General features: G+C 70.8%; 78 protein-coding genes and 5 pseudogenes. 36 read left to right on the plus strand and 47 right to left on the minus strand.

Annotated elements, in window-relative coordinates; all coding sequences use genetic code 11:
* The 7 genes and pseudogenes from QMZ92_RS20390 to QMZ92_RS20420 all read left to right on the plus strand — a co-directional run.
* Positions 1-382, plus strand: a pseudogene (locus QMZ92_RS20390) (copper amine oxidase); the annotation flags it as partial.
* Positions 383-512: 130 nt separating this feature from the next.
* The gene (locus tag QMZ92_RS20395) at positions 513-1,331 is read left to right on the plus strand and encodes a barstar family protein (protein ID WP_283298815.1); all 819 of its coding nucleotides are present in this window, start codon (positions 513-515) and stop codon (positions 1,329-1,331) included.
* Positions 1,332-1,522: 191 nt separating this feature from the next.
* Positions 1,523-2,248 carry a dienelactone hydrolase family protein gene (locus tag QMZ92_RS20400; RefSeq protein WP_283298816.1) on the plus strand — a complete coding sequence of 242 codons (726 nt, stop codon included), beginning with the start codon at positions 1,523-1,525 and terminating at the stop codon, positions 2,246-2,248.
* Between the two features lie 95 nt (positions 2,249-2,343).
* Positions 2,344-2,547 (plus strand): hypothetical protein, encoded by a 204-nt coding sequence (locus QMZ92_RS36450; protein WP_502962101.1) that lies wholly within the window; start codon positions 2,344-2,346, stop codon positions 2,545-2,547.
* Between the two features lie 49 nt (positions 2,548-2,596).
* Positions 2,597-2,809, plus strand: a pseudogene (locus QMZ92_RS36455) (copper amine oxidase); the annotation flags it as partial.
* Between the two features lie 99 nt (positions 2,810-2,908).
* Complete coding sequence (locus QMZ92_RS20410) at positions 2,909-4,153, plus strand: DUF5919 domain-containing protein (protein WP_283298817.1); 1,245 nt, start codon at positions 2,909-2,911, stop codon at positions 4,151-4,153.
* Between the two features lie 309 nt (positions 4,154-4,462).
* Complete coding sequence (locus QMZ92_RS20420; protein ID WP_283298818.1) at positions 4,463-5,176, plus strand: exonuclease domain-containing protein; 714 nt, start codon at positions 4,463-4,465, stop codon at positions 5,174-5,176.
* A 58-nt stretch (positions 5,177-5,234) separates the two neighbouring features.
* On the opposite strand, the gene QMZ92_RS20425 is transcribed toward QMZ92_RS20420, so the two are convergent.
* Positions 5,235-6,086, minus strand: coding sequence for a phosphotransferase enzyme family protein (locus tag QMZ92_RS20425; RefSeq protein ID WP_283298819.1), 852 nt, complete (start codon positions 6,084-6,086; stop codon positions 5,235-5,237).
* Positions 6,087-6,287: 201 nt separating this feature from the next.
* Between QMZ92_RS20425 and mgt the strand changes: the two genes are divergently transcribed.
* The 3 genes from mgt (at position 6,288) to QMZ92_RS20440 (ending at position 10,038) form a co-directional block, all read left to right on the plus strand.
* Complete coding sequence (gene mgt, locus QMZ92_RS20430) at positions 6,288-7,487, plus strand: macrolide-inactivating glycosyltransferase (protein ID WP_283298820.1); 1,200 nt, start codon at positions 6,288-6,290, stop codon at positions 7,485-7,487.
* Between the two features lie 710 nt (positions 7,488-8,197).
* On the plus strand, positions 8,198-9,400 hold the full coding sequence (locus QMZ92_RS20435) for a S8 family peptidase (RefSeq protein ID WP_283298821.1): 1,203 nt from the start codon (positions 8,198-8,200) through the stop codon (positions 9,398-9,400).
* Between the two features lie 77 nt (positions 9,401-9,477).
* On the plus strand, positions 9,478-10,038 hold the full coding sequence (locus QMZ92_RS20440) for a DUF1697 domain-containing protein (protein ID WP_283298822.1): 561 nt from the start codon (positions 9,478-9,480) through the stop codon (positions 10,036-10,038).
* A 150-nt stretch (positions 10,039-10,188) separates the two neighbouring features.
* On the opposite strand, the gene QMZ92_RS20445 is transcribed toward QMZ92_RS20440, so the two are convergent.
* Positions 10,189-10,380, minus strand: a complete 192-nt coding sequence (locus QMZ92_RS20445; protein WP_283298823.1) for a DUF4236 domain-containing protein — start codon at positions 10,378-10,380, stop codon at positions 10,189-10,191.
* Between the two features lie 197 nt (positions 10,381-10,577).
* Here QMZ92_RS20445 and QMZ92_RS20450 point away from each other — a divergent pair, with 197 nt between their 5' ends.
* Together QMZ92_RS20450 and QMZ92_RS20455 are read left to right on the plus strand one after the other, a co-directional pair.
* Complete coding sequence (locus QMZ92_RS20450; RefSeq protein ID WP_283298824.1) at positions 10,578-11,042, plus strand: hypothetical protein; 465 nt, start codon at positions 10,578-10,580, stop codon at positions 11,040-11,042.
* A gap of 89 nt (positions 11,043-11,131) precedes the next feature.
* Entirely contained in the window at positions 11,132-11,824 is a 693-nt protein-coding gene (locus QMZ92_RS20455; protein WP_283298825.1) for a mycothiol-dependent nitroreductase Rv2466c family protein, read from the plus strand.
* Positions 11,825-12,039: 215 nt separating this feature from the next.
* Here the strand turns inward: QMZ92_RS20455 and QMZ92_RS20460 are convergent, their stop codons facing one another.
* The 15 genes from QMZ92_RS20460 to QMZ92_RS20525 form a co-directional block, all read right to left on the minus strand.
* Positions 12,040-12,840, minus strand: a complete 801-nt coding sequence (locus tag QMZ92_RS20460) for a sirohydrochlorin chelatase (RefSeq protein ID WP_283298826.1) — start codon at positions 12,838-12,840, stop codon at positions 12,040-12,042.
* A gap of 10 nt (positions 12,841-12,850) precedes the next feature.
* Positions 12,851-13,765 carry an ABC transporter permease gene (locus QMZ92_RS20465; RefSeq protein ID WP_283298827.1) on the minus strand — a complete coding sequence of 305 codons (915 nt, stop codon included), beginning with the start codon at positions 13,763-13,765 and terminating at the stop codon, positions 12,851-12,853.
* Positions 13,752-14,543, minus strand: a complete 792-nt coding sequence (locus QMZ92_RS20470; protein WP_283298828.1) for an ABC transporter ATP-binding protein — start codon at positions 14,541-14,543, stop codon at positions 13,752-13,754. Before QMZ92_RS20470 ends, QMZ92_RS20465 begins: the two co-directional genes overlap by 14 nt.
* Before the next feature lie 42 nt (positions 14,544-14,585).
* Positions 14,586-15,689 (minus strand): aliphatic sulfonate ABC transporter substrate-binding protein, encoded by a 1,104-nt coding sequence (locus QMZ92_RS20475; RefSeq protein ID WP_283298829.1) that lies wholly within the window; start codon positions 15,687-15,689, stop codon positions 14,586-14,588.
* A gap of 228 nt (positions 15,690-15,917) precedes the next feature.
* Complete coding sequence (locus QMZ92_RS20480) at positions 15,918-17,258, minus strand: sulfate adenylyltransferase subunit 1 (RefSeq protein WP_283298831.1); 1,341 nt, start codon at positions 17,256-17,258, stop codon at positions 15,918-15,920.
* A 2-nt stretch (positions 17,259-17,260) separates the two neighbouring features.
* Complete coding sequence (cysD, locus tag QMZ92_RS20485; RefSeq protein WP_283298832.1) at positions 17,261-18,199, minus strand: sulfate adenylyltransferase subunit CysD; 939 nt, start codon at positions 18,197-18,199, stop codon at positions 17,261-17,263.
* The gene (cysC, locus tag QMZ92_RS20490; protein WP_283298833.1) at positions 18,196-18,735 is read right to left on the minus strand and encodes an adenylyl-sulfate kinase; all 540 of its coding nucleotides are present in this window, start codon (positions 18,733-18,735) and stop codon (positions 18,196-18,198) included. The genes cysD and cysC overlap by 4 nt, the downstream gene beginning before the upstream one ends.
* 59 nt (positions 18,736-18,794) lie before the next feature.
* Positions 18,795-19,505, minus strand: coding sequence for a phosphoadenylyl-sulfate reductase (locus tag QMZ92_RS20495; protein ID WP_283298834.1), 711 nt, complete (start codon positions 19,503-19,505; stop codon positions 18,795-18,797).
* Positions 19,502-19,681 (minus strand): hypothetical protein, encoded by a 180-nt coding sequence (locus tag QMZ92_RS20500; RefSeq protein ID WP_283298835.1) that lies wholly within the window; start codon positions 19,679-19,681, stop codon positions 19,502-19,504. The genes QMZ92_RS20495 and QMZ92_RS20500 overlap by 4 nt, the downstream gene beginning before the upstream one ends.
* A gap of 88 nt (positions 19,682-19,769) precedes the next feature.
* Positions 19,770-21,467 (minus strand): nitrite/sulfite reductase, encoded by a 1,698-nt coding sequence (locus tag QMZ92_RS20505; RefSeq protein WP_283298836.1) that lies wholly within the window; start codon positions 21,465-21,467, stop codon positions 19,770-19,772.
* 148 nt (positions 21,468-21,615) lie between these two features.
* The gene (locus tag QMZ92_RS36460; RefSeq protein ID WP_502962100.1) at positions 21,616-21,699 is read right to left on the minus strand and encodes a putative leader peptide; all 84 of its coding nucleotides are present in this window, start codon (positions 21,697-21,699) and stop codon (positions 21,616-21,618) included.
* Between the two features lie 264 nt (positions 21,700-21,963).
* Positions 21,964-22,530: a GNAT family N-acetyltransferase gene (locus QMZ92_RS20510; protein ID WP_283298837.1), complete on the minus strand. Its 567-nt coding sequence runs from the start codon at positions 22,528-22,530 to the stop codon at positions 21,964-21,966.
* A gap of 300 nt (positions 22,531-22,830) precedes the next feature.
* Positions 22,831-24,210, minus strand: coding sequence for an FAD-binding oxidoreductase (locus QMZ92_RS20515; RefSeq protein ID WP_283298838.1), 1,380 nt, complete (start codon positions 24,208-24,210; stop codon positions 22,831-22,833).
* 189 nt (positions 24,211-24,399) lie between these two features.
* On the minus strand, positions 24,400-25,689 hold the full coding sequence (locus tag QMZ92_RS20520; RefSeq protein WP_283298839.1) for a GAF domain-containing protein: 1,290 nt from the start codon (positions 25,687-25,689) through the stop codon (positions 24,400-24,402).
* 355 nt (positions 25,690-26,044) lie between these two features.
* A complete protein-coding gene (locus tag QMZ92_RS20525; RefSeq protein WP_283298840.1) occupies positions 26,045-27,718 on the minus strand; it encodes an acyl-CoA dehydrogenase family protein in 1,674 nt (557 codons plus the stop codon).
* A gap of 17 nt (positions 27,719-27,735) precedes the next feature.
* Between QMZ92_RS20525 and QMZ92_RS20530 the strand changes: the two genes are divergently transcribed.
* Together QMZ92_RS20530 and QMZ92_RS20535 are read left to right on the plus strand one after the other, a co-directional pair.
* Positions 27,736-29,028: a YihY/virulence factor BrkB family protein gene (locus QMZ92_RS20530; RefSeq protein WP_283298841.1), complete on the plus strand. Its 1,293-nt coding sequence runs from the start codon at positions 27,736-27,738 to the stop codon at positions 29,026-29,028.
* 302 nt (positions 29,029-29,330) lie between these two features.
* Positions 29,331-30,077 carry a helix-turn-helix domain-containing protein gene (locus tag QMZ92_RS20535; RefSeq protein ID WP_283298842.1) on the plus strand — a complete coding sequence of 249 codons (747 nt, stop codon included), beginning with the start codon at positions 29,331-29,333 and terminating at the stop codon, positions 30,075-30,077.
* On the opposite strand, the gene QMZ92_RS20540 is transcribed toward QMZ92_RS20535, so the two are convergent.
* Positions 29,999-30,409: a VOC family protein gene (locus QMZ92_RS20540; protein WP_283298843.1), complete on the minus strand. Its 411-nt coding sequence runs from the start codon at positions 30,407-30,409 to the stop codon at positions 29,999-30,001. The genes QMZ92_RS20535 and QMZ92_RS20540 overlap by 79 nt on opposite strands.
* Before the next feature lie 272 nt (positions 30,410-30,681).
* Here QMZ92_RS20540 and QMZ92_RS20545 point away from each other — a divergent pair, with 272 nt between their 5' ends.
* On the plus strand, positions 30,682-31,482 hold the full coding sequence (locus tag QMZ92_RS20545) for a response regulator transcription factor (RefSeq protein WP_283298844.1): 801 nt from the start codon (positions 30,682-30,684) through the stop codon (positions 31,480-31,482).
* A gap of 5 nt (positions 31,483-31,487) precedes the next feature.
* Positions 31,488-32,597: a sensor histidine kinase gene (locus tag QMZ92_RS20550; RefSeq protein ID WP_283298845.1), complete on the plus strand. Its 1,110-nt coding sequence runs from the start codon at positions 31,488-31,490 to the stop codon at positions 32,595-32,597.
* Positions 32,598-32,863: 266 nt separating this feature from the next.
* On the opposite strand, the gene QMZ92_RS20555 is transcribed toward QMZ92_RS20550, so the two are convergent.
* Positions 32,864-34,030 carry a serine hydrolase domain-containing protein gene (locus tag QMZ92_RS20555; RefSeq protein ID WP_283298846.1) on the minus strand — a complete coding sequence of 389 codons (1,167 nt, stop codon included), beginning with the start codon at positions 34,028-34,030 and terminating at the stop codon, positions 32,864-32,866.
* Between the two features lie 200 nt (positions 34,031-34,230).
* On the opposite strand from QMZ92_RS20555, the gene QMZ92_RS20560 reads away from it, so the two are divergent.
* Positions 34,231-34,560, plus strand: coding sequence for a hypothetical protein (locus QMZ92_RS20560; RefSeq protein WP_349307745.1), 330 nt, complete (start codon positions 34,231-34,233; stop codon positions 34,558-34,560).
* On the opposite strand, the gene QMZ92_RS20565 is transcribed toward QMZ92_RS20560, so the two are convergent.
* The 3 genes from QMZ92_RS20565 to QMZ92_RS20575 form a co-directional block, all read right to left on the minus strand.
* The gene (locus tag QMZ92_RS20565; RefSeq protein ID WP_283298847.1) at positions 34,535-35,104 is read right to left on the minus strand and encodes a cupin domain-containing protein; all 570 of its coding nucleotides are present in this window, start codon (positions 35,102-35,104) and stop codon (positions 34,535-34,537) included. The two genes, QMZ92_RS20560 and QMZ92_RS20565, sit on opposite strands and share 26 nt — an antisense overlap.
* Positions 35,101-36,246 carry a cytochrome P450 gene (locus QMZ92_RS20570; RefSeq protein WP_502962099.1) on the minus strand — a complete coding sequence of 382 codons (1,146 nt, stop codon included), beginning with the start codon at positions 36,244-36,246 and terminating at the stop codon, positions 35,101-35,103. The genes QMZ92_RS20565 and QMZ92_RS20570 overlap by 4 nt, the downstream gene beginning before the upstream one ends.
* Before the next feature lie 209 nt (positions 36,247-36,455).
* Positions 36,456-37,532, minus strand: a complete 1,077-nt coding sequence (locus QMZ92_RS20575) for a type III polyketide synthase (protein WP_283298848.1) — start codon at positions 37,530-37,532, stop codon at positions 36,456-36,458.
* 293 nt (positions 37,533-37,825) lie between these two features.
* Here QMZ92_RS20575 and QMZ92_RS20580 point away from each other — a divergent pair, with 293 nt between their 5' ends.
* Together QMZ92_RS20580 and QMZ92_RS20585 are read left to right on the plus strand one after the other, a co-directional pair.
* The gene (locus tag QMZ92_RS20580) at positions 37,826-39,073 is read left to right on the plus strand and encodes a cytochrome P450 (RefSeq protein ID WP_283298849.1); all 1,248 of its coding nucleotides are present in this window, start codon (positions 37,826-37,828) and stop codon (positions 39,071-39,073) included.
* Positions 39,074-39,079: 6 nt separating this feature from the next.
* Positions 39,080-39,328 carry an acyl-CoA carboxylase subunit epsilon gene (locus QMZ92_RS20585; RefSeq protein ID WP_283298850.1) on the plus strand — a complete coding sequence of 83 codons (249 nt, stop codon included), beginning with the start codon at positions 39,080-39,082 and terminating at the stop codon, positions 39,326-39,328.
* A 254-nt stretch (positions 39,329-39,582) separates the two neighbouring features.
* On the opposite strand, the gene QMZ92_RS20590 is transcribed toward QMZ92_RS20585, so the two are convergent.
* Positions 39,583-40,566 (minus strand): NAD(+)/NADH kinase, encoded by a 984-nt coding sequence (locus QMZ92_RS20590; protein WP_283298851.1) that lies wholly within the window; start codon positions 40,564-40,566, stop codon positions 39,583-39,585.
* Positions 40,563-41,573 carry an SPFH domain-containing protein gene (locus tag QMZ92_RS20595; RefSeq protein WP_283298852.1) on the minus strand — a complete coding sequence of 337 codons (1,011 nt, stop codon included), beginning with the start codon at positions 41,571-41,573 and terminating at the stop codon, positions 40,563-40,565. Before QMZ92_RS20595 ends, QMZ92_RS20590 begins: the two co-directional genes overlap by 4 nt.
* 118 nt (positions 41,574-41,691) lie before the next feature.
* Here QMZ92_RS20595 and QMZ92_RS20600 point away from each other — a divergent pair, with 118 nt between their 5' ends.
* Positions 41,692-42,069: a DUF488 domain-containing protein gene (locus tag QMZ92_RS20600; RefSeq protein WP_283298854.1), complete on the plus strand. Its 378-nt coding sequence runs from the start codon at positions 41,692-41,694 to the stop codon at positions 42,067-42,069.
* A 167-nt stretch (positions 42,070-42,236) separates the two neighbouring features.
* On the opposite strand, the gene QMZ92_RS20605 is transcribed toward QMZ92_RS20600, so the two are convergent.
* Together QMZ92_RS20605 and QMZ92_RS20610 are read right to left on the minus strand one after the other, a co-directional pair.
* A complete protein-coding gene (locus tag QMZ92_RS20605) occupies positions 42,237-44,951 on the minus strand; it encodes an FG-GAP-like repeat-containing protein (RefSeq protein WP_283298855.1) in 2,715 nt (904 codons plus the stop codon).
* A gap of 239 nt (positions 44,952-45,190) precedes the next feature.
* A complete protein-coding gene (locus tag QMZ92_RS20610) occupies positions 45,191-45,961 on the minus strand; it encodes a VOC family protein (RefSeq protein ID WP_283298898.1) in 771 nt (256 codons plus the stop codon).
* Between the two features lie 564 nt (positions 45,962-46,525).
* Here QMZ92_RS20610 and rsgA point away from each other — a divergent pair.
* The 9 genes and pseudogenes from rsgA to QMZ92_RS20655 all read left to right on the plus strand — a co-directional run.
* Positions 46,526-46,925, plus strand: a pseudogene (gene rsgA, locus QMZ92_RS20615) (GTPase RsgA); the annotation flags it as partial.
* A gap of 76 nt (positions 46,926-47,001) precedes the next feature.
* The gene (locus tag QMZ92_RS20620) at positions 47,002-48,597 is read left to right on the plus strand and encodes a recombinase family protein (protein ID WP_283298856.1); all 1,596 of its coding nucleotides are present in this window, start codon (positions 47,002-47,004) and stop codon (positions 48,595-48,597) included.
* A 313-nt stretch (positions 48,598-48,910) separates the two neighbouring features.
* Entirely contained in the window at positions 48,911-52,402 is a 3,492-nt protein-coding gene (locus QMZ92_RS20625) for a HelD family protein (RefSeq protein WP_283298857.1), read from the plus strand.
* 149 nt (positions 52,403-52,551) lie between these two features.
* Complete coding sequence (locus tag QMZ92_RS20630) at positions 52,552-54,210, plus strand: hypothetical protein (protein ID WP_283298858.1); 1,659 nt, start codon at positions 52,552-52,554, stop codon at positions 54,208-54,210.
* Positions 54,207-54,809 carry a hypothetical protein gene (locus QMZ92_RS20635; RefSeq protein WP_283298859.1) on the plus strand — a complete coding sequence of 201 codons (603 nt, stop codon included), beginning with the start codon at positions 54,207-54,209 and terminating at the stop codon, positions 54,807-54,809. The genes QMZ92_RS20630 and QMZ92_RS20635 overlap by 4 nt, the downstream gene beginning before the upstream one ends.
* Entirely contained in the window at positions 54,806-56,851 is a 2,046-nt protein-coding gene (locus QMZ92_RS20640; protein ID WP_283298860.1) for an Hsp70 family protein, read from the plus strand. The genes QMZ92_RS20635 and QMZ92_RS20640 overlap by 4 nt, the downstream gene beginning before the upstream one ends.
* A 59-nt stretch (positions 56,852-56,910) precedes the next feature.
* On the plus strand, positions 56,911-57,126 hold the full coding sequence (locus QMZ92_RS20645) for a hypothetical protein (protein WP_283298861.1): 216 nt from the start codon (positions 56,911-56,913) through the stop codon (positions 57,124-57,126).
* A gap of 286 nt (positions 57,127-57,412) precedes the next feature.
* On the plus strand, positions 57,413-58,321 hold the full coding sequence (locus QMZ92_RS20650) for a nucleotidyltransferase domain-containing protein (RefSeq protein ID WP_283298862.1): 909 nt from the start codon (positions 57,413-57,415) through the stop codon (positions 58,319-58,321).
* 8 nt (positions 58,322-58,329) lie between these two features.
* Positions 58,330-58,962: a Cap15 family cyclic dinucleotide receptor domain-containing protein gene (locus QMZ92_RS20655; RefSeq protein ID WP_283298863.1), complete on the plus strand. Its 633-nt coding sequence runs from the start codon at positions 58,330-58,332 to the stop codon at positions 58,960-58,962.
* A 278-nt stretch (positions 58,963-59,240) separates the two neighbouring features.
* On the opposite strand, the gene QMZ92_RS20660 is transcribed toward QMZ92_RS20655, so the two are convergent.
* A complete protein-coding gene (locus tag QMZ92_RS20660; RefSeq protein ID WP_283298864.1) occupies positions 59,241-60,128 on the minus strand; it encodes a phosphotransferase family protein in 888 nt (295 codons plus the stop codon).
* A complete protein-coding gene (locus QMZ92_RS20665; protein ID WP_283298865.1) occupies positions 60,125-61,513 on the minus strand; it encodes a helix-turn-helix domain-containing protein in 1,389 nt (462 codons plus the stop codon). Before QMZ92_RS20665 ends, QMZ92_RS20660 begins: the two co-directional genes overlap by 4 nt.
* Before the next feature lie 175 nt (positions 61,514-61,688).
* Here QMZ92_RS20665 and QMZ92_RS20670 point away from each other — a divergent pair, with 175 nt between their 5' ends.
* From QMZ92_RS20670 to QMZ92_RS20685, 4 genes and pseudogenes are all read left to right on the plus strand, one after another.
* The gene (locus QMZ92_RS20670) at positions 61,689-62,162 is read left to right on the plus strand and encodes an ATP-binding protein (RefSeq protein WP_283298866.1); all 474 of its coding nucleotides are present in this window, start codon (positions 61,689-61,691) and stop codon (positions 62,160-62,162) included.
* 36 nt (positions 62,163-62,198) lie between these two features.
* Entirely contained in the window at positions 62,199-62,651 is a 453-nt protein-coding gene (locus QMZ92_RS20675; RefSeq protein WP_283298867.1) for a DUF6415 family natural product biosynthesis protein, read from the plus strand.
* A gap of 67 nt (positions 62,652-62,718) precedes the next feature.
* Positions 62,719-63,126 (plus strand): annotated as a pseudogene (locus tag QMZ92_RS20680) (DUF6302 family protein); the annotation flags it as partial.
* Between the two features lie 44 nt (positions 63,127-63,170).
* Positions 63,171-63,293, plus strand: a pseudogene (locus tag QMZ92_RS20685) (DUF5999 family protein); the annotation flags it as partial.
* Between the two features lie 93 nt (positions 63,294-63,386).
* Here the strand turns inward: QMZ92_RS20685 and QMZ92_RS20690 are convergent.
* From QMZ92_RS20690 to QMZ92_RS20705, 4 genes are all read right to left on the minus strand, one after another.
* Positions 63,387-63,905 carry a P-loop nucleotide/nucleoside kinase family protein gene (locus tag QMZ92_RS20690; RefSeq protein WP_283298868.1) on the minus strand — a complete coding sequence of 173 codons (519 nt, stop codon included), beginning with the start codon at positions 63,903-63,905 and terminating at the stop codon, positions 63,387-63,389.
* 90 nt (positions 63,906-63,995) lie between these two features.
* Positions 63,996-64,412, minus strand: a complete 417-nt coding sequence (locus QMZ92_RS20695; protein WP_283298869.1) for a DUF6262 family protein — start codon at positions 64,410-64,412, stop codon at positions 63,996-63,998.
* Positions 64,399-66,687 carry a tyrosine-type recombinase/integrase gene (locus tag QMZ92_RS20700; RefSeq protein WP_283298870.1) on the minus strand — a complete coding sequence of 763 codons (2,289 nt, stop codon included), beginning with the start codon at positions 66,685-66,687 and terminating at the stop codon, positions 64,399-64,401. Before QMZ92_RS20700 ends, QMZ92_RS20695 begins: the two co-directional genes overlap by 14 nt.
* Positions 66,684-67,802, minus strand: a complete 1,119-nt coding sequence (locus QMZ92_RS20705; RefSeq protein WP_283298871.1) for a tyrosine-type recombinase/integrase — start codon at positions 67,800-67,802, stop codon at positions 66,684-66,686. Before QMZ92_RS20705 ends, QMZ92_RS20700 begins: the two co-directional genes overlap by 4 nt.
* Positions 67,803-67,996: 194 nt before the next feature.
* On the opposite strand from QMZ92_RS20705, the gene QMZ92_RS20710 reads away from it, so the two are divergent.
* Together QMZ92_RS20710 and fxlM are read left to right on the plus strand one after the other, a co-directional pair.
* Positions 67,997-68,662 (plus strand): hypothetical protein, encoded by a 666-nt coding sequence (locus tag QMZ92_RS20710; protein WP_283298872.1) that lies wholly within the window; start codon positions 67,997-67,999, stop codon positions 68,660-68,662.
* A gap of 204 nt (positions 68,663-68,866) precedes the next feature.
* Positions 68,867-70,102, plus strand: coding sequence for a methyltransferase, FxLD system (gene fxlM / locus QMZ92_RS20715; protein ID WP_283298873.1), 1,236 nt, complete (start codon positions 68,867-68,869; stop codon positions 70,100-70,102).
* A gap of 756 nt (positions 70,103-70,858) precedes the next feature.
* On the opposite strand, the gene QMZ92_RS20720 is transcribed toward fxlM, so the two are convergent.
* Genes QMZ92_RS20720 through QMZ92_RS20745 form a run of 6 tightly spaced genes read right to left on the minus strand, consistent with a single transcriptional unit; the run spans position 70,859 to position 78,136 of the window.
* A complete protein-coding gene (locus QMZ92_RS20720; RefSeq protein WP_283298874.1) occupies positions 70,859-72,181 on the minus strand; it encodes an ATP-grasp domain-containing protein in 1,323 nt (440 codons plus the stop codon).
* Positions 72,174-73,784 carry a condensation domain-containing protein gene (locus tag QMZ92_RS20725; RefSeq protein WP_283298875.1) on the minus strand — a complete coding sequence of 537 codons (1,611 nt, stop codon included), beginning with the start codon at positions 73,782-73,784 and terminating at the stop codon, positions 72,174-72,176. Before QMZ92_RS20725 ends, QMZ92_RS20720 begins: the two co-directional genes overlap by 8 nt.
* On the minus strand, positions 73,774-74,538 hold the full coding sequence (locus QMZ92_RS20730; RefSeq protein ID WP_283298876.1) for a thioesterase II family protein: 765 nt from the start codon (positions 74,536-74,538) through the stop codon (positions 73,774-73,776). The genes QMZ92_RS20725 and QMZ92_RS20730 overlap by 11 nt, the downstream gene beginning before the upstream one ends.
* A gap of 40 nt (positions 74,539-74,578) precedes the next feature.
* Positions 74,579-75,223 (minus strand): FMN-binding negative transcriptional regulator, encoded by a 645-nt coding sequence (locus tag QMZ92_RS20735; RefSeq protein ID WP_283298877.1) that lies wholly within the window; start codon positions 75,221-75,223, stop codon positions 74,579-74,581.
* A gap of 22 nt (positions 75,224-75,245) precedes the next feature.
* The gene (locus QMZ92_RS20740) at positions 75,246-76,598 is read right to left on the minus strand and encodes a lysine N(6)-hydroxylase/L-ornithine N(5)-oxygenase family protein (protein WP_283298878.1); all 1,353 of its coding nucleotides are present in this window, start codon (positions 76,596-76,598) and stop codon (positions 75,246-75,248) included.
* 47 nt (positions 76,599-76,645) lie between these two features.
* Complete coding sequence (locus QMZ92_RS20745; protein ID WP_283298879.1) at positions 76,646-78,136, minus strand: condensation domain-containing protein; 1,491 nt, start codon at positions 78,134-78,136, stop codon at positions 76,646-76,648.
* A gap of 158 nt (positions 78,137-78,294) precedes the next feature.
* Here QMZ92_RS20745 and QMZ92_RS20750 point away from each other — a divergent pair, with 158 nt between their 5' ends.
* Complete coding sequence (locus QMZ92_RS20750; protein WP_283298881.1) at positions 78,295-78,498, plus strand: MbtH family protein; 204 nt, start codon at positions 78,295-78,297, stop codon at positions 78,496-78,498.
* 68 nt (positions 78,499-78,566) lie between these two features.
* On the opposite strand, the gene QMZ92_RS20755 is transcribed toward QMZ92_RS20750, so the two are convergent.
* The 9 genes from QMZ92_RS20755 to QMZ92_RS20795 are packed head-to-tail and all read right to left on the minus strand — an operon-like array spanning position 78,567 to position 92,683.
* Entirely contained in the window at positions 78,567-81,794 is a 3,228-nt protein-coding gene (locus tag QMZ92_RS20755; protein ID WP_283298883.1) for a non-ribosomal peptide synthetase, read from the minus strand.
* The gene (locus QMZ92_RS20760; RefSeq protein ID WP_283298885.1) at positions 81,791-83,611 is read right to left on the minus strand and encodes a non-ribosomal peptide synthetase; all 1,821 of its coding nucleotides are present in this window, start codon (positions 83,609-83,611) and stop codon (positions 81,791-81,793) included. The genes QMZ92_RS20755 and QMZ92_RS20760 overlap by 4 nt, the downstream gene beginning before the upstream one ends.
* A 38-nt stretch (positions 83,612-83,649) precedes the next feature.
* Positions 83,650-84,864: a cytochrome P450 family protein gene (locus tag QMZ92_RS20765; protein ID WP_283298886.1), complete on the minus strand. Its 1,215-nt coding sequence runs from the start codon at positions 84,862-84,864 to the stop codon at positions 83,650-83,652.
* Between the two features lie 29 nt (positions 84,865-84,893).
* On the minus strand, positions 84,894-85,667 hold the full coding sequence (locus QMZ92_RS20770; protein WP_283298887.1) for a thioesterase II family protein: 774 nt from the start codon (positions 85,665-85,667) through the stop codon (positions 84,894-84,896).
* A complete protein-coding gene (locus tag QMZ92_RS20775) occupies positions 85,664-86,956 on the minus strand; it encodes a cytochrome P450 (protein WP_283298888.1) in 1,293 nt (430 codons plus the stop codon). The genes QMZ92_RS20770 and QMZ92_RS20775 overlap by 4 nt, the downstream gene beginning before the upstream one ends.
* Positions 86,953-88,773 (minus strand): non-ribosomal peptide synthetase, encoded by a 1,821-nt coding sequence (locus QMZ92_RS20780; protein WP_283298890.1) that lies wholly within the window; start codon positions 88,771-88,773, stop codon positions 86,953-86,955. Before QMZ92_RS20780 ends, QMZ92_RS20775 begins: the two co-directional genes overlap by 4 nt.
* Entirely contained in the window at positions 88,770-89,531 is a 762-nt protein-coding gene (locus QMZ92_RS20785) for a hypothetical protein (protein WP_283298891.1), read from the minus strand. Before QMZ92_RS20785 ends, QMZ92_RS20780 begins: the two co-directional genes overlap by 4 nt.
* Positions 89,524-91,347 carry a non-ribosomal peptide synthetase gene (locus tag QMZ92_RS20790; RefSeq protein ID WP_283298892.1) on the minus strand — a complete coding sequence of 608 codons (1,824 nt, stop codon included), beginning with the start codon at positions 91,345-91,347 and terminating at the stop codon, positions 89,524-89,526. Before QMZ92_RS20790 ends, QMZ92_RS20785 begins: the two co-directional genes overlap by 8 nt.
* Before the next feature lie 43 nt (positions 91,348-91,390).
* Positions 91,391-92,683: an MFS transporter gene (locus tag QMZ92_RS20795; protein ID WP_283298893.1), complete on the minus strand. Its 1,293-nt coding sequence runs from the start codon at positions 92,681-92,683 to the stop codon at positions 91,391-91,393.
* Positions 92,684-93,296: the final 613 nt, after the last annotated feature.

Raw genomic sequence — 93,296 nt, forward strand, 5'->3', positions numbered from 1 at the left:
GCGCCCCCGGAGGGCCGCCTCCGTGGCGGCCGCAGCCGTGCTGCTCGGCGGCGCGCTGACCGCGGCCGGCCCCACCACGGCCGGAGCGGCACCGGGGGCGGGCCCCACCCCGCCGCCCGCCCCGGGCTGCAGCGCGCCCTACCGGGTCACGCAGAGGCTCGCCGGCGGAACCACCTGGCGCATGTGCTGGCACTACGACTCCTCCGCCGGGCTCGTCCCGGACGACGTCAGCTACCAGCCGCGCGGCGAGGCCCGGCCGATCCGCGTGCTGACCAGTGCCAAGCTCGCGCAGGTGCACGTCCCCTACGACAACGGCCAGGCCGAGTACGACGACCTCACCGGCTTCGGCTACGGACTGCTTCTCTGCACTTCACTCTCATGAGTGAAGGCGGGTATGAGGCTCGTCAAAGGGCCTCCGAGACGGATGGGATGGGGTCAGGGGTGGTGGCGGCACCGGCGGCCGCCGGGCAGATCCCCCGGCGTCGGTAAGATCAGCGCTCTCATGGGGGGCGATGCGAACATCGGGGCAGGGCGGCGAGGGGCAGAAGTACGCGCTGACCTCGGATGAGGACGACAGCGATTTCTGGGGCTTCGCTCAGGAGGCAGAGGGGTTGTTCACGCCCCTGCCGGGTGAGGAGGGCGCGCGCCGAGTGCACCTCGCGGGTTGCCTCCCGCAGGGTGGCCTACTGAGGTGCGTTGACCACGTCGGCAGCCGTCGTGCCGTGGCGGGGAACGCCTGGTTCGAGCTCCTCGACGGTGACGGTGCCACCATGGGGTCCTACTTCGTCAACGAGGTCACCGTCATCGACGTCAAGCCCTCCGCCAGCGGTGCCGGCCTCTTCGACCTCACGGTGACGCTCTGGTGCGAGAACGCCCTTCCCGGAGCTGAACGACGGTGGGAGCTGGTCCGCACCGGTCGCCTGAATCACACCGGAACGTGGTACGAAGTCGCGCCCGAGGACCGACACGCGTGGCTGTCGGTGGCCCTGTGGTCCCGGGAGTACCAGCGCCGGGGGAAGCCCGATGCGCCTGCGGGTCAGGTGTTCACCTTGGACGGCCGACATGTCGTTGACCGGGATACCTTCTACTGCGCGATCGGTGAGGCCGTCAACGGACCCGGTGGATATTTCGGCTGGAACCTGAACGCTCTGGACGACTGTCTGAGAGGCGGCTGGGGCGCGACCACTCCGTTCACCTTGCACTGGGACTTCTCGGCCGAGGCTCGGACGCGGTTGGCGGAGCGCGTGCCCGTCGGCGATCGTGAGCTTGTGCTGTTCGACCTGCTCCTGGAGATCTTCGAGGAACGAGGTGTGAGCGTCATCCTTCGGTGAGAGCCCGTGAACAAACCCCGTCTGCGCGCAGCGGCGTCCGGTGCGCCCGCCCTTCGGGCGGACGGCGGTTTGTTCACAGGCTCTGGGCTGAACTGCTGACGGGGTGGTTCCGGAACACGCCGGAGACATGCCTTCTGCCAGCGGCAGAACACCGGCCCGACCGGGCTCAAGGATCACTACGGTCCAGGCTCATGACGACAGTCACGACGCGCACGATCGAATACGCGGCCGACGGCCTGACGATGATCGGGCACCTCGCGCTCCCGGCCGGTGTCGACCGCCGGCCCGCGGTCCTGGTCGGGCCCGAGGGGGTGGGGCTCAGCGACGTCGAGCGCCGCCGGGCCGATGCGCTCGCCGAGCTGGGATACGTGGCGCTGGCCTTCGACCTCCACGGCGGGCGCTACTTGGGCGACCCTGAGGAGATGTTGGCCCGTTGCATGCCGCTGCTCGCCGACCCCGACCGGATGCGAGGCATCGGCCACGCGGCGCTCAACGTGCTCCGCGCCGAGCCGCGGACCGACCCGGACCGGATCGCCGCCGTCGGCTACGGCACCGGGGGCGCAATCGTGCTGGAACTCGGGCGCGACGGCGTCGACCTGCGCGCGATCGCGACAGTCAACGGACTGACCACGGGCCGACCAGGCGAGACGGCGCGCATTCACTGCCCGGTGTGGGCCGGGGTCGGGTCGGAAGACCCGATCATGCCGCCCGCGCAACGGGACGCATTCACCGCCGAGATGCAGGCTGCGGGCGTAGACTGGCGCCTCGTGGTCTACGGCGGCGCCTTGCACGCCTTCCATCACCCACCGGTCGACCACATCGTGCTTCCCGGGGTCGGTCATCACCCTCAGCACGCGCAGCGAGCTTGGCGGGACGTCGTCGATCTGCTCGCCGAATGCCTGCCCATAACGGAGTGATCTGGGCAGACTGGCTTTTGTTCACAGGCTCTGACGGCTCGTTGCCTCGAGGCATCGCTCTGGGGAGCGTCATTCGGACTCCTGCGGACGGCAGCGTGCGGATGCTCGGACGGCTGGTCGCTGAGCTCGGTGCCGGGGACGCCCGGGCCATGCGCTGGTGGCGCGTGGTCAGCTCGAAGGACCGCAACGCCGACGGTCACGCCCGCATATACGAGATCGTGCCCGACCCGACCGCCAAGCACGCCGGACGTCCTTGCACCCGCCACGACGTCTACTTCACCCAGAACCGCGCCCCGTGAGCAGTTCGCCGGCAACAACACCCTCGACTGCGGCCCGAACGCGCCCGACAGCGTGGACGGATGGGTCAACGGCGAGAAGCTCGCCAACCCGGTCGTGTGGGTCCACGTCGGCTTCCACCACGTCGCCCGGGACGAGGACCAGCAGCCGATGCCCGACCACTGGCAGGGCTTCCAGCTCGCGCCCAGGGACGTCACGGCTATGAATCCGCTCACCCCGGCCGACCTCGCGGACCGGAACGGTGCGCCTCCGGAGGGGAGTTGAGAGAGGAGCCTGTGGATCCTGCTGCACCGCGTCCCGCTCCCGGAGTACCCTTCCTTGATCGTTGAAGACGGGTGTGCGGGAGCAGAAGGCGGTGCGCGGGTGAGCTCGGGAGGGCTTGAGCTACCCCCAGGTGACACGGGTCACGACGGGGACTCCTCCGACGCGCCGCCGGGCGCCGTCTCCCTCGCCCGGCCGGTGGACACGGGATCCGAGATCGGTCCCGAACTGGACTGGAGCGCGGACGCCTGGAGCGAGGTGCGCACCCGCGCGCAGCGGGCCGGGCGGGCGTACATCTGGCTGAATCTGGTCGAACAGCGGCTGCGTGCCGTCGTGGCCGCGGTGCTGAGGCCCATCTACGAACCCGTGCACGGCGAGGAGTGGGTCGTCGCCGCGGCGGGACCGGCCGGGCAGGAGTGGGTGCAGCGCGCCGTCGCGGTACGGGAGGTCAGCCGGCGCAAGGGCTACCTGCTGGACCCCGCCGACGACAACGTCCTCAGCTTCCTCACGCTGCCGCAGCTGCGGGAACTGATGGTCCAGCACTGGCCCTGCTTCGAACCGTACTTCGACGACCGGCGCGACGTGGAACTGGCGCTGGACGAGCTGGAGGTCGCGCGGAACGTCGTCTCCCGCAACCGGGCGCTCAACGAGACGGTGCTGGCCCAGGCCGAACGGGCCTCGGCGCGGCTGCTGGAGATCCTCGGCAGCGGCGCCGGCGTGCCGTCCGCCGACCGGCTCCCGGTCGACGCGGTCGAGGACCTGGTGGGGGACCGGTACGCGGACGTGGTCTCCATCCACCCCGACCGCGTGCGGCTGCAGCGGCAGCTTCCGGCGGAGGACCTGTTCGGGGGCGCACGGCGCCTCGACGCCGTCGGCATAGGCCTCAACCTGCTGGTGCAGAACTTCTCCGGACGCCGGCTGGTGCGGCTGGCGGAATCCGGCTGCCGGGTGCGACTGCTCTTCCTCAATCCGGCGAGCAGCGCGGTGAAGCGCCGCGAGCGCGAGCTCGGCCTGCGCAAGGGGGAGCTGAGCCGGGCGGTGGAGATGAACATCCTCCACATGCGGCGGGTGCGGTCGCGGCTCCGCGACCCCGGGGCGTTCGAGATCCACGTCTTCGACGAGACCCCGCGCTTCACCGCGTATCTCGTCGACGGGGACGGGGCGGACGGGCTCGCCGTCGTCCAGACGTACCTCCGGCGGGCCCGCGGCATGGAGGCGCCGGTGCTCGTCCTGCGCGGCGGGGGCCGGTCGGTGGTGAGATCCGGCCAGGAAACCGAGCACGGGCTGTTCCAGACCTACCGTGAGGAGTTCGAGTCGGTCTGGGCGGACTCCCGGCCGGTGTCCTGAACGGGCCGCGCCACGGGGCCGGCCGGGTGCGCCGATGGCCGGGGGAACGTCCACGGGGCGGCATGCCGCCGACGGCCCCGTGGAGGGACTGTCAGTGCCGCGTGCGAGAGTTTTCCGTCAGCAGGACCGACAAGGGGGGACGATGACCTGGCACCGCGAGCCACTGGTGGGCTCCGCTCCGGAGACGACGGGCACGGACCCGCTCCCGGCGCGGACCGTGACGGCGGCCGGCACTGAGGACGTGTCCCGGCCGTCTCGTCCCGTCGCCGAGTGTCGGGCTGCGGTCCGTGCCGGAGCGGGTGTCGCGGGATGAGCTGGATCACCGGGCCCCTGGCGGCCTTCGACCTGGAGACCACCGGTACGGACGTCGAGACCGACCGCGTCGTCACCGCGGCGGTCGTGCGACTGGAGCCGGGCGGGGACGTCTCGGAGGAACGGACCTGGCTGCTCGATCCCGGGGTCGTGATACCCGAACAGGCCTCCGCGATCCACGGCGTCTCGACGGCCCACGCCCGCGAGCACGGAGTTCCGGCCGCGTCCGCGATCGAGGACATCGCGGAGGCCGTTGCCGGGGTCCTGCGCTCGGGGATCCCGTTGGTCGTGATGAACGCGCGCTACGACCTGTCGCTGCTGGACCGCGAATGCCGGCGCTACGGGCTGGAGTCGGTCACCGAGCGGCTGGGGACCGCGCCCGTGCCGGTCGTCGACCCCCTGGTGATCGACAAGCACGTCGACAAGTACCGCAAGGGCAAACGCGCCCTGCACGCGCTGTGTGCGCACTACGGCGTTCCGCTCGAGGACGCGCACGACGCCAGGGCGGACGCGGTGGCTGCGGCTCGCGTGGTGCGGCGCATGGGCGAGCGGCACCGGCCCGTCGGGAGGATGCCCCTGACGGCCCTGCACGAGCTCCAGGTGCGTGCGGCTGCCGCGCAGTCGGCCTCACTGCAGGAGTACCTGAGGCGGACCACGAACCCGACGGCGGTCGTCGAGTCGGCCTGGCCGGTCATCCCGCGGAGCCGATGACCCGGTCGAGGGCGAGAGCCTTCGTGCCGGCCGCCCGCAGCCGAGGAGCGGGGGAGCGTCAGAACGGGTGCCAGCGCACCTCGGGGTCGTCCGCGCGCAGCGACGCGACACGGCGGCGGAACTCGGCGAGGGCACGGGGGTTCGCGGGGGTGTGCTGCGCCACCCAGGCGCAGCTCGCCGTCTCCCGTGCGCCGCGCAGGACCGCGCAGCCGTCCCACGCGCGGACGTCCCACCCGTAGGCGTCGGTGAACGCGTCGTACGCCGCCGGGTCGAGCCCGTAGCGGTCGCGCGAGAGAGCCAGCACGACCAGGTCGTGCTCGCGCAGATCGGAGGAGAAGGTCTCCAGGTCGACGAGGACCGGACCGTCGGGCCCGACGAGCACGTTGCGGGGGAGCGCGTCGCCGTGGATCGGCCCGCGCGGCAGGTGCGGCGTCAGTGCGGCGGCCGCGGCCGCGAAGCCGTCCCGGCGCTCCCGCAGATAGGCCGCGTCCGCCGGGTCGATCGCGTCGCCCGCCAGCCGCAGCCAGCGCTCCACACCTCCGAGCAGTTCCCGCCCCGGCAGCGCGAACGGCGCCTCCGGCAGCCTGTGCACCCGGCGCAGCAGCGGCGCCAGATCACGTGGCTCCGCAGGGCGCACCGCTTCGGGCAGCCGGTGCCACACCGTCACCGGATGGCCCTCGACCAGCCGTGCCTCCGGCTCCGCGGCCCGTACCGCCGGGACACCCACGGCTTCCAGCCACTCGGACACCGCCAGCTCGCGCTCCGCGCGTTCCAGCAGTTCGGCGCTCCGCCCGATCCTCACCACGGTGCCGCCGGCCGCGAACACCGCGTTCTCGCCGAGCGCCAGCAGCTCCGCGGTCCGCGGCAGTCCGGCCGCCGCCAGCACCTCCCGCGCGCGTGTCTCGTCCATGGCGCGAATTCTCGCAACCCCACCTGCGGGGACGCGAATCCTCGCATCCCCGCAGGTGGGTCCGGCCGGGAGGAGTTGAGGAAGTGGCCGGCCGAGGACGGCGTCCCGGTACCCGCCCGCTACCGGCGCGACCGATGCCGCATCGGGCAGCGGCCCGGAATGAGATTGCACGAGACGTATCGTCTCGCTTAATGTGGGGGCATGACCGAAGCGAAGCGGGCCCACATCGCCATGTTCTCCATCGCAGCCCACGGGCACGTGAACCCGAGCATCGAAGTGATCCGGGAACTCGTGGCCCGCGGGCACCGCGTCAGTTACGCGATCCCGCCGTCCTTCGCCGGCAAGGTCGCCGCGACGGGTGCGGAACCGGTGCTGTGGAACTCCACGCTGCCGACCGACGGCGATCCGGAGGTCTGGGGCACCGAACCGATCGACCACATCGAGCCGTTCCTGAACGACGCGATCCAGGCGCTCCCGCAGTTCGCCGAGGCGTTCGCGGGGGACGAGCCGGACCTCGTCCTGCACGACATCACCTCCTACCCTGCGCGGGTCCTCGCCCACCGCTGGAACGTGCCCGCGATCTCCCTCTCGCCGAACCTCGTCGCCTGGGAGGGGTACGAGGAGGAGGTCGGCGAGCCGACGACCGCCGCGATCAGGGCCACCGAACGCGGCAGGGCCTACTACGCCCGGTTCGCGTCCTGGCTGTCGGAGAACGGGATCGGTGTCCACCCCGACTCCTTCGTCGGCCGCCCGGCCCGCTCCCTCGTGCTGATCCCCAGGGTGCTGCAGCCGAACGCCGACCGGGTCGACGAGCGAGTCCACTCCTTCGTCGGTGCCTGCCGGGGTGACCGCGCGGAGCAGGGGGAGTGGCGACGGCCCGCGGATGCCGGGAAGGTGCTGCTGGTCTCCCTCGGCTCGGCCTTCACCAAGCAGCCCGGCCTCTACCGCGAGTGCGTGAAGGCCTTCGGCGAACTGCCCGGCTGGCACGTGGTGTTGCAGATCGGCAAGTTCGTGGACCCGGCGGAGCTGGGAAGTGTGCCCGCGAACGTCGAGGTGCACGACTGGGTGCCGCAACAGGCGATCCTCAGGCAGGCGGACGCCTTCATCACCCACGCGGGCGCGGGCGGCAGCCAGGAAGGGCTGGCCACCGCCACGCCCATGGTCGCGATCCCGCAGGCGGTCGACCAGTTCGGCAACGCGGACATGCTCGCCTCGCTCGGCGTGGCCCGCCACCTGCCGATGGAGGACGCCACCGCGGACAACCTCCGGGAGGCCGTGCTCACCCTGTCGGGCGACCCTGAGGTGGCCCGTCGTCTGGAGGGGATCCGCCGCTCGATGCGCCTGGAGGGCGGTACGCGCCGCGCCGCCGACCTCATCGAGGCGGAACTGCCGCAGACCTGACGGCGGGTGCCGGCGGACGGGGCCGCGACGACGGTGCCCGGCCGCAGGCCCGACGTGCCCTCGTGTCCGCCGTGCCCATGTGCCCGTCTTCGCCCCGGAGCGTCGACGGGCAGTCGGGGGCCCCGTCCGGTCGCGGCCGTGTCCGCGGCCGTGTCCGCGGCCTCCGCAAGGGGTCCGGTGGGCCGGGCGAGGTCGCCGGCGTCCGGGCCCGTATTCGCCCCGCGACCGCCGGATGACCACGTCGTCCCGCGGGAGCGGCGCCCCCGTCCGGCCCCGCCGCTCACTCCGCGGCCTTCGCGCCCCACGTGCCGGAGGGGGTGTAAACCTCCCTTTCGGATCAAGCCGATCCTCCCGCCCCGCAAAGGCGGTTCACGCTTCCCGTCGGTGTGCCGCCGGTCTGCCGGTGCGTGATTTCCCTGTGCCCCGGCGTGCGCGGCGGCGTATACCCGTATTCCCCGTGGGCACGCCACGATTACCGCATGAGCACATTTCCTCGACAGAAATTCCCTGCCTGTGAGGGAAGTTCGAACGGTGGCCCGACTTGTGAAGTCCTGGCCGATTTCGTATTACAAACTCTTGTTGATCAAGTCGCACCTGGATGAAGGACTTGATCTGAGCCCGTCAATCGGTCAGGGTTTCGACTCAGCCCCGGAGATTTTCCTTCCGGGAGCGAATCCCCCCACAAATGATGACGAGGAGAACCCCTCTTCATGGCATCTCACAAGCGCACCAGCAGGATGAAGCTGACCGCGGCAATAACCGCCGTTGCGGCCGCCGCCGGAGTGACCGTCCTCAACACCTCGTTCGCCGGCGCGGCCCCCGTGCCCGCCGAGGGCAGGATCTACGGTGCGAACGCCGAAGGCGCCGTCGCCGGCAGCTACATCGTTCTGCTGGACGAGAAGACGGACAAGAAGAAGCTCGCCGAGGAGTACGGCGGCTCGCTCCAGCGCAATTACAGCTCGGCGGTGAACGGCTTCTCCGCCAGCGGCCTTTCGGAGACCGAGGCCAAGCGCCTCGCCGCCGACCCGGCCGTCGACAAGGTCGTCCAGAACAAGAAGTTCACCGTCAACGCCACCCAGGACAACCCGCCCTCGTGGGGCCTGGACCGTGTGGACCAGGCCGAAACCGCCGGGGACAGCAAGTACACCTATCCCGACAGCGCCGGCGAGGGCGTCACGGCGTACGTCATCGACACCGGGGTCCGGATCACGCACAAGGACTTCGAGGGCCGCGCCAGCCACGGCTTCGACGCCATCGACAACGACGAGACCGCCGACGACGGCAACGGCCACGGCACCCACGTGGCGGGCACCATCGCCGGCGCCTCCCACGGCGTGGCCAAGAAGGCGAAGATCGTCGCCGTGCGTGTGCTCGACGACAGCGGATCCGGCACCACCGAGCAGGTCGTCGCCGGCATCGACTGGGTCACCAAGAACCACCAGGGCCCGTCCGTGGCCAACATGAGCCTCGGCGGAGGTGCCGACCCCGCGCTCGACGAGGCCGTGCAGAAGGCCATCGCCGCCGGCATCACCTTCGGCGTCGCCGCGGGCAACGAGTCCAGCGACGCCGGCCAGGGTTCGCCCTCCCGCGTCGAGGAGGCCATCACCGTCGCCTCCTCGACCAAGGACGACGAGCAGTCCGACTTCTCCAACTTCGGCGCGGTCGTCGACCTCTACGCCCCGGGCTCGGACATCACCTCCGCCTGGAACGACAGCGATGAGGGCACCAAGACCATCTCCGGCACGTCCATGGCGACCCCGCACGTCGTCGGCGCCGCCGCGGTGTACCTCGCCGCGCACCAGGACGCCACGCCGGACCAGGTCGCCAAGGCCCTGACGGACGGCGCCACGCCCGACAAGATCGGCAACCCGAGCGAGGGCACGCCCAACAAGCTGCTGAAGGTCGTCGAGTAGCCGACCGGCCGACAGCATGATCCGGCGGCCGCCGTGCCCTCCCCCACGGGGCACGGCGGCCGTCCTATGGTGTGCGCATGGCGAAGACCCACGCGTACGCCGCGCTGCTGCGCGGCATCAACGTCGGCGGCCACCGCAAGGTCCCGATGTCCGACCTGCACAGCCTGGTGACGGACCTCGGCCACGGCCACGTACGCACCTACCTGCAGAGCGGCAACGCCGTGTTCACCAGCGAGACGGACGACGAGGACGCGCTCGCCCGCGGCATCGAACGGGCCGTCGAGGAGCGCTTCGGCTTCACCGTGGACTGCCTCGTCCGCGGCGGCCCGTACCTCGCCTCCGTCGTCGAGGAATGCCCCTTCCCGGCCGGCCGGCTCGAGGGGAGGCAGCTGCACGTCACCTACTTCTCGGAGCGAGTCGACCCGGACCGGTTCGCAGGCGTCGACCGGGACGCCCATCTGCCGGAGGACTTCCGGCTCGGGGAACGTGCACTGTACCTGTACACACCCGGTGGAATCGGCCGCTCCAAGCTGGCCGACGTGCTGGCGCGGTCGAGCGTGAGCAAGGGGCTCGTCGCCACGACCCGCAACTGGAACACCGTCGTCAAACTCGCGGAGATGACCGGGGACCCCGCCTGAGCCGGGAATCGACCGCCCTCGCCGGCCCCCGGACTCCGTCCCGACCGGCCACCGCAGGTGGTGTGCCGCGACTTGAGGACCCCGCGGAGCCGCCCCTTCCCTTCCCGCTCGCCGGGCGGTCCCCCGGACGCGCGGACACGTCTTCGCCGCTCAGCGCCGCCGGAAGTTCCGGTGCCAGCTGAAGCCGCCCGGCAGCCGCACCGACGCCCTGCGGTGACCACCGCTCCCCCGGGTGATGTGGGCCCGGCGCGTGCCGAGGCTCAGCGACCAGCCGTGCGTGCCGATGTTCAGGTGCAGCAGCTTCGGGACGATCGTGATCCGCTTGTGGTAATAGAGCGACATGTCGGCCTCCTCGCAGTCATCTTGCGCAGCCGGCTCGACGTCTGCGTCACGACGGCGCCACGGTCGTGTCACCGCGGCGCCGGGCGGTCATGCCCGGCCCCGACCGGGCATCCCCGGCGCCCACCGGAAGGACTTCCGGACAGACTCCCGGACGGGCGGACGGGCGCCTGTCGGTGCCGGGTCCTATCGTCGGTCCCATGTACGACGACGGTGACGGACCACCGCGCCCGGGCGGCACGCGTGAAGCACGGGCACGGGCCGCCGAGGTGCGGGTCGCGCTCGAAGGCATGCTGCAGATACGGCGGCTGACCAACACCGGCGCTGCCGACCCCGAGTCGGTGCCCGCCCCCTGGGAACGGGGCCGGATGGTCCGTGCCGTGGCCCTCGCGCTGGAGGCGGCCGGTATCGCCCCCTCCGCCGTCGACGCCGATTCCGGGCAGCGCGTCGCCACCGGATACCGCGTGGGCCCGACCCCGGACGAACCGGGCACGGTCACGGTTGAGTGGCTAGGACCCCGCGGCAGTGGGGCCGCCGGCGAGGAGGAGAGCGCCCTCGCCGACTGCGCCGGGGCCCTGCAACGCCTCGGCTGGGACGCCCTGCTGTACCGGGGGCGGAGCCGGCGCCGCTTCCTGGAGGTCCGTCCACCGCACCCTCAGGGCTGAACGGCCGGGCCGGTAGCGGCGAATGGCCCAGGAGAACCGGCGTCGACTGGCCCGGGCGGACTGGACACCCCGGTCCTAGGCTCACCGTCATGACCAAGTCCACCGAGCATCACGCTGACCGGCACGGCACGAGCGAGCACGGCACGAGCGAGCACCGCGACCACCTCGCCGAGACGCACCGCACCACCGTCGATTTCTGGTTCGACCCCGCCTGCCCCTTCGCCTGGATCACCTCGCGCTGGATGCTGGAGGTGGAGCGCCGGCGCCCGGTCGACGTCCGCTTCCACGCGATGAGCCTGCTCCTGCACAACCTCGGGAACGAACTTCCCGACTGGTACCGGGACCTGGTCGACCGCTCCATCGGACCGGTGCGCGTCGCGGTCGCTGCCGCCGAGCAGCACGGCGAGCACGTCCTGCGCGACCTCTACACCGCCATGGGCACCCGTATCCACCGGCAGAAGGCCGAGGACTTCGACACGGTGATCGCCGAGTCGCTGGCGGAGACGGGACTTCCCGCCACGCTCGCCGGTGCCGCGCACGACCCGGGCCACGACGACGCGGTGCGCCGCAGCCACCAGGCCGGGAAGGACCCGGCGGGGGACGGCTACGTCGGCACGCCCACCCTCCACGTGGACGGAGCCGTGTGGTTCGGGCCCGTTCTCAACTCCGTGCCCCGGGGCGAGGAGGCGGGGCGGCTCTTCGACAGCTTCCGCGTGCTCGCGGGGCACCCCGACTTCTTCGAGCTGAAGCGCACCCGCACGGGGAAGCTCGACCCGCACTGAACGCGCGGCGCACCGGGCCGGGGACACGCACGGAGCGCGCGGTGCGCCCAGCACGGAAACGCCGAGCCCGGAACGAGCCGAGCCGGACACCCCTGGGGGGGCCGCGGCGCACCGGGCCGGACACCTGGGTCCGCGGCGCACCGGGCCGGTCGACGTCCGAACCGCCGCCCGTACCGGGCCGCAGGGGCGCCCGTACGGTCTCCGGGAGCGGACGCTCAGCCCGCGGCGGCGAGGCGGCGTGCCGGCCGGGCCTCGTCGTACCGGCGCAGCATCAGCCGGGCCAGCTCCGGTGACGGGCCGAGGACGCCGGCCAGTACCTCGGCTCCCGCCGACCGGGCGCCGTCCGCGATTCGGTCGGGCAGCCGGCCCGGGGCGATGACGTACGGTGCCACCGCCACCCGGGCCACGCCTCCGGCGCGCAGAGCCCGCACCGCGTCCTCGGGACGGGGCGGGCTCCCGGCGGTGAGAGCGGAGGCGAACGCAGGCCGCACGGCGCACCAACCGGTGTGCCGCAGCTCCCGCGCCATGTCAGCGATCACTGCGATCGCCTCCGGGTCGGAGGAGCCCGCCGAGGCCAGGACGACCCCGGTCGAGCGCTTGTCGGCCGGGGTCAGCCCGGCCTCGAACAGCCGCTGTTCGACCGCGTCCAGCAGCAGCGGGGACGGGCCGAGCACATCCGCCTGGGTGATGCGGAGCCGCGGATGCCGCGCCCGCGCCTCGTCCAGCACCGACGGGATGTCCGACTTCGCGTGGAAGGCGCGGGTCAGCAGCAGCGGCAGCGCGACCACGTCCCCCACCCCGTCGTTCGCCATCCGCTCCAGGACCTGCGGCACGGACGGCGCGTTGAAGTCCAGGAACGCCGTGCCGACCCGCAGCTCGGGCTCCTGCGACCGGATGTGCCGTACGAGGGCGTGCACGGTCGCCGCGTGCCGCGGATCGCGGCTTCCGTGGGCGACGACGAGAAGGGCCGGCCGTTGAGGGCGCGCGGGGTGCGCGGGGCGGTGAGGGCGGTACACGGTGATCAGCTCAGCTCTTGACGAGAAGCCCGCGGCTGCGGAGCACCCAGCGCTCCAGCGGGCTGAACACGAGCAGGTCGACGGCGATGCCGACGATCAGGATCAGCAGGATCGCGAGGAACACGCCGGGCATGTCGATGTTGTTGCGGCCGTTCTCCAGCAGCTGGCCGAGGCCGAGACCCAGGTCGGGGGAGGAGGCGATGATCTCCGCCGCCATCAGCGAGCGCCAGGAGAAGGCCCAGCCCTGCTTCAGCCCCGCCAGATAGCCCGGGAGGGCGGCCGGCATGACGATGTGCCAGGTCCCCTTCAGCCCGGTGGCGCCGAGCGTCCGTCCGGCCCTCAGGAACAGAGGGGGCACCTGGTCGACGCCGGACACGAGTCCGTTCGCGATCGACGGCACGGCGCCGAGCAGGATCACCGCGTACATCATCGAGTCGTTCAGGCCCAGCCAGATGACGGCCGGCGGCACCCACGCCACCGACGGCAGCGACTGCAGACCGGACAGGATCGGGCCGATCGCGGCACGGACGAACTTCACCCGCGCCACGAGCAGACCGAGCGGCGTACCGATGGCGAGGGCCAGCAGGAAGCCGAGCAGACCGCGCGACACGCTGGTCCAGATGACGTCGAACAGGGTGCCCTGCAGCCACATGTCGGACAGACCCGTCCACACCGCGGACGGCGCGGGCAGTTTGTCCTCGGTCGTGACCTGTGCCGAGACCAGGACCTGCCACACCACGAGGACGAGGGCGACCGCGACGACCGGCGGCACGACCTTCTTCACGAGGAGCTCGCGCACCGGCGTGCGGCGGACCTCGACGGCTTCGAGCGCGTCCAGGCCGGCCTCGAGACCGGCGAGGTCGTCGCGCCCGGCGGGGGACGTGCCCGCCTTCGTGACGCCGTCGCGGACTTCAGTGCTGGCCATGTCGGCGGATCTCCCCACGCAGTTGTTCAGTGATCTCGACGGACAGCTCCGCCACAGCGGCGTCCTCGATACGGCGCGGCTGCGGGATGTCCACGGCCCACTCGCGGGCCACCCGGCCGGGCCGTGAGGACAGCAGGACCACGCGCTGGGCGAGCCGCACCGCCTCGCGGACGTTGTGCGTGACGAAGAGGACCGACACGTTCGTCTCGCGCCAGATCCGGGTCAGCTCGCCGTGCAGCACGTCACGCGTGATGGCGTCGAGAGCCGCGAACGGCTCGTCCATCAGCAGCAGATCGCTGTCCTGTGCGAGCGCCCGGGCCAGGGCGACCCGCTGGCGCATGCCGCCGGACAGCTCGTGGACGCGCTTGCCGTGCGCGCCGCCGAGCCGGACCAGCTCCAGCAGCCGCTCGGCCTCGGTACGGCGCCCGGCCTTGGGGACCCCGCGCAGCCGCAGGGCCAGTTCGATGTTCTTGCCCGCGGTCAGCCACGGGAAGAGGGCGTGCTCCTGGAACATCAGAGCGGGCCGTCCGCCGGGCGTCTCGATGGACCCGGCACTCGGCCGGTCCAGCCCCGCGACCAGGTTGAGCAGCGTGGACTTGCCGCATCCCGAAGCCCCCAGGATGGTGACGAACTCGCCGGGGGCGACATCGAGACTGATGTCGTCGAGGACGAGCTGCGATCCGGCCGGACCGGAGAAGGACTTCGAGACGTGCTCGATCCTGGCGGCGTGCGACACCGCGGTGGTGTCCTCGGCGGCCTCGGCGAATGTGGTGGCCATGGTCGTCACCTCCTGGGAACGTTCGGTTCGGGGACTCGCGTGCTACTTCGCGCCGAGGCCGGTGTCGGTGACCCCGGGCCTGCCCTCGGCCTTCAGCACCTTGTTCAGCAGCGTCAGGTCGTAGATGCCGTTCAGGTCGGGCTCGTCGATGAGCTCGGCCCTCACCGCCCACTCGGACTGCGTCCTGAGCGTGGCGGCCAGCGGGTCGTCCGTGATCCGGATGCTCGGCCAGGCCGGGTCGATGACCTCCGGGGCGAGCGCCTTGCCGGTCTCGGCCTTCAGGGCCGCGTTGGCGGACGCCTTGGCCTTCTCCGGGTTGGCGTTGATCCAGGCGTTCGTCCTCACCGTGCCGCGGAGCACGGCCTCGACGACGTCCGGGTGCTCCTTCAGGAACGTCTGCGACACGATGATGTTCGTGATCACGAACTTCCCGCCGGGCCACAGCGCCGTCTCGTCGAGGAGGACCCTCGCGCCCTCGGAGACCAGCTTGGACGCGGTCGGCTCCGGCACCCAGGCCCCGTCGATGGAGCCGGACTCGTAGGCGCCCGGGGTGACCTTGTTGTCCGTGCGGATCACGGAGACGTCGCCCTCGCCGCTCTCCGCGTCGACCTTCCAGCCCTTCCCGGAGGCCCAGTTCAGGAACGCGACGTCCTGGGTGTTGCCCTTCTGCGGGGTGGCGATCCGCTTGCCCTTGACGTCGTCCAGGGTCCTGATCCGGTCCGGGTTGACGACGAGCTTCACACCGCCGGACGCGGAACCGGAGACGATCCGCAGGTTCTTGCCCTTGGACTTCACGTACCCGTTGACGGACGGCGAGGGGCCGATGAAGCCGATGTCGAGGGAGCCGCCGTTGAGGGCCTCGATCGCGGACGGGCCCGCGTTGAAGGCCTGCGGTGCGAGCCTGGTGCCGCCGAGCTCCTTCTGGATGATCCCCTCCTGGACGCCGACGAGGGCGGTGGCGTGGGTCAGGTTCGGGAAGTAGCCGACGCGGACGGTGTCGGCGGAGAGCTTCCTGCCCTCGGCGGCCACCACGGGCCTCTCGTCGTCCTTGGCCTGGGAGCCGTAGCCGCAGGAGGTGGCCGCGACGGCCAGCAAGGGGAGCACGGCGGCGAGACCGCGGCGCAGGGTCGTACGGGATGCAGGCACGGGAGGCTTTTCCTCTCGGGGGCCCGGGCTCACGTCCCCCGGTGGTGGTTCCGGGTGGTGCGGGACGCGGCCGGGAGATCGGCAGGTCTGTGTCTTCGTCCGGGGTGCGGTCGGCGTGTCGCGCCGGTCATCGGACACATCGCGTGACACCTCCCGAACCCGCGCCGAGCACACCGCTGCCCACGCGGCCGCCCTCCTTGGCGAAGGTCGCGTACGCGTCGATCGTCATCAGAAGTCCCACCCCTCGTCGTCCCGGGCCGGCGCTGCCCCGGCGGTGGCGAAGGACTCGCCCGCCATCCCGGCCGCCAGGGTCGTACCGTCCGCCGGGTCGATGAGCAGGAAGGACCCGGTACGGCGGGAGTGCGCGTAGGCGTCGAGCGCCAGCGGCTCGGCGGTGCGGACCCGGACCCTGCCGATGTCATTGGCCACCAGTTGCCCGGGAGCCGGGTGCTGGGACAGGTCGTCGAGCGTCAGCCGCGACGGGATCTCCTTCACGATCGCCTTGACCGTGCGGGTGGTGTGCTTCAGCAGCACCCGCGCGCCCACCGTGAGCGGAGTGTCGGCCACATGGCAGACCGTGGCCTCGACGTCCTGCGTCGTGGCGGGCGCGTCGTCGCTCGGCACGACGATGTCGCCGCGGGAGACGTCGATGTCGTCCTCCAGCAGCAGCGTCACCGACTGCGGGGTCCAGGCGACGTCCACCGGCTCGCCCAGCAGGTCGATCCCCGCGATCCGCGACGTCCGGCCCGACGGCAGCACGGTCACGCCCTCGCCGACGCGGAACGTGCCGGCGGCGATCTGGCCCGCGTAGCCGCGGTAGTCCGGGTGCTCGGCGGTCTGCGGACGGATCACGTACTGCACCGGGAAGCGCGCGTGGCAGCCGGTCAGGTCGTGGCTCACCGGCACGGTCTCCAGGTGCTCCAGCACCGTCGGACCGCCGTACCAGTCCATGTTCGCGGAGGCGTCCACCACGTTGTCGCCGGACAGCGCCGAGATCGGGATCGCGGTGATCTCGGGGACGCCCAGCTCGCTCGCGTACGCCGTGAACTCCTCGGCGATCGCGGCGAAGACGGACTCCTCGTAGCCCACCAGGTCCATCTTGTTCACGGCGAGCACCACGTGCGGCACGCGCAGCAGCGCGGCGATCGCGGCGTGCCGGCGGGTCTGCTCGACCACGCCGTTGCGGGCGTCGACGAGGATCACCGTCAGCTCGGCCGTCGAGGCGCCCGTGACCATGTTCCGGGTGTACTGCACGTGCCCCGGGGTGTCGGCCAGGATGAACCGCCGCCGGGGCGTGGCGAAGTAGCGGTACGCCACGTCGATCGTGATGCCCTGCTCCCGCTCGGCCCGCAGACCGTCGGTGAGCAGCGCCAGGTCGGGTGCCTCCTGGCCGCGGGAGCGGGAGGCGTGCTCGACGGCCTCCAACTGGTCGGCGAGCACCGACTTGGAGTCGTGCAGCAGCCGGCCCACCAGGGTGGACTTGCCGTCGTCGACGGACCCGGCGGTGGCGAAGCGCAGCAGGGTGGTGGCCGACAACTGCTCGGCCGACTGCTCGGTGGAGGTGGTCATGTCTAGAAGTACCCTTCGCGCTTGCGGTCTTCCATCGCGGCCTCGGACAGCTTGTCGTCGGCGCGGGTCGCGCCCCGCTCGGTGAGCCGGGAGGCGGCGATCTCGGCGATCACGGCGTCCAGCGTGGTCGCGTCGGAGTCGACGGCGCCCGTGCAGGACATGTCGCCGACAGTGCGGTAGCGGATCAGCCGCTTCTCGGGCGTCTCGCCGTCCTTCGGGCCGCCCCAGTCGCCGGCGGTCAGCCACATCCCGTTGCGGGCGAAGACCTCCCGCTCGTGGGCGAAGTAGATCTCCGGCAGCTCGATCTTCTCGCGCTGGATGTACTGCCAGACGTCCAGCTCGGTCCAGTTGGAGAGGGGGAACACCCGGACGTGCTCACCAGGCGCGTGGCGGCCGTTGTAGAGCTGCCACAACTCGGGGCGCTGGCGCCGCGGGTCCCACTGGGAGAACTCGTCCCGCAGCGAGAACACCCGCTCCTTGGCCCGGGCCTTCTCCTCGTCGCGCCGCCCGCCGCCGAACACGGCGTCGAAGCGGTGCTGCTGGATGGCCTCCGTCAGCGGCACGGTCTGCAGCGGGTTGCGGGTGCCGTCGGGGCGCTCGCGGAGCACACCACGGTCGATGTAGTCCTGTACGGAGGCCACATGGAGCCGCAGACCGTGTTGTGCGACCACACGGTCCCGGTACTCGATGACCTCAGGGAAGTTGTGCCCCGTGTCCACGTGCAGCAGCGAGAACGGGATCGCCGCGGGAGCGAACGCCTTCAGCGCGAGATGCAGCATGACGATGGAGTCCTTGCCGCCGGAGAAGAGGACCACCGGCCGCTCGAACTCGCCCGCCACCTCGCGGAAGATGTGCACCGCCTCGGACTCCAGCGCGTCCAGGTGCGTCAGAGCGTACGGGTTGTCCGTGCTCCCGCCCACGACGTCGATGCTGGTCGTCATGCCAGTCCCCTCTCGATGAGCAGCGCGTGCAGCGCCTGCGCCGACTCCTGCACGGTCTGGGTGTGCGACTCGATCCGCAGGTCCGGGGACTCCGGTGCCTCGTACGGGTCGTCCACCCCGGTCAGGCCGCTGATCTCGCCGGCCGCCTGCCGGGCGTACAGGCCCTTGACGTCGCGCACCGCGCACACGTCGACCGGGGTCGCCACATGCACCTCCACGTACGGCGTGCCCTCGGCCCCGTGCCGCTTGCGGACGGCCTCTCGGCTGTCCGCGTACGGGGCGATCACCGGCACCAGGACCGTCACACCGTTGGACGCCAGCAGTTCGGCGACGAAACCGATCCGCTGGACGTTGGTGTGCCGGTCCTCACGGCTGAAGCCGAGGCCCGCGGACAGGAACTCGCGGATCTCGTCGCCGTCGAGCACCTCGACGCGGTGGCCCCCGCCGCGCAGCCGGCCCGCCAGCTCGTACGCGATGGTGGTCTTGCCCGCGCTCGGCAGCCCGGTGAGCCAGATCGTGGCCCCAGTCACGTGCATCTCCCGTTGGTTCAGGGTCGGTTCGGTCGGATGGTCTGCTGTGGTCGCGGGTGCCGTCATCAGCCGTGCAGCCCGCACTCGGTCTTCGCGCGGCCCGCCCAGCGGCCGGCTCGCGCGTCCTCGCCCTCCAGCACCCGGCGGGTGCAGGGTGCGCAGCCCACCGAGGCGTAACCGTCCATGAGCAGCGGGTTGGTGAGGACGCCGTGCTCGGCGACGTAGGCGTCCACATCCGCCTGCGTCCAGCGGGCGATCGGCGAGACCTTGACCTTCTGCCGCTTCTCGTCCCAGCCGACGACGGGGGTGCCCGCCCGGGTCGGGGACTCGTCGCGGCGCAGGCCGGTCGCCCACGCGTCGTAGGCGGTGAGGCCCTCCTCGAGAGGCTTGACCTTGCGCAGCGCGCAGCACAGGTCGGGATCCCGGTCGTGCAGCCGCGGGCCGTGCTCGGCGTCCTGCTCGGCCACCGACTGGCGCGGGGTGAGCGTGATGAGGTTGACGTCCATCACGGCCCCGACCGCGTCACGCGTGCCGATGGTCTCGGGGAAGTGGTAGCCGGTGTCCAGGAAGACCACGTCGACCCCGGGGAACGCGCGCGAGGCCAGATGGGCCACGACCGCGTCCTCCATGGAGGACGTGACGCAGAAGCGCGGGCCGAAGGTCTTCGCCGCCCACGTCAGGATGTCGAGGGCGGACGCCTCCTCGAGGTCCCGCCCGGCCGACTCGGCCAGCGACCTGAGCTCGTCGCCGGTCCGTCGGGTCCGTACCGCCGTCATATCGCGTCCCCTCCGTCGTCGTTGCGCCGAACCCCGCGGGCGAGCAGCCCGAGGAACTTCAGCTGGAAGGCCCTGTTGCACGACGCGCACTCCCAGGCGCCGTGGCCCTGCTCGCTCGGACGAAGGTCCTCGTCGCCGCAGTAGGGGCAGTAGAAGGGGGCGGCCCGCTCGCTCACCGCACAACCCCTTTCGCTTCTCCGCCCGCGCGGCGCAGGGGTGCGGCTTTCGCGGTCGGCCACGGCCCGGTGGCCGCGAGTGCGTCGCTCATGAGAGTGACTCCTCGCCGGCGCGAGCCACCCAGGCGGCGAAGCGCTCGCCGTCCTCGCGCTCCACCTGGAAGCGTCCCAGCACGCGCTCGACGTAGTCGGGGAGTTCCGCCGCGGTGACCTTCAGTCCGCGGACCTTGCGGCCGAATCCGGCCTCCAGGCCCAGCGCACCGCCGAGGTGCACCTGGAAGCCCTCCACCTGCTCGCCGTTCTCGTCCAGCACCAGCTGGCCCTTGAGGCCGATGTCCGCGACCTGGATACGGGCGCAGGCGTTGGGGCAGCCGTTGATGTTGATGGTGATCGGCTCGTCGAACTCCGGGATGCGGCGCTCGAGTTCCTCGATCAGCGAGGCACCGCGGGCCTTGGTCTCGACGATGGCCAGCTTGCAGAACTCGATGCCGGTGCAGGCCATCGTGCCGCGCCGGAACGGGGACGGGGTGACCCGCAGGTCCAGCGACTCCAGCCCGGACACCAGCGACTCGACCTGTGACTCCTCGACGTCGAGGACGATCATCTTCTGCTCGGCGGTGGTACGCACCCGGCCCGAGCCGTGCGCCTCCGCCACCTCGGCGATCTTGGTGAGGGTGGCGCCGTCGACCCGGCCGACGCGCGGCGCGAAGCCGACGTAGAAGCGGCCGTCCTTCTGCCGGTGCACACCGACGTGGTCGCGCCAGCGCTGCACGGGCTGCTCCGGCGCCGGGCCGTCGGTCAGCGGGCGCCCCAGGTACTCGTCCTCCAGCACCCGGCGGAACTTCTCCGCGCCCCAGTCGGCGACCAGGAACTTCAGCCGCGCGCGGGTGCGCAGCCGGCGGTAGCCGTAGTCGCGGAAGATCGAGATGACTCCCTCGTAGACGTCGGGGACGTCGTCCAGCGGCACCCAGGCGCCCAGCCGGACGCCGATCTTCGGGTTGGTGGAGAGGCCGCCGCCCACCCACAGGTCGAAGCCGGGGCCGTGCTCGGGGTGGTTCACTCCGACGAAGGCGATGTCGTTGATCTCGTGCGCCACGTCCAGCAGCGGCGAGCCGGAGATCGCCGACTTGAACTTGCGGGGGAGATTGGAGAAGGCCTTGTTGCCGACGATGCGGCGCTGGATCTCGTCGATGGCCGGGGTGCCGTCGACGATCTCGTCCTCGGCGATGCCCGCGACCGGGGAGCCGAGGATGACACGCGGGGTGTCACCGCACGCCTCGGTGGTGGACAGGCCGACGGCCTCCAGCCGCTCCCAGATCTCGGGCACGTCCTCGATACGGATCCAGTGGTACTGGACGTTCTGCCGGTCGGTGATGTCGGCGGTGCCGCGTGCGAACTCCTGCGAGATCTCGCCGATGACGCGCAGCTGCTCGGTGGTCAGCCGCCCGCCGTCGATGCGGACGCGCAGCATGAAGTACTCGTCGTCCAGCTCCTCCGGCTCCAGGATCGCGGTCTTGCCGCCGTCGATCCCGGGCCGGCGCTGGGTGTAGAGGCCCCACCAGCGCATGCGGCCGCGGAGGTCGTTCGGGTCGATCGAGTCGAATCCGCGCTTGGAGTAGATCGTCTCAATACGTGTCCGCACATTGAGACCGTCGTCGTCCTTCTTGAACTGCTCGTTGCCGTTCAGGGGCGTGAAGTGGCCAACGGCCCACTGGCCCTCGCCGCGGTGGCGTCCGGCCTTGCGGCGGGGCGTGGCGGTGGCGGGCTTTCCGGGGGTGGCGGCCATGGCGGTTACGTCCTTCGGGACTACGGGAGGGCGGCTCTGACCTGCACATGCGCGCCCGGTTCACGGGTGGGCGCGGCGATGCGAGGAGGTCGGGGATCTCAGGGAACGCGGGGGAACTGGTGCCGGGGCCGACGGCCCCCGGGGACACTCAGACCGCGCGACACATGGCGCTGGACATGCGGCCGAGGTCGACGTGCCGCCGACTCACCAAGGCAATTCCAGCTCGAGACATGACGGAAGCGTGTCACGGCACTTTGGACCCAGTCCACCGCCGTCCATTATTTGGACAAGAGTGTCCTGTATGGCGAGACAATGTGGGGCCGGTCACTCGGCCTCGGGCGTCGGGGCGGGCCTGCGCTCCGCGCGCCGGCCGGCCCCCGGAGCCGGCCTGCGGGGCCCGGGCCGAGGGCGTCGTGCCGGGGCCCGGGCAGGGCGGCAGGCCGGGGTCGGTCAAGGACGCCGGCCGAGGGCGCGGACCGGGGGTGCGGACCGGGGGTCAGCCCAGGGCTCCGGGCCAGGGCCCGGGAGTGGCGGTCTCCGGCTCCTCCTCCAGCTTGGTGTCGAAGAGCGCGAAGCCCCGGCGCAGATAGTTGTCCATCGCGTGCGGGCCGTCCTTGGAGCAGGTGTGCAGCCAGACCCGCTTCGTCGGGGCGCGCCCCGGCCAGCGCTCCGCGAGGTCCCAGGCGCGGGCGGTACCGTACGACAGCAGATGGCCGCCGATCCGCCTGCCGCGGAAGGCCGGGATCAGCCCGAAGTAGACGATCTCGACGGCACCCTCCTCCTGCGCCTCCAGCTCGACGTACCCGGCGGGTGTGCCCCGCTCGTACGCCACCCACGTCTCGACCCCCGGCCTGTTCAGCGTCTCCTCCCACTGCGCGTACGTCAGGCCCAGCCGGTCGGTCCAGCGGATGTCCCCGCCGACCGCCGTGTAGAGGAAGCGGCTGAACTCCGGCGAGGGGACCTCGGCGCGCGCGATCCGCACGTGTCCCGAGGGCTCGGCGGCGGGACGCAGATCGGAGGGTGAGGTCTGCTCCAGGGACCACGTGGTCACGGTGATGCTCATGACCGTCAGGGAACCACGGGCGCCCCGCCCGGGACAAAGGGGATCCCGCCCGGGCCTCCGGCGGGCCGGGCGTCGCACGCGGTGCGGTGCCCGGCGGCCCGCCCGGAGCGCGGTCCCCGGCCCTGACCCTGGCCCCGGAGCCGTGCGGCCGGCGGTCCACATGGCGGCCGGCGGTCCACATGGCGGTCGGCGGCTCGGTACCGGGAGGTGCGCCACGGCACGAGTCGACGGCGGCCGGCGGGGCGGGTCCGGGGGCCCGGCGCAGGTACGTGAGGCCCGGGACTGCCGGCCCGGGGCGCCTCAGGCGGCGGGCGGGATGTTCTGGTTGGCGTGCAGGAAGTTGTCCGGGTCGTAGCGGCGCTTGATCTCCCGGAGCCGGTCGTGGTGGTCCCGGTACGTGGCCCGGACCCGGTCCGGGCCCTCGTCCGCGCCCACGAAGTTCACGTACGCGCCGCCCATCGAGAACGGGTGGAGGGCGTTCCAGTAGTCGACCGCCCACTCCCTGATGAGCGCGGCGTTCGCCGGGTCCGGGTCGATGCCGGCGATGACCCCCGACCAGACCGCGTCACGGTAGGCCCACGCGGTGTCGGCGGGCGCCACGTCGTGGGCGGCGCCGTCGACGGGGTACAGGTGCATCGTCGACAGCGGCGTCGGCAGGTTCTCCCCGTACTTCAGGTGGACGTCGATCGCACCGTCCGCGATCCGGTCGAAGAAGTCGCCCCGCCAGTACCACTGCAGCCCCGCGGGGATCAGTCCGTCGAACATGGCCTGCAGCGCGGGGTAGGGCATCGGCGCCGCGAAGTGGAACAGCGGCGGCGCCGGCTCGCTCACGGCGGAGGAGAGCTCGTCGAGCCGCTCCGGGGCGCCGGTCCGGCACCACACCACACCGCACACCTTCCGCCCGTGGATCTCCTCGGGGAACGGCGGGCCCGGCGGCACGGACAGCAGGGCGAAGAAGCCGTAGACGTCGCGGGGCGCTCCCGGCAGGAACGTGCGGTACCAGTCCAGTACCTCGCGGGTGCTCGCCACCGGCCACACGGTGACGGCGACTCCCACCGTGTCCACGGGGTGCAGCCGGTACGTGAAGGAGGTGACGACGCCGAAGTTGCCGCCTCCGCCGCGCAGAGCCCAGAAGAGGTCGGGCCGTTCGTCCTCGGAGACGGTGACGAAGGTGCCGTCGGCGAGTACGACGTCCGCGCCGATCAGGTTGTCGGCCGTCAGGCCGTACCGGCGGGTCAGATAGCCGTGGCCGCCGCCGAGCGTCAGGCCGCCGGCGCCCGTCGTCGACATGATGCCCGCGGGGGTCGCCAGCCCGAAGCCGTGACCGGCGTGGTCCAGATCGCCGAGCAGGGAGCCGCCCCCGACCTGCGCGGTGCGGGTCACGGGATCGACGCGCACCCAGCGCATCAGGGACAGATCGAGGGTGAGTGCGCCGTCGACCAGGCAGAGCCCGGGGCCGCTGTGGCCGCCGCCGCGTACGGCGAGTTCCAGGTCCTGCTCGCGGGCGAACGTGACGGTACGCATCACGTCCGCGGCGTCCAGGCACCGCGCGAACGCGGCCGGACGCCGATCGATCATCGCGTTGTAGATCGCCCGGGTCTCGTCGTACTCGGGGTCCCGCGGACCCACCACCGGCCCGCGCAGGGCCTCACGCAGCGCATCGAGCGTGGCGCCGTCCATGTGAACTCCTCGGGGAGCGCGCGCCCGGTCCCCGGCCCCTGCCCTCCGGCCCCACCGGCCGCACTGTGGATCAGGTGAGCGCACCCCGCGCGGTCGGGCGGGGGCGTCGGCACAGCCCGTCGGCGTCCGCCACGGCGCCTCGGGGTCGACGACTTCAGCCTGGCATCGGGCCCGAGTGCCCGCAACGCGTCAGCCGGACCCGCCCTGCGCCCGCGCCTCCGCCACGGCCGGAGCCGAGGAGTGAGGCAGCAGATCCGCGGGGTGTGCGGGGCGCACGACCTCCACGTCGACCTCTTCGCTGAAGCGGTACGGGCGGTGTGCCAGCACACCCGACAGGTAGCGCCTCACACGTGATATTTCAGCACGCACCGTGACCGTGCGCGTCGGGTCGCCGAACACATCGCCCGCGAGTTCCGCGGCCGTGCGCCCCTGCGGATGCACCGCCAGCACGTACAGCAACTCGGCGTGGCGGGGGCTGAGCTCCTGCGTCCAGCTGCCGGCGGGGCCGTGGATCGCGACCGACCACCGGCGGGCGCGGCTCAGGTCCAGGACGACCCGCCCCGCGGACTCCGCGGGCCGCGGCTCGTCGGGGCGCACCAGCCAGCCCCCCGGCAGCGGTTCGACGGTGCACACGCCCAGCGACGGCAGCCACACCCGGCCCGCGTGGAACGACTTGGGCAGCGGCAGCCGGTCCACCGGTGCCGTTCCGGTCACGGCCGCCGTCCAGCCGTGCACGTCCACCGCGAGCGCCCGGCCGCCGATCCGGCACAGGATCGGCGCCGCGACGGAGCGGAGCCGTTCGATCTGCCGCAGATGGCGCTCCCGCAGCTCCGCCTCGGCGAGCTGCGCCACCGACCTCACGAGCGCGAGGGTCGCCGGATGGAAACTGGACGCCGGCCCGCTGACGTCGACGATGCCGAGCAGCCGGCCGTCGCGAGGGTCCTGCACCGGCGCGGCCGCGCAGGTCCAGTTGTGCAGCGTGTGGACGAAGTGCTCCGCCGAGTGCACCTGGACCGGCCGTCGGGCCGCGAGCGCGGTGCCGATGGCGTTGGTGCCGGTGCTGTCCTCGTTCCAGGCCGCGCCCTCCTCCAGGCAGATGGTGCCGGCCTGCCGGAGCACCCCCGCGTTCCCCTCCCGCCACAGCACCCTGCCCTGACAGTCCGTCACCACCATGATCTGCAGGGAGGCGTCGGCGATGGCGGTGAGCCCGCCGCTCAGCGTGTGCATCACCTCGCCGAGCACGCTGGACCGCCGCCGGTGCTCCAGCTCGTCCCGCTGGAGCAGCACGCTGCTCGTGGAACGGTCGGGGTCCAGCCCGAGCCGCAGCATCCGCTGCCAGGACGCGTCGATGACCGCTCGGGGCGGGACCGGCGGGCGGCGCCCGGCCAGCGTCGCCGCGTGCACCTGGTGCAGCACGTGGGCCGCGTGCGCGGCGTCCGCGGCGCTCAGCCGTGAGATGTCCAGAGCCGTGTTCCTCATCGGAAGCCCCCCGTCGTCGGCGCCGATCGGTGCAGGTCGGTCGTGCGCGTGGTGCCGGGCCGGCCGGCCCTCGCGACACTGCGGGCCGGTCGTGCCGTATCGGTTCTGCCCGGTGCGCGAGCCGCCGCGGACCGTCCGGATCCATCGTGCCGCCCGTGCCCGTACCCGGGAGCGGAGTTCGGACAACTCCTGCAACGGTCTGCAACCCTGGCCAACCAACGACAGGTGGGTGAAGGTGGCACGAGCGGAGGGTGGTGCCGTGTCGGCGCAGCACCACCCCCGCTTTTTCGCAGGTCAGACCCGACTCACCTGCCGAAGGCGCACGGGTGCGGCCAGCGGCGCGCGATGCCGCCGCTCACATCTCCACGCGCGCTCGTCCCACCACCGCCGCCTGGTTCAGCCCGTACGGCAGCGTGCCGAACGCCGACCCCCAGTCACCGCCCAGCCGCGAGGCGCAGAAGGCGTCCGCGACCTCCGGCGGCGCCCAGCGCACCAGCAGCGACCCCTGGAGCACCAGGGCCATCCGCTCGGCCAGCCGCCGTGCCCGCACCTCCGCGGACTCCAGGTCCGCCAGCTCCGTCAGCAGCGCCTTGACCGCACCGTCCAGCCGGTGGTCGGCGCCCCGCGCCAGGCCCACTTCCCGGAGGAAGGCGTCCAGGGGGAGCACCTCCCGCCCGCTCCGCCCCGCGGCCCGGGGCGCGCCCCGCAGCGCACGCAGCACGTCCAGCGCCTGGACGTTGCCCGATCCCTCCCACACGGAGTTCAGCGGCGACTCCCGCAGCAGCCGCGGCATCCCCGACTCCTCCACGTAGCCGTTCCCTCCCAGGCACTCCAGCGCCTCCGCCACCACCGGCGTACACCGCTTGGTGACCCAGTACTTGGCCGCCGGCACCGCGATCCGCAGCAGCGCCCGCTCCGACTCCGAGCCCCCACCCGCGGCGTCGTAGGCCGCGGCCAGCCGCATCGCGAGCACCGTCGCCGCCTCCGACTCCAGCGCCAGATCGGCCAGAACATTACGCATCAGCGGCTTGTCGACGAGCGGGCCGCCGAACGCGCTCCGGTACGTGGTGTGATGGACGGCCTGCGCCACCGCCTGCCGCATCAGGGCCGCCGAGCCGAGCACACAGTCGAGCCTGGTGGCCGCCACCATCCCGATGATGGTGCGCACCCCGCGCCCCTCCTCGCCGACCCGGCGCGCCCACGTGCCGGCGAACTCCACCTCGGCCGACGCGTTGGACCGGTTGCCCAGCTTGTCCTTCAGCCGCTGGATCGCGAACACGTTCCGCGTCCCGTCGTCCAGCACCCGCGGCACCAGGAAGCACGACAGCCCCCCGGGGGCCCGGGCCAGCACCAGGAACCCGTCGCTCATCGGCGCCGAGCAGAACCACTTGTGCCCGGTCAGCTCGTACTCCCCGGCAGCGGCCAGCGGCACGGCCCGGGTCGTGATCGCGCGGACGTCACTGCCGCCCTGCTTCTCCGTCATGCCCATTCCGAACAGCACGCCCGGCTTCCGCGCGGCCGGCCGCAGTCCCTGCGCGTACACCCCGGACGTCAGCCGCGGCTCCCACTCCGCCGCCAGCTCGGGGTCGGAACGCAGCGTGGGCACCGCCGCGTGCGTCATCGACACCGGACAGCCGTGCCCGGCCTCCGCCTGCGACCACACCAGGAACCCGGCCGCACGCCGGACGTGCCCGCCGGGCCGTCCCCAGGCGTTCGTCAGCCCCGAGGCGACCGCCTTGCCCAGCAGCCGGTGCCACGCCGGATGGAAGTCGACCTCGTCGATCCGGTTCCCGTACCGGTCGTGCGTGCGCAGCACCGGCGGGTTCTTGTCGGCCTCGACCGCCCAGCGCTGTGCCTGGGCCGAGCCCGCGGCCCGGCCGAGCTCCGCCAGCTCCCGCCGCGCCGTGCCGTGGACCGACGGGTCCAGGTGCCGCTCGACGGCCTCGGTGAGCGCCCGGTCCGCGGAGAACACGTCGTACGCCACCAGGGGCGGAGGCTGGTTGGTCACGGTGTGGGTGCTGGTCGCCATGCCGATACGGTAAGGAGGTGCAGGCAGCAAACGAAACACCTGACCGGCCCGCCGGCCGGCTCCACCGGGTCCGAGTCCTCTACCGCAACGTCTCCAAGCGGAAGCTCGCCTGGCTGCTGCTGAAGGACACGGTCAATTCGTGCATCGAGTACCGGATCCTGGGGCTCGCGGCCGAGGCCGCGTTCTTCACCCTGCTGTCCCTGCCGCCGCTGATGCTGGGCCTGCTCGGCCTCCTCGGCTACGTCGACGACTGGACCAGCACCACCACCGTCGCCTCCATCCAGGAGAACATCCTCCGCGCCGCCGGCACCGTGCTGTCCGACCGCGGCGTCAACGAGATCGCCAAACCCCTGCTCGAGGACGTCACCCGCGGCGGCCGCCCCGACCTCATCTCCCTCGGTTTCGCGATCGCCCTGTGGTCGGGCTCCCGCGCGGTGAACGTGTTCATCGACACCATCACCGTGATGTACGGACTCGACGGCCAGCGCGGCATCGTCGCCACCCGGCTGCTGGCGTTCCTGCTCTATCTGGTCGCACTGCTGATCGGCGCCGTGGTGCTGCCGCTCGCCGTGGTCGGCCCGGACCGGGTCGTCGAGTTCGTGCCGTTCGGCGCGGACCTCGTCAGCGTCCTGTACTGGCCGGTGGTGATCCTGCTGTCGGTCGCCTTCCTCACGACGCTGTACCACGTGTCCGTGCCGGTCCGATCGCCCTGGGTGGAGGACGTCCCGGGCGCCCTGGTGGCCCTCGGCATGTGGGTGCTCGGGAGCTTCCTGCTGCGCATCTATCTGACCAGCACCGTCGAGGGCCCCACCATCTACGGCTCCCTCGCCGCGCCCATCGCGGTGCTGCTGTGGATCGGCATCTCGGCGTTCGCGGTCCTCGTCGGCGCCGCCGTCAACGCGGCGATCGACCGGGTGTGGCCGTCGGTCGCCACGGCCGCCGCCCGAGCCGCCAACGAGCGCGTCCGGGCCGCGCACGCCGCCGAGCTGGTCGCCCGTGCCCGGGCGGCGGAGGGGGAGAGCGAGGACGGGGAGGAGGACGGCGGGGACATGCCCTCGGAGTTCCCCGAGCGCTGGTCGAAGTTCCTGCCGCCGGACGATGTGCGGTCCCGGCTGCACGGCAGCCGGGAGCACCGTGACCGGGACATCCGGGACGCTCGCGCCCGGGACGCTCGCGACGAGGGCAACCGGGACGACGGGGACGGCGGGGACGACCGGGACGCCAGTGGCCGGGGCAACCGGGACGCCCGTGACCGGGACGCTCCTGACCAGGACGTGCGTGACAAGGACAAGGGGGAGCAGAAACTCTGACGGGGGCGGTGGAAGCCTCGGGAGTGGAGTGGGGGAGGCCGGAGGGCGTGGGAGGAGCCGGCCGCAGGTGGGGGTGAGCCCCGATGGACGGGGCGCGGAACGTCCGGGGCATGTCCTAGCTAGCTAGTGCTGTGACCGGAAGGGTGCACCGGCTCGCGACGCCCGGCACGGCACCTCGCGGTGTTGTCGGAGTCGCCCGAGTACGCCCGGTGCGAGGGCGATCCTCCGCCTTGCGATGCACCGCACCGTACGCCGCGAGCTTCCCGGCGAACCTTTCCGGCCACAGCACTAGCCTCGACGGCATGTACGCGGAACGGGCCTCCCTGCTCCCCGGAGCCGTCCTCTGGCACAACGAGCCCGGGCCCGGCCCGGCGGTGCCCGTCCTGCCCGACGGCTGTATGGACCTGCTCTGGACCGAGGGAAGGCTGCTGGTCGCCGGACCCGACACCCGAGCGCAACCTCTCGACGGCGTGCGAGCCGCCTACGCCGGCGTCCGCTTCCCGCCGGGCGCCGCACCCGCCTTCTTCGGCGTACCGGCCCACGAACTGCGCGACCTGCGCGTGGACCTCGCCGAACTGTGGCCCGCCCGGCAGGTGCGCCCACTGGCGCACCGGGTCACCGACGCGCAGGACCGGGCCTCCGCGCTGGAGGCCGTGGTCCTGCGGCACGCGGCGGACTCGCCCCCGCCCGACCCGTTGCTGCGGGCCGTCGCGGAGGCCCTGGACGCGGGCGCGACCGTGGCCGCGACCGCCGCGGCCGTCGGGATGGGCGCCCGCCTGCTGCACCGCCGCGCCCTGGACGCCTTCGGCTACGGGCCGAAGACCCTCGCCCGCGTACTGCGGCTGCAACGTGCCCTGGCCCTCGTACGGGAGGGCGTGCCGCACGCGGAGGCCGCCCTGGCCGCGGGCTGCTCGGACCAGGCGCACCTCGCACGCGAGATGCGGTCCCTGACCGGGCTCACCCTCGGCCGCTACGCGGAGCTGACCGCCGGGTCCTGGCCCGCGAACAGCGACACCGCGGCACCGTCCGGATCGAGGACGACCGCGTAGCGCTGTCCCCAGTCCGCGTCCCAGGGCGCGAGGTGGCCGCGGTGTCCCGCCCCGACGAGCTCCTCGTACACCCTGTCCACCTCGGCGGGGCTGCCGCAGAGGAAGGCGAGCCCCACCCGGTCCCCGCCCTCGGGCCGGGTCCAGTCCGGGTCGAAGGAGCGGATGGTGTCCTCGGTGTCGAACAGCACGCGCGGCCCACCGGGCAGCACGGCCTCGACGTGCGGTGCGGACCCGGCCCCCTCGGGGATGTCCAGGCCGAGCCGGCGGTAGAAGGCGAGCGAGGCGGCCATGTCGGAGACGACCAGGCCGACGGCATCGAGTCGTGGAGTCATGCGGCCAGCGTAGGGCTGGTGACGCGGCGGGGTCTTGAAGGAATCGGACATGGCCGCCGGGTCTTCGGCGCAGGTGCAGGCGCAGGCCGAGGAGAGTCCGGGAACGGCATCGTCCTGCCGGACGACGCGGGCGTTTGTTCCGACCGCGCCGCACCGGGCACCGCTTGTCCGGAGGAGTGCCGTGTCCGACGTGGCGGGCCCCCGGGGCGGCGTCATCGATTCGTAAGGGGTGGGGTGCGCGCCCTGGGGGCCGGGGGGAGAAGACTGGGGGCATGCAGAACATCCTGGTCGTCGACGACGATCCGACCGTCGCCGAAGTGGTCACCGGCTATCTGGAGCGCGCTGGGTACACGGTGGCCCGCGCCGCGGACGGGCCCGGGGCCCTGGAGGCCGCCGGAGAGCGGTGGCCGGACCTGGTGGTCCTCGATCTGATGCTGCCCGGCATGGACGGCCTCGAGGTCTGCCGCAGGCTCCGCGGCCGGGGACCGGTTCCGGTGATCATGTTGACCGCGCGCGGCGACGAGGACGACCGGATCCTCGGTCTCGAGACCGGCGCGGACGACTACGTCACCAAGCCGTTCAGCCCGCGCGAACTGGTGCTGCGGGTCGAGTCCGTGCTGCGCCGCGGCCGGGCGGCCGGCGACGCGGACCCGGGCGGGCCCGTGCTCGGCTGCGCCGGGATCACCGTGGACCCGGCTGCCCGTCGGGTCACCAAGAACGGCGTGGAGATCGGTCTGACCCTGCGGGAGTTCGATCTGCTGCTGCACCTCATGCGCCACCGCGGGCTGGCCATCGGGCGGGAGCGGCTGATGCAGGAGGTGTGGGGCTGGGACTTCGGCGATCTGTCGACCGTCACCGTGCACGTGCGACGGCTGCGCGGCAAGATCGAGGACGATCCGGCCCGGCCGCGCCTGATCCACACGGTCTGGGGCGTCGGCTACCGCTTCGACGCGCCCGCGGAACCGGAACCGGAGCGGCCGTCGGCATCGGCGCGGGCGTCCGACGGGCAACCGGACCGCCGGAGCGGCGGGGGCGTCCCGGGCGAGGGCACCGACCCGGCGGAAGGGGCGTGAATGCCGTGCGTGACGTCCTCCTCATCGCTCTCTTCGCGTTCCTCGGCGCCGCCGCGGCGGGACTGGCCGGTGCCGTCGTGCTGCGGATGCTGCGCCGGCGGTCCCTCACCGTCTCGCTGACCGTGGTCGCCGGAGTGACCGTCGTCGCGATGCTCGCCGGGACCCTGGCGGTCGCCCGGGCGATGTTCCTGTCCGCGCACGACCTGACCGTCGTCACCACGGTCGTCGCGATGGCCGCGGTCGTGTCCCTCGCCACGGCCGTGCTGCTCGGCCGGTGGGTCGTCGCGCGCAGCCGCGAACTCGCCCTCGCCGCCCGTACCTTCGGGGAGGACGGCAGCTTCGCCGCGCCCGGAGGGGAGGCCACGGCCGAACTCGCCGAGCTGGGCCGGGAACTCGCCGCCACCAGCGCCAGGCTCGCCGAGTCCCGGGAACGGGAACGGGCGCTGGAGACGTCCCGGCGGGAACTCGTCGCCTGGATCTCGCACGATCTGCGGACCCCGCTCGCCGGGCTGCGGGCCATGTCGGAGGCGCTGGAGGACGGGGTCGTACCCGACCCCCAGCGGTACTTCCGGCAGATCCGTGCGGAGGTCGAGCGGATGAACCGGATGGTCGGCGACCTCTTCGAACTGTCCCGCATCCACGCCGGCGCGCTCGCGCTGACGCCCACGCGGATGTCCGTGCACGACCTGGTCGGCGAGGCCCTGGCGGGCGCCGTCCCGCTGGCCCGGGAGCACGGGGTGCGGCTCGTGGGGGACCGGGTCGAGCAGGTGCCGATCGAGGTCGACGCCGAGGAGATGACGCGGGTCCTGGCCAATCTGCTGGTGAACGCGATCCGGCGGACCCCGGCCGACGGGACGGTCGCGGTCGCCGCCGAACGCCGCGAGGGCTCCGTCGTGCTGTCCGTGACCGACGGCTGCGGGGGTATCCCGGAGGAGGATCTGCCGAGGGTCTTCGACACCGGCTGGCGCGGCAGCGAGGCCCGCACGCCTCCCGCGGGGGCGGGCCTCGGTCTCGCGATCGTCCGAGGCATCGTGGAGGCGCACGAAGGACGCGCCGGGGTGCACAACGTGTCGGGTGGCTGCCGCTTCGAGGTGACCCTCCCGGCCGCCCCGTGACGCGCCCTCCCCGCCCGCGGCCGCCGGTGCCGGCGTGCCCGGTTCCTGCGTCGGCTCCGGGCGCTCGGACCCACCGCGCCGGCCGGTGTCGACGCCGGAAGGGCGACCGGGCCGGTCCGGTGGCGGTCGCGCTCGGTCGGTGGACGCCCCCGGCGCCGGTCGCCGCCCCCGCCCCCGAGCCACCGCGCGGCGGTCCGGTCCATGCCGCGGGGACGTGCCGGGTTCCTCCCGGCGCCGACGGTGGGCCGCCGAGGCGGCGCCCCGTGTCACAGGGCCCGGTACACCGCCTCGACCAGCGCCATCTTGCGTGGGTCGTCGGCGATCCGTGAGCCCATGCGGTTCATGACGTACCCCATCGACAGTTCCGCCTCCGGGTCCGCGAGCCCGCAGGAGCCGCCGAAGCCGTCGTGGCCGACCGCCCGCGGGTTGGGACCGTACGACCCGTTGGGGCCACTCAGCCACAGCCCGAGCGCGACCTCCGTGTCATGGGCGAAGCCCGCGCCGAGGACGAGGTCCCGGCAGGGCCCCTGGCCTTCGCGGATCCGTTCGGCGGCGGTGGCCGACAGCAGCCGCCGCCCACCGAGCAGACCGCCCGAGGCGACGATGCCGTACAGCTCGGCGATCGCGCGGGCGCTGCCGTGGCCGTTGGCGGCCGGGATCTCGGCGGCCCGCCACTCCGGGCTGCCGGCCTCCACGGCGCCCACGGCGGGATTGGCCAGGGCGGCCAGCGCCACGGGCTCCAACTGGGCGAAGACCGCAGCCTGTTCGCTGTCCGACGCGACGGGCGCGTGCACCAGCTCGGCGGCGCGGTGGTACTCCTTCTCCGGCAGCCCGACGGAGAAGTCGACGCCGTACGGCCCCGTCACCTCCTGGTGCAGGAAGGCCCCGGGCAGCAGACCCGTGACGCGCCGCACCACCTCGCCGACCAGGAAGCCGTACGTCATCGCGTGGTAGCCGGACCGGGTTCCGGGCGTCCACCACGGCTCGGTCGCGGCGAGCCGGGCCACCGTCAGCTGCCAGTCGCAGAGTTGGGCGAACGTGTGGGGCTCCCGCAGTCCGGCGAGCCCGGAGCGGTGCGACAGCAGATGGCGGACGAGGACGGACTCCTTGCCGGCGGAGGCGAACTCCGGCCAGTACGAGGCGACCGGTGCGTCCAGGTCCAGCAGCCCCCGGTCGGCCAGGACGTGCGCGCACAGTGCGGTCGGGCCCTTCGTCGTCGACCAGACGTTGACCACGGTGTCCCGCTCCCACGGCCGGGTGCGCGCCGCGTCCGCCCAGCCGCCCCACAGGTCGACGACCGCCCGTCCGCCCGCCCGGACCGTCACGGCGGCGCCCAGTTCGCCGCGTTCGGCGAAGTTCTCCTCGAAGGCGGTGCGCACCGCGGTGAACCGTGCGTCGCAGTGGCCCTCGATGTGTGTCCCGGTGTCGGCCATGGTCCCTCCCTGGTCCGTCGTGCGCCGTCCTGCACCGGCCGGCGGCCAGGAACATACCGACTGGTCGGACCGACGGGAAGACGGCGGGCACGGTCACCCCAACGGGAGCGCGACGGGGAGGCGTTGTCAGTGCCGTGCGGCAGGGTGGCGGGTGCACCGTCACAAATGACGCGAGACGACCCGAGAGGAACGGCCGACCCATGAGTGCCACCGCTGTGATGACGTCCCGTGAACGAGCCGCCGCCCAGGCGTACGTGCGGCTCCTCGGCGCCGTGCGCGCCGCGCTCGCCGAACCCCCCGGTGCCGACGCCCCGCCGCCTCCGGTGCTGCTCAGCGCCCCCATGGCGGAGGCGGACGAGGCCCTCTCCGCTGCGGGCCTCGTGGGCAACGAAATGGCGCTGTTCGGTCTGGTGAAGGGGCTGCACAGCAGGAGCCCGTCGGAGCAGTTGAATCCGTCGGACCCGTCGGACCCGTCGGCGCATCGCGGTCCGCGGCCGGCGCGCGTCACGCCCCGTGGCGCAGGGGCGTGAGCTGCTCGATGTCGTAACGGGCCCGGAGCTCGGCGATCGCCCCGTGGTCGGGCGGGCCGCCCGCGTCGAGGATGGCGATCAGCTCCTCGAAATACCGCTCGTGGTCGGGCGGAGGTGACGCCTGGAAGAACATCCTCGCCGGCTTCCCGGTCCGGTTGGCGAACGCGTGCGGGCAGCCGGGCGGCACCACGACGACCGTGCCCGGACCCGCGCGCACCGGACGCCGCCCGCTCGGTGACTCCCAGTCCCGCCAGTCGCCGTCCGTCCGCACCCGCGGCTCGAAGGCGAGCATCTCCAGCTCGCCCTCGAGCACGTAGAAGAGCTCCTCGCTCCGGGCGTGCACATGCGCCCCGACGTCGAACCCCGGGGGGACGACCACCTCGAAGCTGGAGGACACACGGGAATGCTCACCGGTGACCTTGAACGTCACCTGCTGGGCGGCCGCGCGCAGCGCACGGCCGTGGCCCGCGGGCACCAGCAGGCCCTCGGCCGGCGCGGGGTGGTCGCCCTCCGGTGCCCGTGGGCACTGTGCGTGGGACGTCACCAGACCACCGGCAATCCCTCGGGCCCCCGTATCAACGCTCCCGGCCGCCAGCGCAGTTCCTCCGCCGGCCCGGCGAGACGCATCCCCGGGAAGCGGTCGACCAGGGCCGAGAACAGCAGCTCGGTCTCCAGCCTGGCCAGCAGCGCGCCCACGCAGTAGTGCGGACCGTAACCGAACGCCACGTGCGGGTTGGGGCTGCGGTCCAGCAGGATCCCGTCCGGATCGTCGAAGACCTCCGGATCCCGGTTGGCGGCGAGGTACGAGACGTAGACGGCCTCTCCCCGGCGTATCTCCCGGCCGCCGACGGTCAGGTCCTCGGTCGCGATGCGGCACAGTCCGACCCCGTTGCGGTGCGGTATCCACCGCAGCAACTCGTCCACCGCCGTGGCGCGCACCCCGGGGTCCCCGCGCAGGCGGTCCAGCAGATCGGGCCGCGTCAGCAGGATGTACGCCATGTTCCCCGTGTTGTTGGTGACCGCCTCGCCGCCGATCTGGATCAGCAGCGCCAGGCCGACGGCCTCGGCCACGGTGATCTCCCCCTGCGTGACGGCCGTCGACAGCAGCCCGATCACGTCCTCGCCGCCGGCGCCCCGCCGCTCACCCAGCAGACCGGCGAAGTAGTCGCACATCGCCGTCCTGGCCCGCTCGCTGCGCTCGGCGCCCTCGGCGGAGGACAGGATGAGCGAGGTCCACTCGTGCATCCTCGGCCTCTCCCCGGCGGGCACGCCCATGAGTTCGCAGACGACGGCCAGCGGGAACGGCGCGAGGACGCGGGCGACGAGGTCGGCGGGCGGCCCGTCGCGCAGGACGCCGTTGACGAGTTCGTCGAGCATGGCCTGTGCGCGCCCGCGCAGTCGGTCCACGCCGCGGGTGGTGAACGCGGGGGCGACGGCCCGGCGCAGCCGCGTGTGGTCGGGCGGGTCCTCGAAGCCCACCGCGCCGTCCACCGGGATGAAGTGCGGTGCCAGCCGGGTGACATCGCTGCCGACGACCGCCCTGCGGCTGAGGCGAGGATCGTTCGTCACCGTCCGCACGTCCTCGTGGCGCGTCACCAGCCAGGCCCAGCCGTCGCCGTTGGGGAGCCGGATCCGGGTCACGGGTCCCTCCCGCATCAGCGCCGCGAGATCCGGGTCGAACTCCACGCCGGTCAGGTCCCGTACCGGCCAGAAGCGGACCGGGGGAGGAGGGCCGGGCGTCGGGGCCGCCGCAGCCGTGCCTTCGGCGGACGTCGCCGCGGCCCCAGCAGCCGTGGTCCTGGCTGCCTCCGCTGCTTTCGGTGTCGGCGTCGGTGGCGGAGACTTCGGTGTCGGAGTCAGGGGTGTCGGAGCCAGGGAGGGTTCGTCCCGCACGGTCAGTACCTCCCCGCCGGGGCCGGAACCTCGGCCTCGGTCCAGCGCCCCAGACTCATCTCCGCGGTGATGCCGGGGCCGAAGCCGGCGAGGATGCCGCGCGCGGCATGCCGCGTCGAGCCCTCGTCGAACAGCCTGCGCAGGGCGTCGAGGACGACGGCGCTGGCTATGTTCCCGTACTGGGTGAGCGTGGCCCGGCTGAAGCGGAACGCGTCGGGCGGCACCCCGAGATACTTCCCCAGGTCGTCGAGGATGCGCGGACCGCCCGCGTGGATGATGTAGAAGTCCAGCGAGGCGGCGTCCCAGCCGTGCTCGGCCGCGAGCGCCCTGAGCGCCGGAGCCAGTGGTTCCATGGTGCCGGGAACCCGTCGGTCGAGCTTGAAGTGGAAGCCCGTGGAGCGGACGTCGTAGGCGATCCAGTCCTCGGTGTCCCGCACCAGGTAGGAGCCGTTGCGCTCCAGGGCGACACCGTGTCCGCCCCGGCCGCGCACCACGGCCGCGGCCAGACCGTCGCCGAAAAGCCCGTTGGACAGCAGATTCCCCACGTCCAGATCGGTCGGCTGGTAGCACAGCGAACAGAACTCGCACGCCACGACGAGGGCGTTGGCCTCCGGGTACGCCGTGCAGAAGTCATGGGCCCGGTTGACCGCGGCGCCCCCGGCCGCGCAGCCGAGCTGGGCGATCGGCACCTGGCGGGCGTCCGTGCGGAAGCCCATGGAATTGATCAGCCAGGCGGTGAGCGACGGCATCATGAAGCCGGTGCACGACACGTAGATGATCACGTCTATGTCGACGGGCCTGAGTTCGGCGTCGGCCAGTGCCCGCTCGATCACCGCGGGCACCCGGGCCTTCGCCTCGGACTCGTAGACGGCGTTGCGGTGTTCGAAGCCGGGATGCTTCAGCGTCTCCTCGATCGGCTGCAGCAGGTGCCGCTTCTCCACCCCGGTGTTCCGGATCAGGCGCAGCGCCAGGTCCAGTTGTGGGTGGTCCGCGTGAACGGTCCGCGCCAGGTCCAGCGTCTGCTCCATGGTGATCACGTGTTCGGGTACGGACACCGCCGGTCGGCACAGAGTGGCCATGATGGTGCGCCCTTCTCTCGCGTTCCCCTCCAAAAGGATCCGGGAGGTCACCCGTTCGCGCCCGCCGAGGAAAGCCGTTGTGGCTGGTCCGTCCGGGTGACGGCGTGCCGGTGCCGTCCCGACGGCGCGGCGGCCGTGAGGGGCTGGTCCGTCCGGGTGATGGCGCGCCGGTGCCGTCCCGACGGCGCGGCGACCGGGAAGGGATGTCGAAGCCGTTGACCGCCGCCCGCTCCGCTCACCCGGCGTGACCAGGGGCCGCGGCGGCATCGGGCGTCGGACGTTGGGAGTTGAACGTGAAGACGTCAGAACCCGGGACGCCGGCCGTGTCCGGACCCGGTCCGCGGGGGGACGAGGGCGTTCGCCACTGGCACCTCGAGGACCTGAGGGCCCTGGACTTCGACCCGTTCCTGACCACGGTCCTCCGGGACGAGCCGGTGGTACGCATCCGGCTCCCGTACGGCGAGGGCACCGCCTGGCTCGTGACGCGCCACGAGGACGTCAGGTCCGTCACGTCGGACCCCCGGTTCAGCCGCCGGGCCCTCGCCGACCGGGACGTGACCAGTGGATCCCCGCATGCCATCGCCGCCAGGCACGCCTCCCTCAACTACACGGACCCGCCGCATCTCACGACCATGCGCCGGGTCGTCGCCCGCGCCTTCACCGGCGGCAGCATGGAGCGGCTGAGACCCCGGGCCCAGCGGACCGCGGACGGACTGCTGGACGAGATGGAGCGGCACGGGCCCCCGGCCGATCTGGTGCGGCACCTGCACGGGCCGTTCCCGCTTTCCGTCGTCGGCGACCTGCTGGGGCTGCCGGAGGAGGACCGCGCCCGCATGATCTCCTGGACGGACGTGATCATGACACCGGGTGCCGCTCCGGCCCGCAGCCAGGCCGGCAGGAGGTCGGTCCGCGAGGTCGTGGAGGCGCTCCTCGCCCGGAGGCGTGCGGAGCCCGCGGACGACCTGGCCGGGGTGCTCGCCGCCGCCGCCTCCGACGGGGAGATCAGTGACGGCGAGGCGCTGTCGATGGCGACGGCGATCCTCGTGAGCGGGGCGCACGCGGTCCGCAACAACAGCGCAAACATGGTGTTCGCGCTTCTCACCCGTCCGGAGCAGCTTGCCCGGCTGCGCGCCGATCCCGCAATGCTCCCTCGGGCGGTCGAGGAACTGCTGCGCTTCGTCCCGCACCGCAACGGCGTGGGCCTGCCGAGGATCGCCACCGAGGACGTGGAGGTCGGCGGGGTGCGCATCGCAGCGGGCGAGGCCGTCTACTGCTCGTACCTGGCCGCGAACCGGGACCCCTCGGTCTTCCCCGACCCGAACACCCTGGACCTCGGCCGCCCCGCGGCCGCGCACCTCTCCTTCGGATACGGCCCGCACCACTGCGTGGGCCCGATGCTGGCGCGGATGGAGTCCGAGGTGATGCTGGCGACGCTCCTGCGCCGCTACCCGCGGCTGGCCCTGGCGGTGCCCGAGGAGGAGATCGCCTGGCAGGAGGGCGCGCTGATCCGTGGGCCCAAGTCCCTCCCGGTGAGGTGGTGAGGCCGCGTGGACGTGGACCTGCGCATCGTGCACGGCGCTCCGGACGCCGAGGAACTGGCCGCCGTCATGGCCGTGCTGACCGTCGTCGCCCACCGCCGCTCGACCTCCCGCGCCGCCGCCGCCGGCGGCGGCGAACCGGACGGCGGATCGCGGCGCGCCCACTGGGACCGAGCTTGGGGCGGCGGCTTCCAGCCCTGCGGCTCGTGGCGGGAACGGGACCGGACGGTGACGGCGTTCGACCCGGGAAGCCGCTGAGCCGGGCCGGGCGCTGGAGGTGCTTGGTACGGGGCGGCCGCCCAGCCTGGCAGGCCGGTGGTGCCGTTCGAGTCGGGTGCCGACCGCTCCGGCAACTCCTCGACATCGCCGCGCATGAACCCGTACGCCCCGGGTATCCGAGGTCCGCGATTGCCCCCCACGAAGGGGGCGGCCCCCCTCGCCGCCCCGCGAACGGCCCCGCCCGCCGACCCCTCCCGCAGGCGGGGCCGACGCATCCCCTCCCGGAGGGGAGGTCAGACGAGGAGCCTCAGCGACGTGTCCGACACCCCGACGCGGACCGACTGACCCCAGGTGAGCTCGAGTGCGTCGGACTCCATGCCGTCACCGAAAGCCACCAGCCGGTCGCACTCGACGGTGAGCCGCAGCCCGCGCCCGGCCGTCAGGTCCCCGTCGACCAGCGACGTCCCGGTCGCGGGAGAGGGCCAGGCCTCCCGTACGAACCAGAGCAGCCGCGCCTCGCCGGGTGCCGGCAGCGGCCGGCCGCCGCCGCGTTCCCGCCACAGCGACCGCAGCCAGCCGGTCGCACCCGTCCCCGTGCCGACGAGCACCCCGGAGGACGCCTGCGCCTCACCGGCCATGGCCCCGTCGGACTCGTGACCGGCACCCCCGGCGCTCCTGCCGCCCCCGCCCGCGGCGGCCCGCGCCGGTCCCGCGGGACCGCCCCTGCCGCCGTCGAGTGCCAGCCGGTAGCGGGACGTCTGGTGGTCGGGCCGGCCCAGGTAGACCTCGTTGAGCGCGACGAGCCGCTGGGTGTCGTCGGCGACCGCCTCCACCATGGTGAGCTCCTCCGTCGTGGCTCCGCGGCCGACGGCGGCCCGCAGCAGCCGCCCGGTGTCGCCGGGCCGGTGCCGTACCAGCACGCCGGTGTTGCGGCCGGGATCGGTGTCGATGCCCACCACCGGCTGACCGGACAGGTACTTCGCCGTGTTGGCGACGAGCCCGTCCTGTCCGGCCACGACCACCACGTCCTCGGGAGCGAACAGGAACCGGTCGAGGTCCGACCGCTCCACCCGGGCCCGGCGCCACCGCGCGGGCACGGCCGCCGAGACGGCGGCCAGTGCCTGGCGGGTGCGCCGGTGCCGCTCGGCGACCTCGCGGACGCTCCGGCCGCGGGAGGTGAGGAAGAACTCGGCCTGGCCGTGCGTGCCGTGGCGGGCGAGCAGTTCCTCGTACTCGGTGGTGCGGTGCACGATCACGGCACGAGGGGCGAGGCTCACGCTCCGTCCGCTCCCGTCCCGCCCAGCCGTGCGAGCAGTCCGGTGAGGACGTCGGGGGAGAGGGTGATGCTGTCGACGCGCGGCAGGTTCTCCGCGAGCCGGGTGACGGCCAGGGCGTGCAGGGTCGACGGGTCGGCCTCGGAGTGCACCCGAAGCCACGCGGCCTGGGCCTCGGCGCGGGCCTCGCCCACCTCGCGCGCCGCGGTGGCCTCGGCCTTGGCGAGACGCACCTTCCGGGCGGCCTCCGCCTCGGCGCGCACGGCGTCCGCCGCGGCGCTCTCCTCGGCCTCGCGCCGGGCGTTGGTGCCCTTCTGGTCGACCAACTGCTCCTCCCGGCGCGCGAGTTCGATCCTGCTGGCCAGCTCGTTCTCAGCGATGGCCCGCTCCCGCTCCACAGCCACGGCCCGCCGCTCGTACGTCGCGCGGTCGGCCTCCTGCTGTATCTGCTCGCGGGCGGGGGTGCGCAGGGCCCGTTCGACCTCGGGCTCGGGACGCAGGGCGATGACGCGCACGGCCACCACCTCGATGCCCGTGGCGGAAAGCCGCGGTTCCGCGCCCAGCCCGCCGGAGATCCGCTCCCGCACGGCGGCGACACCGTCGACCAGGGCCGCCGAAAGGGGGGTGCGGGCCAGCACGTCCAGTGCGTGCTGCTGGGCGGTCTCGGTCAGCAGGGTCGCGATCTGCTCCAGCGGCGCTCCCCGCCAGGTGCCGCTGTCCGGGTCGACGGAGAAGTCCAGCCGGGCGGCCGCCGTCGCCGGGTCGCTGATCCGGTACGTCACCGTCGCCTGCACGGACACGTCCTGGAAGTCGGACGTCCTGGCGTGGAAGGTCATGGCCAGCTCCCGGTCGTCGACGGGCACCTCGGACAGTACGGCGGTCAGGGCCCGGAACCAGAAGCTGAGGCCGGGGCCGTCGTGGGCGAGCCGGCCGTGGCGGTGGTGGCGGACGTGTGCGGTGGGCGCGGAACGCAGATGGCGCCAACCGAAGCGCCTGGTGATGTCGGCCATGTGGCTACCCCCTCTTTTCGTCATCAAGACGATATCGAGCGGGAGGGTTATCGTCAATGCGACGAAAGGTTGGATCCCCACGCTTGCGCCACGCCGTCCCGCACCGCAGGCTGACGGCATGGTGACCATCAAGGTGCGCAGGGTCTACGACGCCCCCGACCCGGACGACGGCACCCGTGTACTGGTCGACCGGCTCTGGCCGCGCGGTGTCTCCAAGGAGCGGGCCGCCGTCGACGCATGGCTCAAGGAGGTCGCCCCGTCCGGTGAGTTGCGCGGCTGGTACCACCACGACCGTTCGCGGTACGAGGAGTTCGACGCCCGCTACCGCACGGAACTCGAGGACGGTGCGGCGGCGCAGGCCCTGGAACGGCTGCGCGCACTCGTCCGCGGCGGCCCGGTCACCCTGGTCACCTCGGTGAAGAGCGTCGAGGGCAGCCATGTGCCCACGCTCGTCGACGTGCTGGAGAAGTCCGCCGAGCCGCCGGCGAGCCGGTAGACGCCGCCCACCGGGGTCCCGTCAGCCGGGCCGCGGTGCGGCGCCGCAGGGTGCGAAGACGTACGCTGCGGCGCCGCTGCCCGGTGGTGGTGCGTGACGTGTTACCGGTCACGGGTCACGACCTGTGCGTCACCCGTGCCGTCGGTTGCGGTTCGGTCGTCACCGGCTCACGGGGTGATCAGCCGGCCGATGCCGACACCCGCGGGCGCGCCGAGCAGTGTGCGGCCGTAGTAGACGCCCGAGGAGGGGATGACGCCGGAGGCGCCGCTGTTGTCCAACTGCAGGATCGTGCCGTTGTTCGCGTCCTCGCCGTCCGCGCCCAGGGCCAGGTCCGCCCGCGAGTTTCCCGACAGGTCCGTCAGCGACACGGCGGAGCCGAGCCGGTCGTTCGGCTCGGTCGAACCGGGCACGCCGGTGGTGTCCTGGTGGTAGGAGACCGACCCGGTGGCCGTCATTCCCGTGGCGGAGCCGCGGATCAGGATGACCATTCCGGCGTTGGACCGGTTGACGCCGCCCCGCGTGAGGTCCTCGCCGGGCAGACCGGTCAGGACGTCCCCGTACCCGTCGAGGTCGACGTCGCCGACGGAGACCGAGGCGCCCATGGTGTCACCGGACTCGTCGGAGCCGGGGATGCCCGTGGTGTTCTGCTGGAAGGTCTGACGGCCGGTCGTGGTCAGTCCGGTCGCCGACCCCAGGACCGTGGCCACGGCCCCGCCCTTCGCGGTGTGACCGGACTCGGTGGCGTTCGGCTGGCCGATGACGAGGTCGTCGTATCCGTCGCCGTTGATGTCGCCGGCCGCCAGCGAGCGGCCGCCGCGCGGATAGAGGATGCCGACCCGCTGCAGTCCGGTGGCCGAGCCCTTGAGGGCGAGCAGTCGGCCGACGCCCGCCGAGTCGCGGTAGGTGACGGCCGCGTCCGCGTAGCCGTCGTTGTCGAAGTCACCGCTCGCCGCGGAGGCGAAGGAGACCACGGAGGTGTTGGCGGTGTTGCTCAGCCAGCCGGCCTTCGTGGCGTACGTGGGGTTCTTGGACTCGAAGACCCACCAGCGGCCCGGCTTGCCCGGTGCCACCGACAGGACGTCCGCCGTGCCGTCGGCGTTGAAGTCGCCGGTGGTGACGGCGGTGCCGAGCTTGTCGCCCGTGACCCGGTAGGCGGGTGAAGTCATGTAACTGACGCCGGAGTTCAGGCCGGGGCCGTTCAGGACGGTCACCGAGCCGGTGTCGGTGTGGCCGGACTCGTCGTCCTCACCGGGGGTGCCGACGACCAGGTCGGCGTGGCCGTCACCGTTGTAGTCGCCCCACGCGGAGGAGGTGCCGAACTGGTCGCCGTCCTCCGAATCCCCCGGCACTCCCGCGCTGTTCTGGCCGATCACGGTGCGCACCGCCGTGCTCGGACCGTCCGTCGTGCCCGGCAGGACCGTCACCCGGCCGGCGCCGCCGTCGGCCCTGGGCAGACCCGCGACCAGGTCGTTGATGCCGTCGCGGTTGTAGTCGGCTGTCGGGATCGAGGAGTTGCGGCCGGGGCCGGCGGCGAAGTCCCGGATGGCGGGGAGCCGGGCGTACAGGTTCTCGCCGGGGCAGGCCGTCGCGAACGCGTCACGGTGCCCGGAGATCACGTTCATCGTGGCCGACTGGCCGGTCGTGTACTTGCCCGTGTTGCCCTGCGCGGTCAGCGTGACGGTGCCCTTGGGGTCGCCGTCGTACTGGCCGAGCTTCCACGCGGCGACCCTGGCGGCAGACTGCAGCGCCGCCTTCGACGGTCGGCCGGCGGGCTTGCCGGTCGCCGGGTCGCCCTCGAAGTCGCCGAGCAACGCGATGCCGGTGGAGTAGCTGTTGAAGCCGTACGTGTGGGCGCCCCTGACGGGAAGGTCGACGCCGCCGCCCCGGCCCTCGAAGATCTGGCCGCACTTGTCGACCAGGAAGTTGTAGCCGAGGTCGTTCCAGCCATTGGTCTTGACGTGGTACGTCATGATGCCGCGCACCAGCGCCGCGGACTCGGCGCAGCTGTAGTCGTTGGTCCCCACGGTGTGGTGGATGTAGACCGCCTGGACCCGGTCGATGTACTCGGCGGGGTCGGCGACGAGCGACTCGTCCGCGCCCCACTGGGCACGGCCGATGATCGGGGGCTGCCGGACCGTCGACGGCGGCGCGACCGGCTTGGCCGCGGTCGGCGTGGGCGTCGCGGTCGGGTCGGCCGTGCCGGTGGCCGTTTCGGTCGGAGTGGCGGAGTCGGAGGGCGCGGGCGGATCGCTCGGGAGCGGGTCCTGCGTGGACGTCTCCGAAGGAGCGGCCGTGCCGGACGCGGTCGCGGAGGGCGACTCCTCGACCGGGAACGCGGCATTGTCCATCTCCGGGCCGGGCGAGCTCAGCCGCGCGGACGGAGCCGCCGTGTTCTTCGACTCCGCCCTGCTGACGCCCGGGTCCACCATGTGCAGCTTCAGCCCCTTTGGCAGGGCCCGTCCGGAGGTGCCCGAGTGGACGCGCACCTGGACGGCGGTCGACGGGCCGACCCACAGCGGCTCCGAGGCCGCCCGCTTCGCGCCCTCCGGACCGTCGGGGCGGTGCGCGTCGAACTCGACCGACTGCCAACCGGACCACTTGCCGGTCGCGGCGCTGCGGGTACGGACCTGTGCCGTGCCGTCGAGCTGGGCGGCGTCGCCGTCCCAGCCGATGCCGACCAGGGAGAACGGCGCCGCGTCGGTGGCCGGCAGTTCGCGCTCCGTCGCGCCGCCCCGGGCCAGCGCGAGCGTGCGCAGCTTCGCCGCCCGCTCCGGCGGCCCGGTCGGCCGCGGCGGGTCGGACGGATTCGCGGTGGCCACGGTGACCACGCCGGCTCCCCCAAGAACCACGGCGCCGAGCGTCAGCCACGCCCGGCGTCTCATGCTCAACGGTCGATACGCGTGCGACCTGCGCGGGCTCAAATGCCCCACCCCTCAGTGATGTTTCCCGGTTTCCCGGTGGCCCTCCCGCATCAGGAGCACCCGACCAGGTCAGCGGGCCGGAGCGGTGAAACATCACACACCTCACCTCGTATGTGCCTGAAATCACATACGAGGTGAGGTGTGTGCGCGTCGGAGGAGTGGGCTCCCCGAGGCTCGGGTCACCGGCGGGGGGTCGTGCGTCAGGAGGGGTCGTCCTCGGCGGACGACAGATGGAAGAGTGCCCCCTCGGGGTCGCGGATCGTCGCCGTTCGCCCGAGCGGCGTCTCCTGCGGGGGAGTCACGACGGTGCCGTTCGCCGCGGCCGCGCGGGCCGTCGCCCCGTCCACGTCGTCGCGGCAGAAGTGGACGTGCCACTGGGGGCGGATCGCCGCCTCCGTCGACTCCGGAACGCCGCCGTACATCCCCGCCACCGTGCGGCCCCCGGCCCGCAGCATCACCCGGTCGTGCTCGTAGCGCACGTCGACGACGTCCGGATGGGCGTCCCATTCGAACACCCCGCCGTAGAACAGTGCGGACGCGAACGGGTCCCTGGTGTGCAACTCCAGCCATGCCACGGCGCCGGTTCCCCGGCCCGCCTGCCACTCCGGGGAGGCCGGTCCCTCCCAGATGCAGAACGCCGCGTCCAGCGGATCGGCCGCCCAGGCGATCCGCCCCCGGCCGAACGCCAACGGTCCCACGGCGACCGTCCCGCCCCGCTCCCGCACACGTCCGGCCGCCGCGTCGGCGCTCTCGGCCACGAAGTACGCCGTCCAGGCGACCGGCAGCCGGACCCCCATGCTCTCCGCGGACTCCACGAGACCGGCGACCGGTTCGCCGTCCGCGTGGGCGACCACGTACCCGTCCGCCTGGACGTCGGGCGCGAACTCCCAGCCGAACACCGCGCCGTAGAAGTCCTGGGCGGCCCGCATGTCCTGCGTCGTCAGGCTCACCCAGCACGGCGTGCCCGGCACCCCGGGTGAAGTGCTCGCCACGGCCGCTCACCTCATTCGCGTCATTCGTGTTCGTCCCGCGGCAGGGACGGGCCGGGACAGACGGCCACCGGGCAGGGGTGGGTGGCCGCTGCGCCGCTGCTCCCTGACACCCTTCAACAGAATCGGGGCGGTCGCCACCGCAGCGGGCCGCCGCCGACGCCCGGCGGCGGAGTACCGAAAGACGCGTTGGCCCGGTGCCGGCGACCGGCTAGTGTGGCCTCGCCGCCGTGCGCGAGGCACGGCCATGGGCATCGAGAAACACACGGAGGTGAGGACGTTGATGACGGTCACCGTGCCGGGCGCTGCCCGGAACCCGAAATTCATCACCCCCATTTCCGTGGCCACCGGCTGACCTGCTCCTTTCTTGCCGTATGGCGTACGCCGTACGCGTGCGTGCGTTGCCGGGGCCACCCGTGTGAAGGATCTCCCTTGTCTCTCCCCTCCTCCGCCCACTCCTCTTCCGAAACTCCCTCCGCTCCCTCCGCGTCCTCCTCCCCGCGCTTTCTCCGGGGCGCCTCCGTCACCGACCGCGGAGCGGCGCACCTGCTCGCCTCCTACGGCTGGGACGGCGACCTCACGGTGCGCGCCGTACGCCGAACGCGGAATGGTGCCCGGGCGGGTCGTACGGGTCGACCGGGACCAGTGCGACGTCGTCACCGCGGCCGGGACCGTCCGCGCCGACACGGCGCTCGTCACCCCGCACGACCCGCTGCGTGTGATCTGCACCGGCGACTGGGCGGTCGTCGACCCCGAGGGCGGCATCCCCCGCTACGTACGGGCGTACCTGCCGCGGCGCACCGCCTTCGTGCGCTCCACCTCGTCCCGGCGGTCCGAGGGGCAGATCCTCGCCGCCAACGTCGATCACGCGATCATCGCCGTCTCGCTCGCCGTCGAGCCGGACCTCGGACGGATCGAACGGTTCCTGGCGCTGGCCTGGGAGAGCGCCGAGTAGTACACACCAGCCCTCACCTGCACAGATGCCGTTTGGAGCGGCCGGATCTGTGAGGTAGGAGGGCACTATGGCGAAGAAGACGGCAGAGGAGTTCCGGGACGGTTCTCCCGAGGAGCTGGCGGGAAAGACCCCGGAGGAGCTGGTCGACCTCTACCTGCGCCGCAGCAAGAAGAGGGAGACACTCGAGACCCTCAAGCAGCACGCGCGCGACCTGCGCCGGGAGATGGCTCTGCAGGGGCTCACCGTCCGGAAGGTCTGGCTGGAGCAGCGGAGCGCTTCCAAGCAGCACGTGCGGCGCGAGAAGCTCGAAGGCGCGATGGCCGCCGTCATGGACGGCAAGATCAAGACGCTCGCCGTCTGGAAGACGGACCGCTTCGACCGACGGGGCATGGCTGCCATAGGCACGGCTCTGGACGAGTTCGACCGCCGGCAGGCTCGGCTCTTCGTACTCCAGGAACGCCTGGACTCCAGCCAGCCGGGTGCCCGCATCGTCTTCGCGATCCTGGCCGAACGCGCACGCGAGGAGATCAAGGACCTCACCCTGCGGGTGACGACCGGCAAGAACGCGGCACGCACCGCCGGCCGCTGGCCGGGCGGTCGCACACCGTACGGCGTCCGGTCTCCCCTGGGGTCGGGACACATCGAACCGGACCCTGCCGAGTACCCGCACGCCCGTCGCATCGCGGACGAGTTGCTGGCCGGGAAGTCCGCGATGCGCGTGGCCCACGACCTGGAGCGGGACGGCATCCGGACGCGCGACGGCGCCCGCTGGGACGCCCGCGCGATCACGCGCATGGTGCGCTCGACGGCATGGGCCGGCCTGCTGCCGACCAAGGAGAGGCGGTTCGACGAGCACGGCCAGCCCCTCGACGTCTGGGTGCCCTCGGCCGAGCCCGTGCGGGACGCCGAAGGGAATCCGGTGGTGATCGGGACCGGTGTCGTCAGCCCGGGGGAGCGGCTCCGGATCCTCGCGCTGATCGAGGCGAGGATCACGAAGATGGGCGGGGGATCACGCGGGAAACGCCCGCACGCCACCTTTCTCGGAGGCATCTTCTCCTGCCCGTACTGCGGGAAGGGCATGACCGGCAGTGGCAGCGGCAGCGCCCGCAGCCTCATGTACAGGTGCCGCACCCGATCGGTGTACGGCAAGGACGCCTGCCCCGGCGTGGTGGTCCGCGCGCCGCGTATGGACGCGGCGGTCGAGGCGATGTGGCTGAGCCACGTCTCGGCTCTCGAACACGGATCCCCGGGCCTCGACGCCATCGTCCGGCGTTGGGCGGTTTTCCACGACGTGGAGAAGGAACAGCGCCGCAAGGAGGTCATGGCCGGCCTCGACGCGGCGAGGACACGCCGCGACAAACTGGAACACGACTTCTACGTGGAAGGCACGTTGTCCGAAGACCGGTTCAAGACGTTGGCAGCCGAGCAGTCGGCGGTGATCGAGTCACTCGACCTCGAAGCGGCCGAACTCGCACGCGAAGCTGACCTCTCGGTCTTCTTCGCGGACGGAGAGGCGCTGGCGGACGCGTGGGCGGAGTCGACGATGGCAGACCGGCGCATGCTCCTGGGCTGCGTCCTGAAGTCGTTGACGATCGTTCCCGCACGGTTCCCGGGGGACCGCACCCCGATTCTCAGCCGGGTCGTTCCCCAGTGGGTCGCCTGACATATTTCGCGATGCTGTGATCCCGGAACAGGGAGAACCCTGTTCCGGAGGAATCTGCGAGAGGTGGTACATCTGTCAGACGAGGGAGAGCGCCCAGCTTCTGATGCTCCTCGGCAGGATGACCGCTGCGCAGAGTACGGGGGAGCCCGCTGTCGTGGAGAGCCGCCCAGAGGGCTGATTCTTCTGGAGCAGCGCCAAGCAACGATCAACGCGCACTTACAGTAGGAGCATCCGCCGTGCTCGCTGGCCCGTTGCGTTGCATGCGGTTGGAGGGGGAAGAGCGAGGATGCCGAAGCGCACCCGACGTGCAACTGTGCTTGCTGCTGAACAGCGTGCGGTCGACCGCGCGTATTCCTGCCTGGAGCGGGCCCGGCAGGAGGCGTCGGAGCTGAGCGGCCTCGACGTCGCGGCCAGCGGCAAGGACTCCATCGATGCCCGGCGGACCTGGGAGCGGGAGCTGGCGTCGCTCGACATCGGAGGCAAGTCCCTCGTCTTCATGAGGGCCGATGTCGACGAGGGTGAGGGCCGCGAGACGTTCTACGTTGGTCGGCGCGTGGTGCGCGACGAGCAGCGGAATCCCGTCGTGGTCTCCTGGAGTTCGCAGGCCGCGGTGAACTGGCGGCTGACCAGCGAGCGGGATCCGGGGCAGGTGCGGCTGTTGCGCCAAATCATCTGTGATCAGCAGGTGGTCAAGCGCTATCTTGATCTCCACGGGGCGGAAGCGGAACCACCGGCGGTACCGGTCGCCGTCGACGCGCCGGATACAGGGACCGAGGAATCGGCGTGGCGTGATCCGCTCCTCGACGAGATGGACCGTGCGCGTGATGGCTCGATGCACGACATCGTCGAGACCATCCAGCGGGAACAGCTTCGGCTCGTGGCGGAGGAGCCTGCGGGCGTGCTCGTGATCCAGGGCGGTCCGGGCACGGGCAAGACGGCGGTCGGCCTGCACCGCGTGACCTGGCTGCTGGACAACAAGCACCGGACCGCCAAGGAAATCCTCGTCATCGGCCCTAATCGGGGATTCCTCGACTACGTGGGCGTCACCCTGTCCGAACTCGGCAGCGACGACGTGTCGATGCTCGAACTTCCCGCGCTCTGGTCGGCGGCAGCGTCGCCCCGAGATCCCCGTCCGATTGCCGCGGTGAAGGCCGATCCGAGGATGGCCGCGGTGCTGCGCAGGGCCGTCGACTGCGAGACGACGAGCTCGGTGGACCGGCTGACCGCGCTCGTGGGCGGGCCGGTCTTCACCTTCGAGCTGAACCGGCGCGAAGTCGTTGTCCCTGTGGAGGAGATAGCGGAGATCGCTGCTGCGGCGCTGGTCGGCGACAGTCCGTACCAGGTGCGTCGGGAGCGCTGCACACAGCGGATCACGCAGCACCTGACCGATGTCTACGTTGGGCTGCTGCCAGGCCCTGCCGACATCGACTACCTGGCCGTGACGGCCAGGGCCCGCCCCGTCGTACGCCTCCTCAAGCGGATCTGCCCCAGCCTTGCGGCCCAGGACATTCTGCGGGGCCTGTTCTCCGGTGGGGCCAGCCTCAGCCGCGCCGCCGAGGGCATTCTGTCGGCCGCCGAACAGGATCTGCTCACCGCACCCCGCCAGGGAGCCGGTCCGGGGAGCCGTACGGCGCGCTCGCGGACGGAACTGAGCCGCGAAGACATGGTCCTTCTCGATGAGCTGGAATACGTACTGGGCGGACGCCCCCAGAAGGTGTACGGGCACCTGGTCATCGACGAAGCACAGGACGTCACACCGATGGAGGCCAGGGCCTTGGCACGGCGCTGCCCCAGCGGTTCGATGACGGTGCTCGGCGACCTCGCGCAGTCGACCGGGCCCTACCTCCACCAGGACTGGGACGGGCTCGGGGCGGTGCTCGCCGGCCAGGGCGGATGGCGGGTCACCCAACTGCTCACGGGGTTCCGTGTACCAGGAGAGGTCATGGACTTCGTGGCCCGGCTGGGCGAGCACTGCGCACCCGGCGTGACAGTGCCCGACTCGGTGCGCGACACGGGCGCGGGCGTCACCGTGATCCAGGGGGCGGAGGTAGGCACTCTGGCCGCTGAGGCCGTGGCACGGCTACGGGCGAGCGCACCTGCCGGAGCGGATGAACGCTCGATCGGCGTGATCGTGCCGCCGGGCGGCGAGTGGGCCAGCGATATCGCGCGCGCGTTTGGTTCGGAGAGTCTCGGGAACCTTGCCGTCCTCACCCCGGCTGAGGCGAAGGGTCTCGAGTTCGACCACGTCGTCGTGGTGGAGCCTGCCGAGATCGTCACAGACGAGGCTGTAGGCCCGAGGCATTTGTATGTCGCGCTGACGCGGTGTACCCAGTCGCTGACCGTCGTCCACGCCCTGCCCCTGCCCCCGCAGATCGGAGGCCCGGACCGCCTTCCCGCGCCCACTGCCACATCCGCTCCTTCGCCGTCCCCTCATGAGGCGGAGGGCTCGGTCGCGGATCCTGCGGCGAGCCTGTGCAGCAGGTACTTCGCTGACGGGACTCCGTGCACCCATTCCACTCACCACCCAGACAAGTGGTGCAGGACGGCCCCCTGCGGGGGCTTCCGCACGGCTGAACCGGTGGTCGTGGCCCAGCCCCGGCGGCTTGCTCCAATCGTCGATGCGCAGGACCAGGGCCGTCTCAACCTCGATGCACGGCAGCGTGCCGCCGTGCGGGTCAGCTCGGGGGCGTGCGGGGCCTTCGTCGTACGGCACCGGGGCGGCCTACGCGAAGCGGCGGTGGAATTGCACACCATGCTGGCCGCGTTCGTCGAGCGGGCCCGGCACCTGCGCGCCGCAGACGGCACCTGGGTGCTAGACCTCGAGGGATTCCGCATCGTACTCAGTCCCGAGGCCGACACGATCACGGGCTACGACGCGGTGCACGCGGAGCGGAGCTTCGCGCAGTTCGAGGAGGGCGTCGCTTCCCGGGTGGGCAAGGAGGCCCGGGCCGCGCGGAGATCGGCGCTGACCGCGCCGGTGAGGGAGAGCGGACCACTGCTCGGTGCCGAGGAACCGGTCCGCCTGCTCGAGGCAGAAGCGGTGCACGCCACCGCCTCCGCCTGCGCCGGATACGAGCGGGTGGGGCAGATTCGCGGTATGGCCGATGAAACTTTCGTACGCGCGATGCGTGGAGCGCTCGCCGATGATCTGCGGACTGCGGATATCGAGTTGTTCGAGACCCGTGTCATCGTCAAGGGCAGCCACTTCCAGTGGCGGCTCTCGCCCGACGGCCGCTCCCTGCTGACCGTGAGCGAACCCGGTACGGACTACCGCAGACCGCCGGCCGTCACCGACTCCCTTCCCGAGCCCCGAAGGACGACCATGTCCCCCACCGACCCGGCACCCCTGCTCGTCGAAGAGGAGCAGGCGAAGGAAGACCAGCCGGCCGCAGCGAGCAGCAACCTGGAACACCTGGTGGTCGCCCGCACGGTGGCGGCGCGGTCGGACCGGTCCCACGAAGCGCTCCGGCACCGCCTGCTCGCCGACCTCTACGACAGTGCGTCGGAGGTCGGGGAGAGCGCCTTCGTGGACGCCTGGTGCACGCGGGCTGACGGCACCGTGCTCTTCGACGTACTGGGCAGCGAGGACAGCACATACCCGTCCATCCGGGAGTCAGTGCTCCACCTCATGGAGGTGTCCCACCTGCGTACGGAAGGCCAGGCGGAGTTCCTCGTCGTCGTGTTGGGCGGCGAACCGGCGGAGCCATGGGTGGTTGACGCGGTCGATGGCGCTTTCAGCGTGCTCCTCACCTGGCGAGCCGACGGGACCTGGGCTGGGCCGGGCGCGCGGCACATCGCACCCTAGTGAGGGTGTCTGCCGCCACCTGAGAAGACCTGTCAAAATACGATGCAGGTTTCGAACGCGGGAGACGAGCGGGGCGCATGGGGAACGAGGACGCTTCGGCCGATCGGATCGGTGGATTCGGAGCGGGGGCACCGCCGTTTACGGAGTCGGTGACACGCGCTGAGATGGTCGAGGCGTGGCGGGCTCGGCGGTCCGCCCGACGCTCCGCCGCGGTCACCAGTTCCGGGGGCGTGGTCGACGGATTCGCGTTGCGCAAGTGGCGCAGGGCCGGGGTCTTCGGTGCGGAGGCGGTGGCGCGTGTCGAGGATGTGCTGCGCGGGCTGCTGGAGTCCACGAACGCCGAGGACGAAACCCTGCGGTGGGGCGCCGACACCGTTCGTTCCTGTCTGGACGGACAGCCGACACCCCAACTTGTCCACGCCGTTAAGGCCCTGCTCGAAGCCGTCGAACCGGGCCGGGCCGTCGAGCAGACCGCCGCCGTGCTCTCCACCGTCTACGAAGTCGGCCTGCCCTGGCTCTCCCCGGCTGGTGAGCGCCGACTCGCGGTAATCATGGGAGCGGTCCCGGCGGCTGACCTCGGCACGGACAACATCCCCCGCGGTGCTGAGGCGGATCCCACCGGTGCTTTCGTGCTTCAGCAGGCTCTTGCCCGCGGGAACCTGAAAGAGTTGTCCACGCACCATCTGGGGGCCATCGTCCCCTGGGCGCCCCTAGGCATCATCGACGACCTGATCGAGGCAGGCGTATTGGACCGCGGCCATCAGCCGTGGGCCCTGCGGGCGGACGCCGACGAACAGCGTTACCTGCTTGCCAGGCTCGCACCGGAGAAGACGGATGCCGCCCTTGCCCGCTCGCTCGGCTGGGACGAGCCCGGCGAGCGGGAGGCGTTCCTGGCGGGCGACCCGGTCCAGCCGGCACCGGGCAGCCTCTACGACCTGCTCCTGCGTGTCGCGGATGGTGAGACGGACGTCCTCAAGGAACTCGAGAGGCTGCTGCCTCGCGAGCTGGTGCTTCGCCTGCGCAAGGTGCGCGATGGCGCAGTCACGGGCTCCTGGGACCCGGACATCCCCGCCGACCGCGGGCTGTGGCGGCTGATGTGCTCCCTGTGGGAGCCGAGGGCCGCGGTAAATCCGGCGCGCGGGCCGTTCTACGCCCTCGTGGCGCTGCGGCATGCCTACGACCTGATCTGCCAGGGCGAGAGGAAGAAAGCCCAGGCACAGGTGGACAAGCTCGTCGATCACGAAGGCGCGTCAGCCGAGCACGCGGCTGAGGCGTGGAACATGTTCGCCTACCTTGCTCTGCTCAATGACGATCTCGACCTCGCCTACGTCTCGCTGGCGCGTGTCGCCCGAACCGACCGGCGGGTCGAGGAGAACCTGGCTCTGCTGGACCGTCGGCGGGGGACCAGGCGCAACGATCGGGACCAGCCCGCCAATCCGTATCTGGAGCTGGGGCTGCCGCACAAGAGTGAGCAGTGGAAGCACCAGTGGCGCGAGCGCAGACGGGCCGACCGGGACGACCTCGACCTGGCGGCGCAGGCCAACTGGGCGAAGCGCCGGATTGAGCAGGCCGAGCGGACCGAGGACTGGTCCGACTTCTTCGTGCTGCCGCTGGATCCTGCGTCCCTGCGACTGCCCACGGTGCGACCGAGGTCCCTGACGCCGGGACCCGTCGCGATGCCGCGCCGGACCACGCACCGGGCCGACGCTGACCTCGCAGCGATACGCAACCGCGCGATCGCCGATCTTCTCCCCACCCTGCTGACTGCGCCCCGGCGCCCCGATCACGACCACAGGACGACTTCATGAGCAGCGAGTCCGCACGCCGCAAGAGCAGCCTGAACGCGGCCGGACAGGCCAAGAAGCCCACGGGGCGGACCCGCCGCAAGGAGAACCAGGAGTTCGCGGCGGACATGAAACTGCGCACCCTCAGGCCGGAGGAACTCCTTCATCCGGCGCAGCTCCTCGCCCGATTCACCGAGCGAGCTTCGGAGCTGATCGCGCAGCTTCCGCAGGACGCCCGTCCAACCCCCGCCACAGTCAACGCGGCGCTGCGTCAGGGGGTGCTGGAGGCATTCAGGACGCGGGACGAGCACATCGCGCGGCTGGTCGAGACCGACGTCCTCGCGAGCACGCCCGAACAGGGAGCGAAGGCCATCCGCCGGGCGGTGCGCGCCTCCCTCATCGACATGGGGGTCCGTGTGGTCGAGGAGGCCGACGAGCAGGAACTCTTCGTCGTCGTCGAGGGCGAAGGCGAGGGATTCGAGCTGCTCCGGCCGGCCTACGTGGACCAGGCGACGGACAAGCTGCTGCTCGCCGGCCAACTCCGCCGCATCCCAGCCCCGAGGACCCTGGCGGAGCGTGACGGGACCAGTGCGGCGGACGTGCGGGGAGACGATGCCAAGTGACCTCGACAGGAATCGACTTCGGTACGACCAATTCCGTCGTGGCCCAGTGGCAGGGCGACGACGCCGAGGTACTGCCACTCGACGCCCACCACATCGATGCCGACTGGCGGCGGCCCGGGTTTGAACAGCTCTTCCCCTCGGTCGTGGGTGTCAGCTCGCTTCGACGCGGCCCCTTGTTCGGCTGGGAGGCCAAGCTCCGCTCCGAGGAGGCGGCCGAAGCCTGCAAACGTCTCCTCAAGAGCGACGAGTACGTGACCATCCAGGGCAGGCGTTTCGCGGCGACCACCGTCGCGGCGGGTGTATTCACCGCCATGCGCGACGGCGCCCAGCACAACCTCACCGACATCGATCGCGCCGTCATTACTGTGCCCGCCAACGCGACGGGCGCCGCCCGGTATCGGACCAGGGCAGCGGCGCGGTTCGCCGGCATCGAGGTACAGGCTCTGCTCAACGAGCCGACAGCGGCTGCCATCTCGTACGTCCACGACTTCCGCGAGGACTCCCAGATCCTGGTCTTCGACTGGGGCGGTGGCACCATCGATGTGACCGTGCTCGACTACTCGGACGGGTTCTTCGAGGAGCGCGCGTCACGCGGAGTGACAGAGCTCGGCGGCCTGGAGATCGACCGGCGGCTGCGTGAACTCGTGCTCGAGCGAGCGCCTGCGCGCAGGGCCTGGACTCCGGCACAGGAGCGCCAGTTCCGGCTGGACGTGGAGCGGAACAAGATCCTGCTTTCCTCCCAGCCGTCCGTCACGGTGGTCACCCCCGACGGTGTCGGCGTCGAGATCCACCAGGGCGAACTGGAGGAGGCAATCGGCGACCTCGTCGACCGCGCCCTCGGGCCTGTGGAGCAGTGCCTGAAGGACCTGCACATGGCCCCGCTCGACGTGGATGAGATCCTCATGATCGGCGGTACGAGCCAGATCCCCAGCGTGCGGGCCGCGGTCGCCGAGGCACTCCAGACGGAGCCCGTGCCTACCGAACTGTGCGATCCGATGACAGCGGTCGCGCGCGGCGCGTCGATCGCGGCGGCTGTGCTCGCCGGTGAGACCGAAGGAGTCATCCAGGTCGCCACCAGCCATGCCCTCGGCACGATGGTCAAGGACTCCTCGGGACGCAAGCGGTTCAGCCAGATCATCCCCAGGAATTCGCCGCTGCCCTGGAAGGAGCGCAAGAGCTACACGCCGCAGAAGGACCACGCGCGGAAGCTGTCCGTGGAGATCTGGGAGGGCGACCCGGACAAGGAGCTCGCCCACCGCGACAACGTGCAGCTCACCGAACTCACCCTCACGTACCCCACGCCGCGGGTCCGCGACGAGTCCCGCTTCGACCTGGAGTACACGTACGACTCCAACGGCCTGCTCCACGTCAAGGCCACCCTGGAGCACACGGGCGAGGTCGTGGTCGACCAAGAGGTCGAGAGCTTCGGTTCGGGTGGCCCCACGCCCGAGGTCCGGAAAGAGCTGGGCCGCCTGCTGAAGGGCAACTCGAATCCGGACCCCCTCGGGACGGCAGCCTCGGCCGCAGGCGCCCGCCCCGTTCCCGCGCCTCCGAAGGCGCGTCCGGTGCCGCTCGACGGTGGCCCGCACACCGTAGTCGTCGACGGCTCCAACCTCGCCTGGATCGGTCGTTCACCGGTCCGTCCGGGGGTCTACGAAGACGACGATCACCCGAGTTTCTCTCAGCTTCAGGCCGCGCGGGCGGCGCTGGCCAAGAAGTACCCGCAGGCCGACATTCATGTCGTGGTCGACGCCAGCTTCCGGCACAAGGTCGCGAACGCGGAACGTGAGGCCGTGGAGGCCGCCCTTAGCAAGGGAGACATCATCCAGCCGCCAGCCGGCACCGAGGGCAAGGGCGACGCCCTCGTGGCAGTCATCGCGGATGAATCCGGCGCGATGGTCGTGACGAACGACAACTTTGCGGAGTTGCAAGGCCGCTATCCCTGGCTTCGGGAGAAGGGCCGGGTCCTGGGCGCCACCTGCTCCAAAGGGGGCTGGTTCTTCACCGAACGTACCTGTGTGGCGCCGCGGGGGCGCGGGTAAGGGCCGCCACCGGGCGCTATTGATCAGAAACGGTTCGGGTTCTGGGCCCTTGATGGGGCGTGAGCGATCTGGTGGGGGACGCGCGGCATCTGTCGCCGTCGGCGCAGGAGGCCCTGCGGCTGCGGGCGATCGCCGCAGCGTATCCGGCGTCCGTGGTGGGGAACTCGGCGTCGGAGGATGTGGCCGCCCCGGTCGGTGATGACAGCGGCGTTGATCGTGTCCGCGTGGAAGTCCACTCCGCTGAACACCGACTCCGGTTCAGTGGGCGGGCGTGATCGTCACGGTCATCCTGTCAGCTGCCTTCCGGGCCGGAGGTGACGCCGGCCGGGTGGGTCAGACAGGACATTGAGGGGGCCTCTGGCCAAGCTCCTATCAGGTCATGTTCCACCTGGCCGGAGCCATGGAGAACGGGTCCCGGCAGCCGGACAGAACAGTCGCAGGACAGTCCAGCAGGACGTCAGTCAGACCCTGAGCCACGACCACCGGAACCCGCTACGAGTATCAAAGTCAGACCCTGCTCGTAGGCTTCCGATGGGGTAGGGCGGAAGCAGGGAGGGGTTCATGGCGAAGCAGCTGACTAACGCGCAGCGACTCGATCTGATCAGTAAGTGGAAGGTTCCACCGGGGCGCTCAGAGCAGGATCGGCTGGAGCGTGCGGAACGCATGGTGAAGGAAGCGGTCCGTCAGCACGCGCCGTTCCAGGGCCTCGACATCACGGTGGCGGCCAAGGGGTCCTACCCCAACAAAACCAACGTCCGCGGCGACAGCGACGTGGACATCATGGTGAAGCTCAACGACCCCGTTCACGTTGACGGGATGGCGGCATGGTGGTTCGGCCAGCCCCCCAGCTACACGGGCCCGTGGACCAAGGACAAGCTTCGCCAGGAAGTCCATGTCGCGCTCGCCGATCACTTCGGCTCGGTGGACGCGGACCACAACCTCGCCTTCTACATCCCCGAGGTCTCCGGCAGCCGTCCAAGCATCGACGTGGTGCCCTGCTTCAAATGGGTAGTGCGCGACCAGACGGCTCCGGAGGGCCAGTACGAGGGGAGCGTCGTCTATGGCCGTGACGGCAAGAAGGTCATCAACTGGCCCGAGCTCCAGCTTGCCAACGGCCGTGAGAAGAACGCCAACACCAAGCGTCGGTACAAGTTCGTGGTACGCGTGCTCAAGAACGTGGAGAACGACCTGGCGGAGGAGGGCGTGATCAAGGCGCTGCCGTCGTACTTCTCCGAGTGCCTCGTCTACAACGTGCCGGACCGGATCTTGCTCGCCGGCGACTTCGACGACGCGGTCCGCGCGAGCCTCCTGGAGATCCACCGGCAGCTCACGAGCACCTGGTTTGGCGCCCAGCGCATGGTGGAGCCGAACAAGATGAAGAAGGTCTTCGGCACAGGCCAGAAATGGGACGAGAAGGACGCTCAGAACCTGATCGTGTCCGCCTGGCGATACCTCAACTACGAGAGCTGATGATGAACGTGGCCAGCACCATCCGAACTGGCGCCACCATCGCCGCCACCCTCTACACGGTCGCCCTGCTCGTCCTCGGCTTGTACCCCTCCGAGTTCCGGTACCTCTTCGCCTACATTCCAGCCCTCGTTGGGTACGGCGTGCTCGTCTTCGACAAGTGGGCTTGGCGCTGGCCTGGTATCCATCGCTTCACCAGCAAACCCTGGGTCACCGGCACATGGCGCGTAACCCTCCGCCCGAGCCCCGATAGCCACATACCCGAAGGGGGAAACCGGGGACCGATCACCACCTACATGACGATCGAGCAGACCTTCTGGAGCCTGCACGCTACCCTCCGGACGAGGGAGAGCACCTCGCGGTCGAGTAACGCGACCATCGGCGCCCCCGAGAACTCCGGGACCGCCGAGATCGGTTTCCTGTACGACAACACCCCCCGCGTGGAGCATCAGCATCGCAGCCCCCGCCATGAGGGGGCCTGCCGCATAACGGTGACGGGTCTCAAGCCCATGGCTGCCACCGGGCACTACTACACCAGTCGGTTGACCGCCGGCGACATGGACTTCACCTTGCTCAACCGCTCCACCGAGTACGGCACGTTTGCCGAGGCCAAGGCCGTCGACCCTGATGGGGCCGCCGATTGACTACCACCGCTGGCGCAGCTACGCCACTCTTACTACTCGGCATGATCGAGCCGGTCGTCCTTCTTCCCGGAGACGAGGCCGAGGAGACGTCCCCCGAGCTGGAGCCGGAGCTCTGGGGCTCCCGCTGAATGTGCTGGCGCTCGTCAGTGCCACAACCCGATCACCCCCGAGGGGTACCCCTACGCGCCGCCGTAGGACACCGAAAAGCTGTGCCGTCGGTGCTTCCAGTGGAAGTTGGAGTTCATCGGAGTCATCTGAGCTAGCCGATCGGCCTTTCGTCAGAAAATTCCCTTCCATGACCACGGCCGCGGGCCGGATCGACCGCGCAGGCAGTCGATCCGGTGCTGCGCCTGCACCCTCCACTCCACGTGGCTGGCCGCGTGCTGGGCCGCGTATGTCACCATCCGCAGCTCTCGGGCGCGCGCGAGGAGGGAGTACCCCTCCCACTCCGTCACGTCGTACCCGTAGACCTCACAGAACTGGTCGTATTCGCGCATGCTGACCGCGCCCGTGGTCATCGCTCGTACCGCAGTGGACACCAGATCCCACTCCGGAGGGCCTACAGAGAAACGCTCCAGGTCCATCATCAGGACGCCGTCGGCCGTGCGGACGATGTTGCCGGGCCAGGCGTCGCCGTGCACAGCCCGGTCGGGTAGACCGGCCGGCCGTTCGGCCCATGCGGCTGAGAGGTCTCGGTGTAGGCCGTGCAGCCACTCTTTGTCCTCGCTGCTGATCGTGGTGGCTGCTTGCAGTCGTTCGCTGACTCGGACGAAGGGATCGAGGTATCCCAGGTCGATGTCCGGTGTGGGCAAGGAGTGGAGCTGGGACAGGAGGCGAGCGACGTCTTCGACGGATCCGTGCTCCTGCGGCGGGAGCTCCACCCAGAAGGTCACGGGTCTATCGTCTGCGGTGATCGGCTGCTCCACGTCGAACAGGCGAACGGCGGCGACGGCCTCCTGGGCGAGCCAGCGCGCGACGCGTACCTCACGAGCCGTCGCAGCGCCTTGGCCCTCGCGCGCGATTCGTACGATCACTCGCTGACCGGGGAGCCGCCATATCTGGTTCTCGGCCAGACGAAGCGGCTCCGCCTCCCCAGCGTCCAGCCCGGCCGCAGCACACGCCTGCTCCAGGACCTGGCGCGCGGGTGCTGCTGCCGAAGTGGTCATGCGGAAACCGTAGCGGCGATGCGCTCTCGCAGCCCCGTTGCCTCTGGAACCCTCCGATGCTTCGAAGCGAAGTTGCCGAGCTGCCGCAGATCATCGGCGGCCCGCCGGGAAGTGAGTCGGCCGACCTCGTCCAGGGCGTGATGACCGAGTGCCGCCGCCTGGCGCGGGTCACCCTTGGCCATGATCAGAGAGGCCAGCTTGGTCCGTGAGATCGCCCGCGACCGCTTGTAGGCGTCCGCGTGCCCTTTCACGGCCGTGTCGAAGCGGCGCGCTGCCCGACCGGGGTCCTGCCCGGCGAGCACGGCGAGATCGAACAGGGCGTGGGCTGTGTCCCCGTTGTGCTGCGCCTCGTCGTAGTAGGCCATCCACGGCGCGTCTTCGGCAGGACACGCACGGGCGAACGCCTCATCCGCAGCGCCGACAGCCGCCATCGTGTCGCGCACGTTGCCCATCTTCCCGAAGGCTCGGGCCCGTGCGGTGTGGAGCATCGCTTGCTCCGTCGCGGTCAGGCGGTCGGAGCGGACGAGCCCCTTCTCGGCGTAGGTCAGGCCGTCATCGGGTGCTCCGATCCAGACGGCCTGCCGTGCGAGGAACGAGTACGTCTTGGCCCGCAGATGCCAGTGCCCGGCCTCCTCAGCGCAGTCTGCTGCGAACCGGAACGTCCGGGTGGCTTCATCGTGGTGATAGGCGTCGAAGGCGGAGGCGCCCACCACGATCCCGAGTCGGGATACAGCGGCGAACAACTCGGTGCGTAGGTGCTCGGGGCACTGGGCTTGCAGCAGGCCGGCCGACCACTGCATCGCACGACTGGCCACGTCACGGACCATGCCGCCGCCGCCCAGCTCGTTGTCCATGCCGCTGATGGCGGTGGCAGCAGCCAGAACCTGATCGATGTGACTCGGCTTGACGGTTGCTGGAAGGGACTCGGAGGAGGCGAAGAGGTTGGTGAGGTCGAGGGGGGCTATGGCGGCGAGGCCGCTCAGGTGGAGGAACGAGCGTCGAATCACGGGCTCATGGCTCCCAGGGCGCGGAGTGGGTTCGTCTCTGCCCAGGATGCGGCCTGCCGACGCCTGGGCGGGGCTCGCCTTCCCGCGCGTGGGAGGCTTATCGGCATCAGGCCGCTTTTTCTCGGCATCGCGGTTGCCGAAGACCATCGGCCACGCGCGATCGAACAGCCCACCGGTGCGCAGGATGTCGTCGAGCCGTTGAGCGACATCACGGCGGCAGCTGGGGTACTTGCCCTTCTCGATCGACAAGATCATGTCGTCGCTGACCTGCACTAACCGGCCCAACTCCTTGGCGGACAGGCCCTGCTCAAGGCGGAGTCTGCGCAGCTCGTTTCCGAACCATTCCTGGGGGGACGCCCCCGGGTCGAGCTGCTTCATTGGCTGCGGCATGGTCTGTCCCCGAAGTCGTTGATGCCGAACTCTGCGGCTCTCGGCATCAGGCTCTGCACGCGCTCGGCGCGCTCTGCCTAAATGGTTGCTGATCGGTTCCAGCCCAGTACACACCGCAACTCACCCCCGCTGAAGGGGTTCTGGCAGAACGGAGGAAGCAACGATGGAACTGCTCGTCAACACCACCGAGCGGGATGCTTCTGTTCGAGCCATGTCCAGAAGCGTGGACGCCCAACTCGACATGATCTTCGACGTCCGCGCGGAGGATCTGGGAACCGTGCGGGACATCGTTGCAGCCCACCTTCGCTGGTGGCGCATCGACGCCGGCACCGTGCACCGCTTGCTGACCGTGGTCAACGAACTCCTCACCAACGTCTTGCAGCACACGCTCGCGGGCGCGGACGGACACCGGATGGCCAGCCTCCTCCTCCAGAAGGTGCCGGATGGTGTCACCGCCGTCGTCCGTGACCAGGACCCCAGCCTGCCCATGTACGCGACGCCGGACCTTATGGCCGAAGACGGACGCGGGTTGCTGCTGCTGAGGGCCTTGGCAGACGACACGTCCGTCTCTGTGACCCCCGCGGGCAAGGACGTGTGGGTTTTCATAGGGCTCCCGGAAGAGATCGAGCACCCCTAGTCCCCGGCCAGCACCTGGTCCCTTTCAGGAGTCCCGATGCCCCTCAGCGTTCTGGTTCCGGACAACGACGTGGTCCCTTCGCCCACCGGCGAGCCCAAGGCACCGCAGTGGATGCCCCCACTCGACGCAGACGGCCTGCGGTCGGTCCTGGAACGCATCAAGGACTGGAAGCCGTTCGATGTGGAGGAGGTCTTCGACGATCTCGACACCGCCATCGGCAACCATCCGCCGGCCGCCGCGGCGACCGACACCCTGATCGACCGCCTTCGCGGGCACGTGAAGCAACTCAGTGACATCGCCGTGGCCGACGACAAGTACCCGCCCACCACGGAGATGGTTCAGCTCGTCGAGCGAGGGCGCCCCCTGCGCGAAGAGCGCACGCCGCCCGACCATCAGCAGGCCGTCGGCCTCGCTCGCCGCCTGGCCTTCGTCACCTCAGACCTGGTCGAAGCACTGATCGAAGCCCGATACATCAAGGAGGCGGAGTGATGCACAACCCCAACTCCGCCAGACACCCGGTCGTGACAGCCACGGCGGTAGGCGACCCACAAGACGCTACGACTACGACTACTACGTCCGGCGGCTCGAGGACACCTGGCTCGTGGAGAAGAGCATTGCGGTACGCATCATGCGCATGCCGTTCCTCGCGGTACCTGTCGGAGGAACACGGCGAGGCGGGTACTACCCCGTGCCGTGCATCTGCTTCGGGCTCGCGGTCCGTGACCTCATCCGAGAGCACGCCGGCTTCCCGGACCTGCGGCTGCACTGGTCGCAGGATCCGGAAACCAGCGACGTCGTCGAGTGGGGAGAGAACCCCCCGAGGCTCTGGGGCAACGACGACGACACCACCCTTGGCCGCTTCTACGGCTACAGCGAAACGGCCATCGCCGCCTTCACACGGCGGCGGCACCCCACGACTCCCTCTTCGGCCATGCCCGAACCGTGTCCCCCCACGGCACCGTAGCTCGCCGAAGAGGGCCCAACTTCCCACCCGAGAGGACGAGCACCATGTGTGCGCACAACCCGCCGTGCCCCACGGCTGAGGACCCCGACAGGGAGCCCGCACACTCCCTTGCGCACCGGCCTGAGCAGGGTTGGAGCCTGCTGTGCAACGGAGTGCTTCTCTTCGAGGTTATGTCGATCTCTGCGGTCTCTGGCGCCTGTGACCTGCTGGTTTGCGAGACGGACATGTCGATGTCGGGTGATCGAATCATCTCCAGTCGCTCAGCTGGAAACGCTGCTCGCGATCGTCTGCGCAACTTGGGTGGGCGAGAGGTGAGTGGTGTCAACGACTTCGGCTTCTCGACGCAGCCAGGTCAGGGCGTCCTGGTAGCGAGGAATGTGGTCCAGGCGCCATTGCCGAGCGCCGGTTTCGACCATGTCGCTCTCGATGCGTTGGGCCAGCGTGTCTGGATCGGTGTGCAGCACGTAGTGCCGCACCGGAATGCCAGCCTTCGCCAACCCGGCGTGGATCTCTCCCCAGTACTGCTCGACCAGCACCGACTGGGGGATTACGAGCACTCCGCCGACGAAGTCGAGGACCTGCGACGCGGTCTCCACGACCAGACCACGCCATGGCGGCCACTCCTGGAAGTCCTTGACGGGAACGGAGTTGAGGACATGCCTCAGCATGAAGCCGACGGTCTCGGAGTCGAAGACCCTTGCGTCTGGAAGGAGCGCGGCAAGTTCCTTCGAGGTCGTCGTCTTGCCGGCGCCGAAGGTCCCGTTCAGCCAAATGATCATGCTGGTGACCCTATCTGGGGGGACGGAGTCACTGTTGGCGTCCCGGACAGGTCCGGTCTGCGCAGTACCCCCGCCGACGTGTCGCGAGAGTCAGCGGTGCTCAGCAGGTCCATTCGATGGCGCGGCCGTCAGGGTGCGGAGGCGGCGGATTTCGCCGTGGGCGGTTTCCAGTTTCCGGGTGAGATCAGCGACCCGGTCACGAAGTTGCCGGTTGCGGTCGAGAGCGGTCTCCAGCCTGCGTTGCAGGGAGGCGTCCGTGGCCGCATGTCGTGGGTTCCGGTGTGGGGCAGGGGCTCGCTGTTGGAGCTGGTTGATCGCGGTGATGAGGTCGGTCTGCGTGTATAGCCAGGACCGGGAGACACGGGCGGTGCTCGCGATGCCGACGACCGTGGGTCGCTCGCTGCGGCGGGCAGCGGCCTTGACCGCTTCCTCGGCTCGCTCGCGTGCCTGCTTACTGCGTGCTTTCGAGGCTTCGATGAGGAAGCGGGCGTTGTCAGCCGGTGGCATCGAGATCGGTCACCTTCCCGCCGGCCACGATCTGCTGAGGTCCGGCTTGTTCCAGGGCATCGATGATGGTGTCGAGCTTTCCGAGCGTGCGGGTGTTCTTCTCGGCGATCCGGGAGAGCCCGGCCCTCTCTGCATCGCCGATGAGCTTGCGGGTCTCATCGCGCTGACGTCGGTGCTGGTCGAGGAAGTCGCCGGTTGTGATGAAGAACCGGCAGTCCAGACATGGGTTGGCGTACTCGCAGTCGGTCTGGATAGGGGCCCCGCAGTACCCATTGGGGAGACTGACCTTGGCGCGAACGAGGGACAGACGCATCCAGGCAGCGTCGGCGAGCGGATGGTCGGTGGGCAGTTCGACAGGTTCGCCGTCGGCGTCGACCTTGAGGGCCCTCTCCCAGTGCTCGCGCAGGGTCTTCTGGTGGAGCCGCGCGTAGACGGCCGTCATTTCCGGCGACATGTGGTCAAGCAGCTGCTGGACGATGTACTGCGGGACGTTGGCGTTGATCAGCCGGGTGCCCAGCGTGTGCCGGAACTGGTGGAAGGTGACCCGCGCGGAGCGTCCGTGTTCGTCGAGGAGACGAATGCGCTGCAGCCAGTTCTCCATGAGGCTGCGGCACCAGCTGTCCGAGATGGGTTTGCTGCCGTTGAGGTTTGCCTGCCCGCTGGGGAACAGGAAGCGGCTCCCGGCCGGGAAGCTCGACTCGACACGGCGTTGCTGTTCTGCGATCTCGTCTGCCAGGTCCTGGCTGATCGGGAAGAACGCGGCACGTCCGTGAATCTTGTGGTTGATCCAGGCCAGGTAGGGGGCGCCCGTGTCGTCGTGTGTGACGCAGTCGAATCGAAGGCGCCGGGCGTCCTTCATGCGCAGGCCGCAGGAGATCAGCAGGGGAATCATGAGGCGGAGATCATCACTGGGGATCAGTGCCAGGTTGGAGGGATTCTCCAGCTGGCGCATGAGGTGCTCGGAGATCCAGCGCGGCTTGGCCGGCGGCAAGGCCGGGGCGTCGTTGTAGACGACGGCGTTGCGCGGGAGGTCCGGCTGCCAGTCGTGAGCCCGGGTATCTGTGAGCAACCGGCTCAGCGCGTTGACCGCGGTCCGGCGGGTGTAGACGTCCGGGTAGTCGATGCCCAGGAGGGCGATCCATGTCTCGATCCGTGCGCGTGTCAGGTCGGCGGGCGCTGCGTTCGGCGGGAGATGCCTGGCGAAGTGGACCAGGGAGCGGAGATTGTTCGCCACGGTGTTGACGCTGATACCCGTACTGATCCGCCACCGGCACCACCGCTTGATCAGCTCGCGAAGCCAAAGCTGGGGGATGCCCCCAAAGCGCAGGTAGCGCGACTCGCCCTCTGCCAGGGCGAGATGGCGCAGGTCCCAGGTCTCGCGCGGATACTGGTCGGCCCACGGGTCATCGGCAATGAGCAGGTGTTCCAGTGCGAAGCGGGTGTCCGCGATGAAGCGGAAGGCCACCACGTTGTGGGTCGAACGCTGGCCGTCGGGCCTGGCGGGGGCGACGTAGTCCCGCCAGCGGGCTTCGCTCCAGTCCACGAGGCTGGTGACCGGTGCCTGACACGCCCAGGTGACCGCGCGGCGCACGTCTCGGGCGGGGGTGAAACGCAGCCCTTCATCGAGGCGGTGCTGGAGTCCGAACTGGAACTCCAGGCGGAGTGCGGCGGCGAGCCGGCCGAGGCGGATCTTCGGGTCGCCGCGGTGGGCGAGGTCGTCGTACCAACTGCTGAGATCAGGGCGACCGTGCTTGCGCCACCGGCTGTGGTGCGTGTGACACAGCGATGCGTTGGTGCTGTCGGTCCAGCGCGGGCAGTCGGGGAACTCGCAGGACCGTTCCGCGGCCTGGGGCCCCTGGGGTGGCTGGTAGGTGGTCCGTCCGACCCAGTCCTCGAAGTCTGGCCGTCCCGCGTGGTTCCAGCGCGAGGCATGTCGGTGACACAGGGCGTGAGCGGCTCTGGCCCGGTTGCATCCGGGGAGCAAACAGTCCAGCACCTGGTTGCGCTGCCGCAGCCGCGCGTCCACTTGCACGGACCAGCTGTCCAGGTCGGCCGGTCGGCCGGCTGCCACCCAGTGGTGATGGTGGGTGCGGCACAGCAGCAGCCTGCCCATGGTCAGCGTGGTCGGGCAGGACGGGATGCGGCACTCCCCCGGGAAGAACGTCGGGCTGTCACGAGGGGGACGGAACACGTCGGCCCGGAACTCCGGCCGAACTGTCTCCATCAGCTTCGCCAGAAGCCCAGCCGAGCCCCGGTGCATCTGGGGTGTGTTCACCGCTCTGGAATCCCGTCCTTGATGACCCCAGCAGAGAGGAGCACCCTGCGATGATCTTCGACACTGAGGTGGCTGTAGATCTCCGCGGTTGTCTGCGAACTGGCGTGGCCGAGGAGCTCGGCCACGACTTCGATCGGAACCTTGGCCCGCAGCAGTCGTGTGGCGTAGGTGTGCCGACACGCGTGCGGAGAGAAATGGGCAATGCCGGTCCACTTCTTCAGGCGTCCCACGAGCTCGTTGACGTTCGCCCGGGTCATCGGGGAGCCGATCGGTGCACGGAAGAGGTTGGCGAACACGAAGTCGCAGTCCAGAGCGCCGTACTCGCTCTCCATGTAGGTGGCGTAGCGGTCGAAGAGTTCCGGACTCACCGGCACGGTCCGACCCTTCATCCCCTTGACCCGAGCGCGGTTCGGATTGTTCTCCCGCGGAACGATGTAGATCTCGCCCTTGCGGAGGTTGAGGTCGCCATGCCGCAGGCCCAGGGCCTCGCTGATCCGCAGACCCGAGTCGTCCAGGAGGGCGACGAGGAACTGGTCCCGTCGCCGCGTGCAGGCTCGCATCAGCCGCTGCACCTCGTCACCGGTGAGGGTCTTCGGCGGCTTGCGGTGCGCATGAATACGGATCGGGCTGTGCTCGACTTCCCTGCCACGCTGGGTGTGCACCAGCATCGGCATATAGGTGCCGGTCGGCTGCCTGGCCAGCAGGTTTCCCAGCAGCGCGGGAACGCTCTCATCCCGCCGGGCGTGGAACCGGTAGAAGGACGCGAGCGCCGCCCGTTTCCGCTGCAGCGTGGTGCTCTCCAGCGCCGGACCGACATCCGGCAGCACGAACACACCGGCCGCTCGGGCCGGCTTCGGCCGGCGCAGCCAGTCGAAGAACTGGGCAAGGACCTCCAGCCGCACCCGCCGGAAGTCGAGGCGTACCTGCTCCAGCCAGACGAAGAAGTCCCTCAGGTCGTAGGCGTAGCCCTGGACAGTGTTCGGCGACGCGCCCGTCGCGGCCAGGTACGCGAGGAAGTCCTCCACGGCATCAACGGGCAAGCCGTCGTCTCCCACCACGGTGTACGAGAGCGGCCCGTCATCGGACAGCCGCAGCCTCTGCACTGCGAACGACACACCACACCCCAGGCCGATATGGACAGGCGAACAGAACCCGTCCATGAAGCACTGAAAGGCCCTTGGATGGCAGCGAGTTGGACGTCAAAGACACTCGGAAGACTGATCGGCATAGTCGAGGACACCGGGGAACTCCTCCCCAACGGCCGTATCGTCGCCCCGCGCCGACCCCTCGCCGCGGCGAGGGCAGCTGCGTGAAGCGGACCAGCGCAGCACCGAAGCTCGTCCCGTACATCACCCAGCGAGAGGGCGAGTACGGCGGGCTGGCGTCGGAACTCACGCTCAGCATGGACGCCTTCGGCTCCGTGCGCCTCGCCTACCAGGACGAGACCCCGGCGGATCGCGGGCCGGGCCGAGAGCTCTGGGCGCGGTGCTCCCAGTCGCTCAACGCCGCCGGGAAGCCGACGGGCAAACCGCAATGGCGACTGGTCAACCCGGCTCGGCAGCGGGAGGCGATGGAGCGGCTTCGGTGTCAGGTCGGTCTCTGCCCGGCCGAGACCGACCAGGGCTACCTCTTCCTCGCCGGAGTCACGGAAGACGAGTCCCACCGCGCCGGGGGACCCGTGAGGACGGCCCAGCCGCCGGTGTGCCTGAAGCACTTGCGGCCGGCCCTTGAGCCGTGCCCGCACCTACGAAAGGGGTACCTCGTCTTCCGCGCGCGGACGACGTCGGTCTGGGGTGTCATCGGCTCCCGGTACCGCCTCACGGCCAGCGGTCTGGCGCCACTTCCCGTCGAGGAAGACGACGCTCCTGTGCCCTACGGGCACCCTCAGCTGGGCTGGTTCCTGGCAAGCCAGCTCGTACGCGAACTGCGGGACTACGAGGTCGTCAATCCGAATGATCTCGTGACCGCCGCCTAGACAGCCGCCCGGCCCTCCTGCGCGATCCGAACAGGAGCGCCGGGCGGCCTCCCCCGGCGCCGAGCCATCGCGCGCCATCCAGCCCGGGAATCACCAACCCCTGGTGGTCTGGCCAGAACGGAGAGCCCTCGCCGATAGCCTCCCCGCCCACCGGCACGCGATGCCGGTCTCCCCTCCCCGAACATGAACAACCGAAGGAAGCCCATGACGAACACGACCGTCGAGCCCGACGAGGCGACCCGCCTGCGGAACAAGGTGGTGGACGAGCTGTGCGCGGACGGCAACATCTCCTCCCCGGAGATCGAAGCGGTGATGCGCAAGGTGCCCCGGCACGCGTTCACCCCCGACACCCCGCTGGAGAAGGCGTACGACACGTACGCCGCCGTGATCACCAAGACGGACGAGCACGGCGTGCAGCTCAGCTCCGTCTCCGCCCCGCAGATCCAGGCGATGATGCTGGAGCAGGCCCAGGTGAAGCCGGGCATGCGAGTCCTGGAGATCGGCTCGGGCGGCCTGAACGCGGCCTACCTCGCCGAACTGGTCGGTGAGAACGGCGAAGTCGTCACCGTGGACATCGACCCCGTCGTGACCGACCGCGCGCGCCGGCTCCTGGACGAGCACGGCTACGGCCGGGTCCACGTCATCACCGCCGATGCCGCAGAGCCCATCCCGGACCTCGGCGAGATCGACGTCGTGATGGTGACCGCCGGGGCCTGGGACATCTCCCCGGCCTGGACCGCCCAGCTCAAGCAGGGCGGCCGGCTCGTCGTCCCGCTGCGGATGCGCGGTCTGACCCGGTCGATCGCCTTCACCCAGATCATGGGCGAGCATGGTCGCTACCTGGAGAGCGAGTCGGCCCGGATCTGCGGCTTCGTCCCGATGCAGGGTTCGACCGCTCACCGCGAAGAGCTCCTGCTCGTCAACGGCACCCCGGAGATCGGGCTGAAGTTCGACGACGGCCTTCCGGCCGACCCGCACCGGCTCGACAACGCCGTCACCTTCCCGCGCCACGAGATGTGGACCGGCGTGACCGTCCGGATCCAGGAACTCATCGACACCCTTCAGATGGCGATGGCGATCAGCCTGCCGGGCTTCTGCACGATGGCCGTCGACGAGAACTCCGAGACGAGCCTGGTCGCCCCGGTGAACAAGCGGTTCGCCCTCGCGGCCGTCGACGACGACACCTTCGCCTACCTCGTCACCCGCCGCACCGAGGACAACCGGCACCTGGAGTACGGCGTGCACGCTCTCGGCCCGCACGCGGAGCAGCTCGCCGACAAGGTCGCCGACGTGCTCCGCGACTGGGAGGCCAACCGCCGCGGTGGCCCCAGTCCGGTCATCCGGGTCTATCCGGCTGGCACCCCCGATGACCAGATCCCGGCCGACCGGGTCATCGACAAGGTGCACAGCCGGGTCTCGCTCTCCTGGCCCTCGGCGTAACGCCGGGATCCAGGTAGTCCCGCACCATTGCGACTGACGCCTGTAGTTGACACATAGCGATGATAGTTGCCATCAAGATCAGCAATAGATGAGGGCCGTTTGAGCCGTGACACGTTGGCTGGAACCTGGTCACGCGAGTTGGAACCAGGAGCGGGTGCCGCATCAGGCTGTGTTCACCGCGATCTTGCTGACCGAGTGCGATTGGCGCGGGACGCGTAGTCTCGCGGGATGCATTCCCATCTGAACTTTGAGAACCCTCCCACACCGGCTCGCAAGGTGGTGGTCGAGACGTCGGAGTGGGCTCTGCGTGACCGCTCGCACGAGGCCGAGGCAGCGACTGTCCTGGTCGGGAGCGCATTGAACGACGACAGGGGCTTCGTCGAGCACTGGTGCGTGCAGGTTGGGACACAGGCTGTGCAGGGTAGTCCGCTGCTCGGGCTGGCCGGACTGTGCCCTGGGTCACACCGCTCGACGCTTCGGGCGTCTCAGCAATGAAGCCCTCACCCTGGCGGAGTCGCTGGCGGCGCGTGCCGAGGCGGACCCATCGGACGTGGATGGTCGGGCCCTCGACGGCTATGAGGATGTCTGGAGCTTCTTGCACCTGTGGTGACGCCGGCTGCTGTCGTGGCAGGTCGGGCTGCGTTCGCCCTGCTCACGAGCGCATTGAGGCGCTTGTTGACGGCTGCGTCGGCGTACGGACCTTCTCTCACGTGTACGCCGACAATCGGCGGGATCTTTGCCGTTGTCGAAGTCTGTTCAAGCCTGTTCGGGCTGGTGGATGGAGGCGGCCCACGGCGGATTCCGCAGCGCCGGGTCATCGGCCAGTGCCCGCTGTGGAGACTCGATCCAGCTTGTGGCGCCGTCGGTGAACTCGTAGCGAAGAAGGGGCAAGGCCCGGTCGAGGAGATCGACCATGGTTGGATGGTCAGGCACGTCGCCGGTGAGGAGGTCCATGAAGACACTGCCCACACCACCGGGGAGCTGGTCGCCGGGGCGGATGTAGGACCGGTAGCCGGTGATCCCCTCCAGACACCGGATCTCGTCGCCGCCGGCCAGGGCGCGCAGTTGCCCGGGGCGGACCGGGGCCAGGCCGTTGAACTGGAAGTACACCCGGCCGGTTGGGGCCGGGGCGGGCGGAGGGACAGCGCCGAGGGCGAGCAGCGCGGCCGTCCGGACAAGATCCACTCCGCAGGCGCGGCGGGACAGTTCGTTGAGGTGGCCGCCGAGTCGACCGTTGACCTCGATGATCCGTGGGCCGCCGGGAGTGAGCTTGATCTCCGTGTGGCAGATGCCAGTGGTCACACCGAGAGCGGTGACTGCTCGTACCGCCAGGTCCGACACCGCCGCGTGGTCCTCGTGGGGCAACGCGGCGGGCCAGAACTGTCCGGTCTCCCGGAAGGGCGGGGTCAGCGGGTGCTTGCCGGTCACCGCGAGTACTTGTGCCCCGTCTGGGCCCGTCGCGGTCTCGACGGACACGTAGTCGCCGTAGGGTCCGTTCGGCCGTCCCTGCAGGAGTTCCTCGACCACCCACGTGCCCCCGGGGTCGGCGAAGAGCCGTGACCGCACGCTGTCCGCCTCCGCCCGGTCGCGGACGGCGAAGGTCTCCCGGCTGCCCTGACCGTGTGCCGGCTTCACCACCGCGGGCAGTCCGACGGCCGACAGCGCCCGCTCCCAGGCAGCGGCGTCCGGGACCAGGTGGCACCGCACCGCATCGACTTCGGCGGTGCGCAGCCGCTCCCGCTGCCGGTACTTGTCGGTGAGGACCTCGGCCACCTCTGGCGTGTGGTAGGGCAGACCGAGGGCATGGGCGAGACCAGCCGTGACGCGAAGCAGGTTCTCGGAGAAGGTGAGCACCCCTGCAGGGGCGAGCCGCCGTACGAGTACGGCATCCCGTTCAGGGTTCCCCGTCAGCTGGACCACCCGGCCCAGACGGGTCAGGACCGGCTGCAGCTTGCGCACATGCGGGGAGTCGGGCAGCAGGAAGGCCACCGGGGCCAGTCCTGCCACGCCCACCGCAATCTCGGCCGGGGAGACGGAGCCCACGTCGTACGTCACCGCGAGCGGTGCCGGTTCACCCATCGTGGGACTCCGTCCCGGTTGAGTGCACGTCCCGGGCCGCGGCTCGCAGGCCGCCGACGGCCAGAGCGATGTATTCCTCCACCTGCTCCTCGGTCACCAGGTGTGGGTCGAAGGAAATGAGTAGCCCGCTGCCGAAGCCGGGGTAGTCAAGAGTGAAGTCGCAGGACATCGGGTGGCTTGCCTTGTCCCGGTCCCACCACCCGTCGGCGGAGAGCGCCCCGAGCTCGGAGAGACGGCGGTAGACGTGGAAGTCGGTGAAGTTGAAGGCCACGTCGAATGAGCGCCGCCCCAGGTACTCCTCGATCAGCGCCAGCGGATGACGTTGGTAGGGCGCGGCGGCCACCTCCGCCTCTCGCAGAGTCCGGGCCAGTTCGGCCCAGGTGCCGGAGGTGGACGGCAGGCGCAGCGGGACAGTGTTGAGGAAGAGTCCGACGACCCGGTCGGCGTCCGGCATCTCGGGCCGTCCGTTGACTACCACCCCGGTGACCACATCGGTGGTGCGCCCCGCGATCCGGCCCAGGGCCCAGCAGTGGACCGCGAGCAGCAGGCTCTTCAGCGGGACCCGCGCCTCGGCTGCCCGTGCGCGCAGTTCCGCGAACAGGCCGGGAGGCAGCACCGAGGCGCGCCGCCCGAACGCGTCGGCCGGCCGGCCGTACCGCTCCCGGTCCAGCAGCGGCGGTACATCGCACTGGGCGCGCCAGAACTCGGCAGCTTCGGTGGAGTTGCCAGCGGCCCGCTCCAGCCGGACGAACTCGGCGGCCGCGGCTGCGGGCGGGTCCGGCAGTCCGTGGCCGGTGCCCGTCAGCCGGGCATCGTACAGGGTGAGCAGGTCGACGAGGACGGTGGCGAAGCTCCAGCCGTCCATGATCGCGTGATGGATCGCGACAGTCAGCCGGAATGTGTCGCCCGGCCCCACGGCCACATGGCAGCGAAACAGTGGTGCATGCTCCCAGTCCAGGGTGGTGGAGAGCTGCTTGTCCCGCCAGGCGGATACGGCCGCGTCGGCCTCCGCGACCGTACCCACTCGCTCGGTCTCCAGCGGCTCGACGACATCGCCCCAGAACAGCTGCATCGACTCCGAGTAGCTGCCCAGGTCGAAGGAGCTGCGCAAAGTTGGGTGACGATGCATCAACTCGCGTAGCACCGAACGGAAAAGGTCTTCGTCGTAGGGCCCCGTCACCCGCAGCCCGATCAGGTCGTGGTAGAGGCCCGGGTCCTCGGACATCTCGCACTGGAAGATCAATCCGGTTTGGAGCGCCGACGCGGGCAGCGCGTCCAGCACCCCGGCGGGCATGGCCGCCCGGTCCTCGGGGTCCACCAGGCTGTCGGCGGGTTGCGCACGGGACCCGCTCGCTTCCTCCGGGTCCGTGTCGCCCGTGGCAGCAGAGCGCACATGCTCCGCGAGTTCGTGGACTGACGGGTTCATCAGCAGGTCGATCAGGCGCAGCGGCATGCCCAGCGCCGTAGCCCGCGCGACCACCCGCAGGGCGGTGAGGGAGTCCCCGCCGACCGCGTAGAAATCGTCGTCCGGCCCGATCTGGTCGGAGCCGATCTCCTTTCGGAAGATCGCGAGGAGTGCGTGGATCGCCGGCTCAGGCTCCATGGGCCGTCTTCCTTTCTGTCAGAGATTCGGTGAGGGCCTCCTCCACTGCCGCCAGGACGGCGTCGCGGTGCTGTCGCAGGTAGAAGTGGCCGCCCGGGAACATCCGGATGCGGATCGGCGCGGTGAAGTGGTCCTGCCAGGCGGCCAGCCGGGACTCGGTCACGTCGTCCTCGGTGCCGCCCATGGCGAGTAGGGGTACCGACAAGCGGCCGAACGCCGGAACGTAGTCCTGCAACAGTCGCATGTCGGTACGAATCGTCCCGAGGAAGAGCTCACGCAGTTCGGGGTCATCCAGCAGTCCGGCGGGGGTCCCGCCCATGTCCAGCACGCGCCGCACGAGCCACTCGTCCTCGGACTCGCCTGGCTCGGGGCGTGCCTGATTCACCGGCGGCCGCGCCGAGACGACCAGCAGTGTGGGCAGTGGATACCCGCCGTGGTCGAGCCAGGCGGTTACCTCGGCTGCGATCGCACCGCCCATGCTGTGTCCGAAGAGCACGAAGGGCTGCGGAGCCATGTCGGCTATCAGTGCGCCGATTAGGGAAGCGAGTTCGGGCATACGTTCAATCCCGGGTCTGCCGATCAGCTGCTCGCGCCCCGGCAGCTGGATGGGCTGGACGTCAAGCGTGGTGGAGGCCCTGACCCACTCCCGGTAGGCCGAGGCACCCCCTCCCGCGTGCGGGAGGCAGAACATGGTGGTTCGGGCGCCTGGCAGTCGGTTGTCCCAGAAGGGTAGGAGGGCGCGGGCGGTCTTCATCGGCAGTATCCTTGTCGGCGGATGGTCTGGGGACCTGCGGTTAGCTGTAGTGCCGCATCGCGTCGGCGACATCGCGCGCCGGCCCACTGCCCGAGCAGGCGAATGCTTCGGCCACGCGGTCGCGCGTCTCGTCCGGCTTCTCCTGGCTGAGCTTGAACATCGCGTCGGCCTCCGTGACGTCGAAGCGGAAGGCGCCCACAGCAGGCAGGATCCGCTTGAAGTACGGGACGGACTCGGTCATATCCCAGCCGGTGCCGTGATCGCGTTCGTACGTGCGGACGGTCGCCCGGATCACGTCGAGGGTCTCGCCGGTAGCGGGCAGCGGGGTGATCGTGCCGCGCACGTGCACGGCCACGAAGTTCCATGTGGGGGCGGCGGGGGTGACGTCGTACACGGTGGGGGACACATACGCGCCCGGGCCCCGGAAAACCAGCAGCGCGCGGGGTGCCGAGTACAGGGCCGCCCAGTGTGGGTTGCTCCGGTTCAGATGACCGTGGAAGCGAGTACCCACCAGGCCGGTGTCTCCAGTGCCTTCGGCGAGAGTGGATTCATCCGGGATGACAGGAAGGTGCGTGGCCAGGGGGCCGTCGGGGCCGTTGCTCACCAGGGTAGCCAGCGGATTGCCGCGGATGATGTCGAGCAACCAGGCGGGGTCCTTGGGCCGGTAGAGGTGGGGAACGTACATGGGACTCCTTCTGCGCTCGGGGTTAGTGGGGTGCGGCGAGTCGACGCCTGGCGGCGATCGACTCTGTGATCTCCCATGCCCGCCCGGAGACGTTCGACAGCAGAGAGGCGGAGAGGCCGTGGGTGTGCTCCGTACCGCCCTGGACATAGATGCCGGCCCGTACCCGGGGTTCGGTCTCCACTCGGTGGTCGCGAGCGACGCGCAGGGTGCCGGAGCTGGTCCGCTTGCACAGGTCGGCAACCGGCCCTAGGGCGGCCGCGGCGTCCATTGGGTCGTAGCCGGTCGCGAAAACCGCCACGTCCACGGCGAGTTCCTCGGCACGGTCCGCCATCGCCCGGGTGATGTGCACCAGTACGCCGTCCCGGGTCTCGGACGCGTCCGTGACGCGGCTCATCGGGAGCATCCTCAGACGGCGCCGGCCGCGCACTGACTCGCGGTACATGCGCCGGTACAGGTCATTGATCAGTTCCAGGTCCACGACCGCGTAGTTGGTGTTGGCGTGGTAGGCGTAGAACTTGTCCTTCACGGCGGGCGGGGAGCTGTAGAAGTCGTCCACCGCGTCCGGGTCGAAGACCTGGTTGGCGAACGGTGAGTCGTCCGCAGGGCTGTAGCCGTACTGCGGGATCACGCCCGTGACCTCGGCCCCGGGGAAGGCGGAGTGCACATGGGCGACGACTTCGGCCGCGCTTTGCCCGGCACCCACCACTGCGAAGCGCCTGGGCTCCCGACCGTCCAGATCGGCGAGCCGGTACAGCAACTCGGAGCTGTGCCAGATCCGGTCCGAAGCGGTGATGCCCGCGGGCATCCGCGGGACCAGGCCGGTCGCCACCACGAGGTTACGGGTCCGCAGGGTGGTGGTGCGGCCGGTGGCCACCTCGCGAGCGGTCACATCGAAGGCGCGGACCTCGTCGCCGTCCTGGACCGGTGTGGCATGGACCACTTCGGTGCCGTACTTCACCAGGCCGGAGAACTTGGCGGCGGCCCACTCCAGGTAGTCGTGGTACTCGAGCCGGGTGGGGAAGAATTCCTTCTGGTTGACGAAGGAGACCAGCCGCCCTCGCTGGTGCAGATAGCTCAGGAAGCCGTATGGGCTGATCGGGTTCCGTAGGGTCGCGAGGTCCTTCAGGAAGCTCACCTGCATGGTGGCGTCTTCAATGAGCATTCCCGGGTGCCAGCCGAAGCGCGGCCGGCGTTCGAGGAAGGCCGCCTTCGCGTCCTCCCACGGATGTTCGCGCAGTGCGACGGCGAGGGCGAGGTTGGCCGGGCCGAAGCCGACGCCCAGGACGTCGTACGGCGCCTCGTCGGATGCGTCTTGCCCGCCCGGCCCTTCCGTATCCGTATGCCCTACTCTCTGCACCGCTTCCGCAGCTCCCACCACTGTCTCCGTTCCAGCCTTGGTCGATGTCCGTACCGCCCGGCGTGTCACCCTTTGCCGACGCTCCAGTCGCTCAGCAGAGTCGACTGTTGGCGCGCAGAGAAGATCGGCACGCGCGACAGCCGCAGCCCGGGGTCGGCGGCCACCGCCGCCAGGAAGTTCGTGTAGTGCTCGCAGAACGCGTCCGCCGTCGCCGCCTCGAACAGGTCCTGCGCGTACAGCAGCCGTCCCGTGACCGTCCCGTCGGCCCGCTCGCCCAGGTGCATCTCGGCGTCGAACCGGGTCCGCACCCGCCCCTCAGCGAAGTACTCGGCGCTCACTCCAGGTAGGCCGAGGAGATCCGCCGCGGTGCCAGTGTCGCCTGCGTCCAGATCGAACCAGACCTGGATGAGCGGATTGCGGCTCAGGTCGCGGAGGGGCGACAACTCCCGCACGATCCGGTCGAACGGCACATTCTGGTGCGCGTGCGCCGCCAGCAGCGCCTCCCGCGCCCGATCCACCATGGTGGCGAACGCCGGGTCGTCACCGAGCCGGACGCCGATCGGCAGGGAGTTGGCGAAGAACCCTATGAGCCCCTCGTACGCCACCTTCATCCGGCCGTTGACCGGGCAGCCGACCGCGAGGTCGGTTACCCCGGTGTAGCGCGACAGCAGTCCCTGGAAGGCGGCCAGGCAGGTCATGAAGAGGGAGGCACCGCGCTCGGCAGATAGCGCCCGCAGTCGGTCCGCCGTCTCCGCGTCGATGGCGATCGCCGCCTCACCCGCCCGGTACGTCGGTTCCTTCGGCCGCTCGTGATCGGCGGGCAGCTCCAGTACGGGCGCCACACGGCCCAGGGTTTCCCGCCAGAAGCGGAGCTCCCGCTCGTACGCCGCGGTGCCGGCCAGCCCGCTCTGCCAGATGGCGAAGTCCGCGTACTGGGCTTCGGGCGGAGGCAGTTCGAGTGTCCCAGCACCGGACTCGGCCCGGTAGGCCGCAGAGAGTTCACCGGCCAGGATCGCCAGGGACTCCCGGTCGAAGGCGATATGGTGCACCACGATGCCGAGCACGTGGTCGTCCGGCCCCAGCCGGGCCAGCCATACCCGCAGCGGGCCCTCCGTGTCGAGCAGGAACCGGTGGTCGGCTTCCTCACCGGCGAGCCTCAGGGCCGCGGCGACCGGGTCGGGCGCCGAGCCGAGGTCGCGCCGTGCCACCGGCGTTCGCCCACGGGCGTCGGCATCGGCGTCCAGCACACGCTGGAACGGCTCGCCCTGCTCGTCGGCCGGGTAGCAGGTGCGCAGCACCTCGTGCCGCCGCACCACGAGATGGACAGCGCGTTCCAGCGCCTCGGTGTCCAGCGGGCCGCGCAGCCGGTACGCGGTCGGCACGTTGTAGGCCAGGCTGCCGTGGGTGAGCTGGTGGATGAACCACAGTCGGCGCTGGGCCGGTGCGAGCGGCGGACGCTCGGGGCGTGGGGCCCGCGCCTCCCGGATGGGCGCCGACAAGCCGGCCAGCCGCCGCTCCATGAGCACACGGGCGGCGTCAGAAAGATTGCCCGTCACATTCTGCTCCAGTTTTGATCGACGATTTGGCAAGGTGGACGGTACTCTGCCCGAACAAGTAACACAAGGATATTTATACCCCTCGACAATTGATCGTCCGTCTGACTAGACTGCACCGCCGGTAAGTGCCCTGTACGACTTGTTCTGGAGGTTCCTGCATGACCGACGACCGCGTCTATCAGGTTGTTGTTAATCACGAGGAGCAGTACTCGATCTGGGACTCCGAGATGCACATCCCGGCAGGTTGGAGTCCTGTTGGAGTCTCCGGAAGCAGGGAGGAATGCCTCGCTTACATTGACCGGACCTGGACCGATATCACCCCACTGAGCGTGCGGACGAAATATTCTCAGACTGCCTCCTGAGGTAATTTTCGAGGCACCCTGGAGACCGCTGCGACGCTATGTCGCGGCGGTCTCCTTCTGTGGTCGTGCTAGGGATTCAGGGCTGCACTTATCTCACTATCGGTCATGTTGGAAACTGATTCGAGTACGAGTTCTTCGATTGCGGCGCATTGCTCAGCGACGGTACGGAAATCGAATACCGCACGCACCGGGAAGTCGATCCCGAAGACCTCCCGGACCCGTACCGACAGCCGGGCCGCCGACAGCGAGGTACCGCCCGAGGCGAAGAAGTCGTCCTCGACCCCGGGCGCGTGCCCGGGCAGCACCTCCAGCCACAGACCGTGCACCGCCGACTCGGCAGCGGTCCGTGGTACCACCGTCGCGCGGGCCCTGGCCACCGACGGCGCGGGCAGTGCCCTGCGGTCGATCTTGCCGGTGACTGTCAGCGGCAGGCCGTCCAGATGAACGAAGACGGAGGGCACCAGGTACGAGGGCACCTCCCGGCGTAGCCGGGACCGCAGCTCCGCGTCGCTCGGACCGGGAGATCCGCACACCAAATAGGCCACCAGTACCGGGGCCCCGTCGGCGCCCGCCGCCGCGGTCACCACCGCCTCCCGGACCCCCGGGCAGCGCAGGAGCACGACCTCCACCTCGGCCGGCTCCACCCGATAACCGCTGATCTTCAGCTGCCCGTCAGCCCGGCCCCGGAACTCCAGCGTGCCGTCGGTCAACCACCGCACCAGATCCCCGGTGCGGTACATCCGCGCTCCCGGCTCCGTAGCGAACGGGTCGGGCGCGAACCGCTCGGCGGTCAGCCCGGCCCGGCCCAGGTAGCCGCGCGACACCAGGGCCCCGCCGAGCCAGAGCTCGCCGCGCACTCCGCGGGGCACCAGGTTCAGCCGGTCGTCGAGCACATAGGCCCGCACCCCCGCGATCGGCCGGCCGATGGAGCGGCCCGGCCAGGGCCGCGCGAGTGCATCTGTGGCGGTGGCGACGACAGTGTTCTCGGTCGGACCGTAGTGGTTGAACACCGGGATCCCCGGGGAGTCACCGGCGCGCGGCCGGAACACATCGCCGCCGGTCAGCAGCCGGCGCAGCGGGGTCCGCCGGTCGAGCGGCTCCCGGATCAGCAATTCTGCCAACGCGGTCGGGACGAAGACCATGCCAGTACCCGAGTCAACCAGCCGGTCGAGCAGGCGGGACGGCGTGCGCACCTCGTCCGCCGAGCACACCTCCAGCCGCGAACCGCTCGCCAAGGCCGGCCAAATCTCCCAGGCCGCAGCATCGAAGGAGACACCGGCCGTCTGCGCCGTGGCCACTCCCGCGGCCACCGGGTACCGGTCCAGATGCCAGTCAAGGAGTCGGGTGAAGGTCCGGTGGGTGACGCCGACGCCCTTTGGAAGCCCGGTCGAGCCGGAGGTGTAAACGACGTACAGAAGCCGATCGGGATCGAGTGCCGCGGCCGGGTCCTCGACAACGTGCTCGGCCGTCGATTCCGCCGCCCCGTCATCAGGGAAATCCGCGTCCAGGAGTTCGTCGACGCGAACCAGGCGGTCCCCGATCACCCCCGTCAGCCTCTCGGCACCGGCGTCCCCGAGCACCGCCGTCGCGCCGGAATCGCGCAGCAGATACGCGACCCGCTCGGCCGGATGCTCTGGATCCACCGGCAAGTAGGCCGCCCCCGACCGTACTACGCCCACCAGGGCGCAGACCAGCTCGGGCCCGCGCGGCAGACAGACCGCGACCACCCGTTCGGGCCCGGCCCCGCGCTCCCGTACCACCCGGGCGATCCGCCGTGACTGCTGGTCGAGCTGACGGTAGGTCAGCCGACGTCCGCCGTGGCTGACGGCCACCTCGTCCGGGATCCTGGCAACTGTCCGGTCCACATACTCGCCCACCGTCGCCGGACCGCGCCGCACAGCAGGTCCGGTGCCCAAGTCCAGCAGCTGCGCGCGCTCGGCCCCGTCCCCGGTGAGCGGGATCGAGTCCAGCGGCCGGCCCGGCTCCGCGGCCGCCGCGGCGAGCAGCGCGGCATAATGCCCGGCCAACCGCTCGGCCGTCTCCGCGCCGAACAGGTCCGCCGAGTACAGCAGCCGCCCCGCCAGCTCCGTCCCGGAGGGCCGCAGATGGAGTTCGGTGTCGAAGCGGGTGGTGGTCTCTGCGACCGGGACTGGCCGGACCCGGACACCGGGCAGGATCAGCGCCGGCCGGTCCAGTTCCGGATCCGCCAGGTCGAACCAGTGCTGGAACAGCGGATTGCGGTTGGCCTCGCGGGTCACGCCGAGCCCGTCCACGAGCTGGTCCAGCGGCAGTTCCTGATGGTCCAGCGCCTCCAGCACTCGGTCCCTGGCCTGCTGGGTCAGGTCGTCGAGTGACGGTGACCCGCCGAGCTCCCCACGCAGCGGCACGGAGTGCGTGAAGAACCCTATGACCTGCTCCACCGCTGGGTCCTCGCGGCCCGCGAACGGCACCCCCACCAGTACGTCCCGGACATCGGCGTACCGGCCCAGCAGATGCTGGTAGGCAGCAAGTCCGACACAGAACAGGGTGGTCCGGTGCGCTTCCGCGACTCGGTATAGGGCGGAGGTGACCTCCTCGGGGATCCGGAAGTCCACCCGCCCCGCTCGAGGGCCGGGCCGGGCCGGGCGTGGACGGTCCGACGGCAATTCCAGCACGTGCGGTGCGCTGTCCAGCGCGCTCCGCCAATGGGCCAGCAGCCGCTCCCGCTCGGCGGCCGTGAGCGAGGCCCGCTGCCGGGCGGCGTGGGCGGCGTAATCCGGCCCGGGCGGAAGCGCCGGTGCCGGGCGCCCACCCGCCAGCGCCCGGTACTGCGCCGAGAGCTCCCGCTCGAAGACGCCCCGGGAGACCCCGTCAAAGGCGATGTGGTGCACCTGGACGTGAAAGAGGAAGCGACCCTCGCCCAGCCGGAACAGCGAGGCTCGCAGCCACGGTGCCACCCTCAGGTCCATGGGCGTGTTCAGCATCGTCCGTATGGCGTCCTCGGCGGCCCGCTCCGGCTCCAGCTCACCGCTCAGGTCGGTACGCTCCAGCCGCACCGTCGTGGCGGCCTCGGTCACGGGAACTGGTCGCCCTCCGGTGGCGTCGATCCGTGACCGGAGCACCGGATGCCGCTCTGCTACCGCCCGCAGCGCGCGCTCCAGCAGGTCCGCGTCCACCGGGCCGTCCAGTCGGCGGCTGAACGGTGTCAGATAGCCGGACTCGCCGGGGGAGAGCTGGTCCAGGAACCAGAGTCGCTCCTGAGCGAAGGACAGCACGGGCTGCCCGGCCGGCTCGCTGGCCGCCGTCCGCGTGGTCATCCGCGCTCCTCGCGCAGCCGACGTACTTCCTCCGCCAGTGCCGCGGCGGTCGGCCGCTCGAAGACCGCCCGCAGCGGGAGCTGCACCCCGAGCGCGGCGCGCAGCCGGTGCACCACCTGGGTGACCAGCAACGAATGCCCGCCCAACCGGAAGAAGTCGTCGGTGGCCCCGATCCGGTCCCGGCCCAGGGCCTGGGCCAGCACCTCCGCGGCGGTCCGTTCGGTCTCGTCGCGCGGCGCGATCCACTGCGGCCCGCCGCCGTCCGGGAGCGGCAGTGCCTTGCGGTCCACCTTTCCGGTGCCAGTCAGCGGGAATTCCGGGAGGAAGACGTAGCTGCTCGGCACCATCGGCGCGGGCAGCCGCAGCCCGAGGTACTCCCGCAGCTCGTCCAGGGCCGGTGGTTCGTCCACGGCGATCAGATACGCCGCCAGGTAGGCGTCCTGGCCCTCACCGATCCGGAGCACGACGGCCCGCTCCACATCCGCTCGCTCGCGCAGCAGGGCCTCGATCTCTCCCGGCTCGATGCGGTAGCCGTGCAGCTTGATCTGGAAGTCGGCCCGGCCCAGGTACTCCAGCACCCCACCGGTCCGCCATCGCCCCAGGTCCCCGGTGCGGTACATCCGGGCGCCGGGCACCCCTGCGTATGGGTCGGGCAGGAACGCGGCGGCCGTCAGGCCCGGCCGACCCGCGTAGCCCCGGGCCGGCGGCCCTCCGCCGACATAGATCTCCCCTTGCACGTTCGGAGGCACGGGCGAGAGGTTCGCGTCGAGTACATAGATCCGCGCGGCGGACATGGGCCGTCCCGTCAGCGGGTGGTCGGGCCACTCGGCGGCTGGCGCTGTCAGCCGGGGCGCGGTCACCACGTTCACCTCGGTCGAGCCGTAGTGGTTGTCGAGGAACATCCCGGGGAACTGGTCGCACAGTTCACGGATGGCCGGAGTGATCACTTGCCGGTCGCCGGTGGTGATCAACTCTCGGAGAGTGGCCACCTGGTCGGGTGCGGTCCTGCTGTACCGGGCGAGCTCGTCCAGCGCGACCACCGGCAGCAGGACCTTGGTCACGGCGTGCCGTTCGATCAGGCCGGCCAGGGCTGCTATGTCGTAGCGCTCCAGCTCGGTGGCGATCACCGCACAACCGCCCAGCCACCAGGTGGACATGAGCTCCAGGAAGGCGACGTCGGCGGTGACGGGGAAGTACTGCAGGGCCACCGGGCGCTCGGCGTACTGCTCCCGGCACCAGTCGAGCAGGGTGATCTGTGGCCCGCTCTGCATGGCGATGCCCTTGGGCCGCCCGGTGGATCCGGAGGTGTAGATGACGTACAGCAGCCGGTCGGCCTCGCCCGCCGGTCCGGCGTCGTCCAGACTGCCCGGGTCCGCGGCGGCTAGCGCCGGGCGCCCGCCGTCCAGCTCGTACACCAGGGCCTGTCCCCAGCCTTCGGCGTCCAGACCGGCCGACACCGACCGGTCCGTCACCACCAGCTGTGCCCCCGCGTCGGCCAACACCGACCGGGACCGCTCTGCCGGGTGCGCGGGGTCCAGCGGCAGGTATGCCGCGCCCGCCTTGACCACACCCAGCACCGCGACGGCCAGGCCGGTCCCGCGCTGGACGCACAGCCCGACCACGGTCTCGGGCCCGGCCCCCAGCGCCCGGAGGTCACGTGCCAGCGACTCGGCCGCCTCGTCCAGCTCCCGGTAGCTGAGCGCTGTGCCACCAGAGATGACGGCGGGCTCGTCCGGGGCCTTGGCGACCCAGACGTCGAAGCCCTCCAGGACCGTACGGGCCGTCCGGCCCGGGGCCGCCTGATGCTCTCCTGCCATGGCGCACTCCAGATCTTCGTCTTGTCGTTGTCGGGGGCTCAGCGAGCCGCGGTAGTGGGCAGCAGCACCGGCAGTGCACGCGGTCCACGCAGCATGGGCCCGTACGTCCACACCACGTCGTCGAAGGGAACGGCCAGCTCGATCCCGTCGAGTCGGCGGAAGAGGATGTCGAGGGCGATCTCACCTTCCAGCCGGGCCAGATGAGCGCCCAGGCACAGGTGTGCCCCGTGGCCGAAGCCGAGGTGGCCCGGGCCCTTACGGTCTGCGCGAAAGACGTCCGGGTCAGCGAACCGGGCCGGGTCACGGTTGGCTGCGGCCAGCGACACCAGCAGCGCGTCCCCCTTGCCGATCCGCACTCCGCCGAGGTCCATCTCCTCCTTGGCGTAGCGGTACACCGTGGACTGGACCGGGGCGTCGTAGCGCAGCAGCTCGTTCACGGCGGACTGCCAACTGATCCTCCCCGCTCGGATCGCCGCCAGCTGGTCCGGGTACTGGAGCAATCGGTAGACCGCCGTACCCAGGAATTGAACGGTCGTCACATGTCCGGCGCCCAGCACCGACAGGATCATCGCCGCGAGCTCGTTGTCGTTGCGCAGCTCTCCTGACTCCAGCCCCCGGACCAGATGGGTGCCGACGTCGGGACCCGGATGAGTCCGCTTGTACGCGGCCAGTCTCGCCGTGTACTCCAGCAGCTGGGCCAGCTTGTCCACGTCCAGCGGGTCGGTCAGGCCCGCGTGGTAGAAGAGGTCCAGACAGTGCGCCGGGGACTCGCGCTGTTCCGGTGGGATCCCCAGCACCTCGTGGATGATCGCCACCGGGACCGGCAGCGAGAAGCGCTGGACGAGGTCGCAGCTGTCCAGGCCGACCATGGTGTCGAGGGCCTCATGGGTGACGCGGGCCATCATCTCCCGCATCCGCTCGACCGCGCCCGCGCTGAACGCGCCCGCCACCAGCCGCCGCAGCCGGGCGTGTTCGGGCCGGTCCAGGTCGAGCAGCCCGCGCGCCGGATCCCATTGGCCGCTGCCGAAGGCGGCCGGGGAGCCCGCCGAGTTGCGGTCGTCGTTGCTGAGCCGCGGGTCCGTCAGGCAGGCGCGGGCGAGCTCGTACGTGGTGACCAGCCAGGTGGCACCCTCACGGTGTGGGGTGTACACCTCGCTGACCGGGGCGTGCTCGCGTAGCCAGGCGTAGTTGGCGTAGGGATCGGGGTCGCCGGCCTCCTTGAGCGAGCCGGACACATAGGGGTCGGAAGCCACGGGTTCCTCTCTTCTGGTCCTCTCGGTGTTCAGTGGGATGCCGCCGCGGCAACCGCACCGGACATGCCTTCGGCGAGCTCGTCGACCAGCGGGCCGGGGGCGCGCAGGAATGCGTGGTGGTCTCCCGGCAGCACCTTCCGCTCGCACTGCCCGGCCGGGGCACACGCCACCCAGCCGGTCATGCGCTCTGGTTCGACCTCCTGGTCGTCGCGCCAGCCGAGCAGACGGATTCGGGTGGGCAGGACGACCGGCTCGGGGGTCCGGTACGCGCGGTTCGCCGCGAGGTCCGCCATCATGACGCGCAGGCCCAGGTCGATCAGATCCGGCACCGGCTCCGAGCCCATGAGCCTGGTGAGGCGCTCCAGTTCGATCCGCAGCTCCGTCTCGTCCATCGTGAGGTAGCGACCGTAGGGGCCCTCGTGCGGGGCCACCTGGGAGGAAACGAAGAGCAGATCGGGGACCGCCATGCCGAGTTCGGCCAGCCGGTGGGCCGTCGCGAAGGCCGCGAGAGCACCTCCACAGTGGCCGAAGAAGCCGAATGGCCGGTCAAGGTGGGGCAGCAGCGCGTGGGCAAGCTCATCGGCCAGCGCCTCGTAGGTGTCGAAGTGCTCCTCCCTCACCCGATTCTCGCGGCCCGGCAACTGGATGCGGCAGATCTCGGCCGGCCCCACCCGATCGGGCCACCTGTTGTACATCGACGCGCCGACCCCGGAGTACGGGAAGCAGAACAGCCGGGCCCGGGCGTCCGCGCTGGGGGTGCGCAGCAGCCATCTCTTCTTCTGCGGTTTCTGCCGCGGGGTCATGCGAATACCTCCGGACGGGGCAGCCGAGCGTGGGCGGCCAGGGATTCGCCCGCGCCGTCGCGCAGGACGGCCGTCACGGGCAGGGAGCTGATCCCCGCCACGAAGTTGGACTTCAGATGGCGGACCGGACCGGCGGGCCGGAACTCGGCCACATGCCGGACGATCTCCTCGAACATCACGCGCAGGGCGATGCGGGCCAGCGGTGCCCCGATGCAGTAGTGCGGGCCGAAGCCGAAGGCCACATGCCGGTTCGGGCTGCGGTCGACGGCGAAGCGATACGGGTCAGGGAAGACCGAGGCGTCCCGGTTCGCCGAACCCAGCCAGGCCACCACGGCGTCGCCGCGGGCGATCCGTACGCCGTTCTGCTCGGTGTCCTCGACGGCATACCGCATGAAGTGGTTGGCGGGCGAGGACCAGCGCAGCCCCTCCTCCACCGCACTGGTCACCAGCGCCGGTTCGGCCTGCAGCCGGCTGTACTGGTCAGGGTGCTCCATCAGGGCCACCACAGTCGCCGTGAGGGCGTGCGGGGTCGTAACGTTCGCCCCCAGCAGCAGGCTGTAGCAGTTGTAGACCAGCTCGTCCTGGCGCAGCGGGCGCCCGTCTGCCTTCATCCGGAGCAGGTAACCCGTGAGGTCGTCGCCGGGCGTGGCCGAGACGGTGCGCACCCGCTGCGCGAAGTACTCGAACAGCTCGTGGTGGGCGGAGAGCAGGGTCGTGTGCCTCCCGCCCTCCTGGAATGCCGGGTCCTCGGGAGCGATCGCCATGGTGGTCAGCCGGGCGAGCCGGGCCCAGTCATCCTCGGGCAGGCCCATCAGCGCCCCGGTGAACGCCATGGGAAAGGCCGTGGCGGCCTGTGCCAGGTCCAGCGTGCCGTCGGCTAGCGGCGCCATCAACCGCAGTACCAGCTCGCGGATGCGCGGTTCCCAGTGCGCGAGGGCGCGGGCCGACAGCACCTTGCCCATCGGCTCGCGCAGCGCGGTGTGCACGGGTGGGTCGCTGGCCGCCATCATCAGGCCGCCGGCCGGGTCCGCAGACCCCAGGATGGACAGCAGCGTGCCGCGCTGCGATGTGTACCGGGTGTGGTCGCGCAGCACATCGTTGACGTCGCGGTACGAGGTCACCGACCAGAAAGACCGGCCGTCGGGCAGGGTCTGCCGGTGGACCGGGGCCCGCTCGCGCAGCGCATGCCAGATGGTGTGCGGGTCACCCGAGGCGTACAGCTCAGGGTCGGCGAGGTCGACGGTGTCCAGCGCGATGTCCCCGGTATGTCCGGGGCGACCGATCCTCATCGGGTCACCTCTTCCAACTCTGCGATCAGGACAGCGAGTTCGGCGACCGTGGGGTTCTCGTAGAAGGACCGGGCGGTGACGAACACGCCCCGGACGTTGTTGATCTCCCCGGTGATCGCGGCGGCAACAAGGGAGTGCCCACCCAGATCGAAGAAGTCGTCGTCCACACCGACCTGGTCGATCTCCAGCAGGTCGCACCAGAGCTGCGCCAGCCACTGCTCCAACTCGCCCTCGGGCAGTCGCAAAGGCACGTCGGTCTCGGGCCTGGTGCGCTCCTCGCGTGCAGCCAGGGCACGCCGGTCGACCTTGCCGGTGGCGCCGAGAGGCAGCTCGTCCAGCTGGACGAAGGTGCCGGGCACCAGATGGGCGGGCAGCCGTTCGGCCAGTGCGCGCCGTATGCCGGGCAGGTGCAGCGGCTGGCCCCCCGTCAGGTACGCTACGAGGGTGCGCTCTCCGGTCGTCCGGGGCCGGGCGACGACCGCACTGTCACCGACGTCGGGAAGCGCGCGCAGCGCCGCCTCCACTTCGCCGGGTTCCACCCTGAACCCGCGGATCTTGACCTGCTCGTCCACGCGTCCGTGGAACTCCAGCACCCCGTCCGCCCGCCGCAGGGCCAGGTCGCCGGTGCGGTACAGGCGGGCACCCGGACTATTCGAGAAGGGATCGGGGACGAACCGCTCGGCGGTGACCGCCGGCCGGCCCAGATAGCCGTGGGCCACACCCATGCCGCCCGCGTACAGCTCCCCCACGGTGCCGTCGGGCACGGTGCGCAACCGCTCGTCGAGCAGATGCACCTCGGTACCGGGGATCGGGCGCCCGATGGGTACCGGGTGGGCCGGCCTCGGAGAGACCGCACCTGTCATGGCGTGGCAGCACGTGAACGTCGTGTTCTCGGTCGGGCCGTAACCGTTCACCAGTGTCATTCCGGGGAAGGCCGCGAGCATCGTATCCACGTGCCGGGCCGAGAGTACGTCGCCACCCGCAAGAAGCCTGCGGACTCCGGCCAGGCGGGGGTCGGGCCGTTCCGCCACCAGGTGGAACAGGCCGGCGGTCAGCCACATTGCGGTGACCCCCTCCGCCTCGACCACTTCGGCGAGCCGTTCCGGAGTCACCTCGCCGGCCGGGAACACCGCCAGCCTCGCGCCGTTCAGCAGTGGCGCCCACAGTTCCAGCGTCGACGCATCGAACGCGGCGGGCGCCAAGTGCAGCACCACGTCCCCGGGCCCGACCGGCAGCACGTCGCTGTCCTGGACCAGGCGCAGTACCGCGCCGTGCGGCACCAGCACGCCTTTGGGCTCTCCGGTGGTGCCCGAGGTGTAGGCGAGGTACGCCGGGTCCCGCTCGCCGCCCGGGGGGATGGTCGGCAGCGCGGGGTCAGTGCCGGCTGGTGGTTCTGCGGCGTCGAGGGAGTCCACGTACACCGGCTTCACCTCGGCGAGCAGTTCCGCGGGGGCCTCCGACCGGGTGACCAGCAATCCGGCACCGGAGTCCCGCAGCAGCGCCGCCGCCCGTACGGCAGGCTCGCTGGGGTCCAGCGCCACGTGGAAGCCGCCGGTCTTCAGCACCGCGAGCAGGGAGACGACCAGCTCCGGTGAGCGCTCCAGTCGGACGCCCACTGGGTGGCCCGGCCCGGCACCGAGGCTGCGGAGCCGGACGGCCAGCGCGTCGGCCGCAGCGTCCAGCTGTTCGTACGTCAGAACGGTGCCCTCGCAGCTGAGTGCCGGGGCCCGGGGGGTCGCACGGGCCTGAACCGTGAATCGGCCGTGCACGGTGGCTCGCCTGTCGTCCCGGCTCATGGAGCCCTGGTACTGGTTCATGCCGTGTCCCTTCCTGGCGAGTTCGAGACGGGGGTGCCGGGGTGGGCGAGCGCGGTCCAGGTTGCGGTCGCGCTCGCCAGCAGTTCCGCCGCGGCGTTGTAGAGGGCGCTGTTCACCCGGAGCAGCCGACCGCTGACGGAGCCGCGCCTGGCCACCACCACGCACGGTTCACCGGCTCGCGGCGCACGCAGTACGACGGCCGTCATCCGGCTCAGCAGTCGGGGACGGGACAGCGGGTCGTCGGTCCAACCGCCGGGGCAGTCGAGCGCACTCCACACGAGGTCGGCCGGGACCGGGGCGCCGTCGGCTGCCTCCTCGACGGCCGGGACCCAGGGGCTGGCCACGGTGCCCGGCATCCCGTCCACCGGCCCTGGGGCCAGCCCCAGGCCGTCCTGGGCGGGCCGGCTGTTCCCGCACACGAAGCAGGTGGGAAACGGGTGACCAGCTCGCCCTGTGAAGCGGGCTGAGGCGTGTCGCGCGGTGGCCGGGTCCACGGCGGGCGGCGGATCGGCAGGCGTACGGCCGAGCGCGACGGTGGCGACCAGCCGGGTGCCGTGCGTCACTGTCGACCGCCGGGTGCCGGGGACGAAGGTCAGCGGCTCGTCCAGCGGGATGGGCTCGGCCAAGGTCACGGTGGCGATCGCGCCCTGGTGCGCGGCCGCGAGAGCGGCGAACCGGCCGGAAACGTACCCGCCGTGCCCGGAGTCCGGCGGCCCGTTGTACCGGGCCGGGATCCGGAGCTCCTGTCTCTCAGCCAACGCCGGCCCGCTTCCGCTCGGCGACCGCCTCGTCCACGACGGCGGCGAATCGCGCCAAGGTTGGTGCGTCGAACACCGTCCGGGCCGGCAGCCGTACGTGGAAACCGCCCCGGACACGGGCGATCAGCCGCATGGCGAGTAGCGACTGTCCGCCCAGCGACATGAAGTCGGAGTCCCGTCCGACGCGTTCGATCCGAAGCAGGTCCTGCCAGATCCGGGCGACTGCACGCTCGGTCTCGGTGCGCGGGGCCTCGTACGCCGTCTCGCCGGGTGCGGTCGGCGGATCCAGGACCGCCTGCCGGGCCAACTCCAGGCGGTCGATCTTGCCGCTGGTCAGTCGGGGCAGCGCCAGATGTCGCCGATAGGCTTCGGGGATGGCGGCGGAGACCAGGCGCTGTGCGAGGAAGCTGCGCAGCGCGGCGTCGTCAGGCGTCTTCTCTTCGGTCACCACGTGGGCAACGAGGCGGACTCCGCCGTGCTGCGGGTCCTCCACCGCCACCACGGCCGCCTGGCCGACCTCGGGGTGCAGCAGCAAAGCGTGTTCGACATCGGAGGGCTCTACGCGCACCCCCCGGATCTTGACCTGGTGGTCCACCCGCCCGAGGAACTCGAGTGCCCCGTCCGGCCCTTCGCGCACGAGGTCGCCGGTCCGATAGAGCCGGCTCCCGGGGGCGCCGTACGGATCGGGGACGAAGCGCGCGGCGGTCGCGGCGGCGGCCCCCGCATATCCCCAGGCTACGCTGACGCCGCCGATCAGGAGCTCACCCGGGGTACCGGCCGGAACCGGAACACCGGCCTCGTCGGTGATCACGGTGTGCACGCCGTCGAGGGGGCGGCCGATCGGCATGGCGTCCAACGCCTCGTCCCCGGGCCCGATCTCGTGAGTGAGGACGTCGATGCAGGTCTCGGTAGGACCGTACTGGTTGAAGATCCGGGCACCCGTCAGATCCAGGACCCGGCGGATCAAGTCTCCGGGCAGCCGTTCGCCCGCGATCAGCAGATAGCGCAGCGACGCCAGGGCAGCGGCCCCGCCTTCGGCCGTGAACTCCCGCAGCAGGGAGGGAACGGAGTGCATCACGGTGACCCGGTGGCGGTCGATCAGGGCCGCCAGTTCCTGCGGGTCGGCCTCGGTGCCTTCGGGGGCCACGAGCAGGGTGGCGCCGAAGCAGAGGGGCGCGAGCACTACCCAGAACGAGCAGTCGAAAACCAGTGATCCCCAGTGGACGACGGTGTCGCCGGAGCCAATGGGGTACAGCGTCTGCCCCCATAAGAAACGATTCTGCAAGGCGCTGTGCGGTACTTGCACCGGCTTCGGCCGTCCCGAGGAGCCGGAGGTGTGCAGGACGTATGCGAGGTCCGTCGGGCACGGACCGGGCGGCACCGCCCGGTCCGTGGCCCGATCCACAGACAGCAGGTCGTCGAGGCGCAGAGCGTCAGGGAAGAGCGCCGCTCCCTCGGCGTCGATGAGGACGGCGGCGGGCGCGAGCCGCGCCACGTTCTCGCGTACGGACATGGCGGCCTGGCGTGCATCGAAAGGCGCCACGGCGGCTCCGGACGCGAGGACGCCGACCAGGGCCAGCACCTGGTCCACGGAACGGACGGAACACAGCGCCACGGTGTCTCCCGGCCCGATGCCTGCGCCGCGCAGGACATGTGCGGCGCGGGATGCCGCCGCGGTCAGTTCCGCGTAGGTGAACCGACGAATTCCGTCGGTCAGGGCCACCGCGTCGTGATGGTGCGCATTCGTCTCGCATATCAGATCCCACACTGTCGCCTTTGAATGGGCACAGCAAAGAGAACTCAGTGCAGTCACCATGACCCCGTTCTGGGAAGCTGCAACGGAAAGGAGAAGGAATGGCTCAGGATTTCGGTGCTTCAGATGTGGTGGACTCGGCAGAGTCTATTGGGTTCGCAGTGGAGCTCTCATCGGGACCGAAATTCAGTGCACGTAGATTTCGTACAGCCGGAACCATTAGCACGGCGGAATTGGCAAGAACCTGCCATCCGACACCGACAGCCAGCACCAGGCCAATGCTGGTGTATTCGGCGAGCGGGCCGGCCAGGGCGAGCCCGATCGGTCCTACCGAATAGGCACCGAAGGTTACGTACGACATCACTCGAGACAGGCTGTCCGCAGGAACATTCTGCTGAATCGTCGTCATCCAAAGGCTGTTGAACACTGCGCTCGACACACCAGCGGCGAGGGCTGCGGCGCACACCGTCCACAGCGGAGCGCGGACCGCGAGGGCCGCCGAGGGCGCCGCCCATAGAAAGGTGATCAGGGTTGTCACGACCAGCGGACGGGACGGCCGTCGGCCGAGCAGGAGCAGGCCGCCCAGCAAGGAACCGCCGCCGAAAGTGCCGACGATCAAGCCCCATGCTTCGGGTCCGCCGTAGAAACGGTCCGCCGAGACGGGACCGAGCACCAAGTAGGGTGCCCACACGATCAGATTGAAAAAGGTGAACTGGAGCGTGACAGTCCACAACCAGGTGTGGGCCGAGAAGGCCCGCCATCCAGCCCGCAGTTCGGTCACCATAGAGCTGCTGCCGAGGCCGGAGGCCTGGCCGTCGACTCGCAGCATGAGCAAGGCCCCGATGCTGGCCAAGTAACCGAGGGCGTTCACCAACAGCACGACGGCCGCTGACGTGAACGCGACTAGCATGCCGGCGAGAGCTGGCCCGGCCACATTCGCGGCCGACTGGGCCATCCCGAGCCAGGAATTAGCCTCCTGCAGCCGGCCCTTCGGAGCGAGTTGGGGGACCAGGCCGTCGAATGAAGGTCGGAACAGGGCCTCGCCGATCCCACCGCAGGCGGCGAGCGCAAGAACCGTCCATAACGGTACAGGCCCGGCCAGGAACAGTACTGCTAGGGCGCCCTGGCTGATGGCGCGGACAGAGTCGGCCACGAGCATCACCAGGCGTCGCGGCAGCCGATCGCCGAGCACACCGCCACCCAGCAGGAAAAGTACCATCGGGACGATACGGGCGGCGAGCACCAGACTCAGGTCGGTGGGCGATCCCCCAGTATGCAGGACAGCGAATGCAAGTGCCACAGACGCCATGGAAGTGCCGAGGTGGGACGTGACGTAGCCGATGAAGAAGACAGAGAAATCACGGGCACGAAAGACTGCGAAACGCTCTCGAGGACCCATCAGCGACCAACCCTTGCTGTCGCAGGAAAGGCCCCCTGTGAAGCAACCGAATGCACTAACACGACAGCCCTTTCGCGCGACAGACGACTCGCTTCCTCGATCGCGGAGAGCCTATGCAGCCCTAACGATCAGCGTCAATCAAATAATCGTGGTCGGCGTGTCGGCGTCTCGACACGGTTGACGCGTTGGCGTGGTGAAATGGGCTAGTTTTTCCGGATCTCCTTGCAAGCCGGGAGGAGCTCCGAAGATTTTCGGCCATAGCGACGGCAGCGCACTCTGCGATTAACCGGCGGACCTGTTGTCCAAATTCTATCTTGCGCTGGCTAAATATCGCCCTGTTGATTCCATGTATGCAAGGCCGGCGGGCTGGCTTGGTGGTTCGGAAACGAAAAGGAACCTTGTCCTACGGAGGTCAAAGTGCCTGGATCGCCCACTGGGTCTCTTTCGTGCGCCTAGCCTCCCCGTTTCGCTTCGAGTGGTTGAGCTGGGGTGATGGCGGAGGATTGGTGCGGTCGGCCCCTGGTCGTTGAGTGGGCATGGCTTGGGCCCGACGCTCGGGTCGGGGTCTCCAACGGGTTCCTCGGTGGTGGGCGGGCAGGGACAGCGCCGCAGG

This window comes from Streptomyces sp. HNM0645 (genome assembly GCF_030056615.1).
In the GTDB taxonomy this organism is placed as follows: domain Bacteria; phylum Actinomycetota; class Actinomycetes; order Streptomycetales; family Streptomycetaceae; genus Streptomyces; species Streptomyces marianii.

What these genes read in the sequence shown, in the direction of transcription:
- QMZ92_RS20545 (WP_283298844.1), top strand. Translation starts at nt 30,682, where the DNA reads ATGCAGAACATCCTGGTCGTCGACGACGATCCGACCGTCGCCGAAGTG.
- QMZ92_RS36460 (WP_502962100.1), bottom strand. Translation starts at nt 21,699, where the DNA reads ATGTCTCGAGCTGGAATTGCCTTGGTGAGTCGGCGGCACGTCGACCTC.
- QMZ92_RS20660 (WP_283298864.1), bottom strand. Translation starts at nt 60,128, where the DNA reads ATGACCACTTCGGCAGCAGCACCCGCGCGCCAGGTCCTGGAGCAGGCG.
- QMZ92_RS20775 (WP_283298888.1), bottom strand. Translation starts at nt 86,956, where the DNA reads ATGAGGATCGGTCGCCCCGGACATACCGGGGACATCGCGCTGGACACC.
- mgt (WP_283298820.1), top strand. Translation starts at nt 6,288, where the DNA reads ATGACCGAAGCGAAGCGGGCCCACATCGCCATGTTCTCCATCGCAGCC.
- QMZ92_RS20600 (WP_283298854.1), top strand. Translation starts at nt 41,692, where the DNA reads ATGGTGACCATCAAGGTGCGCAGGGTCTACGACGCCCCCGACCCGGAC.
- QMZ92_RS20780 (WP_283298890.1), bottom strand. Translation starts at nt 88,773, where the DNA reads ATGAACCAGTACCAGGGCTCCATGAGCCGGGACGACAGGCGAGCCACC.
- QMZ92_RS20480 (WP_283298831.1), bottom strand. Translation starts at nt 17,258, where the DNA reads ATGACCACCTCCACCGAGCAGTCGGCCGAGCAGTTGTCGGCCACCACC.
- QMZ92_RS20605 (WP_283298855.1), bottom strand. Translation starts at nt 44,951, where the DNA reads ATGAGACGCCGGGCGTGGCTGACGCTCGGCGCCGTGGTTCTTGGGGGA.
- QMZ92_RS20515 (WP_283298838.1), bottom strand. Translation starts at nt 24,210, where the DNA reads ATGGACGGCGCCACGCTCGATGCGCTGCGTGAGGCCCTGCGCGGGCCG.
- QMZ92_RS20665 (WP_283298865.1), bottom strand. Translation starts at nt 61,513, where the DNA reads ATGAAGCAGCTCGACCCGGGGGCGTCCCCCCAGGAATGGTTCGGAAAC.
- QMZ92_RS20505 (WP_283298836.1), bottom strand. Translation starts at nt 21,467, where the DNA reads ATGGCCGCCACCCCCGGAAAGCCCGCCACCGCCACGCCCCGCCGCAAG.
- QMZ92_RS20495 (WP_283298834.1), bottom strand. Translation starts at nt 19,505, where the DNA reads ATGACGGCGGTACGGACCCGACGGACCGGCGACGAGCTCAGGTCGCTG.
- QMZ92_RS20695 (WP_283298869.1), bottom strand. Translation starts at nt 64,412, where the DNA reads ATGCCACCGGCTGACAACGCCCGCTTCCTCATCGAAGCCTCGAAAGCA.
- QMZ92_RS20755 (WP_283298883.1), bottom strand. Translation starts at nt 81,794, where the DNA reads ATGACCACGCGGACGGCGGCCAGCGAGCCGGCCGGGCAGCCCGTGCTG.
- QMZ92_RS20440 (WP_283298822.1), top strand. Translation starts at nt 9,478, where the DNA reads ATGGCGAAGACCCACGCGTACGCCGCGCTGCTGCGCGGCATCAACGTC.
- QMZ92_RS20400 (WP_283298816.1), top strand. Translation starts at nt 1,523, where the DNA reads ATGACGACAGTCACGACGCGCACGATCGAATACGCGGCCGACGGCCTG.
- cysD (WP_283298832.1), bottom strand. Translation starts at nt 18,199, where the DNA reads ATGACGACCAGCATCGACGTCGTGGGCGGGAGCACGGACAACCCGTAC.
- QMZ92_RS20595 (WP_283298852.1), bottom strand. Translation starts at nt 41,573, where the DNA reads ATGGCCGACATCACCAGGCGCTTCGGTTGGCGCCATCTGCGTTCCGCG.
- QMZ92_RS20470 (WP_283298828.1), bottom strand. Translation starts at nt 14,543, where the DNA reads ATGGCCACCACATTCGCCGAGGCCGCCGAGGACACCACCGCGGTGTCG.
- fxlM (WP_283298873.1), top strand. Translation starts at nt 68,867, where the DNA reads ATGACGAACACGACCGTCGAGCCCGACGAGGCGACCCGCCTGCGGAAC.
- QMZ92_RS20435 (WP_283298821.1), top strand. Translation starts at nt 8,198, where the DNA reads ATGGCATCTCACAAGCGCACCAGCAGGATGAAGCTGACCGCGGCAATA.
- QMZ92_RS20450 (WP_283298824.1), top strand. Translation starts at nt 10,578, where the DNA reads ATGTACGACGACGGTGACGGACCACCGCGCCCGGGCGGCACGCGTGAA.
- QMZ92_RS20735 (WP_283298877.1), bottom strand. Translation starts at nt 75,223, where the DNA reads ATGTACGTTCCCCACCTCTACCGGCCCAAGGACCCCGCCTGGTTGCTC.
- QMZ92_RS20790 (WP_283298892.1), bottom strand. Translation starts at nt 91,347, where the DNA reads ATGGTGACTGCACTGAGTTCTCTTTGCTGTGCCCATTCAAAGGCGACA.
- QMZ92_RS20510 (WP_283298837.1), bottom strand. Translation starts at nt 22,530, where the DNA reads ATGAGCATCACCGTGACCACGTGGTCCCTGGAGCAGACCTCACCCTCC.
- QMZ92_RS20770 (WP_283298887.1), bottom strand. Translation starts at nt 85,667, where the DNA reads ATGACCCCGCGGCAGAAACCGCAGAAGAAGAGATGGCTGCTGCGCACC.
- QMZ92_RS20445 (WP_283298823.1), bottom strand. Translation starts at nt 10,380, where the DNA reads ATGTCGCTCTATTACCACAAGCGGATCACGATCGTCCCGAAGCTGCTG.
- QMZ92_RS20795 (WP_283298893.1), bottom strand. Translation starts at nt 92,683, where the DNA reads ATGGGTCCTCGAGAGCGTTTCGCAGTCTTTCGTGCCCGTGATTTCTCT.
- cysC (WP_283298833.1), bottom strand. Translation starts at nt 18,735, where the DNA reads ATGCACGTGACTGGGGCCACGATCTGGCTCACCGGGCTGCCGAGCGCG.
- QMZ92_RS20690 (WP_283298868.1), bottom strand. Translation starts at nt 63,905, where the DNA reads ATGATCATTTGGCTGAACGGGACCTTCGGCGCCGGCAAGACGACGACC.
- QMZ92_RS20420 (WP_283298818.1), top strand. Translation starts at nt 4,463, where the DNA reads ATGAGCTGGATCACCGGGCCCCTGGCGGCCTTCGACCTGGAGACCACC.
- QMZ92_RS20575 (WP_283298848.1), bottom strand. Translation starts at nt 37,532, where the DNA reads ATGGCCACTCTGTGCCGACCGGCGGTGTCCGTACCCGAACACGTGATC.
- QMZ92_RS20535 (WP_283298842.1), top strand. Translation starts at nt 29,331, where the DNA reads ATGTACGCGGAACGGGCCTCCCTGCTCCCCGGAGCCGTCCTCTGGCAC.
- QMZ92_RS20395 (WP_283298815.1), top strand. Translation starts at nt 513, where the DNA reads ATGCGAACATCGGGGCAGGGCGGCGAGGGGCAGAAGTACGCGCTGACC.
- QMZ92_RS20670 (WP_283298866.1), top strand. Translation starts at nt 61,689, where the DNA reads ATGGAACTGCTCGTCAACACCACCGAGCGGGATGCTTCTGTTCGAGCC.
- QMZ92_RS20555 (WP_283298846.1), bottom strand. Translation starts at nt 34,030, where the DNA reads ATGGCCGACACCGGGACACACATCGAGGGCCACTGCGACGCACGGTTC.
- QMZ92_RS20750 (WP_283298881.1), top strand. Translation starts at nt 78,295, where the DNA reads ATGACCGACGACCGCGTCTATCAGGTTGTTGTTAATCACGAGGAGCAG.
- QMZ92_RS20635 (WP_283298859.1), top strand. Translation starts at nt 54,207, where the DNA reads ATGAGCAGCGAGTCCGCACGCCGCAAGAGCAGCCTGAACGCGGCCGGA.
- QMZ92_RS20730 (WP_283298876.1), bottom strand. Translation starts at nt 74,538, where the DNA reads ATGAAGACCGCCCGCGCCCTCCTACCCTTCTGGGACAACCGACTGCCA.
- QMZ92_RS20620 (WP_283298856.1), top strand. Translation starts at nt 47,002, where the DNA reads ATGGCGAAGAAGACGGCAGAGGAGTTCCGGGACGGTTCTCCCGAGGAG.
- QMZ92_RS20760 (WP_283298885.1), bottom strand. Translation starts at nt 83,611, where the DNA reads ATGGCAGGAGAGCATCAGGCGGCCCCGGGCCGGACGGCCCGTACGGTC.
- QMZ92_RS20720 (WP_283298874.1), bottom strand. Translation starts at nt 72,181, where the DNA reads ATGGGTGAACCGGCACCGCTCGCGGTGACGTACGACGTGGGCTCCGTC.
- QMZ92_RS20455 (WP_283298825.1), top strand. Translation starts at nt 11,132, where the DNA reads ATGACCAAGTCCACCGAGCATCACGCTGACCGGCACGGCACGAGCGAG.
- QMZ92_RS20425 (WP_283298819.1), bottom strand. Translation starts at nt 6,086, where the DNA reads ATGGACGAGACACGCGCGCGGGAGGTGCTGGCGGCGGCCGGACTGCCG.
- QMZ92_RS20525 (WP_283298840.1), bottom strand. Translation starts at nt 27,718, where the DNA reads ATGGCGACCAGCACCCACACCGTGACCAACCAGCCTCCGCCCCTGGTG.
- QMZ92_RS20725 (WP_283298875.1), bottom strand. Translation starts at nt 73,784, where the DNA reads ATGGAGCCTGAGCCGGCGATCCACGCACTCCTCGCGATCTTCCGAAAG.
- QMZ92_RS20465 (WP_283298827.1), bottom strand. Translation starts at nt 13,765, where the DNA reads ATGGCCAGCACTGAAGTCCGCGACGGCGTCACGAAGGCGGGCACGTCC.
- QMZ92_RS20675 (WP_283298867.1), top strand. Translation starts at nt 62,199, where the DNA reads ATGCCCCTCAGCGTTCTGGTTCCGGACAACGACGTGGTCCCTTCGCCC.
- QMZ92_RS20560 (WP_349307745.1), top strand. Translation starts at nt 34,231, where the DNA reads ATGAGTGCCACCGCTGTGATGACGTCCCGTGAACGAGCCGCCGCCCAG.
- QMZ92_RS20540 (WP_283298843.1), bottom strand. Translation starts at nt 30,409, where the DNA reads ATGACTCCACGACTCGATGCCGTCGGCCTGGTCGTCTCCGACATGGCC.
- QMZ92_RS20650 (WP_283298862.1), top strand. Translation starts at nt 57,413, where the DNA reads ATGGCGAAGCAGCTGACTAACGCGCAGCGACTCGATCTGATCAGTAAG.
- QMZ92_RS20520 (WP_283298839.1), bottom strand. Translation starts at nt 25,689, where the DNA reads ATGAGGAACACGGCTCTGGACATCTCACGGCTGAGCGCCGCGGACGCC.